Source organism: Roseburia faecis, assembly GCF_001406815.1.
Taxonomy (GTDB): Bacteria; Bacillota; Clostridia; order Lachnospirales; family Lachnospiraceae; genus Roseburia; species Roseburia faecis.
Window position 1 is genome coordinate 346,029 of record NZ_CVRR01000005.1, and the last position, 101,841, is coordinate 447,869.

Consider the following 101,841-nt stretch of genomic DNA (forward strand, 5'->3'; position numbering starts at 1 on the left):
CTCCGGCAAATAAAGCACCACTTGATCTTTTCCACCAATCAATTGCATCACTCTGTCAATTTCAGAACCAAATGCCGCGCCGTCTGCAATTACAAGTATGCGTTCATTTTTATGCATATTTAAATAATGGAAAACATTTGACTTTCCATTCATTGTCTCACATTTCAATTGCTGTTGCCTACATACAGAATTAAAAAACTGATAACCGGAATTACTGTCTTCCGTTATTACAACCTCTGGTTTGGTATCCTTCTTTAAAGTCTGTGCTCCATATATTCTGTAAAACTCATGATAACACGGTTTTAATGTTCCGTATTTTCCTGAAGTACGAATTCCATAGATTTCCTCCACACTATACGGCAAAGAAGGCAAGGATTCCCTGGAAACAATGATATAATAATTATCTGTTTTCTGAATAGTATCTGCGAATTCTACTGTCTTGATGAATTCGTTTCCCTCATCAATAAATACAATACTATCCTGCATTGCTGATAACTGTTCTTTCCATAGTGAACCTTCGAGCACATAACATTTTTTGTCACACGCCAGTTCCACAGGGGTCCCGGATGGATTGTTTACATATTCCCGAATCATATCTACCAATGTGGTTTTTCCTGTCGCACTGTCTCCCCGGATGACCGTCAGATTTCTTCGAATTTCAAAATCATATTTTAAGCGCTTTGTTGATACAATAATTCTATGTTTTCCCTTCATTAAACAAATTCTCCTGCAATCGACACCAGTTCTTCCATTGAATGGACAATCTCACCCGTATTCAAAATACGAATGACAAAAGGATCTTTTCCAAAATTCATTAAATGCCGCAGATTAATTGTACGGTCTTCGGATTCTGCTATTTTTAATAACCATTTTGCACAATTATCCCCACAGGTTGATGCATTAAAAATTTTATCCTTATCAAATTTTACAAGGATTAATGTCTTTACTCCCCCGGATAAACCTGTCGGTGGAATTTTTCCCAAAACAGGACTGTCAATTACGCCACTATCCAGCACCGTTGATTGATCCACATCCTGAATCATTTCTTTTACAAACGGATCTATAATCCAACTGTCCTCATAATCATACTTAAAATACGCTGCCGTGTTATACACAGACTCCTGCATGTCGCCGTAATAAATATTAAGCATACATCTACTTCCTTTTAAATTTATACCTTTTTCTATTTTAGCATACTCCTGTTCCATACACTATCGCTTTTTACCAAAAGGACAGCAAAAAAGGCAGCCTGTGTTTCATTCCGGCTGCCTTTTTAAAACATATTATTTCTGGATTGGTTTTAATTTATTTAGTACCATGCCAAGTGCTGCTACAATGATTGCAGCCACAATCGCTTCAATGACTCCGTTAAAACTGATGACACCACCGATGATTCCAAGCACGGCTCCTGCATCGACACTCAGGGCTTTTGCATAGGCATCTTTGTATAACACAAAAATTCCGCCCATAACCAGTATCGTATTGACCATTGCGCCTGTTACACCCGCATAGACAAATGCACAGACTGCGCCGGATTTCAGTACCGTATACACTTCCAGTGCTATAAAAACGAACCATCCAACCAGTGCACTTACTGCATACAATGCAATATCTGACAATGGCTTCTTATCAAACACATGAAGCAGAAACGCACGCGCACCAAGAAACAGGAACACACCGATCAGGATATTAAACACACTTGCCCAGAGAATTTTGTGCCGGGAAGAAAGTGCTTTCTTTACTCCGATATATACAAAATATGGCAGGATTCCTACAAGAATACGCGGTACAAAACAGATAAACGCACTCTTTACGATTCCGCTGGTGCCTACCATGCTGGCCGCCAGCACCGGGGAAAATACAAATGCCGAAAGTGAGGTCGGCATAACCGTATTCTTGATAAAGCTGGTCAGACCAAAGATAAATCCCAAAAATCCGCCCTTCTTCGGTCCACAGAATAACGATCCTAAAATAACAGGGATGTGGATGATGGTCGCATTGATCACCACAAGTGGGATGTAGCCCAGCGGTGTAAACGCCATAATGATAATGATTGCTGCAAACAGAGCGGTCAGTACCAGCTCCGCGGTCTTATTGTTTCGCATTGGTTCCTCCTGTTCCAGATGAAAGCGGATGTTATGTTTTCCGTCTCTCTCTTTTTTCTTTTGCGAATAAAGTAAACATCAACTTTATCAGTTTACACCCTGCTCCTCTTATGGTCAAGTCACATCATACCATCGGTTTTTCCAAAATCTGAATCACCGTATTTCCTTTCATTTTCAGGAAAAACGGCATTCCCGGTTTTGCATCCGTATAAGTTTCCATATATTTTTCAAAAATCATTTTATCTTTTGTTACTACACGAATATCGGCATCTGTTCCCCCAAATTCTCTTGTCCAATCCAAAAAGGAGTACTCCGTCTGATCTGTCAATGTTACATCCTCTGTTTTTTCATCCTTATTGTATATATAATATCCGTCAGGCATATCGTCATCCGTGTGTTTGTAACTTGCCAGTCGATCACTATCCCCGGAACTGATATACTCCACGGGATCGATGACCAGTGTATTTCCATTGATTTCCTTTATATAAGCGCAGAGTTCTGTTGTATCCTCCTTCATACTGTCTGCAGTTTCTGTCTCCTCAGCTTTTTCTGTAACTGTCTGTTTTCCACATCCTCCAAGTCCTGAAATGCACGCACACATCATAAATAAAATCCATCTCTTTTTCATCATTTTCTCTCTCCTTTACCAGATCCAGTGTTTGTATATTTTTTCAATTTCTTCTTTTTGGATTGTATCTCCAGCCAGCACATATACGCTGTTTCCATATTCCCCATATGCCCAAAATGTCTCATCCGTATACCGATATAAAAAAACAGTCATTCCGTTTATTCTGATTTGTTCCACAGAATTATAATTTGTGTCAAAAATCATTTTCTCATTTGTCACAATTGTTTGCTGGAAAATCAAATGCTTTTTGTCATTTCCATATTCCAAAACGGATGTGGTATCCGTAATTTTTTCTTCGTTCAGCCGATAGTTGTCTGGAATATACTGCGGTTTTAAAATAGCATCGGAAATCTTCTCTTTGTCCGATTCATAAGAGTAAATACTGATGTTACCATCCAGCACCATTTTTATCGTATGAAAAAACCGTACCCGGTAAGCCTCCACACTCATCGTGACGGTGAGTGCTCCCACAAGCATCACAACCGCTGCTGCCGCAATTTTCTGTGTGATTTTCTTCAACTGTTTTTCGGCATACATATACTTTTCTTTCTGTATCAGCCGCTTCATACGCTTTCTGAATTTATCTGAAAAAACGTAATCTTTTTGCGTGCACACTTCCAGTTGCCGTACCATTGCCGCATCAACGATCGGCATTTTTTCATAAAGCCATTCGTCCGTTACTTTCATTCGGTATCTCCCTTCTTGATTTTTTCCAGTTCTTTTTCAATTAGCCGTTTTCCTCTGGCAATCCGCTGCCGGATCGTCCCCTCCCGAAGTCCGCATATTCTGGCAATCTCCCAGTTTTCCAGATGTGTGGAATATTTTAACAGAAATATATCTCTGTATTTTGGTGGAAGATTTTTTAAAATATCTAACACTCCATGTTCTTCCTCCGGTGCCATATAAGTAAGCTGCCCGGTTTCTTCCGGAAGTTCATCCATATAGATTTCCCTGCTTTGTAACCGGTTTCTTCTGCGGTAAAGATCAATGGCTGCATGTTTTGTAATCGTAATCAGATAACGTTTCGTGGCAGTCTCCTCCGGCTGTCCGACGTTTTCCATATGTTTTGCCACCCGTACAAATGCTTCCTGCACGGCATCTTCTGCCAACTGGTAATCATGCAGAATATCCACCGCCACTTTCAACATCAGATAACGATAGTTTTCGTACAGGATCACAAATTTTCGTTTTTCTTCGGGTGTGTCCACCATCATCAGTAAAATCACGCGCGTTCCTCACTTTTGTTTTGTCTCTGCTAACTATAACGAACCTGTCGGTTCCATTGTTACATATCTAGACATTGATGTCGTAAAATTTGCGCGTGTCTTAGGCTGTAAAACAGAAGACTCGTTACAAATATAGTAAAAACCGCCGCGGAAATCCGCGGCGGTCTCTTTTCACACTTATATAAAATGAAATTATTTGCACATCTCAGCCTTTAAAACAACTCATGCATCAATCAAATAAAGAATATTCTTTTTCTGCCCCCACATTTGATACTACACATAACAATGCCCCATAATTTGGAGTAACATTTTTGTTAATGGCAAGAAAACACGTTTCGCCTTCACCTATATAATACACATCGCTTACGCTGTAATATTCTGCGGTCTCCACCCCCATCGGTTCTGTTTTCGGATTCCAGCTTTCTTTTTTATCTAATTGATTCTTTTGTTGTTTTGTTTTCAAATCATACTGCAACTGTTTTTCATTATCACTTAGCTGGATATACCGTCCATCCTTCGATACATGAATAAATGTTGCATCATCTCCCTGTAATCCCTTAAAATGATTTTTTTCAAAATCAACATAATCCGTCAGGTCTGAAGAGGAAAGATCATAAACATACACCCCCATATTGTCATAAACAACTAATTGTTCCTTTCCGACATAACCAATTTTAGGCATTGTATCATCAAAATTTAAAGTTGATTTGTAACTTGCCAGCCTTGCAAGTTCTTTCGAATCAACATTATTCAAACCAATTTTTTTATAAAGAAAACTTCCAAATAATACTACTAATAACAATCCACTGGCAACAACTATATATATTGTTTTTTGGCAGCTATATTCTTTCCCAATATTTTTAATCCGCATCTTCAATGTACTCCTTTCGCAAATAAAAGGTCGCATAGCTGATACATATTTTAATCTACCTTTATCACATAACCGAAGTAATGTTCTGGCATAAAATTTTCTTTCCTCCATTGATGTATTTTGTAATGTCTGTTCATCACAGGCCATTTCTATATCTTTATTTACTCCAAAATAAATTAACCAACATAAGGGATTATACCAATTTAAAGCAAGAGCTATATAATACAACATCATCAATAGATAATCTTTGCGTTTTATATGGGTCTTTTCATGCTGTAACACTATCTGCCGTTGCTCTGGACTCAAATCAAATGGCAAAAATATTTTTGGTTTAACTAAGCCGATAACACAAGCCATGCTTTCTTTCCACTCATAGATTTCATCCTGTGAAGATATCTTCTTTGCATTCTTTGTTCTTCTACAAACAGCAATCCTCTGTATAATATAATATACAGCAAAAACCAAAAGACCTATATACCACAATATCATAAGAATATTTATATTCTTCTTTTTTCCCATGTATGGTTTCGATGTATTTTCATCTTTTGGAAATATTTGCAAAGAATTATCACTTTTCATTTCCTGTGCAGAAAGATTTTCATTCTTTTCAACAAATGTTTCCGAATACAAAATGCCATATTCCGTATATATAGATACCGGAAACAATAAACGTATCAAAAGTATCACCCACAACATTATTTTTATGTAATTAGACTGTTTTCTTAATAAAAATCTTATAAACAAAAATAGTATAATAACTATTATTGTTCCACTCAAAGAACCACTATAAAATTTAAAAAAATCATTCATGTAGTTCCTCCTTATATTCGTCTATTACTTTCTCCAATTCTTGAATATCTTCTCTTGTCAGATTTCTTTCTTTAATAAACGAAAGGACAAATTGCGGTAATGAATTTGAAAAATATTCCTTTATAACTTCTTTTCTCTGACCATTTTCATAATCTGCTCTTGATTTTAATACAGTAATAACTGCCTCTGAATTACAAACCATTTTTTTATCAACTAATTTTTTCAAATTAGTATAGGTTGTTGACTTTTTCCAATTAAACCGCTCTAAACATTCTTTAACAAGTTTATTTGAAGGAATTTGACCCTTCTCCCAAATTACTTCCATCAATTTTAATTCTGCTTTTGTCAAATAAGTTTTCATTTCTATCACCGTATTTATTATTTTACCTATTTATTTTTGGTCTAAACTACTTAGACTACTTTTAGTCTAAGTCATTTAAACCTGTTTGTCAAGTATTTCCTCACACAAAAAAACCGCCGCGGAAATCCGCGGCGGTTTCTTTTCACATCTTTATGTAAGATGAAATTATTTATTCTTCATTTCAGCCTTTAAAGCTTCTGTCAGAGCTGGAACGATCTTGTTCAGATCTCCAACGATACCGTAATCAGCTACGGAGAAGATTGGAGCATCCTCATCCTTGTTGATTGCGATGATCAGGTCAGACTCCTCCATACCAGCTACGTGCTGGATTGCTCCGGAAATACCGATTGCAAAGTAGATCTGTGGACGAACGGTCTTACCAGTCTGTCCTACCTGATAATCCTGTGCTAACCAGCCGTTTTCTACAGCGGCACGGGAACAGCTTACCATTCCACCGAATACATCGGCAAGATCCTGCAGCATCTTGAAGTTCTCTTTGCTTCCAACTCCACGACCACCAGATACAAGAACCTTTGCATCCATGATGTTCTCTACGTTTCCAACTGCCTTAACAACGTTAAGGATGTCAACGTAACGGTTGTTCTTCTCAAGTGTAGGATTAAACTCGATCACTTCTGCCTTGCGACCAGCCTCTTTTGGAAGCTTCTGCATAACACCAGGACGAACGGTAGCCATCTGAGGACGGTTGTCCGGGCAGGCGATGGTTGCGATTGTGTTTCCACCGAATGCAGGACGGGTCATCAGTAACTGGTTGTGCTTCTGCTCGTCTTCCTTACCAGGAACTGCGTTGATTGGGAAATCACCGATCTCAAGCTTTGTACAGTCAGCGGTAAGTCCAGTTGCAACTCTTGCAGATACGGTAGGACCAAGGTCACGACCGATTGCTGTTGCACCAACTAACATAATCTCTGGCTTGTACTCATTGATGACTGCTGCAAGAGCCTGTGCATATGGCTCTGTACGGTATGTCTCAAGTTCAGGGTTGTCCACTACGATAACCTTGTCTGCGCCATACTCGCCTAACTCATCTGTTAAGCCCTTTACGTTTGATCCAAGAAGGACTGCTGTTACGTCTGTTCCTAAATCTTTTGCAAGCTCCTTTGCCTTTCCGATTAACTCAAAAGCGATAGAGCTAAGTTCATTGTCTACCTGCTGTGCGTAGATAAATACGCCCTTATATTCTTCTAAACCCATGTTATTCACCACTTTTCTCTATAATCTTAGATAATATGTTTCTCTTTGAATTTTCCGATTAAGTATGCAACGGACTCTGCAGGATCCAGATTTACTTTCTCTCCTGCACCCTTCGGTACCTTATCAGATGCCTTAGCGATCTTTGTTGGAGATCCTTTCAGACCAAGGTTAGAATCATCTACATCCTTTAAGTCTGCTCTGCCCCATACGGTAACTTCTTTGTCACATGCATCGAAAATTCCACCCGGAGTCATATATCTTGGCTCGTTTAACTCAGAAAGAGCAGTGATCAGGCAAGGCATTTTAGCCTTAACTTCATGATATCTGTCCTCATACTGACGCTTAACGATTACGGAATCTCCCTCAACCTTGATATCCTCAGCATAAGAGATTACCGGAAGTCCAAGATGCTCAGCGATCTGTGGTCCTACCTGTGCGGTATCACCATCGATAGCCTGACGTCCTGTGATAATCAGATCATAATCTAAGTTACGAAGTGCACCGGCGATTGTTGTGGAAGTAGCCCATGTATCAGCTCCACCTAATACTCTGTCGGTAACAAGAATAGCATCGTCAGCTCCCATAGCCATAGCCTCACGAAGAACAGCATCTGCCTTTGGAAGTCCCATGGTAAGAACAGTAACCTTTGCACCGTTCTGATCCTTAATTCTAAGTGCTGCCTCAAGACCAGCTTTGTCATCTGGGTTCATGATAGCAAGCATTGCAGCTCTATCGAGTGTTCCGTCTGCGTTGAACTTTACGCCGCCCTTTGTATCCGGAACCTGTTTAATACATACTACGATATTCATGTATTATTTATCTCCTTTTCTTCAATCTTGTTGTGACGCAACTGTACGATTATCTTAATAATGATCCAGAAATAACCATACGCTGAACTTCGGAAGTTCCTTCGTAGATCTCTGTGATCTTGGCATCGCGCATCATACGCTCTACGTCGTACTCACGGATATATCCGTATCCACCGAATAACTGGACAACTTCTGTTGTAACAGCCATAGCGGTCTCTGCTGCGAATAATTTAGCCTTGGCAGCTTCTACAGAATAAACCTTCTGTGTAGCCTTAGCCATGGCAGCCTTGTAAACAAGAAGCTGAGCAGCTTCGATTCTTGCAGCCATATCAGCAAGCTTGAACTGTGTATTCTGCTGCTGTGCGATAGAACGGCCAAACTGCTTTCTTTCCTTTGTGTACTCGATACAACGATCCAAAGCACCTTCTGCAATACCAAGTGCCTGAGCAGCGATACCGATACGTCCACCATCGAGTGTGTGCATTGCGATTGGGAAACCTCTTCCTTCCTGACCGAGTAATGCATCCTTTGGAATTCTGCAGTCCTCGAAGATCAGCTCGTATGTAGAAGATCCACGGATACCCATCTTCTTTTCCTTTGTACCGAAGGAGAATCCAGGAGCACCCTTCTCTACGATAAATGCGGAGAAGTTTTTCTTCTTTCTTCCCCTCTTGTCCTCGGTAATGCTTGTGATTGCGATTACGATGTAAACATCTGCAACCTTACCGTTTGTGATGAAACACTTAGATCCGTTTAAAACCCACTCATCACCATCTAATACAGCCTTTGTCTGGCAGCCCTGTGCGTCTGTACCAGCGCCTGGCTCAGTAAGACCAAAAGCACCGAGCTTCTCGCCCTTTGCAAGCGGTACTACATATTTCTTCTTCTGCTCTTCGGTACCGAATGTCATGATTGGATCGATACAAAGGGAAGTATGTGCAGATACGATAACACCGGTAGTTGCACAAACTTTGGATAACTCCTCAACACATGTAACGTATGTCAGAGGATCACATCCCTGTCCGCCGTACTCCTTTGGAACCGGAATTCCCATGAATCCGTATTTTGCCATCTTTGCAACAGTCTCAGCCGGGAACTGCTCTGTCTCATCTGTCTCCTGTGCAAGAGGTTTTACTTCTGTCTCAGCGAAATCTCTAAAAAGACCGCGAGCCATCTCATGTTTCTTGTCTAAAGTAAAATCCATGATTTTAACACTCCTTAATTATGATTTATTTTTATTTATACTTTTCTACTGTGCGTCTACAGGTGTCTTTGTGCGGTCTGCATTGTAGATGTAGAATCCCTTACCAGACTTAGCACCAAGGTTACCACCACGAACCATCTTACGGATGAGTGGGCATGCACGGTACTTGCTGTCACCTGTCTCGTTGTAAAGTACATCCATGATTGCAAGGCAGATATCAAGACCAATGAAATCACCTAACTCTAAAGGTCCCATTGGATGGTTAGCGCCAAGCTTCATAGCTGCGTCGATACCAGCGATATCGGAAACACCTTCCATCTTGATGAAAGCAGCTTCGTTGATCATTGGGATTAAGATACGGTTTACTACGAAACCAGCAGCCTCATTTACCTGTACCGGAGTCTTTCCGATCTCTACAGCGATCTTCTTGATTGCTTCAACAGTCTCAGCAGGAGTATTTACACCAGCGATAACTTCTACTAACTTCATACGGTCAGCAGGATTGAAGAAATGCATACCGATCATTGGACGAGTAAGTCCGTTTCCGATCTCTGTGATAGAAAGAGAAGAAGTATTGGAAGCGAAGATACACTCTGGCTTGGCAATCTTGTCTAACTCAGCAAATGTAGTCTTCTTTACATTCATATCCTCGAAAGCAGCCTCAACGATCAGGTCGCAGTCCTTGCAGAGGTCTTCTTTTAAACCTGGAGTGATCTTGGCAAGAATGCCGTCAACCTTCTCCTGTGTCATTTTCTCTTTTGCAACAAGTCTTGCATATCCTTTTGCAATCTTGTCTTTTCCGCCTTCAGCCCACTCCTGCTTGATATCGCAGAGTGCTACTTCATATCCGTCAACCTGTGCGAATGCTTTAGCGATTCCCTGGCCCATTGTACCAGCACCGATAACTCCAACCTTCATTTTAGTTCCTCCTAAATATTAAATATATTCACATTTCAAGGGGATGCAGCGCACCCCCTCTATGTATCTTATCTGGCAAAAAATTAGTATTTCTCAACGATTGTAGAACATCCCATTCCACCACCGATGCAAAGTGTAGCAAGACCTCTGTTAGATCCACGCTTCTGCATCTCATGAAGCAGTGTAACAAGGATACGGCATCCAGAAGCTCCTACCGGATGTCCAAGTGCGATTGCACCACCGTTTACGTTTACCTTGCTCATATCGAACTTTAAGTCTCTTGCAACTGCGATAGACTGGGCAGCAAATGCCTCGTTAGCCTCGATCAGATCGAAATCATCGATAGAAAGACCGGTCTTTGCAAGAACTTTCTTTGTAGAAGCAACAGGACCAACACCCATGATCTCCGGCTCAACTCCGCCAAGAGCTCCAGCTACCCATGTAGCCATTGGTGTAACACCAAGCTCCTTAGCCTTCTCTTCGCTCATAACAACGATTGCTGCAGCACCATCGTTGATTCCGGAAGCGTTACCAGCTGTAACAAGTCCACCCTCTTTACCAGAGCAGCAGCGTAACTTGGAAAGAGACTCAGCAGTTGTTCCAGGACGAGGTCCCTCATCCTTTACGAAATCAACCATTTCCTTCTTAACCTTTACAGGTACCGGAACGATCTCATCATCAAACTTGCCGGCTGCGATAGCTGCCTCGCACTTCTGCTGGCTGTTTGCAGAGAACTCATCAAGTTCTTCTCTTGTAATACCATACTTGTCACATACGTTCTCAGCGGTGATCATCATGTGGTAGTGGTTGAATGCATCTGTTAATGCATCGTTAACCATTGTATCGATAATTGTTGCATTGTTCATTCTGTATCCGAAACGAGCCTTTGTCATAGCGTAAGGAGCCATAGACATGTTCTCCATACCACCGGCTACAACGATATCAGCCTCACCAGCCATGATCATTGTTGCAGCATCGTTTACACACTTAAGACCGGATCCACAAACAACGTTGATTGTGATTGCCGGAACTTCGATCGGTAAACCAGCCTTGATGGAAGCCTGACGAGCTACGTTCTGTCCCTGAGCTGCCTGGATTACACAACCCATCTTAACTTCGTCAACCATCTCCGGCTTAACACCTGCTCTGTTTAAAGCTTCTTTAATTACAATTGCACCTAAATCTGCTGCTGGAGTATTGCTTAATGCTCCACCCATCTTGCCGATTGCTGTACGGCAAGCACCTGCTAATACAACTTTCTTTGCCATTCTTCGTTCTCCTTTAAATCAAACTCGCACCCAATGATGCTGTTAATTTTTTAACAATGTCTATAATACCACATTTTCCGCACAAAATCAATGAAAACCTACGTTGTTCATAAAAAATTCTTCATTTATTGCAACCGGCTCTGTTTCATGGTATATTTATGGTATATTTCAAGCAATACTGAGGGGAATCCAAACGGGGGATCATGTGATATGAAATTTGTAAGAACAGAAGACTTAAAGGCAGGCATGCGTCTTGCCAAACCAATTTACAATAAAAAAGGTGTGCTGCTTTATGAGCGCAATTCCGCACTCACCGCGCCGGGAATTGCCAGTGCAAAAAATTTCGGTCTGATCGGTGTCTACATTCTCGAGCCGGCCGAACCGCTTCCTCCGCTTTCCCGTGAAGATCTGGAGTTTGAGCAGTTACAGACAGTATACATTTTCCGTCTCCGGGAAGTGTTAAACTGCATTACCGAGCGCAGAAAACTCGAAAAATACCCGGTATTTCTGGAAGATATTCTTTCCCACTACGGGTCTTTAAAACATCGTGTGAATTTTAACCAGAATCTGCGCAGCAGTGATGATTTCATGTACAAGCATGCGATCAGCACCGCAATACTTGTAACCATGATGGGCGCCCATCTGAGACTACCGCAGGAAAAACTCCGTATACTGACCACGGCTGCCCTTCTTTATGACAATGGATACCAGAATGTTCCGCGGAATATTCTGGAAAAAGGAATGAACGACCTGTCCTCATCCGATCAGGATGTCATCCAGCTTTCTCTGGAAAAAGGACTCGTTCCGCTTTCCATGTACCGGAATGATTTTGACTTTTTTCCACGCGCACTGGCTCTGATGCAGACCTATGTATATGAAGACCACCTGGAAAAACTCGCAACCGCTCCGGATCAGGAATTACAGGAAATGGCATCCATTCTGCGCATCGCCGACTGGTTTGACCAGATGACTGCGATGAACAGCGGCCATGAACCGATGTCAGAAATTGCCGCCATGCAGTATTTCAAAAAATATCCAAAGAAGTTTCTTCCGGTGCTTGTCACAGCACTTGCAGAGTGTATTCATATTGTTCCAAAGGCCGCCAGTGTTGATCTTTCCACAGGTGATAAAGGCATTGTTCTTATAGAAAACACCCGTGATTTTATGCGTCCGGTTGTCCTGCGCCTTTCTGACAATCAGATCTACGACCTGAGCGACAAAAACGTTTATCAGGAAATGCAGGTGACCGACATCATGAAAACCATGGATAACCGTGTTGCCATGGATGAAGAAACCCTAAAGCAATTTGTACCGGATGAAAAGCTCCGACAATTAACGCAGGAATTCCGTAGAAAACTTGCTGCCGGGAAAAAATAGCATAACCGTAATCACCTTCCCCATGATTTATTCATGGGGATTTTTTATTTTCCACTTGACGTGTTTCCTCTATTCTGTTATATTTACTTCATCAGACGTAGTACATCTATCGTAGCAACGACAGACGAAATATGACAGATAAAGTAAGGAGGAATGCATATGGCAATCAGCAGTGATGTTATCCGTGGTTACAATGACACCATGATTCTTTATCTTCTGCTGGATCAGCCATCCTATGGTTATGAAATCTCCAGACAGATCAAAACGCTCTCCCATGAAAAATATATTATCAAGGAGACCACGCTCTATTCTGCGTTTACACGTATGGAGAAAAATGGCTATATCACATCTTTTCAGGATCAGAACACTGCAACCGGCAAACGCCGTACCTACTACCAGATCACTGGCAAAGGGCGTGCTTACTATCAGGAAAAATGTGAGGAATGGCTGCTTACGCAGGAAGTTGTAGAACAGTTTATCAGGAAAGGGGAAACGGAAAATGGAAGCTATTAGAAATTATCTGGAAACTATGTTTTTAAATCTTCCAAACACGCCAGAAGTATACAAAGCCAAAAACGAGCTCTGGCAGATGATGGAAGACAAATACACCGAGTTAAAAAATGAGGGAAAATCGGAAAATGAAGCGGTTGGCACCGTCATCGCGGAATTTGGAAATCTTGACGAACTTGCAGAAGATCTTGGGATCAAACAGTTTGTTCACCAGCCGCGGCAGGAGCAGACTCCCAATGCTGTATCGCTCTCTATGGAAGATGTCAGACAGTTTCTGCGGGAACATTCCCGTCATTCCTACTTTGTGGCACTAAGCGTATTTTTGTTTATCCTTTCTGCCTGCTGCCCGATCTTTTTCGGGGCTGCTGCAGATACTTCGCTGCGCAGCAGTGATGTACTTGATGCATCCGGTATTATTCTGATGTTTGTTTTCATAGCCATCGGTGTGGGCATGCTTGTCTATTCGAATGTATGCATGGGACACTGGAAACACTTAGAGGAAGGAAATTTCGTTACTGATTTTGCCACCACAGACTACATCCATCACGAAATGGAACATTATAAAAGCACACATGCGCTCCTGCTGACCATAGGTATCATGCTGTGCATCTTAAGTGTTGTCCCACCGATCCTTTTAGATGCGGCATCCAGTTTTGCGGCAGATACACTTGAGGACTGTTCCGCCGGGTTTGTATTAATCTTTGTTGCCATCGGCGTTTTCCTGATTGTAATCAGTTCCATGCGCATGGGCGGATATCGCACACTGCTGCATCTGAACAACCAGAACACCATTGGCGGAAACTACGTTCCGGAGCAGCAGGACCGCCAGCAGTACCATAATTCCACACTGGCTGCAATCATGTCCGTCTACTGGCCAACCATCACCTGCCTTTACCTGATCTGGAGTTTTCTTTCGTTCGACTGGTGGATTACCTGGATTGTCTGGCCGATTGCTGCGATTGTAGAATCCCTGATCAAAAACATCAGTAAAAACTAATGGGAGGAGAACTGTCATGAAACGAAATGTTTATTTAATCCTTATTACCGTCATTACGATTCTCTGTATCATTGCAGGAACCGGCTACCATCTGGTGCGTTTTGGTCTCTCCGTGGCAGAAGGACTGCCGTTTTTCAGCGAATTTATAGAGGCCATCTCTGACTGGGATGATGATGATGACGATAGTGATGACAATGATGATAGCGATAATGGTATATCCACATCCGTAGATGCCAGCCAAAAAAATCTGGATGCCTTCTCATCCATCAATGCCGACTTAAATGTTGTCGATTTAACCATCCAGCGGGGGAACACTTTTTCCATCACCTGCAAAGCCAGCAAAAAGCTTACCCCGGAATATAAAGTAGAAAACAACTGCCTGACAATCACACAGTATGCCAAAGCCCACAATGCTCTCGGCAGAAACAAAAAATGCTCCGTAACCATCACGGTCGCCGATACTTTAACCGATTTAAAACTCCATACAAACGTGGGCGATGTTGACCTGTCCGGTCTGAACGTTCTGTCACTTGACCTGCGTGCCGATGTCGGAGATATTGATCTGGAGAACTGCACTCTGGAGACTTCCACACTGGATGCAAATGTGGGCGATATTGATCTGGAAGATTGTACCTTTACTTCCATGGAAATTACCAGTAATGTAGGAGATGTCGATCTCGATTGCAAGGAAGACCTGTCCGGTTACCATATAGAATTAGGAACCGGTGTCGGAGATGTAAATGTTAATGATACCTACTGTCACCGCAGTTACTCCAACCAAGGCGATTCCTCACACTCGCTGACCATTTCCAACGATACCGGGGATATCAGCTTAACCTACTGATTCCAAAAAAGAGCGGAACACCTGACGGTGCCCGCTCTTTCTTTTTCATTATCTTTTATTTTAATGTAAGAAACAGATTTGCTTTCTTGAGTGCCGGACGAAGTGCCATGTAGATAATTACTGCAACAACGGCAGAAATGATGGCATTGACAGAAGTCGTTGTGATATTCCATACCAGTGCCACTTCTGCAGCCGGTTTTCCCATCAGCACACGCTTGTAAAAATATCCGAACAGTGGATCAAATACCACATTAAATCCAAGTCCGCAGACCGTGGCAATAATTGTCCACTTTAATACATGCTTATTGTCATTTGATGTAGAGATATGACCAATCTTGTGTGCAATCAGTCCTGTGATCAGACCGATACAAAATTTCAAAATAAATGTCTTTGGCGCATACACAACATAAACTGGATTAAACAGATCTCCGATTGTCATACCGATCGCTCCGCCGATTCCACCGTATACACCGCCAACAAGCAGTGCACCCAGCACACAGACAGCATTGCCAAGATGAAACGAAGTTGCATCTCCACCCGGCAGGGTAATCTGAATTTGAAGAAATGTAAAAATCACATAGGATAATGCTGCCATCAGCGCAGTCAATGTCAATTTGTAAATATTTTCGTGTTTCATAACCAATTCCTCTTTTCTGTAAAATCTAACGATATTTTACAGCAGAATGGTTATATGTAAATATCCAGTTTTGTATATTTTTATAGGGTCAGACAATATCTGACCCTATTTTTAATTTCCGCACTCTATTGAAATTTCATTAAAGGTTCCTAGAATATCATCGACCTGCATCGCCTTCTTTTCGGCTCCCGCCTTGTCAATGATCGCATGTCCCTGATGCATCATCAGAAGACGGTCCCCGTATTCCACGGCATAACGAAGGTTATGAGTGACCATAATCGTCGTGACCTTTTTCTCTTTTACAATTTTTCCGGTGAGCTGCATCACAATCTCGGCGGTCTTTGGATCAAGTGCTGCGGTATGTTCGTCCAGAATGAGAAATTCAATCGGTTTCATCGTTGCCATAAGAAGTGCCAGCGTCTGTCTCTGTCCTCCGGAGAGTGCCCCGACCTTTGTATGCATTTTATCTTCCAGTCCCAGACCAACACTTGCAAGAAGCTCACGGTACGCATTGATTCTTGCATGATTCGTTCCGCGTCCCAAACCATACGTTTTTCCTTTATTGTCTGCTATAGCCAGATTCTCCAGAATCGTCATGGACGGGCAGGTTCCCTTCGATGGGTCCTGAAATACCCGTCCAATACTCTGGTGGCGGATAAAATCTTTTTTCTTTGTAATATCCACGCCGTTTACCATAATCTTACCACCGTCCACCGGAATACTTCCACAGATGATATTAAGCATGGAAGTCTTTCCGGAACCGTTACTTCCGACAACAGAAACAAACTGTCCGTCCTCGATGGTCAGGTTAAAATCATCAAACAGGCAGATCTCATTGATCGTGCCGGGATTATACATTTTGTGAATGTGCTGTAATTCCAGCATTTACGCCACCTTCTTTCTCTTTTTGCGATCCATGCCAAGTACAAGGATCACAAGGAATAACACTGCCGTAATCAGTTTCAAATCAGAGGACGGCATACCAAGCCGGATGGCAATTGCCACACAGGCTTTGTACACAATCGAGCCGATCACGACGCTCGTCGTCACACGGATAAATGTCACCTTTTTTAACAGACTGATACCGATGATAACGCTCGCAAGACCGATCACCATCGTTCCGGTTCCCATCGAAATATCAAAATACCGCTGCTGCTGTGCAAAAATACATCCGCTTAATGTCACCAGACCGTTTGCAATCGCAAGGCCAATGATTTTAATTACACCTTTGTCCACGCCCATAGATGTCACGATCGTTTCGTTATCACCAACCGCACGAAGCAGATAACCGGACTTGGTATTCATATACCAGTCCAGTAAAAATTTCATGATCAGTGTAATAATCAGGATAATAATGGTATTGGCAAATGGTGCCAGCGCACCGGAAAATACCTTCTTTACCAATGCATTGTCAAACAACGTTGTCATATTATAAATCGGAAGATTTGCGCGTCCTGCAATCCGAAGATTTACCGTATAAAGAGCTGTCATCATAATAATACCGGACAGCAGATCCCGGACTTTTAATTTTACATGAATCAGTCCGGTTAAAGTACCTGCCACAGCACCTGCCGCAAATGCGATCACCAGTGTCAGAACCGGATTCATCCCTTTGGAGATCAGCACCGCAGAAAGTGCCGCCCCAAGAGGGAAACTCCCATCTACCGTCAGATCCGGAAAATCCAGAATCGTGTACGTGATATAAATGCCGAGGGCCATAATCGCATAGATCATACCCTGCTCCAAAACGCTTAATACTAATGTCATGTCATACCCCTTTATAACTTTATAACTTACTCTACTGTAATCTCATCAAATGTCTGTGCAGCATCTTTGATGTAGGATTCGTCCAGCTTCATGCCAATTTTATCAGCGGCTGCTGTATTGACGTACAGCTCTGCTTTTGATGCTGTAATGTATGGAGTGTCAGAAGCCTTTGCTTCTCCCTTTAAGATCTTTGCTGCCATCTTTCCGGTTTCAATTCCAAGCTGATAATAATCAATTCCCATGGATGCAACACATCCGGATTTTACCTGCTCGATCTCGCTTCCAAATACCGGGATCTTTGCACTGTTTGCCTTATCAAGAACCGTCTGTAACGCATTTACTACCGTATTATCGGTCAGGTTACACAGACAATCTACCTTGCCAACCAGATCCGTTGCTGCAATCTCAATATCTGCGGAGGTATTGATACCCGTGTCAACAATCTCAAAGTTATAATTGCCTGCCAGCTTTTTGTATTCTTCGATGGTGCTGCAGGAATTTGCCTCACTTGTGGTATAAAGGATGCCGATCTTCTTTGCATCCGGAAGCATCGCACGGATCATTTTCAGCTGTTCCTCCACCGGAAGGATATCAGAAGATCCTGTGATATTTCCAATGCTGGAACCATCTTCGTTTGCCAGGCCGGCAGAAACCGGATCAGACACTGCAGTATAAACAACCGGAATGTCCGTATTCATGGTAGAGTTGTATGCGCTGGCTGCACAAGGTGTTGCAATTGCACAGATCAGATCATCCTTTGCAGATACAAAGCTGTCAGCAATCGTGCTTGCCGTACCGGTATCGGTCTGTGCATTCTGATAATCCACCGTCAGGTTTTTGCCTTCCTCAATGCCTTCTTCTTTTAATCCTTCCAGAAATCCTTCGCGGCAGTTATCCAAAGATCCATGCTCCGCAAACTGGGAAATTCCCACTTTATAACCACTCTCTGTCGCTGCATTCTGTGTTCCTGTAGCTGCATTTCCACTGTTTCCGCATCCTGCCATAAGTCCCATTGCACATACGGCTGTCAAAACCATTGCTAATACTTTCTTTTTCATAATCTTTTCCTCGCTTTCTTTTTCTGACTAACTAACTTCAGAAACAAACCTTTCCCGGCTTTTCTGACTCTGAAAATCAAAAAACCGTCTCAGGAAATAAATCCTGAGACGGTAATAAAGCCTTTGCTTTCTTATCGCGGTACCACTCAAATTGACAGTCATCTGTCCGCTCTGTCACATACCTTCATATGCGCCGAATTGGTAACGGGTTCGGTTCCCGGCGACACCTACTCAATAAACCATATCAAAAATATGTTTCCTGCATTAATCGCCTCCGCATAACGGAATCCATGCGATCTGCTCCTTTTCAGGTCGCCCTCAAAAGTCCATTCAACAAATCCTTCCATACTGCATCGCACCACCTGCAGCTCTCTGGGATATCCAGATAAGTCTACTCCTCTTTCTCATCGGTTTGTTCTCTTATTGCTATACTTTAATCCTTTTATCTGTATTTGTCAACCGCTAAATCTGGAAGAATTTCAGATCTCCCGCCAGACTGTCTGCCATCTCATTTAACTCTTTTGCTTTTTCAACCAGCTGCTCAATCGTCTGATTCAGTTCCGTCATGGAAGCGGTTGTTTCCTCTGTAGATGCCGCATTTTCCTCGGAAATGGAAGACAGACTGACAATTACTTCTTCTACCTTATTGCGGGCATCATCGCAGATACCTGTGCTGGACTTGATATGAGCAGTCTCTTCACTGGACTTTTGGATTCCATCTCCGAGTGTACGGAAATGTTCCTGTGTACTTGCAAGTTTTTCCTGCTGGTTCTGCATGATCTCCGTCACTTCGTCTACAATGCTAACGGTCTGTTCTGCTTCATTTGCCAGTTCTTCAATAATTCCGTTGATAATATCTGCCGAAGAACTTGACTGCTCTGCAAGCTTCTGAATCTCACTTGCAACTACCGCAAATCCCTTTCCTGCCTCTCCGGCTCTTGCTGCCTCAATGCTTGCATTCAGGGAAAGCAGGTTGGTCTGGCTTGCAATGGAAGTAATCAGTTCCGTCGCTTCACGGATCTTCTGCACCGATTCATTTGTGGTATGTGTCTGCTGTGCCACCTGCGCAAAAGCTTCCGTTGTACGACTGTTGGCACTTCCGAGTTCCTCCATAAACTGTGTGGATTCCACACTTACCTGCTGCATCTGCTCAGCCATCTCTCCAAGCTGGTCTACATCTGCTACGATCTCCGCAAAAACATCTCCCATTTTTGAAATCTGTGTCGATGCTACATCTACCTCACTGGCCTGATTGGTCGCTCCCTTTGAAATTTCCTCTACCGCGCTTCCGATTTCTCCGGATGTCATATTACTGTTCTTTGCCATTACATCCAGTTCGTTTCCGGATTTCTTTACGTGCTTGGAAATTTTCTGTGCGGATTTGATCACCTCAGAAAGTCTTTCCAGGAACTGATTGACATACGCACCAAACGCTGAGAACTCATCCTTGCCGTTTGCTGCGGCACGAACGGTCAGGTTTCCTTCTGTCATCTGCTGCAATGTATTTTTAAAGTTTTTGATACTCTCATTCATGGTTCGGCTGATCAGCAGTGTCAGCATAATCAGAATACCTGCACTTAAAAACAGCACAAAAATCATAATTGCTGTCAGTCTCGTTCTGGATGCACTGGTATCTTTTTCCACCTCTTTCTGTACCGTGGCTGTTGTCTTTGTCAAATTATCTGCCAGCGTAATATTTTCTTTTTTCAGCTTCAGAACCTGCTCGTCCACCTTGTTCATTGCTTCAAACTGAGACTGCTTGTCTGCCAGCTTGCTGCTCACATCACTCTGCTGTCCCTTATCAAAAATATACAGTGGAATATTATCTGTCATCTCTTTGAACTGGGCTTCCAGTGCTTTGGCTTCATCCGCCACATCATTTCCTTCCATAACATGTTTGCTGTATGTCGCAAAATTATCGTTGATGGAAGCAAATGTTCCGCTGAAATCATATTTGTCCGAAAACGCTGCAGCAAGAGACAATTCCGCATAGTTTCCCTTTTCGAGATAAGCTTCAAACGTAACGGTACTGTAATCCTGCATCGCGTAGGAAGTAATCGGAAGCTTAATCGATACTTCTTCCCACTTTGCATTGGATGCCGTAAACTTACTGTTGAAATAAATTGCTTTTCCTTTATTAAAATCAGTGATTTTCTGATCTTTTAATGCATCACCGTAAGAACCGGAAATATCCTCATCCGTTACTTTGGAAAGATCTATTTTTTCTTTTTTACTGCCTTTTTGAAAACTGATGTTACTAAAATATACTTTTCCCGCATATCCTGCACCGTTACCACCGATTCTGGCAACGAGATAATCTCTCTTTCCGCCTTCCGGAATTTTTCCCTTATAAACAAACTTTGTATATGTTTTTCCGTCAATTTTGATTGTCTGTCCACCGCCGCTGATGGATGACCAGCTGCCATCCAGCCAGGACTGATCATCTTTGACAGCAGCAAATGTATTTGCAAGATCCTCATCATTGGCAATGAATTTCTGATATTCTCCCACATCCGAAGTGTAACCTCTCTGTGATGCCAGTTCACGGATCTGTGAATAATTATCCTTGCACTCTCCGATGGTTTCTGCCACCGTATCCAGTTTCTTCTTCTCCAGAATGGAGGCAGATTTTTTGGCCGCCTTGCTGTCATTTTCCATATCGGATAAATTCTTTACAATTTTTTCGAGGTAGGAATCATCCAGAAAGTAAAGATAAGAAGTTTCCAGACTCTGATTCTCACTCTGTGCCACATTAATGGCATTAATTTCTTTTAATACCTCATTGTTCCGGCTGTTCTTATTTAACGCGGTAATTCCGCCACTTCCCAAAATCACAGATGCTGCAATTGCAACTCCGCCCATTAAAAGGATTTTTCCTTTAATGCTCTGTACGAGTCTCATCTTCATATTCTGTACTCCTCCTTCATTCTTCTCTGGTACTTTCCATTTATTTTCTAATAAATTTTATCATTAAAAATACTTAATTTCAATATTTTATCAGCTTAAATTTAGCTAATATTTCGCATTGTTTTTTGGTGTTTTTTTCTTTTATTACTTTATATCCATACAAAAAAGACGTCTTTTGCAGACAAAGCCCACAAAAAACGTCTTTTTCCTTTTTATCGCCAGATTCCCCGGCGTCTGCGAATCGTATCATACATATCGTGTTCCATTGCCATAACTTTTTCCACCGGAACACTTTTAAAAACCGGCATCTTCATTTTAAACCGAATCCAGAAGAAGGAATATACACCCAGTGCAAAAAATACTGCAGCAGATAAAAATAGAATCGCATTGCGTTCCACCGGGTCTGTTGAAATGTTACAAATCATAAAAATAGTACCCGCAATTCCGATAAGCGGAAGCACCGGTCCAAACGGAACTTTGAAACTTCTTGGTGCTTTCGGAAGACGGTGCCGCAGCACCAGCACATCAATATGTGCAAAAATATAAGACACCATCCAGAATACCGATCCAACCAGAATAAAAAAGGAAATTGCATCCGATGAATCACTGCTGATAAATGCAAATACAAGAATCAGAATACTGATGAACCACACACCGACAAACGGCACATTGTTTTTGTTCAGTTTTTTAAAGCAGCGCGGCATCATATTCATTTTTGCCATTCCCTGACAGATACTTGCCAGCCCGTTGATCGCAGAGTTCTGGGAACTGATCAGTGCCAGCGCCGCCACAAAAGCCATCCATATTTTTCCGACATTTCCCAGAAGATTTTCCCCGTACAGCAGATGCGGGGCTGCAGAATCTGCCAGCTTGTCCCATGGGGTATAATTGTGAAATCCGAACACCAGAACCGACTGCACAACACAGATCAGTCCCAGCCCAAGAAACATACCGAGCGGTACATTCCGCTTGGCATTTTTGACATCCTTCGAAATCGGAATCACATATTCTGCACCAATAAACAGCCAGAATGCAACTGCGGTCATGGAAACAATCGTTTTCCAGTCTGCGGAAAGAACCATCGGCTGACTCACCTTTTTTCCTGTGCCAAGTCCCAGCATGCCGATGACACCCATAATCACCATCGATCCGACCATCAGATATGCCACTGCATCCTGAATCTTTGCAAACATATCCACACCCTTTAAATTGGCAATCAGAAGAATGACCGTCACCAGAACGGTATAGGAAAAGTTTGGAATCGGCAGATGAAAAATTTCTCCCATGGCATATGCGAAAATTGAGGCTTCCACACCGGAAGACAATACATTGCAGAACAGATACCCTCCCACCATGGAAATCATCGTCGGAAACGGTCCCAGGCAGGCAAGCGTGTACTGTGCCAGTCCCCCGGTCGTATTCGGCATCAGGGCATTGAGTTCCGACAGGGATGCAATGGTTGTCATGTTAAACAGACAGGCAATTACCATGGCAAAAATAAAGGTCACGCCAATCGTCCCTGCGCCCTGTCCGAGTGAAACCAGACAACTCGTTGCAATGACAAGTCCTACAGAAACAGAAATAACACTTTTGAGTCCTAACTTCTTTTCTTCCATAAACAGACTCCCATCCCCTACAACGCTTTTTCGCCCTCATCACCGGTGCGGACGCGGATGACATTATCCAGTTTATAGATAAAGATCTTTCCATCTCCGATGTGACCGGTATACAGCTGTTCCTTGATGATCTCTACGATGGAATTCACACGCTCCGTTTCCACAACAATATTGATCTGCTGTTTTGGAAGCAGTTCCATCTCTTCAAGCTCATCCACTTCATACTCTCTGGTTCCTTTTTCCACACCGCATCCAAGTACCTGCATCACGGTCATTCCCCGCACACCGGCTTTGCTGAGTGCTGCTTTTAAGCTGGAAAATTTTGACATGCCTGTAATTACTTCAATTCTTGACAAACTCATGGTCTTTCCTCCTTGGTATAATGCTCTTTACAATTCCAGTTCCGGAATCTTTGTTCCTGTAATGAGCCGCTCATAACCCTGTGGGGTAATCCCGGCATACTGTTTAAAATCTTTGATCATATGTGCTTCGTCATAATAGCCGCACTGCTGCGCCAGTGCATCTAGCCGGATCCTCTCCGGCATTTTATTTATGACATGCAGCAGCTTCTGAAACCGGACAAACCGTTCAAAATTCTTTGGCGAAATTCCATGCACCTGCTGAAAAACACGCCGGATATAACATTCCGAATATCCGGTTTCCTCTGCCAGCTGCCGGATACAAATGCATCCATCGGTATCATAAATTCTCTCCCTGAGATAATTTTCCAGCTTTTGTATGCCATCCGCCAGTTCTTTTCCACGCAGTTTTGCATATTCCGTCGTAAATACATTGACACGCTCCGAAATATTTTTACTCCCGGCAAGTTTTTCGGTCAGGTGATCTCCAAACAGATTGCCATCAATCTCGAGATCTTTGTTAACCAGATCCCGGATGGAAAGTTCTTCCGGCAGAATACAGCTTCCCGGCTGAAAACGGACCCCAAAATATGAACGTCCGTCCTCAAACTCCCAGCCTTTTGCGGCAAGAACCGTTCCGCCAATATACGTCTTAACATCCTGCTCTCCGATTCCAAACAACAGGTCCACACTGCCATCCGGCACCGCTTTCATCTCTACCTTTGAATTTTTCTTTTTGGAAAATTCATAAAAGTGGGAGATTCCGGATTTCATTTCTTTTTTTACCTCATAATCATCTGTATCCAGCACCAGATACGGCTGCATTGGCATGACGTTTTTCATTTTCTTTCGCCCCTTGTACTTAAACCTCTGCCAGGGCCGCCCGGCAAAAAGTACTTAAAAAGGCGTACCTTTTATGCCATATCCGGCTGATCCCATAAAGGCAGTTCCACGCCGATACCTTCTTTTAATGCATTGCGGTATACAGTACCGCCCCAGGCAATGTCCTCAACAGGCATACCGCCTACCGAGTATACAATGATCTCATCATCGCTCTCCCGTCCCGGATGCTTTTTATTAATGATATCGGCAATATCTACAATATCTTCCCGCTGAATCCGTCCTTCGTGCAGATAATCCGTAAACTTGGAACCTATGATCTGTACCATCTCATAACTCGGATACGGAAATTCCTCTGCCCAGGCTTCATACAGTTTATAGTTATCCACCACTTTCTTGCAGCGGTTGATCAGAAAATCATCATCAAACCGTGCAGCCGATGGCAGACAGATGAGTGCACCTTTTTTGACCCAGTCTTCTGCAATATATGGGAAATCGATTTCTTTTACCGGTGCGGTGGAAGTAACACAGATGATGTCACTGTCTTTTACGGCCTCTTCCATCGAATCACATACGATGACCTGCTGAATCTGCGGACATTCCTTCTTTACGAACTCTTCAAATGCATGCAGGGAACGCTGTCCTCTTCCTTTCACTTTTACCGTAGTAATCTTCGGGCAGACGCTTAAAAAAGCCAGCAGACAGGTTCTTCCCATAACACCCGGTCCGATAATGGTAACCGTTTCGGAATCTTTTCCTGCCAGATATTTTGCCCCGACTCCTGGAATTGCTCCGGTACGGTAACAGCTGACAAGATTTGCAGACATCAGTGCCAGTGGCGCCCCGGTATCTTTATCGTTCAACATCATCATCAGAATGGAACGCGGCAGACCGGAAGCTTTATTCTCACAGTTACTTCCATACCACTTCATTCCTGCCATCTGGTATTTTCCTCCAAGATATGCCGGCATCGCCATAAACCGGCGGTCGTCTGCATTTTTCGGCATTCCCTCAAACTGCGGATCATCCGGAAAAATGACCTGTGCACCGTGGGAATTATGGTTGACTCCGGCCATCACATAATCGCCTTTGTTCAATGTAACCAGCAGATCTTCCATTGCCTCCACACACTGATCCATGTTCTTTACTCCGGCCTTGATCATATCCGGTTCACTCAAATATAAAAATTTAATCCTGGTATCCATATGCATTTCCTCCTTATGTTTTCAGAGGTATGGAATATCAAAGCAAATAAACAAAAAAGACGCCATAGTATCACCTACTATAGCGCCTTTGCTACTTATTCGTGCTTATAATATACCATACTATCTTTTTGATTGCTACTCCTGTATTCTTTTTTATACAACAATCCTGCTATCTTAGATCACTGCCTGAAACCGGTCATACCGCAGTTCATGCAGATCCAGTGTGGTTTCTTTTCCCATGGCCAGTTCGGATAACAGTTTTCCGACAATCGGTGAAATTCCAAATCCGTGTCCGGTAAAAGCACAGGCTAACAGCAGTCCCGGCACTTCTTTAACCGGTCCGAGTACCGGTACTCCGTCCGCACACAGATCTTCATATCCGGCCCAGGTACGGACGATCTTTGCATCGGCAAGTTTTGGAATGTATTTCATAATTCCCCGGCAGATGCACGGAGCAGTGATACTTGAAGTAATCATATGCCCATTGTCACGGTTTTCTGCCTCAAATCCGGAAGCACCTCCGAATACAAAAGATCCATGATTCGTCTGATGGCCGTAGAAATCCGCATCTGCGGTACCAAGCATCTGTGGAAACATCTTTGGCTCAGCCTCCGTAACCAGTGCCTCGATCAGCTCTTTGCGCATCGGGATGTCAATGCCGACACTCGCTGCAATCGAACGGCTTTCGTATCCGGATGCCAGTACAATGGTTTCTCCTTCATACACATTTTCTGCGGTTACCACACGTCTGGCTTTTCCTTTGATCTTCTGGATCTCGAGCACATCCTCACCTGTGATAAACTCTGCGCCAAGCTCTCTGGCTCTCTTGTAAAAACCGAGGGTTGCAACGAGCGGATTGGCATGTCCGTCGGTCGGGCACCAGCTGGCAACCGTAATCTCATCGCTTAAGTATGGGTTGATCTCACGCACTTCTTTTCCATCGATCATCCGCACATCCAGTCCCAGTGCAACGGCACGGTCCGTCAGTCCCTGTAAGATTTCTTTATGCTTTGCTGTCTTTCCGAGACGAAGGTTTCCTTCTTTATGGTATTCCACATCCACACCGAGTTCTTCGGACAGTGTCGGCCACATGTGTTCCACGGCATACATGGCAAGCGGAAGTTCTCTTGGATCACGTCCGGACTGTCTTACACCGCCTCCGTTTCTTGAGGAACCACCGTTTCCGATATAATCGCTTTTTTCGAGTACGATCACGGAAACCCCTTCTTTTGCCAGATAATAAGCTGTTGCGCATCCGATGATTCCACCACCGATAATTACTACTTCCGCATTATTCTTCATCTTCCTCGCCCTCCTTTGCCTCTGCCGCAAACACGCGCATCTCGATCGGACGCATCGGTGCCCGGGATGTTGCCGGTTCCAGTTCTGCCGGGGATACGTTCAGTTCTCTTGCCACGATTCCTTTGACCAGCTTTGCACAGGTCTGTCCCTGACAGAGTCCCATGCCGGTTCTTAAATACCGGCGGATCTCCGTCAGTGTGAACATTCCATCGTGCACCGCTTTGCGAATTTCCCCTTTGGTTACTTCCTCGCACCGGCAGATGATCATATCGTCATCCGGTCCCGGTACGAAAGGTCCGATATCTCTTGATCTATCATTAATCTCATGCATAATTTTTTCCTCCTCTGTGAATCAGGCTTCTGCCTTACGATAAAATCTGGCCTTCATTGCCATATCTGCCGGCACCTTAATCGTCAGCAGATTCGTGTGGTCAAATGCCTTCGATGTCCTGACGGATACCACTTCCGCCTCACAGATTTTTTCACCGCTCCGGCTCATTCCGTATCCCTTTTCTCCCTTTTCCGGAAGTGGAAGGAATTCATATGGAAGCGTCACGGTTGCAAATCCCGGCTCATACGTTTCATCGACTAAGAAGATTGCCTGTCCGGAGCAGGATGCCACGCACATACCGCATCCGATGCAATCCACATCCGGATCTACCACCGGAAGGGAGGTAATATTTTCTCCAATCCTGATGCAATGCTTCGGGCATGCATCCTGACATGGGTTACACGGAATGTTCTGTGTACATTCCATCACCGGATGAACACCGACTTTGTGTGTCACGCCCGGGAAGCGTTCGATTTCATCATCTGCAACATATCCTTTTTTCAGAAGATTCATGGAAATATCGATTCCTTCTTCTGTCTTCTCGATAAGTTTTCCACGATTCTTTGGAGCAAACATGCCCTGACGCAGTCCGTCAAGTGCATCCTCCTGTTCTTTTACCTTTGTCTTTAATTCTTCCTCATCCATATATCCCAGGTAATGGGCAGCTGCGATTCCTGCGATACGTCCCTCGATCATGGCAGAGCTGGCTTCCTCGATCCCCGATACATCGCCTGCTACGAAAATTCCCTTAATTGAGGTTTCGCCATATGCATCACAGATCGGAACCTGTCCGCCACGCTTTGGATTGTCTTCCATCTCGCAGCCCGCCATTTTCAACAGCTGCGACATAGGAGAAAGTCCGACTGCCAGACAGATCGTATCCACATCGAAATGCTTTTCGGTTCCCGGAATGAACTGGAAGTGGTCATCCACTTCTGCAATCGTAACACCAGTCACATACTCCTCGCCCTCTGCTTTTACAATAGTATGGGAAAGATAAAACGGAACACCGGTTCGTGCAACCTTTGCTGCATGGACTCCGTACCCACCGACACGGGGTGCTGCATCAACCAGTGCAACCACATCACAGCCGCACTGCATCAGCTGGAAGGATACGACCAGACCGACATTTCCGGAACCAAGCATCAGAATTTTGTTTCCCGGTTTTACCCCGTGCAGATTCATCATCGTCTGTGCGGCTCCTGCGCCGATGACTCCCGGAAGATTCCAGCCCTCAAAGGTAACCATATTTTCAGCGGCTCCTGTAGCAATGATTATGGAATCTCCTTTGTAGTGATGAACCTCATCTTTGATCCTTACCACAATTTCTTTATCCAGATACATGCCGATAACGGTTGCATTCAGCACAACTTTCACACCGGCATCCGCTGCTTCCTGCAACAGCTGCTGTCCGATCACAAAACCTCTGACTTTTGCCTTATGTTCCTTTGATCCAAAGAATTTATGGATCTGCTTAAACAGCTGTCCACCCGGCTTCTCATTTTCATCAAATACTACAACTTTCAGTCCCCGCTTTGCTGCCTCAACTGCTGCAGACAATCCGGATGGACCGGCTCCTACGATAATCAGATCATAACGCTTCATATTACTCACTCCCCTCTACTGTTCTTCAAACGGTTTATCCGATACGCCGTACTGTGTCTGGACTTTCATGCCCTCTGCAAGCGGTGTCATGCAGGTGCGGACATTTGGTTTTCCATCCACGACCATCACGCAGTCGGTGCATCTTCCGATCGCACAGAAGATTCCTCTCGGTTTGTGTTCCTTTTTGGTATAACGGTGAACCATCACGCCTGCGGCTTTTAATGCTGCGGCAATTGGCTCTCCTTCGTATCCCTGTAATTCTTTACCGTCATAGGTGAATGTAACCAGTTTCCCTTTCTGCTGTTCTCCAAGGATTGGATGTTCTGAAATTCTGCTGCTCATATAACTCCTTCCTTTCTATGTGTAATCATGTATGGTTTCCGTGAAAATCAAAAAGACGCCTATGATTTCTCATAGACGCCTTTGTCTAATGCGGTGCCCCGTAAGGGGTATCGCCTTCGTACATCGCTTCCGCGTGAGCGGAACTCTCATGCGATGTGCTCCTTATTACGGTGCCCCGTAAGGGGTATCGCCTGCGGTACATCTCCGATGTATCGCCCTCCATTATGTTTTTTCCAAGAACCAATTACTTTTCTTAACTTGTCCTTATCATACCCTCTCTCCCAACACATGTATTGTAAAAAACGATACAACAAAAAAGAAGCTGTGCATTCATGCAACAGCTTCCTTCTTTGTTTTCATCTCCGACAAATTATCCTTCAATCACTTTTTTGATTGCTGCAAACAGCTCATCGTACGTCTCATATGCAGGAATATCCGGATACTCAGCCTTGATCGCATCGGTACTCTTAAATAAGAACCCCGCCTTGCTGGCCTGGATCATGCCAAGATCATTGTGACTGTCTCCGCTAGCGATGGTATCATAACCGATGGACTGTAATGCCTTGACGGTTGTGTACTTGGACTTCTCACAGCGCATCTTAAAGCCCGTGATCTCTCCGTTATCGGCAACTTCAAGCGAGTTGCAGAAAATTGTCGGGTATCCGAGTTTTTTCATAAGCGGACCTGCAAACTGGGAAAACGTATCACTGATGATAATCACCTGTGTCATGGCACGCAGTTTATCCAAAAATTCCTTTGCGCCCGGAATCGGATCGATCTTTGCGATGGTCTCCTGAATCTCTTTGAGTCCAAGACCGTGCTCCTTTAAAATTCCGATACGGTATTTCATAAGCTTATCATAATCCGGCTCATCCCTGGTTGTTCTCTTTAATTCCGGAATGCCGGTCTCTTCTGCAAATGCGATCCAGATTTCCGGTACCAGTACACCTTCTAAGTCCAAGCAAACAATTTCCATTTTTTCTTCCTCCATGTGAAAATAAATATACTACTATTCCGATTTAGTTCCATTGTAATGAATTCGGCAGTCCCTGTCTAGTACCAAAAGGAGATTCCTATTGATTGATAAAAACAAGAGACCACAAATTATTTCTGTGATCCCTTGTTTGTCTATCTTTCCAACTGCTCATACCAGTCTTGTGGAAACCCTATATGTTTTAACGATATGTCATCCTCATATTCTTCTATTACAGCCCTTAATTCTGTCATAACCTTGCTATTCCATTCTTTCTTATCGGGATACAATCGTTTAAGAACTAATATCTGGGAAAATAATTTTCTATTTTGTGGTGCTACAGATTCCTTTGGCATTTTAGGTAATGCCGTAAATGACCAATAATATAACCTTGAATAATGAGCACATCTATTTCTTAAGTCAGTAATACAACGTAACCAGCTTTTTAAACACGCTACTGATGTATCATATATCTCTTTTGCTATATATTTCTGATCGCCCGATTGTAAATCCGCATAAAAATAAGATAGCATCCCCATCGAAAAGAATTCGATAATTACCCATATCGGAAATTTTCCATCATATTTTTCCTTATGATGCTTAACAACTAAACTGTTTTTATTTTCCTCTATGCAAACATTCAGTAGTTTTCTAAATTTATCATGATTGTGTTTTTTATTATAAATACTCTTATCCATGTACCCCAAAGATCCATAGACATGTCCACAGTAATAAGCAAGTTGTGTTCTTAAATGTAATTCAATTCTCTCTATACAATTAAACAGTACTCCTCGTAATTTACTATCAAACTTATAAATTCGTTGAATTCTATTAAAACTTATATCTGCAAAATATGTTCCATTCTTTTTTCTAAACGGAAGAAAATAAGCAGATAAACGATAATAGTTTGCCTGCTTTAAAAAACTGATACATTCCGTATCATTATTCACTATAAAGCCTTTTTCTTTGATAAGTTCCACTTGCTGTTCATAGGTTTTCGGCTGTTTTATAATTTGATAATCATGCCCTGCTTTACTATGATTTTCCCGTACACCATCGCTTATATCCACTATTATTTCTCCCAAAATAAAAATGTCTCCCCATGGGACACATCACTTACGTGAGAGGTGTGGGGAGTCCTGTTGATATTATAATATGCTATTTCTATAAAAATCGCAACCATTTTTTAATTTATTTTTTCTGTCTAAATACAATCGTTACTCTTCACTTCTGTTGTGCCATAAATCTTCGGTAAAAGAACACCCCCACCAGCGTGGTAAGAACTTCCGTCACCGGAAAAGTAAACCAGAAATAATTAAGTCCCAGACGGGAAAACAAATATCCAAGCGGTACAAACAGAATCATCGTGCGCACGACGGTAAGAAGCGAACTTTTGACTGCTGCACCAACCGCCTGAAAAAATACCAGAAAAATCAGGGAAGTAACCATCGGGATAAAACTGATTCCCACAAAATGAAACCCAACGGTTCCAATCGCAATCACCTGTGGATCACTTGTAAATACCCGAAGCATCTGTCCAGGAATCAGATTGAAAACTAACGTCCCGATAAACATCAGCCCCATGCCTCCCACAAGCGAAGTGGACAATGTTTTCTTACAGCGATCCATCTGCCCCGAAGCATAATTGTAGCTGATCACCGGTACAATACAGGTCTGCAGTGCCCCCAGCGGAATAAAGAAAAATGACTGCCACTTGTAATAAAGTCCCAGTGCCGTAACTGCCTGATCGGAAAAGGTTGCAAGAATCAGATTCAGTCCGAGAATATAAAAGGTATATGCCGACTGCATAAGGATATTCGGAATTCCAAGTTTATAAATAAAACAGATATCCCGCGGATACACCGAAAGCGGTGGAGACTTGCGAAACCCTTTTTTCATTACAATAAGAGCCGCTACAATCTGTCCCACAACAGTTGCGATGGCAGCTCCGGCAATCCCAAGTTTCGGAAGCCCGAACAGTCCAAAAATAAATAACGGGTCCAGCGCGATATTAACCAGTGCCCCCACAATCTGTGCGATCATCGGTGTCTTCATATCCCCATTTGCCTGTAAAATCTTTGTCCAGATACTTTCGGTAAACAATCCAATGCTGAATACGCAGACGATCCGGCCGTATACAATCACATCCTTTATGACTTCCGGGGAATCCGTAGACATCCGTGCATATGCCGGCATAAAAAAGAAACAGACTGCCGCAAAAAGCACCCACAATGCCAGCGTAAGCGGTGTTCCGATTCCTCCATATTCATTTGCTTTTTTCTCATCATGCACACCCAGATAATGTGCCATTGCCGTATTGATCCCGACTCCCGTTCCTACAGCAATGGCAATCATAAGAAGCTGCAATGGATAAATAATGGAAAGTGCCGTCAGTCCACTCTCCGAATATTTTCCGACAAATAAACTGTCTACGATGTTATAAAGCGCCTGGATCAGCTGGGCGAGCATGACCGGAGGTGCAATCTTGAGCAGAATCCTGCTGACTTTTTCTGTTCCAAAAAAGTTGCTGTCTGATGTATTCATAAAACAAAATCCCCTGTGAAAATTCGTATTTCCACAGGGGATTTTACGCCCGAAAATCATACAAGTCAATCTGTTTTTCCCATCCATTTACACCAGCCTGGGATGCTTTTTCTTTTCAAAAATTTATAAATGATAAGCATACACCCGTGCTTCATATGCCTGCAGCATTTCTTCCTTCTGTTTGGAATAATTTCCGATCAAAAGCTTGGCATCTGCAGGAATCTGCTCCGTTACTTCTGCCGGAATGGAAACTTCTTTTTCCGTAAAATTACAAAGCACCATCAGCCGCTGCGTCCCGAGCATTCTGGTATAGATAAATAATGCCTCATCCTCCGGTGCTAACAGTTTGTAATCCCCATAAACGATAATCTCGTTCTCATGACGCAGGCGAATCAGTTTTTTGTAGTACGAAAAGACAGAATCCGGATCGCTGATCTCCTGTTTTGCATTGACTTTAGGATAGTTACTGTTTACCTTAATCCACGGAGTTCCTGTGGTAAAACCAGCATTTGCACTGTCATCCCACTGCATCGGCGTGCGCGCATTGTCGCGGCTGATCCGCTTTAAATATCCCATCATTTCTTCATGAGATACCCCACAGGTTTCTGTCAGTTCTTTGTAAGCATTCAGGCTTTCAATATCCCGGTAATCCTCTAACTGATCAAAATAAGCATTACACATGCCAAGTTCTTCCCCCTGATAAACATATGGCGTTCCCTGCATCATATGCAGACAGGTTCCCAGCATTTTTGCTGAAATTTCCCGATACTGTTCACTGTCATTTCCAAACCAGGAAACCGAGCGCGGCTGATCATGATTGGATAAAAACAAACTGTTCCAGGCTTTCCCTTCCAGTCCGGTCTGCCATCTGGATAAAATCTTCTTCCATACCGGAAGCGGCATCTTATGGCTGTCCCATTTACCGTAATGGTTGTCTGCCTCCGGTCCTCCTCCGGTATGTTCGAACTGGAAAACCATGTTCAGTTCGCTGCCATCTGCATTTGCATATTTTTTTGCCTCTTCCAGCGTCACTCCGGATGCCTCGCCCACTGTGATCAGATCATAATGGGAAAGCACTTTCCGGTTCATTTCTTTTAAATACTCATGCACATGCGGACCGTTCGCACAACCACTGTCTGCGTATCCGGTTTCTCCCGGAATTCCATCCGGCAGTCCTTCCGGTTTGGAAATCAGGCTGATCACGTCCATACGGAATCCATCAATGCCTTTTTCACACCACCAGTTCATCATCTCAAATACCCGGTCCCGCACTTTTGGATTGTCCCAGTTGAGATCCGGCTGTTTTTTCGAAAACAGATGCAGGAAATACATATCCGTCTGTGGATCATATTTCCATGCCGAACCACTGAAACAGGACCCCCAGTTATTCGGCTCTTTTCCGTCTTTTCCTTTTCTCCAGATATAAAAATCGCGGTATGGATTATCCACGCTCTTTCTGCTTTCCACAAACCATGCATGCTCATCGGATGTATGATTGACAACCAGATCCATCATGATCTTAATTCCCAGCTCATGTGCCCGTGCAAGCATTCTGTCATAATCTTCCATGGTTCCGAATTCTTCCATGATTGCCTGATAATCGCTGATGTCGTATCCATTGTCATCGTTCGGTGACTGATAAACCGGGGACAGCCAGATCACATCAATTCCAAGTTCTTTGAGGTACTCTAATTTTTCTGTAATACCATTGAGATCCCCGATGCCGTCTCCATTTGAATCCATGAAACTCCGCGGATAAATCTGATATACAACCGCTTCTTTCCACCATGCCTTATTCAATACCGTATCCTCCTTGCCTCTCTCATATTTGAATACCTGCATTATACGGCATTTTTACGGAATTTTCTTTCACATTACTGCGCAAAAATAAAACAATTCTGCCCTTTGTGTGTATTTTCTTTCATTAGAAAAGCTGATCTGCATTCTCGCAAACCAGCTTTTCCTATCATTTTAAAGAGAGTCGTATGTTTTTGTGTTATACATTTTTACTGTGCATCTGCTGTTTTCTGTACATTTTGCAGTTCTTTTAATGGATCTGCTCCCGCCGCAACATTCTGCATTGCGACCTGAAGTGCAGTCTCGATTTCACTGTTGGAAAGTTTTCTGCTTCCGGCAGCATTGGAAACATATTTATTTACATCATCAATTGATTGCTGCTGTAATTCTCCATCAACAGTTCCCGTATAGGAAATATCATTTGACACCGGTGCTCCCTGCAGATAATTGACCCAATACTGCTGTCCGTCACCATCTGCAAGGAACTGAATAAATTTCATTGCTGCTTCTTTATTCTTGCAATCTTTATTCATGCTGACCATAACATCTACGCCGGACGTTCCAAGCTGCTCACCACTATCAGATACTCCCGGGAATGGTTCCATTCCGATAACATCACCTTTATTTCCAATTTCCGTTCCCTGAATTTCAGAACTTGAGGATGAAGTTGGTCCTAAATGCCAGGAACCAGTCATAAAAAATACTGCTTTTCTGGCAAAGAAATATTGATCTCTTGCATCAGGGTATGTCGAAACTCCCAATGCTCCATCTTCAAAAATTCCATCTGTAAACATTTTTTTCCATGCATTCATGGTATCTACAAAACACTGATCTGTCCATTTTCTTTTTCCAGCTTCTGCTTCATATACAGCACCATTTTCAAATTCATTGGATGCCTGAATAAACCAATCCGAATTTATCCAGTCATCAGCAGCTCCTGCAGCTACACATACATAACCTTTTGCTTTCGCCTTCGCTGCCGCATCCTTTAATTCGTCATACGTTGTCGGAACCTTATCAATTCCACATTCATCCATAAGTGTCTTGTTATACATCAATGTCGTCATTCCTGCTACCAGAAGTGGCATTCCTGCCATCGTACCATCTTCTGTGGTACACTGATCAACTGCATTGGAATTAATTTTATCTTCCCATCCACTCCAATACTGATCCGCTGTTTCTTTCATATCAACGGAAAACTTGGCATATTGATTCATCATGGAACCTGTTGTCATACCATATAAATCAGGACCTGTTCCAGATGCCATGGCAACCTGAAGCTTTTCAAAAAAGTCATCCTGTTCTGTTCTGGTATAATCAATATGAATATTTGGATTTTCTTTTTCGAATTCATTAATCATTTCTTCTGATTGATCATTCGTTGGAAGCCACGACCAGAATGTTAATGTCACATCTTCATTTGATGCTCCCTGTGTTCCACTGTCTTTGTTGTCTCCTGATCCACATCCTACAACTGCGGTTGCCATAACCGCTGCCATGATCAAAGCCATGCATCTTTTCCATCTCTTTTTCATAAGCGTTCCCCCTTATTACACTTGGTTGATTTGATGATATTAAATTACTATATTTTTATCTGTCTATGTACTCAAATTTTTTAACAATTTGTGTAATTTTTTGTGTAGCAATATTGCAAAATCCGGGTATTTTTTAGTTGTAAATTCATGCCAGTATTTCCACTGTCCGAAAAATCTTTTATTTCCTTACCATTTACCCAAAGATGCGAGAAATCTCCGTCTGCGATCCGATAAATTGCATATCGTCCCACTTCATTCTCCATGAAAGTCATATTCTTTTCACCAATTTCTATGCAAACGCATCCATGATGATCCACTGCCTCCAATTGTATTTCTTCCACATAATCGCTTTTTGTCAGCTTACTTTTCATATTTAGAACATGACGTTTCGGAGCCATGCCTTCGTCATCAACATTTACGTTTTGCTCCAGCCTGTAATTTTCATCGAGATAAACGAGATCTTTGCCGGTCAGATCAAATGTTTCCGTTACTGCAAAACTGTGAAGCGTAAGGTCAGAAAAATAAGTTTCTATGCCGAGCCGGTCTTTCCCCTGTGAATCATATCTGTGCGCATAGTCACAAAAACGATATTTTTCATCCAGAATAACCGTATATTTATCTTTTTTTCTGTCCACACAAATGCAATGAGGAACTGTATAATCATAATTTTGTTCCAGTTTTTCACTGAGCAGAACCTGTTCCACAGCATTTACACACTCAATCATTTCACATGTAGATCTGCCACTGTGAATCTGTAATTTTACATAATTTTGTGCATCTGACCATGCAAGATAAATATCATAACGGCATCCAATATGATTTTGCGCTGCAGAAATCCAATACTCACAACGATAGAACTTCCCCATTTGTGCTAACCAGACCTGCTGATTGACCTTTAAATCATTTTTACAGACAGCTGCCATCTGCGGTACTTTCTGTGCTTCCTGTGTCGGTCCGTTACAAATCATCTGTAACCCATTAAACATAAGCGGATCCATTCGCATTTCTCTTTGTTCCTTTTCCGGAATCAGATCCTCTTTTGCCATCCGTCCATGATATACAATCCAGTCATCTACCATATTCGGAGCTTTTACGATTGTATTATGACCGGTTCCCTCTACCAACTCATTTTTATGAAGCAATGGCATCCAGATATCATTTGACGGATACTTATTCCAGACCATATCAAGCAGATTTTCTTTATTTTCTGCAACGGCTGTTCCTACAAAATAATCCACATTTACATATGCATTCGCGGAATACGTAAGAAAGCAATGATTTCCATGAACAACTGTGGCAGCTCCCTCTAATGTATACCAGTCTCTCCCATCGCCAAAACGGTCTTTAGCAAAAATTTCCTGTTCCAGAGTTGGAAGAAGCACCGGTTTCGGATTCCCTGCAAATTGCTCCGGAGATAACATTTCATCCAATAAAATAATAGTTCCCGCTACTTTCTCATCCGTTCCAATCCAATCATTGACGGAATAAAACATATACAGCTTCTCATTCCACAAAATCGGATGTGAATCTATAGAAAATTTATTAAAAAACGTCTTTTCCCATACGAATGGTCCTTCCGGATTTTTCGATTCGGCAAGTTTAAGCCACTGTTTATGCCCATCCTCTTCTTCTCTGTCCAAATTGGAATAATACATATAAAATACTCCGTTCCAATAAAACACAGATGGTGCCCAATAATCTCTTTTATCCGGCTCTTTAATTGCATATCCTTTATACTCCCAGTGTACCAGGTCTTCTGATATACTGACTTTTACTCCATCACTGTCTGTTGCATAGCAATAATATGTTCCACACCACCGCATAACAAACGGATCTGGGTTTGTATGCCTTTTCCCATCCGAAAACGGAACGGGATTACAAAAAAATTTTTCTACGTCCATAATTTATCCTTTCACTGCGCCTGCGGTAATACCTGATACAAGGAATTTCTGACTTACCAGATAAACCAGAATTGATGGCAATGCCAACAAAATCATAACAGCATAAATACGTGCCACATCTACCGGACTCTGATATGTACTCGACATAAAATACTGCGCTGCCAATGTAACTGTATAATTATCTTCACTCCGCATTACAAGAAGCGGAACCAGATAATCATTCCATGAATAAATAAAAGTAAGTACCAGTACATTTGCGATCATCGGTACACTCAATGGAACCATGAATTTTCTCCATATACAAAATGTTGTTGCTCCATCTATTCTTGCACTTTCGATCAATTCATCCGGTATCGTATCAAAATAATTCTTTATCATCAGTAACATCATCGGTGCATTAAATGCAATCAATGGGAGAATCACTCCAAAATGTGTATCCAATAACTTTAAATTTTTAATTGTTGCAAATAAAGGACTTGTTACAGCAGCTACCGGGACAGCCAGACATGCAAGTATCATTCCATAAATTATTTTACTGCCCGGAAATTTCATTTTTGAAAATGCAAATGCCGCCAATGCCGTAATGGCTGTAACAACAACAGCCGTTGTAACTCCGATAAACAAACTATTAAATACAACCTTAAAATAACTGATTTTTTTATAACTTAACACATATGCATAATTTCCAAAGCCGTTAATTGTAAACGATTTTGTCAATGCAATCACCAAAGGAAGAATCCAGATCGCTGCACATACTATTAAAACCAGATAAGTGAAAACCTTTGATTTTGCTCTCTTCTTTTTTCCCATCGTTTAGTCCTCCTTACCGAATTTCACCTGCAGGAATGACATCACCATAGCAATAATCAGAATTGCCACACCTATGGATGCCGCACCTCCGGCGTTAAAATCTTTAAATGCTTTCTCATACAGATAAGTGTTCATAACTGTCGTGGATCTTCCAGGTCCACCACCGGTAAGAAGTTTTACAATATCAAACGTTTTCAGAGAACCTACGATGCCAAGAATTATTAATACATTTGTAGTTCCTTTCAGCATCGGAAGTGTCACGGAGAAAGTTGTTCTCCAAAATCCCGCTCCATCAATTTTTGCAGCTTCATACACATCATCCGGTAAACTCATCAGCCCTGCATAATAGGTAATCATAGAAAATCCCATCCACTGAAAAATATTTACAATAATAACTGAAACCAGTGCAATCTTAGGATCTCCCAACCAGTTTACTGCAAATCCGTTTAAATGAATTGCTCTCAGAAACTGATTTAACGCTCCGTTTGTAGGGTCCATGATAATTCTGAAAATGGCAGTAATAATAGAAGTAGCCATTGCAATCGGCATAAAATAAATAGCCTTAAATACATTAGACCCCGGAAGTTTTTTCTTTAAAAGAACCGCAAGCACAAATCCCAAAAGTGCCTGAATAAAAACCGTTCCCACAAAGAAAATCAAGTTATTCACTACCGATGTCCAGAATACATGATCCTTAAACATTTTTATGTAGTTTTTCAGTGCCACAAAATGGAATACATCTGTCATTCCATCCCAATCTGTAAAACTGACCACTACAGTGTCAATGATGCAATAATACACCAGTACGAAGGACAGCACGATCATCGGTAAAATATACAGATATGCTATCCAGCTTTTCTTTCCTGTCTTATTCATATCCTTCACCTCCATGACTCAATTATAGAGAAATCACGAGGCAAAAAAGATAACATTTTTTTGGAAAATACTCTATTTTTTTGCCGCAAACGCGCTTGGCGTCATGCCAACCATTTCTTTAAATACTTTAAAGAAATAATTATAATTACGAAATCCCGACTGTTCTACGATCTCTTTCATAGAAATATCATTACGAATCAAAAGACTTTTTGCCTTATTTACACGCTGTTGATTTAAATATTCCACAAAACGTAATCCTGTTTCCTTTTTAAACTCTTTACTGAGAGAGGTATAACTGCATCCCACGATCTCTGCACATTTCTCAAGCGAAATATCTGCTGTATAATTCTCCTGAATGTAAATGAGTGCTTTTGTAATATTAGCAGAATACTGTTTTCTCTCCTGCTGACGCAAATCCTGAGTTTGCCTGTGTAATATTTCAAGAATCAACGAACGATACTGTCCAAATACCTCAAACTGATCCATTTTCTGAAATTGCTGATCCGTGTCACTTTCTTCCAGATACCCATACTTCTTCATAAGTTGAATAATTTGAACACAACATTGATGTGCATACTTCTTATATACCTGTCCACGTTCCATTATATCCAGCATTTCTCCTATTGTATCTATATATGCCGGCATATGATTGGCAAATTCAAATTCCAGCTGTTCCCAACAGGTATCTTCCAATATCTGCCCGGAATAGACAACAGGATTCGTAACCGTTGTATAAACAATGCGGTTTTCTCCCAAATAAAATTTATCATGCAATAAGATCCGAATTTTATTAATTTCCTGCATTGCTCCATCAAGATTCGCATGTACTTCCCCACATACAACTGACAATGTTGTATCCAGCATTCGAATTGCAAGCCTTTGCAACCTAGCCGCAATATTACTGATTGAATTCATCATTAACAACATGCTCTTTTCCTTTTCAAAAGAGATCAATATATATAAATGATATTCTTTTGTCATATATATAATATACGGATAATTTTCTCCCAATATCTGACTGATAATATCTATAACTGCTTTACTGATATCCTGCTTATATTCCAGCGGATGAATATCTTTCCGTATTTTATAATCCGGACTAATGGCAATGCAACATACATTAGAACAACAAAATTCAATTTTGTTTTCTTCCGTGAGCTTTCGAATATAATCAGCCTGAAACGAAATTTCCTCCCGTATACAAAATCCCCTTTTCCGATAAACTTTCTTTCCTTTTGGAACTATACGATATTGCTCCCGTACCTGATCTAATACATGAAGCAAATACTCTTTTGTCAATTCATGCTTTAACAAATAATTTGCTGCACCATTAACCAGACTTCCCCTTACAAAATTAAAATCATCAAATCCACTAATTGCAATAACCGGGAGATATTCATTTATAATATGTACATTGCGCATCAATTCCACACCATTCATTTCCGGCATCTGCATGTCACATAACAAAATATCAACGGAATTCTTTCTTAACCAGTCCAATGCAGTTTTTCCATTCTTAAAATCCGCTATAATTTCATAAATGTCATTTTCCTCAAGATATTTCTTTATTGTATTCCTACTGGACAATTCATCATCTACCAAAACCAATTGTATCTTTTCCATTTTCCTCAACCTCCCTAATAACTGGCAGCACAAAGACACATCTTGTATATGCTCCAATTTTACTTTCATAATGCAATCCATATGCATCACCAAAACAAAGTCTGATTCTCTCATTCACATTTGCAACACCAATACCATTAAATGATTTCTTATCTTTTTTCTTTTCAGAAAGAATCTTCTTTATGGCTTCCTCGGGCATCCCTTCTCCGTTATCCTCAATCCATATTTCTAACCGTTCTTTTTGAATACAGGTCTTTATCAGTATTTTTCCCTGTTTTGACAAATCCACCGGAATTCCGTGATAAATTGCATTTTCTATAATCGGCTGCAAAATAAATCTTGGTACATATAACGAAAGTGTATCCGGTTCTATCTGTCTTTCTACCTGAAAATCAAAACTTCCACTATATTCCATAATAACAAGATAATTATCCACATATTCCAATTCTTTTTTTAGACAAATCAATGCATTATCCTGATGAATAACCGCACGTAAAAGATAATTTAACGCATTAACTAATGGTATAATATTGTCTGCATGCTGAATTTTTGCCATCCATGCAACATTGTTTAAGACGTTAGAAACAAAATGTGGGTTGATTTGTGCCTGTAAAAAGGCCATTTCTGCAATGCGTTTATCCCTCTCTTCCTGCGCAACCTGCTTCATCAAATCAGAAATCTGATACACCATCCCGTTAAATGTTTCTCCCATCTGTCCAATTTCATCATTTTCTTTTATTCGATACTGAACCGTTAAATCTCCCTTTGACACTTCTTTCATCTTATTTCGTAAAACAGTAATTTCCCCTGTAAGCTTTGTCACAAAAAATGTCAGAATTAAAACTGCCAGACCGATAATCATTATAATTACCATTCCGGTCAAAACCATTGTTTTTTGAATACCGGAAATATAATATTCAGACGGAATACTCATTTTAAATGTCCAGCCAACATTTTTTGCATAAAATGTATTTGAAACATATGCCCTATTCTTTACGCTAATCTTTCTGTCTCTGTTCGCATATATTTCCGTTCCCTGATCATTGATTACTTCAAAATAACTGTTCTTTGGTAAATTGACAGAAAACATTTGATCGATTACACTGTAATCAAAATATACGATTACATATCCTATAATATTTTCTTTATCATCAGTAATGGCTCTCACTGCCGGAACCACATAATCACTGGATACCGTAGATTTCAAGCCTTCCATATGTATAGGTTCCATCATTATTACTGTTTTTTTCAGCTTATCGCAATTCAGATTTTTCACTTTCTGATAAATAGTGTTATTTTGTTCAATGACATGATTTGATGAAAATATGCATTTTTCATTTGCCGCAATCGAAATTCCAGAAATATAATATTTGTATCCATCAATACCATTTAAATACTCCAATATTTTTCTGCGATTTTCCAAATATATCTGATTCCATTGATTATTTTGTTTTATCTGCTCTGAATTCAGTGTATTTACCGGCTGTATAACATTCTTTTGATTTTCGGAAATCATGGTTGCCATGTATGATGTGTCCGTTAAAAGATATTCAAACGCATGATATGCATCTTTCATTGAGCTTTCAGAAACATTTTGTAAATATGTACTGGTCAATTTACTGCTTGTCTGATACCAGATTCCCATAATAACCGCCCCACTTAGGGCCAAAATAATTACTACTACAAGTATAATTTTATTTTTTAACTTCATTATTGTGCCTCCTATCCCCAATATACCCTTACAATATTATAATTTCACCAAAAAACTTAACTCTTTTTTTGTTTTTTACTATATTTTTTTGCTGCAAAAAAGATGTATCCCGACAATAGAATACATCTTTTCCACACTTATTTTACAATTTAAACTATATGAACTAAATTATTTTTGTTTCCTCCAGCTGCTCGGTAAACGCTTCGTTCATCCGGATAATCGGTTTACGAAGTACAAGTCCCATAAAAAGTGCAATCACCAGGAAGATGCCCAGTTTTGCCAGATCTATCCAGTAATCGTTCCCATAACAGCCTCCAACCGATTCCCTCAGGGCTGCCATACTGTGGGTAAACGGCAGAAGCGGATACACAGCCCGGAAAAATTTCGGAGCACATTCAATCGGGAAAGTTCCACCAGTTCCGGCAACCTGCATAACAAGTAAAACCACACTGCCTGCTTTTCCGATATCTCCAAATGAAACCGTCAGCGTATAACTGATCGTGACATAGACTATACTTGAAAACCAGCACCCAAATAAAAACAGAAACGTATGCTCACACTGAATCCCAAGATAATACAGATCTCCCAGTGCAATCAGCGTACTCTGCAACAGACCAAGAATCAGAAATATGATCCAGCGTCCAAGATAAATTTCATGAATTTTGACATTTTTCAGTCCCATCTTTTTTATGCTTTCCTCGGAAACGGTCACTTTTAACATCGCAACCAGCACGATTCCGCCGATCCAGATAGAAAGTGTCGAATAAAACGGTGCCATGGAAGAACCATAATTATCAATTGGATAAATTTTCTTCGTATTCAGTTCCACCGGTGCCGACAGAAAGGCACTGACCCCGGACTTATTATCATAGATCATATGTTCCAGATCCGCATAATCCCCGTTGTCTTTTGCTTTCGTGAGCTTATCCGTAATCTTTTTTATTTTATTTGCAGATTTACGTAAAAGTTTACCGGAATCACCCAGACAGGTCTGTATTTCTGACAGATCCGATCCTGCGGTGTCCGTTAACGTGTAAACACCCTTTGCACTTGCATTGATCTGTTTCGTCAGACCGGTAATGTCTTTTGATGTTTCACCGATCGAATCTTCAAGGTTCTGCAGAGTTCCTTTTACATCATTTTCATATTCTTTGCTGATCTGCTGCAGACGTTTCTGATTTTCTTTTACAAGGGCATCCAAAGCTTTCTTGTCAGAAATCAGACCTGTAGTGGACTTCTTCATGGAAGCCGCATTATCGATCAGATCATCCCGCAGTTCTTCCTGTTTTTCAATAGAACGGTTGATCTTTTCAATCATAGGTCCTATTGAGGAATCGGTTTCCGGATGTTTTTCCGAAAGCTTGATCAAATTATCCCGGAGTGTTGTAAATGACTTGATGTTTTTATCCACCGTCTTTGCTGCTTTTACAAGGGTATCTGCTGTATCCTCACTGCCATTTATTCCATCTTCCACCGTCTGATCCAAAAGCAGGCTCATTTCAGAATATACCTTTTGGCCTGCTTTCAGTGCTTTTCCCACGCTCTCGGTCGCACTGCTTATTGTCGTTTTCATATCGGTAAACGTCTTTTTGGAATTTTCCAGAACCTGTTTTCCATCCGCAGACTCTGTTTTCAGTTCTTTTAAAAAATCAGAAGACGCATTCAGCAGGGACTGGGCAGAAGACGTAATCCCCGAAAAAGTTTCCAGCGTGGACGCAGTCATATCCATGTCATCCGATGCATCCCCAAGATTGTGGATCAGATTATCCACCAGCCGGTCTGCTCCGTTTGCCTCAGCCATATTAGAGACCGACTGAAACACCGTCATTGCCGTGTCGGATATTGTCTTTATAAATACCTGATTCACCTGTTTCTGGATCGCGGTTGCACCCTTGTCGGTCACTTTTGGTGCAATCGCATTTTCCTTGGCGTTGGAATAGTAAATAATTTCCGGCTTTTGAATCTGATCGGAAAACAGACTCATCATCTGGGTACTGAATTTCTCCGGAACAACAATCGCCGCATAATATTGTCCGGATTTTACCCCCTCCATTGCCTTTTCTTTGCTGGTAAATACCCAGTCCATCTGTGTATTTTCCCTTAGTGCGGAAATCACCTGTTCCCCTACATTAATCTCAAGGGGAATCAGACTTCCGGTATATCCCTCATCCACACTTGCCACCGCGACCTTTAAATTTCCCGTATTGTTATACGGGTCCCAGCTTGCCGCAATATTAAACCATGCATACAGACACGGAACGACAAGGACACCGATGACAACAATCATTGCGATTACATTTTTGCGAATCCGTTTCACGTCGTCGATGAAAATTTTCAGAATGTTTTTCATTTGCTGTTCTCCTCCTTCAAAATTTTCATCAGTTCCTCAGAACTCATCTCTCCCAAAACAGATTTCTTTTTCATCTCTTCATGCAGATATTCCACAATCAGCAGATACAGAATCAGTGCAAGTAAAGAAACGATCCACAAAATCAGATAGACCAGTTTGGATTCCAGGCTAAACATCAAAATCAGAAATACGAGTGGTATAACCATCATACAGATAAATCCGGAGCGTACCATAACCGGATAATATTTTTCAAACGCGAGTGTTTTCTCTGTTAATTTCTTTCTCCACGCATCATCTTTCATAATCACCTGCATAATCCGCTGCAGCTGTGGATTATCCCTGCCCTTGGAATCCGTCTCACAGATCATCAGATCGGTTTCTGCAAGTCTGACATCAAACAGATGATTCAGATTCATCAGAAGCGGACGGAGTACAAGCCCGATAAACAATGCGACCAGTAAAAATACCAGCAGTTTTCCCAGGCTGCTTCTATAAGTATGATGATAGTATCCGGCAATACATTCCCGCATTGCGCTGATCGAATAAGAAAACGGAAGCAGCGGATGCAGTTTCTGGAAAAATTCCGGCATCATTTCAATCGGATACGTTCCGGAAGAACCCGGAATCTGTAAAATTACCAGAAGAACCGCCAGTGCTTTTCCCATGTGTTTAAACGTCGATGCCAGTGCAAAGATCAGATTCACATAAACAAAAGAAGTTAACATTCCGGCAAGAATAAATTTTACCGGATGCAAACACTGTACTTTCAGCAGAATAATATCTCCCGCACATACGATAGCTCCCTGAATCAGTCCTATGATAAGAAACAGCAGAATACGCCCGAAATACGCACTTGTCGGTGTAAAATCCGGCACTTCTTTGTCCCGATCTACTTCCTGTTTTAAAATAGAAACCAGTATCAGTCCACCTACCCAGAGTGCCAGGTTTGTATAAAACGGGGTCATTCCTGTTCCGTAATTTTCCACTTCATACAGGACATCCGTCTTTATGTTTACCGGAGAAGACATAAAATTGGAAATATCTTTGGCATCAATCTTTTCCAGTGACAGGATATTCTGATACATATCCGAATTCTGCAGTGTCTGCAGATCCGTGACCGTTTTCTGCAGTTTCTGATCCACCTGTCCCATGACATTGCCCGTCTGTGTAAATACTTTGGAGCTGCTGTGCAATGCAGATTTTAACTGATCCAGCAGATCTCTCATCTGTTTTGTCATGGATGTTATGCTATGTAAGGTTGTTGACAGATCTCCGCTTATATCTGCCAGACCTTCCAGTGACTGATCCAGCTGCGGGTAAATATTTTTGCTGAAATCAATCCGGCTGTTCTGAAAACTCTCACGGTTATCCTCTGCAAGCGTTTCCAGTGAACTTCTCGTATCTTTGGAATTCTTTAACACTTTCCGCATACTGGTATTTGCACTTTTCAATGAATTTACCAGTTTCTGCGCAGAAATGCTCTGCGTCTGCAGCTGTGAAATTTTCTGTCCGACAGATGCTGATAACTGTGTATCTTTTCCAAGATTCTGATTTAACTTTTCCAGATCTTTGAGAAGCTTGGCATTTTTCTCATTGATCCGGGTGATCGTATCGAGACTGTCCTCAACCGCAAGATTTGCCTTATCTGCCTTTATCTCAAACTTATTCAGACTCTTAGAAGCCGAGGACGAAACTTCATCCAGAAAAACTTCCCCGCCGGTCAGCCCATTGGAGAACTGTTTATAAAATTTTCCAAGTGCCGTCTGACTTTTTTCCAGCAATGCAGAAGTTTCTTTTAAAGAAGAAGAGCTGTCCTTTGCTGCCTCATCCACCTGATCTAAAGACTCCTTGATTTCTTTGATCTGTGCATCGGATTTATCTACTTTTTTCTGAAATTCTTTTACCAGCTTCTGATAATCCGTTAAATTATTCTGAACTTCGGTAATGGCAGATGTCAGTTCCGACTGTGTATCGTCCAGTCCTCTGGTAATACTGTCTGCGGAAGACTTTACAATTTCTGATACTGCCGAAGATGCCGTGGCGGAAAATGTGTCGTTGATCTGCTGCTGCACCGTTGTCGCACCGGTATCCGTAATCTTCGGTGCAATGGCATTTTTCTTTTCATTGACATAATAGTCCAGCTTCGGGCGTTTCAGGTCTCCGGAGAGAATACTTACCAGGGAACTGCTGAAATTCTCCGGAATGACGATTGCCGCATAGTAATCTCCTGCCTGAACACCTTCTTTGGCTTTCTCTTCGCTGACAAACTGCCAGCCCAGCGACTTGTTTTCTTTCAGTTTTTCAACAATCGAATCGCCTGCATTCATCGTGATCACGTCGGTTTTGGTCCCTGTATCGCAATTGGCAATTGCCACCCTGATTCCCGAAGTATTTGCATACGGGTCCATGTTTGCGGCAATATTAAACCATGCATACAAAGACGGCAGGAGACATACGCCGATCATAACCAGTGTCGCGGCACGGTTTTTTAACAGACGTCGCACATCCCTGCGGAAAATCTGAAATGCTGTCTTCATTCATTACCTCTTTCTATTCTCAGTTTCTTAATGAAAAAAGGAAAATGGCTTTTTCAGCCATTCCCCTTTTTTATTATAAAGAGTTCTATATGAATGTTCAACCGAAACTTGAAAATTATTAGAACGCATTATTTGGACGCAGATATTAGAATTTTCTCTGTTCACAGAAAACCTATCTTCCTAAAATCATGTCCTTATTTTTTCATCATTGCATACCTTATCATGCCGGCAAACAACAACAAGAGTCCAACCATAATCACTACAGTTGCCGCAACACAAAACCATAACGCGCCCTGCACACCAGAGGCAAAGATCCTGTAATACAATGCAGACGCACAGCCTCCAATGACAAGCCCTATAGCAATGCCATTCCTTCCATATCCGAAAAACTCTTTTGCAAGCATCTGTTTCTCCTGCTTCGGTGTCATGCCGACCGAACGCAGAATGACAAATTCCCGTCTCCGCTGCCACAGATCGGTCAGCACCGTATTACAGATGTTCGTCACACCGATTAAAAGCACTGCAAGCAAAAATCCATAGAGTGCAATTCCATCTACAAACAACAGCATATTGTTTTCCCGGTTCTGCAGATCGCGGTTTCGGATTTCCTCCGGATAAAAATCATAGGTTTTTTCCAGTGCCTGTGTGAGCGTTCCCGGATCGGTACTGGCGTATTTTACGGTAATTTTTGCACCACCCTGCGGATCGTGGGCATCGAGCCATGCATCACTGACAATGATGGTTCCGGAATCTGTATAGCTCTGCGACGTATCGACACCAAACGGCCGCCTGGTTGTGACTGCTGCGATCTGCATCTGATCGGTCATGTCCGGTGTTTTCTCCATCTGTTCTTCGTGGCAGAACTGTCCCCTGATCCAGTCGCCTGGTTTGTAATCTGTCACCTTCCATGTGGTTTCCTTTCCATCCCAGTACCCGGCATACGCATTGTAAAATATCGCACAATCTTTTGCCGTTTCATAGGAAAGTCCCAGTTCTTTCAGGTAATTGCGGTACGCTGTTTCTCCGACTGCCAGTACCTGGATCACTGCGGTTGTCTCATGTTTGAGATCCGGTGCTCCATTTCGTCGGATATGCGTCTGTGTATACGGCACCTCTTTCGTATTCACCATATATGCCGCCGTCCGCAGAACTGCCGCTTCCGTGACGCTTTTTTCCTTTGTGCTCTGCAAAACCGCAGACCGGTTTACCTCCCAGCTTCCCTGCACATCCACCGAAACATTGGCATGATCGTCAAACATATGGTTGCTTTGTCCTACCGAAATCGTCTGTACTCCCATAAAATAGGATACCAGAATAAAAAGCGCCGTACATCCTGCGATTGCAGCCGTGATCGTCCGCTTTTTTGCCCGGCGGCTTTTCTTTGCCTGCCCGCGCATTGCCGCAACCGGAGAACTTTTTGCCGCCTGTTTTGCCGGACGGCGCGCGGAAAGAACAAGAGTGACAGTTGAGAGTAAAATACCGGCGATAAGCATCTGCCATGCCACATGAACATGCAGATACTGTACGGTATTCTGCCCGTACAACAACGCTTTGATAGCAAAAATTCCGCCTGTCGAAAGCAACAGTCCCAGCACAGTTCCCAGGGGAATTGCGGTGCGCCCTGTCAGAAATGCCTCGTAATACACACTTTGCCGAATCTGCCGCGGTGTGGCACCGACCGAGGCAAGCATGCCGTAACTCTTTCGCTTTTCCTCCATGGAAATAGCAAAGCTACTACCGATGCAGCTTACCGCCGCTGCCAGAATGATAACATTTGTGACCGCAACTGCAAGATAGAGCATGTGATACGCCGACTGGCCGATATCCATGCGCTCAAATCTTATCAGCCCCCAGTTTTCATAAAACCGGTACGGAGACCGCTCCATCAGATCATTAATCTGGCGGTTTGTGATGCGTTCATCTTTGATAAACGGAAATTTCTGTACGCCGGGGGTAAGTGTAACACCCACAATATCCGCTGTCGTCTGTGCCCGGTCACGCAGCCCTGCTTTCGTGTACTTGCAATAAATATCCGTGCGCTGCATGTACTTTTCCGGGATATTATCTCCCTTTGGATTCAGATATGTAATTACACTGTAGCCCGGTGCTGTCCACTCCTCAAATCCAAAGTTCGGACGCTGCACAATGCCAACCACCTGAAAAGATGCCGTTAATTTCTTTTTCAGTTTTTCTCCCGTTCGGTAACCACTCGACTGTGTCAGCACATTCCCGTTCTTATCCTCACGTTCGGAAATGTCCAGTGTGATCATATCCCCCACACGATATTCCACGCCACCGTTCGTCATCATATGCCGGGAAAGCAAAATCTCATGATCGTTTTTGGGCATACGTCCCTTGATCAGATGCAGGGCATTTTTCTGCATGGCCCGATTGTCCATTGCGGCCAGATACACATACGGTTTATCGGGATTTTTACTGCCGGAAAGCTTTGCATACCCCAGCCCGACACTCTGGTATGCGGTCGCAACCTTGCGGTTATTTACAATGTGATCCGCCTCCTCACGCGGCACATCGTAAAATACATAGTCATAATCTCCGCTTAAATCCTTTGCATATTCGATCAGTCCCGCCTGACAGGACGAAGCAAAGGAAAAAACTGCGGCAAACAACGCCGTGGCAATGCAGGTTGTGATCCACACGGCAATGGTCTGCCGTCTGTTTTTCTTTCGCTCACGAATTGTCCGTTTTTTCATAATGGAAGTAACCATGCCTATCCCTCCCTTATGATTTTTCCATCTTCAATGACAATCACACGGTCGGCGGTCTTTGCGATCTCGAGATTATGCGTGATCATGATGATGGTCTGTCTGTATTCCTGATTCGCTCTGCGCAACAGCTCAACGATCTCGTCACTGTTCTTTTTATCCAGATTTCCGGTTGGTTCATCTGCCAGAACAATTGCCGGACGGTTGATCAGTGCCCGCCCGATGGATACGCGCTGCTGCTGTCCGCCGGAGAGTTCTTCCGGAAGATGCGTTTTTCTTCCGTTAAGTCCCAGCTCATCGATCAGTTTATCCAGACGCTTTTTATCCACCGTCTGTCCGTCAAGTTCACACGGCAATGTAATGTTTTCCTCCACATTTAATGTCGGGATCAGGTTGAAAAACTGATAGATCAGACCGATCTGCCTGCGCCGGAAAATTGCCAGTTTTTCCGTGCTCAGCGTGTAGATGTCTTCTCCCTGTATCCAGACTTTCCCCTCCGTTGGCTGATCCACGCCGCCTAACATATGAAGCAGTGTCGATTTTCCGCTTCCGGAACTGCCGACAACTGCCACAAATTCGCCCTGTGCGACGGAAAGAGACAGATCATTGACTGCGGTCACACTTGTATTGCCTTTGCCATAGATCTTCGTAAGATGTTCTGTTCTTAAAATTTCCATTGTGTTCTTTCCTCCTCTACAGGTTTCATCTTACGGATGGCAGGTGACATCTCCGTGACATTTTTCAAATTTGTCAGGTTATTTTAAGTATTTTATGATAAAAACGTTGTATCCATTTTCGGATTCAACACTCAGATAAGCATTTTGTTTTTCAAGAATGGCTTTTGCAAGGGGCAGTCCGATTCCGATATTGCTGCTTCCATCGTTTGCGGCACTGTAATAGCGTTCAAAAATTTTCTTTATCTTTTCTTTTGTGATCGGTGCCCCCGGATTTGCTATGGAGACAGACGTATAAACTGCATTATCCGAAAGCGTTACCGTCACGTTTTCGCCCTCTTTGCTGTGCTCAATGGCATTTTTCAGAATGTTTTGTACCGCTTCGCGGTTCCAGTCCAAATCGCCCACCCGCTGCACCTGTGCTTCCATGCCGCAAACGCGGATTTTTACGCCTTTCAGTTCCGCAAAAATTTCCAGATGATCGATTGCCTCCGTAAGCATCCGGTTGACGGAAAACGGCTCTTTTTTCAGTGCAACCATTCCCGCATCCAGCCGGGACAGTTTTAACATAGCTACGATCATCCAGTTCATGGAATAAATCTGCCGGGAGACTTCGCGCAGAAAACGCCTGCGGGTTTCCGGCGGCATCTGCTCATTTTCATTGAGGTTATCCAGCAGAATGGATGCTGAAGTAAGCGGTGTTTTCAACTGGTGGGAAATGTCCGCAACCGATTCTGCAAGCGCGGTCTTTTTCTCTTTTGCGTGGTCGGATTCTTCTTTTAGAAACAGCGTGATCTTGTAAAGCTGGTTTTTCAGATGGCTTAGTTCATCCTCCGTGTTGTCTGCCAGTGCCAGATCATAATGACCGCGGACGATTTCTTCCATGTAATCCGACAGTTCTGCAAGTTTACGACTCCGCCGTTTCTGATAAATGAAAAACAGACCTCCGGCTGCAAGTTCCACCAGCAGCACACCGCCAAGCGTCCTCAAAAGAATCCTGCGTTCCATGGTTTTTGTTCCGGCAATCACCGGTTCCGCCTCTGATATGCCATAACTTTGCAGGATTTTTTCTGCTTCTTTTATTTCTTTCTGATGGGATTTCTGATATGCATGCGGGTGCTCTAACATGCGCATGCACTCTGAGATTTTTTTCTGTCTGGATTCCTCTGTGTCACTGCCATCGTTTTTCAGTACGATGCCTAGCATTGCAGTTACTGCCTCATTTTCTTTTACACGATAGCTGCGAACTGCAAACATTGCCACAGTTGCTGAAAGAACTAAAATAATAACACTGCACAATAGAAACCAGCGGAATAGTTTCTTTGCTTCTTTATTTTCGTATTCCATCCTGTTCTCCTACAGATTCAGCCGATACCCGATCCCGCGCACCGTGACAATCACATTCCCCTCTTTGTCACCAAGTTTTTCGCGCAGACGCTTCATTGTAACGGTCAACGTATTGTCATTGACAAAATTTCCTGCCATATCCCAGATTCCGTTTAAAATTTCCTCGCGCGTAAAAATTTTATGCGGATTGGAAAATAAAGTCATAAGAATTTTGTATTCGAGCTTTGTCACCGCGATCGGTTCCCCGTGCCGATAGACTTTGCCCGTGTCCGGTTCCACCGCAATATTTCCACAGGTCAGCCGCCGGATTTTTTCGGTCCTGCGCAGCACATTGCGGATGCGCGACACCAGTTCCCGATTTCGAAACGGCTTGATCACATAATCATCCGCTCCGAGATCAAATCCGAGCACCACATCTTTTTCCTCATCCTTTGCCGTCAGAAAAATGACCGGTGCAATGTCATGTTCCTTAATTTCCCTGCACAGATCAAATCCGTTTCCATCCGGAAGGGAAACGTCAAGAAGCACAAGATCCACCTGCCTGCCGGCAAGAAGATCCTGTGCTTCTTTCTTTGTTTTTGCCACTAAAAACGTATATTGTTCTTCTGTCAGAAGATATTCTAACCCCATGATGATTGACTCGTTATCCTCGATCAGTAAAATTGTCTCGTTCATACCGCTTTTTCCTCTGTTTTTCAACATTCTGCTTATTATAATAAAAGAAACGAAAGGAAAAGTCCAGCCGGCAATCAGACTTCCAACCGGTGGTATCTTCGTTTTCCCACAGCCATCAAGCAGACCGCAGCCGTTCCACTGCAGAATAACACGGCAAATTCATTTCCTGCAAACGACAGGCACAGATCATTTTCCATAAACCAGCCTCCGCTGGTTGCATACAGTACTGTGGGATTAAAGAATTCCCGGATAAGATCCCACACATTTCCCATCTGCACATAGGCAAGCAGATATGCCCCCATAAAAAGAAGACCCAATACCGCAAACGAAAAATAACTGTTCTGTAAAAACAACTGCACTGCGGCAGTAACAGCCGCAATGATCCCAAGCAGTCCCACAAGCACCACCAGCGCAAGCAAAGAATAACGCCACTGCTCCAGCCGCCAGAACGTGACAAACGGATACATCATCTGCAGCCGCGGCTCTGCAACCATGCATGCCGCCACCGGAACATGCCACAGGTTCTGAAACGGAACCGCTGCAAAAAATACCAAGAGGGTAAACACTGTAAGCAGTCCTGCATAAAACAGCCCGCACAACGTTCCTGCAAGCATTTTCTTTTCCATCATTTTCTTTCCGGTGGTGGTCGCTAAAACCAGATCCTGCGTCTTATATATCCTCTCATAATCCATCAGATACAGCATCGAAAGAATCATCAGAACCGCGGTCTGCAAAATCAGCTTCTTCCACAGTTTTCCATACAAAGTGGAGTGCAGTTTATACCAACTTCCCGGATAAAAGGCATACGTGCCTTCCCCTGTTTTTCTGATCTGTTCCACCCGCTTCTGCAACCTGTCATAATTGCGCACAATCCACATTCCCCAGGCTCCTTGCGGTTCATATCCACTCTTTTTTTCTTTCTGTTCCAGAATCTTACGCATATCCAGTGTATCATACATTCCGCCATAGGTCTTTTTATAGTCCGCATAGGCACTTTCATACTCCGGGCTTGCCGTCTCCTCATCCGTCACAGCCACATGCATCTGCCGCAGTTCCTTTCTCATGCCGGCATTTCCCACATAGGTATAGATACTCAAAAACTGAAACAGCCCGAATGTGATACAGACAATCCACAGAAACGGATGCCGCAGACATTTTCCACACTCTTTTTGCAAAAGGCGCATTCTTTCTCTCCTTTACACTCATCTATCGTCAGAGATCTCTGTAATGATCCCTGTGCATTTTCCACCACAGCACGCACGCGCATGCCAAAATCCACCCCAGAATCCAAAGCTCTTCTGAATAAGGCAGGCTATTTTCATCCATCGGCTTCTGAAACAGATATACAAAAATGTGTATTAGCAAAAAGCCAATCCCTGCGCATGCCGGAATGGCAAATGCAATTCCCGCAATGTAATTGCCTGCCGTTCTTCCGATCAGGTAAATCAAAACAACCGCAGCCAGCACAAACACAAACACCAGCAGCATGTAAAGCAGCATATAGAAACCAAATGGCAGATTTTTACACCACAACTGCAGTCCCGTATCGTCGATACAATCGCCTTTCCAGAATACCGCCAGTCCTTTTATGCCATAAACCAGTACATAAATACCAAATTGTACGATTCCCACAAAACCGCAGCAGACCACAAGTGCCTGAAACTGTCTGTCAAAAATTTTCCGCCCGGTAGCGGTCGTCGCATACAACGGCAGCACATGACATAACCGTTCCCGTACCAGATACGGCAGTGCAAGGATTGCAAAACAAATCAGAAGCAGAATTCCCATCATTCTCATATCTTTTTCTACAATATAAAAAATTCCACCCGGCATTAGAGAGATGCTGTCTTCGTTCTGTAAATTTTTATATTCATCCAGCCGATCGAGCACCTGAAGTTCAAAAAACAGTTTTGAACCTTTTGAATCCTCAAAGACCAGACGCGACAGTTCCTGATCGATTTTCTTTTCCTCATCGGTTAAAGTATCCTTATCAAAAAAGGTTTCCCGTGTCTTCGAAAATTCCTGATAATTCGTAATTTTTGCATCTGCAAGAACCGGATCCGCCGCAATGATCCGGGTGTATGCCTCTTCCAGTTCTTTTCTTTTTTCATCCAGCTTCGACCAGTCCTCACGCGGCAGCGAAGTTCCCCAGCTTTCGATCAGTTCGGCGTAAAACGGCATATCATACGGGGAATCTGTTGTCTGCCCTCCCGCCGGATAAATCGTCACTTCTAAAAACAACTGGTAAAACAGCACCGTAAATACTGCTATAACAAGCAATACCCGGATATCCATGATTTTTTTACATTCTTTTATCAATATTTTCATGCCGGTTCCTCCTGATAAGTAACCAGAAATACATCTTCCAGATTCGGCGTACAATTCCTGCTGCCTTCCTCCGGCTTGCTGCTGTAATAACGCACCTGCATATGTTCCTGCTCCTGCCGCACAGAAAGAATCAGATGCGTGTCTTGAAATGCATCAAACGCACGGTCTTCCATCACGCACTCATACACCTTTCCATCAAGCGTTTTACAAATATTGGAAACCGTGTCCATCCGGTATAGTTTACGTTCTTTTAACAGAATCACCTGATTGGCATTCGACTCAATATCCGACACAATATGCGTGGAAAGAATGACGATCCGGTCCTTTGACAACGTTGACAGGATATTGCGGAAGCGCGCCCGCTCTTTTGGATCAAGTCCCGCAGTCGGTTCATCCAGTATCAGAATTTTCGGATCATTTAACATTGCCTGTGCAATTCCCACCCGCTGGATCATTCCTCCGGAAAATTTTTTCATTTTTTTGTCTGCCACATCAGAAAGTCCGACCAGTTCGAGCAGTTGTTCTATCTTTTCTTTTGCGGTCTGCTTTGGCATATTTTTAAGTGCTGCCAGATAATCCAGATACTGCACGGGTGTGTTGTTTTTGTAATATCCAAACTGCTGCGGCAGATACCCCAGCAGATCCCGGTATTTTTCCCCGAGTTTTGCAACAGGAATCCCATCCCATAAAATTTCTCCCTGTGTAGGAACCAGCAGGGTTGCAATCATTTTTATGAGAGTTGTCTTTCCCGCACCGTTTGGGGCAAGCATTCCGTAAAGCCCATGCTCCATCTCAAGACTGATGTCTTCCACCGCCGGAAATTTTCCGTAACTTTTGCTAACATGCGAAAGAGTAAGCATCTTTTTTCTCCACCTTTCCTATTGATACGAACAAAAGACAAAAGCTTGCGGCAGTGACCGCGCCGTGCACCGCCAGCGGAACCGATGTAAAAAGAAACATCTGCACGCCAGTTTCCGCAAACCTTGCAATCACACACACACACGCCCAGACTGCGATCAGACCTGCATAAAACAGACCACCCGCACCTTTGTGGCAGGCATATACACAGACCGAAGCAAACAAAAACACACTGCTGCTTCCCACCAGAACCATACTCACAAATGCTTTTCCCGAAACATCCGTAAATAAAGCTGCTCCGGTCACATTGACCAGTATCATGATCACGCCTGCATACAGCATGCGAAGTCCCGACAGATAGCTCTGGGAATAATGAAGCGAGCCGATCAGCTCCTGCATGTGGTTCTGCGCATCCAGCCACCATGCCAGCACCGCAAACACCAGAAAACAGACAGGAAATCCTAAAAACACGATGATCATCTGCGTTTCGGGCTGCTTTGCATATGACTGTCCGAGCCATCCGATTCCCAGATACAGACAGGCAACAATAAGCCAGATACTTCCGCTCTGATAAAATATGGCACGAATGCCCGGTCCCCAGTAAATTTCTTTGATTCTTTCCCACAGACTCTGCCGTTTTGGTATTGCTTTTTCCACAATCGCACGACATTCCTTCTGCATAACGCTATCCTCCGGGAATTCTACTGGAAGCAGTGGTATCTTCTGTTCTTTCTCCCATTCCTTTTCCTTCATCTTTGCACCTCCTGCCGAATCCTTTTTAACATCTGGTAAAACCGGGTCTTTACGGTACTCTCCGCAAGATCCATCTCCTCTGCAATCTGCGCAAATGTTTTCTCCTCAAAGCATTTTTTCTGAAAAATGCGAATCCATTCGCGCTCATAGGAAACGACAATATCCATAATCCGGCGAATCTCTTCTTTTTGAACCATATGCTCCGCCAGATCACGCACAGTTTTTTCCTCCTCTGTTTCCCATTGCAGGGGCTGCTGCAGTTTTTCCTTTTTATAACTTTTGCTGCGATAATAATCCGTGATCCTGTTGGCTGCCACACGGTATGCCCAGGTGCGGAAGCCCGCCTTTTTCTCATCAAACGCATAAATTCCCTGCAAAACCGTAATAAAAATTTCCTGTGTCAGATCAAGCGCAAGTTCCCTCTCTCCGGTCTGCCGGTAGGTAAACGCATAGATTTCCCGGTAGTATCGCCGGATCAGTTCATCCGCCGCTTTTTTATCCTGTTTTTTCTTAATTCTGCGGATTAACTGGTTGTCCGTCTGCATGCATGTTCACCGCCTTTATCTCCGTTCACTCAGATATACGAAATATGATACAAAATAGTTTGGATTCTGAAAAGATTTTTCAAAAACAAAAAAGAGCCGGTGCAAAATCAATTTGCACCGGTTTCCTTTTGTAACACTTTTTATGCTTCCTTCCGCAGTTCCTTTGCCGCCTCCACAAGATGTTTCAAGCTGGCAACGGTCTCCGGTACGCCGCGGGTTTTTAATCCACAGTCCGGATTTACCCAGAGCTTCTCCGGAGCGATACGGGTGAGCATTTTTTCAAGTGCTGCCTTGATTTCCTCTACTGACGGTACACGTGGGGAATGGATATCGTACACGCCCGGTCCTACCTCCGTCTTGAAATGGTTCTCCTTTAAGGAATCCAGAATCAGCAGATCGGAACGGGATGCCTCAAACGTAATGACATCGGCATCCATGTCGTCGATTGCGCGGATGATATCGGTAAACTCGCTGTAGCACATATGGGTGTGGATCTGTGTCTGTGCTTTCACACCGCTGTGTACCAGACGGAATGCCGGAATTGCCCAGTCAAGATATTCTTTGTACCAGTCACTCCTGCGCAGCGGAAGCTTCTCGCGGAGTGCCGCCTCGTCAACCTGGATCACACGGATACCGTTTGCCTCAAGATCGAGCACCTCATCCCGAATGGCAAGTGCGATCTGATAGGTGCTTTCCTTTAAGGAAATGTCCTCACGCGGGAAAGACCAGTTTAAAATCGTAACCGGACCGGTCAGCATGCCCTTCATCGGCTTCTTTGTCAGGCTCTGTGCATAAACGGACCAGTCCACGGTCATCGGCTTTTCGCGGGATACATCCCCCCAGATGACTGGCGGCTTCACGCAGCGGGTACCATAAGACTGCACCCATGCCTTCTCGGTAAACAGATAACCACTCAGCTGCTCGCCGAAATATTCCACCATGTCATTTCGCTCAAACTCCCCGTGCACCAGCACATCGAGTCCGATCTCCTTCTGGATCTGTACCCACTCAGCAATCTTCTTTTTATTAAATTCCACATAGGCTTCTTCGCTGATCTCTCCCTTGCGGCGTGCCGTACGGTTTTTCTTGACATCCGCAGTCTGTGGGAAAGAACCGATCGTTGTCGTCGGGAATACCGGCAGCGCAAACTCTTTTTTCTGAATCGCTTCACGCTCTTTAAATACCGGAAGTCTGGTAAAGTCTTCCTCACGAATCGCTGCTACACGCTCCTGTACCGCATTGTTTCTGCAATCCGGACGGGTGGCAAACAAAGAGGTATTTTCCAGAAATGCCGCATCCAGTTTGTAATCAACGTCTGCCAGTTTCTTTAACTCTGCCAGTTCCTGCAGCTTCTCCTCTGCAAATGCAAAGTGCTCGGTATATTTTTCCGGAAGCTTTGTCTCATTTTTCAATGTATATGGCACATGAAGCAGGGAGCAGGAAGTATTTAACACCACATTGATGTTCTTCGCCTTAAGCGTATTGATCACCTCCAAAGTCTTTCCGTAGTGGTTCTTCCAGATATTTTTTCCATTGACAAGTCCTGCAAACAATACCTTATCCTGTGGAAAACCATTTGCTTCTACCAGTTCTTTTGTTTTTCTGCCCTCTAGGAAATCCAGACCGATTCCGTCAAAAGCAAGCGCTGTGATATTGCCATAACAGTCACGCACATCCCCGAAATAGGTCTGTAACAGTACTTTGCCTGATCCCTTTTTTGCAAGGATTCCCTGATATAAGGTTTCGAATAATGCAATGTCTTCACTGGTCAGATCATGCACCAGATATGGTTCGTCAAACTGTACCCATTCTGCGCCGGCTGCAACAAACTTCTCAAGCAACCCTGCGTATGCAGCGATCACGGCATCTGCATAATCTGTGGCCTGTTTCTTTCCCACATAACGCAGGAGTTTTAACAGGGTAAATGCACCGATGATTACCGGTTTTGTGGTAATGCCAAGGGCTTTTGCCTCTGCAAACTCGTCAAAGGGCTTGGTTCCGGCAAGTTTGATCTCTGTATTATCATCGATTTCCGGTACCATGTAATGATAGTTGGTGTTGAACCATTTTTTCATGGCAAGTGCCTTGACATCTCCAGCTGCTCCCTGATACCCCCTTGCCATGGCAAAATAGGTATCCAGTGCAGAAAGTCCAAGCTTTGTGTAGCGCTCTGGAATAATATTGAATAATACTGCCGTATCCAATGTCATATCATAGAAAGAAAAATCATTTGACGGAATGAAATCCAGTCCGGTATTTTTTTGTAATGTCCACTGGGTTTTGCGGATTTCTTTTGCGGTATTTTGTAATTCTTCCACAGAAATCTCACCGCGGAAATATTTTTCTGTTGTAAATTTCAGTTCCCGTAAGGACCCCACTCTCGGGTATCCGATAATTGATGTTTTCATTATGCTCTCCTGATGTACAATGTTATAAAGTTCATCCAGAGAAGCGGCCACTTCTTTTGTTGCGCTTTAGTATAGCACAAGTCAAATTTATTGCATAATACGATTTTCTACCGGTTTACCATAGTTTCAAACTATATCAGTTTTATTTGACAAACGCCCTCTGGTTTCATATGCTTATTAATAGATTTGTCCCTATTTACATTTGTGTGTCTGATAGCTGTTTTAGTCAATGGTTCTTTATGACATTTACATTGAATATAGAAACATACATTTCTATGGATGGGTTTAACAACATCAAATGTTGCAATGAAATCAACGCCACCATCAAAGCCTGCCTTATATCTTTCTGGGTCAGCTTCATTAAATTGTGGTTTTAAGGTAATGAGTACAAGCATTAACCAACGTCTATGAGGCTATTTTTCAAACACCAAGATATAGAAAATATAAAATATTTTTTAGAAAGGAAAATTTTTATAGAAAATAAATTACAGACATTAGCTTGGCTGTAGTCTTTTTAAACAGCATATGTTAGACTACTGTTATACAATTGGTATTTATAGAAAAAATCAAACAGCTAGGAGAGCATTTATTTATGAATAGTTTTACATATGCATTGGAACAAAGAAATTTGGAAGAATTAAGAAAGTATCCTAAGGCAGACTTGCACAATCATTTTGTGCTTGGTGGAAATAGAATGTTTATATATCAGAAAACTCGTAAAAAAATTGAGCCATTAGTTAATCCTTTGTCATCAATGGATGAGATGAATCAATGGAGTCAAAAATATATTGATCAAGATTTTAATAGCACTGCGATGAGAAAATTTTTAATCAGAGCAACCTTTGAACAAGCCAAGGAAGATGGAGTAACTGTGCTTGAAATTGGTGAAGATGTGTGGGGCTTAAATGAATTTTTTAATAATGATATTGATGAGTTGGTTAATGCTTTTACAAGTGCTCAAAAAGAAGTCGCTCCCGATATAGAATTAAGGCTCCAAATTGGATTATCAAGACATTGTCCTATCAGTTATTTAGAAGATTGTTTATCGCTTTTTTGGGGAAATAAGAATTTTTATTCTATTGATTTGTACGGTGATGAATTAGCACAACCTATCGAAAATTTTAAAGGAATTTATCGGCGTGCAAAAAAAGAAGGATTAAGGCTAAAAGCGCATGTTGGAGAATGGGGGACTGCCAAAGACGTAAGAACAGCAGTAGAGGAATTAGAACTTGATGAGGTTCAACATGGGATAGCAGCAGTCAGCGATGAATCAGTAATCCGCTTTTTGGCAGATAATAAAATCAGATTAAATATTACGCCAACAAGTAATATTTTACTTGGAAGGGTTGCAGATATGTCTATGCATCCGATTGGAAAACTGTATCGTAGTGGTGTTGATGTTACTATAAATTCTGATGATGTATTAATATTTGATTCAGATGTATCCAAAGAATATCTACGGCTTTATGAGTCTCAGTGCTTAACTGCAGAAGAATTAGAAAACATAAGAAAAAATGGACTGAAACCTATAATTGTATAGACAAATCCTTGTCAATTACAAGAGACATTGAAAGAGCCAGTCCATTCAAGGTGCTGGCTCTTTCAAAATTCAAATCTAATAAATTGCACGACAACTTAGTGAAAAAATGAATACCCATTAGTGTAAAAATGAATAAAACATGTAGAAACGAATAAATATTCATGTTAGTTTAATCTAATAGGCAGAAGGAACACTTTTCCGAAAAGGGAGATAGATTTTTATCGCCCCAAAAGAGAAACTGATTATGCAGACAAATTTTCATTTGTATAACTAAAATCTCAACTTTCCTTATTTTATGCGACTTGGCGGTATGCCTTGCCACTCTATATGTATCCTTTTCCCTTGTTTTTGCCCTTATGAGGTATCTACAAGGGAAAGTTTTTCTTATTCGATTTTATTCTCCAACCACCTTATCAAGTAGTCGGGCTGAGTTTCGCTTACCTTCTCGGTTAGCGTGTGCATAGACATTCATAGTGGTACTTACATCCGAGTGTCCAAGTAATTCCTGTACATCCTTTGGTGCTGCTCCATTTGAGAGCAGGTTTGTGGTATAAGTGTGTCGCAGGGTGTGGAAGTGGAAATTATCATCAAGCTCCGACAATCGTTTCCTTGCTGTCCTTAAAGCTGTCTCAACCGTTGCAGGGGCTTCGTATGCTCCGTCCGGTCTGATACATACAAGGTCAATCTCGTTGTAATCAAGCGGAATGTCCTCTGTGCCATCCAAATGATAAAGCTCATAGTAGATACGATTCTTTTCCTTAACTTCCCTGTAGTAGTTCCTCTGATAGAGTTCTCCGTAACTGAATACCTGCTTTCTCTGTTCCTTTTTCGCTTTCTTTAAGATGTCAGCGAGCGTATCACAGAAATCCACGATACGGACTTTCTTTCGCTTTGTCGGACCAATCTCGGTCTTGTGCCTTGCTCCGTTGTAACGGACACTTCTTCGTACTGTCAGATACTGTTCCTCAAAGTTAATGTCACTCCAAGACAGTCCGCATACCTCTCCAAGTCTAAGACCTGTGTAGTACGCTATCTGTACCGGCAGGACAGCAGGCTTGTTTCTTTCTTCCAGATACTCCATAAGCGTTTGATACTGCTCTGGTGTAATCGGGTTGATAACCTCTGCATCCTCATCATTATCAGAAAACAAATCCACATCTTCCTCGGCTTTCCTACGCATTACCACATACTGCATTGGATTGAATGTGATGTACTGCTTTGGAAAGACTGCAAATCGGAAGGACTGTTGCAGGACTGCGTGGAAAGAACGGATATAGTCGATGGTGTAACCCTTTGACTTAAAATTTCCTTCCTCACCGCCAAATGCAAGTAAATCCATAAACTTCTGCAAATGCTCCGAAGTGACTGTCTTTAGTTTTCTGTTTCCGATTGGGTGTTGTTTAATCCTGTTTACTGCCTGTAAATAGTTACCGACTGTACCGTTGCTAAGTGAACCCGTTTTCAAATCTTCCTCTGCCCATACATCTAGCATCTGTCCGAGTGTGAGGTTGTCCGCTTTGGCTAGAAATTTCTTTGCGTCATAATCCTCCATAGCCTTGCGTAACATTTTCTCTGTCTCTGATTTGCTCTCCGTACCTGCAAATTCTTTCTGAACCAAGTTACCACTTGCATCCTCCACATAAAAGCGGTAGTACCATTTCTTGCCTTTCTTCCTTACAGAACCTTTTGCCATAATCGTTTCTCCTTTCGATATCGGCAATCGGAACTGGTGAAATGCTTCTTGCGTGTAAGTATATCATAGCTCCGTCTGCCTATCTATACCGAATCGGGATCTTTTTCTGATAAAAGATTGGCTAGTCGATTTTTCGCTGTCTCAGGATTCTTAGAATACAGTCTTACAATATCGCCCATATCGTTCAATGCGTTGACGGTGTGGGTGATTTCTCTAAGGAACATAATCTCATTGTATTCCTTATTGGATTCAAACCCCATTGTCTGGGCGAGCATTTTGTTATCTGTATTTCCTTTGAAATTCTTACAAGCGAACTGGAACGAATCCACGAACAGCTCGTATTCCCGTAACATCAGTAGTAGCAGGTCTTTGGAAAAATCACTTTCGGACTGTTCCATATCATAAGGGAGCTTATTCAGAATGGAAGTCATCACATCACGAATCTGTAATTCTCTTTTATCCGTAATGTCTGTTTCGTATTCGTCCGTCTCACCTTTCAGCCATTCCACAGATACATGAAGTGCATCTGCCAGACCTTCTAAGGTCATTTTCTTGGTGTTATCAATCGTTCCTGCTTCGTATCTCTGAATGGTTGAGGCTGTCACGCCCATTTTTTCAGCGACATAAGGCTGGTTCAATCCTAACTCCTGTCTACGGCTTTTTGCTCTGCTACCGATTGTCTTTCGCAATTCTTTATCTTTTAACATACTTGCGAACCTCCTTTTTCGGTATGTCATTACTATACCACATAACACGATATATTGCAATACGCAATTCTATAAAAGATGATAGAATTTCGTAAGGCTTGACATAGCGTTATAAAAGATATATACTTTAATCAGAATTGCGTAACGCAAGTTTTAAAAAAGGCTAATCCTTTCTTCAAAAAGGAACATCCTCTGATATACAAGACTTGTAATCCTACGCAGGAATGAGGTGATCGAATGACAGAATTAAAGTTTGCTCTCTCCATTGAAGAAGCTGCCGACTATACAGGTATCGGAAGAAACACTCTTAGAAATCTTGTGGAATGGGAAAAGCTGCCTATCCTTAGAGTGGGAAGAAAAATCTTAATCCGCAGGGAACGATTAGACGAGTTTCTGATTCTCAATGAGGGGAAGGATTTACGAGACAGACACGCAGTAAAAGCGGTCAAGGGAACAATGAAAAATGAATAAGGGACAGTCCTAAGACCATCCCTCTGGTATGTATCTGACTAAAAGCCATGATATACCTACACGCAAATAGATTATATCACGGACAAGTCCTCAGATACAACCAGAACTTTTGGAAAATGAGGACAAGATGGATGTGAATGGGTGCAATCGTCCACCCAGTTATAGCTTGTTGGTAGGACAAGTCCACCCAAGATGCAAAAGGTGTTATGAATAGTCCACCCAAGCCAGAAAATGAAGTGGGTGCAACCATCCACCCAAGTGAAGCCGACTGGTAGGACAAGTCCACCCAACTTACAAAAAGTGCTGTGAGAAGTCATACCAAGTGTAGCTATGAAAAAAGCTGTCCGACCTATGACAAAAAGTGTACGCTACTATGATTTTGAGTGTCCAATCTATGGGGTACATTTTCAAAGAGTTAATAGTAAAAAGCTCTATTAAAATCAAAATGTAATAAAACAATGCACTATTAAAAATGAAATTTAATAGGAACTTTTACTACCACTTCCTTGCCAGACACAGTTTAAAAGTAAGCGAAGTAACACAATGCTATTGTCAGGGCAAAAATGCTAACGAATCGTGCTATTGTTTTTTCGATTTTAATAGCAGACTTCTACTGTTTCTACGGTTTTTGCTAAAAAGTCTGAATAATAGAACAATGCTATTGTTAAGGCAAAAGTGCTAACGGATTCGTCTATTGTTTCGCTGATTTTCATAGCAATCTTCTAGCATTTCTGTTAAGAAAAGGGAGTGCCGGATACGGCACATAAAAAGTGTGCCATTAAAGGCACAAAATTAGGTGCTGAGGGAACAGTTACAGCTAAAAGTGAACTTCATAAGCAAGCCCTCGGCGTTTGAGAGCGAAATACACCCATCGCACAAAACTTCGTTTTGTACTCTGTGTATTTCGCTCTGCGAGGCTTAGCCGCCACAAGGCGGATGTGTTCGCAAGACGAGTGCCTATGCACTCGCTCACAGGGAAAGTTTACTACTCACATCTCATCTATCTTATCTGTCCTCTTTTCCAAAATCAAAACTGGGAAAGGAGGAAATCGCTATGCCAAGAAATTCATTTGTGCAGATGTCAAAGCTCCATAATGTTCGTGGAAGAATCTATTATATCTCCAGTGACAAAAAACAGGAAAATCTCTATGCGGTATATGAAACCACAGACCGAAAATTTTGGACAGAACTTGCCAAGTGCAATCAGGCAGAATTTAAGAAAAGCGGTACAGAGGGAAAATGTATCGAAGCAAGAGAATTTATCATTGCCCTGCCGGAATCCTTTGTGGATTATCCGCCAGACGGACTATTAAAATATATGACGGATAAATTCAAAAGTCGGTATGGTGTTGATTGTATTGCAGCACTCCATCATAACAAACGAAAGACGAATTATCATATCCATCTTATCTTTGCAGAACGAAATTATCTTGACGAACCGATAGAAAAGATTGCCACCAGAAATATGTTCTATGATGAGAAAGGTAATCATGTTCGTACCAAGAAAGAAATCCTAGACGAGAATGGAACTATCCGTAAAAGGTGTAAGGTGATCAAGAAAGGTGAGGTCTACGAAAGACAGATGTTTACCATCAAGGACGCTCGCTTTAAGCAGGAACATTTCTTAGATGAGGTCAAGGTATTTTATACCGATGTCATCAACGGACTTGTCAAAGATGAGAAAGAAAAGCTGTCTGCATTCAAGCGTGGGGATGTCTATCTTGCCACTAAGAAAATCGGTAAGAACAATCCAAAGGCAGATAAGATTACACTCAATAATAAGGTCATACAGGACTGGAATCGTACTGTGGATCACGCTTTGGTATCGGGGATGGAGCGAAAGGAAATCTTAAAGGTAAAGCAGGAACAGATTTCAACTCCGATTAAGGAATCCATTCACAAGTATGGCAATCATCCGGAGCTTTTGTTTATGATTATCTTTCGGGCAATCGAGCTGTTAAAAGAACTCATAAAGTTGCTGATACAGAAACAGGAACAACAGAAAGCCAGAATCTCCGACCTTATGGAGCGAAGAAATGAAAAACAAGAGAAACAACCAGCTCCATCCGTTACACAGACAGACAATCAGACAATTCCTGCTGTGACCCAACCATTCAAAGCACCTGCTACTACTACCGCAGAAAAGACCGTTATTCCGCCAAGACCAAGAATGTCTGAGCTGGCACACGATTATGAGATGCGACTTGAAGAGATTATGGAGAAACTTAAACGACAAAACAGAGCCATTCATACGCAGGAAGTGAAAAAAGACCTTATTGACGAGGATTTGAAGAACTGTACAGGATTATTCCAAGGAAAGAAACGAAAGGAATTGCAGGCACAGTCTAACAAATACGCAGAAACGATTAAGATTATGAAGCAGGGATTATCCCATATCGTGCAGGATTACAAATATCCAACGGTAGATGCGTTCCTGCAAGTCTATAAACAAGGCAAGTCCGAGTATGAATCCTATGTCAAAGCAAACAAGGAATGGAACTCCAAGTATGGAGAAAACTCAATCCATCGAAAGCTGGCAGAAAAACAGGCAGAAGTTCAGAAACGGGAACAGGACAGAGATTTTAACTATCGTTCGCCATCAGACAGAGGAGCTAGATAATCTAATTAAATTCAAAAAAGATAAAGACCATCAAATTCTTTATCTTTTTTGAATATTTATGAAAAGTCATCCTGCTATTTAAAGTGTCTCATTAGATTTTTAATTGTTTCGACTATCATAAGAATGATTACGCAGAAAAAGGAATAAAACAATGTGGTATTCATCTTCGTGTTTCCAATTTTATAAAACAGCAGAAATCCAATGCTAACAATTATCACAGAAATAAGTTTATGTATCCATTTTTGTTTGGTGGTTAAACATATTTTATGGTTACTTATAGGTGCAAATAATATACACATAAGGACAAGTATCAAATATCCTAGTACAGTTGGCTTTAAATAGATTATAGCCCACTTATCAAGACAACCGAGAAAAAAGCTGCCTAAGATACATGTTAACTGCGTTGGAGCATGGGCACCTCCGGTATAATGTCGTAACAATGAAAAGGTAATTACCCAAATTAGGGTATAGCCGAGTGTATGTGATAAAACTCCCCATACGAACAATAACACTATGGTTATAAAAGTATTCAAAAAACATTCTAAGCCATATATGTATATTTCTAATTGATCCGCAGAAACATCCTCCCCGGATAGTTCTGCTAACTTATTAGCAATAGATGTAGCCCACTTCGTAATCATTCAAAATCCCCGCTTGTATCAAATCTTGTTGTATATTTGGTAAAAGCACTTATCACGTCTTTGGAATAAGAACGTGCGATTTGTGTAGTTAGATGATTTGACAATTCAATCGTTCCTGATGTAATACGATAGATATGTGCCATATTTACAATATAAGAACGATGGGTTCGGATAAATTCACTTGGCAAATGGACAATAATCTTATTTAGGGTAGACATTTGTTCATAGCATTTGCCGTCTACGGTCAATATATCCACATAATGTAATCTGCTCGAAAATGTCAATATATCTGCATAGGGAATACTTACAATTTCCTGCTTGTTTCGGTATATGTAGGTATTATTAGATAACTCCTTCGCGATTTCATCCAAACACAGAAAAAGAGTATTTTCCTTGACGGGTTTTAGCAAGTAGTTTAAAGCTCTGACTTCATATCCTCGGAATACATATTCTCTAAAAGCTGTTAAAAATACAATAATACCTTGATAACCAGATTCACGAAGGCGTTTAGCAACCTCAATTCCATTCATTTGCCCCATTTGTATGTCAAGGAAAAATGCTGAAGCCTGTATAGTTGTGCCTTCAGAATTTTTTGAAAAATATTCTTCGCCCGATTCGTATTCGTCAATTTCAATATCCCAATCATATTGCTGCCCGTATTTTCTTATTCCATTTTTCAGCCGTTCTGATTCGATCACAGAATCTTCAAGTATGGTTATTTTCATTTTCATAGTAGTTTGTTATTCTCCTTATCCGGTATCATAATATGTACGGAAAAAATTTTGTTATCAGATGTAATCTGCAATACGCCATCTGCCTTTTCTACAAGCTCTTTTACTCGTCTTATCCCAAGTCCATGTTCTTTTCCTTGTTTAACACTCAAAATGTCTCCATCAATGCTACCTTTTATCACACCATCATAATTATTTTCAATGTGAATCAGTATCATATTCTGGTAAGGTTTAATATAAAAATAAATGTATGGATGCTCGGTTGGATCAGAGATTATAAGTCTTTCTCCTGCTTCAATGGAATTATTCCATATATTTCCAAGTATGGATGAAAGCTCAACAGAATCAAGCGGAAAATTTTCAGGAGCCATAATAGAATATTCTGTCTTAATTCCGTGTTTTTCAGCATAATCAAGTTTTGCGGTAAGTATGCAGTCAATAGCAATATTTCCCGTTGCTATGGCACTTTGCGTAGTTGCAAGAGTGTTATGGTATTGCTCTGTATATGCTATAAGTTCATCCCATTTCTTGTCTTTTGCTAATACGTTGATTGCATCCACATAAATCTGCATATCATGTTTCATTTTTCGTAATCGTTCAGTTGTCTCAGATAAGCTATTGAACTCAGTCCTTTCCAGCTCATAAATCTTTTGTTCTTCCAGTAATCGTATGTTTTCTTCTTTTGAATAACCTAGCTGGTATATGTATAGCATCAATACTAAAAATAAAATAATAAAAAACAAGTCAACCAATGATAGCCTAGCTGAAAAGGATGAATCACCAAATTTATCAACAGATTCCAAAGTCAGCCTTAATATGTAGTGCCCGATTGCAAGTCCAGAAATTGCGATGAAAATATATGCAACTTTTTGGAACGGTGAAAGAGATATGTCTTTGTTTCCAATAGAATGAAATAACAAGACAAAAACAGCTATCATTGCCAAATATAACATGGTATATGGCTTCCGTAATGTTCCACCTAATAATAGCTCCAGAGACGCTCCTTTATAAAGAGTAACGGGAATAAAGAACGAAATCTGTTCTGCAACTAAGCAAATGATGGAATACGAAAAGCCCCAAAAGATACGGCGAATTATACTATCACGATAGAACAATACTGCATATCCAATGTCCAAAACACAAGATGACATCAAAGTGCTGTAGGATGATATTCCCATTTTATTCAGCGTGCATAACACAGCAAACTGAAATGATACGAAAAGAAACATCAAAACTGCTTGATGTTTATAATTTGCTCGAATACGCAATTTTTTATGGATAAATATTATAAACAATGCCAGTTCTAAGAAATTAACAATATATTCCCATATTGAGTCAATATATAGCATAGCTACCACTTCCTTTAATCATTCTCCGTCATATTTTATCATCAATAAAGTAGGTACACAACATAATATGCTACCGTTTGTGCATAGTGAGCTACCATTCATGCATAGAGGTATTGAAAAGTATAAAGATTTTGTTATATTCAAGGTATACTACTACATCTTAAGTATTCTGAGAATCTATAATATGGAGTGGAGATGATAAGATGTCGTACTTTAGGAATATTAACAGGATATATAATGTGTACTAGTATGTGTTGCGTTTCAATTTTCATAAAGATAACCTTTAAGAATAATTGAAGATAACCGTTGTTACATGATTGAAAAGGAGTGAAGGAGTATGCATTTTAAAAAATCTGTTTTAAAAAATCATTTATTGTATAGCATTATAACTTTAATGGCTATAGCAATGCTATTTCCTATTACGGCATTTGCACAAGCTTATGTACAAACATGGGATCTTGTTGATTCTGGCAAACATCTAGACTATGACGGAAACAGCACTTACATGAGTTATATTAACACTGGGGCTGCCACATGGAATGCATATAAATCTGGAGTAATCAGAAAAGACAGTGCTTTTGTTGTAGAAGATGTATACGTAAGCGATGTCAATGCTTCGAATGGATGGGCAGGCATGACATATTCTAGTGGTAAAATTGAACTCAATACCTATTATATGAGCGGTTATAGTAATAGTAAAAAACAGAATGTAGCGACACATGAATTGGGACATGCATTAGGGTTGGATCACAGTACTTCAACAGATGTTATGGATGCAGCAATTACGGGACATACTAGTACGCAGGCATTATCTCAAAATGATAAAGATTCATATGATGCCGCATATAATAATTATTAGGGGAGGGAGAACGCTATGAAAAAATCAAGTATCTATGGTATTTTGTCTATTGTTCTTATCGTAGGAATGTTTTTTACAGGATGTGCATCCAAAAATAATGCAAGTCAACTGAATACAAATGTATCTAACTTGCCAATCCACCAGATGCACGCATCTTTTGTATATGATACTGATAACATTCGCGAAGCTGTTGGTATCTGTGATTACGTATTTGTAGCAAAGGTTGTCAGTTGCGATGGAACCGAGTATCGAAATGTTATAACGACTGAAGATGAAAAAGGAAATCCTAAGGAGGTCGGTTCGCCTTACACTAATTATACTATTCAGGTTCTCGAAAATATAAAAGGTGAACTTATTACAGATAAACCTATTCCTATTGTTAAACAAGGCGGAATTTCAGAAAAACAAGATGCTATTTATCTGTTTGAGAATGATTCACTGCCTTCCGAAAATTCCATTTATATCTTTTTGGCATATGCACAAGAGGATGGTTCGTTACTAATTTCTGGTCCAAATTCAAATGTAATGTGTAACGATTCGAATATGTATTCTATTAATTCTGTCTCAGAGGAAAAATCAGTTACAGAATACGATGAGTTTATTACATATAAAGATGCTAATGATAATGAGATTATTCCAGTTGATCGAGAGCGTTATAAATCTATATATGAGACTGACAATAATTAATCATTATTTCTGAAATATATAGATTAAAGATGGCAGGTAGGTGCTTAACCTATCTGCCATCTTTTCGGTTTTATACCTATATGTAGAACAGTTCGTGCATGTTGGGCTACCATTCGTGCATAGAGGGATTGAAAAAATTAAATACTCTGTTATATTAAGCACATACCATGGTAAACAAATAAAGTTGTCTGTAATTGTCAGACAATTAAGGAGGGGGGGGGTGAAAACGATGGACAATAAGCAAGTAAACAAGGCACCCCAGAAAAGTGCCCGTCTCGTACTTCAGGCAGTGACTGCTATTGCTCGAAGTAATGCAAATTCATTGTGCCGTGGTTTGTTGTATGAACCAAAAGTACCAACGCAGTTAAAAAAATAAGATTGGGAGGAATTGACTATGATGTTAAAAAGTTTAAAACAGAAGATTGCAAAAGTAGGTATTGGTTTGTTTTGTGCAGGATGTGTATTTCTTTCTTCAGCAGCATATTCTCAGGCGGCATCTTACACCGCTTATGCACTTAAACTGAATAAGACTAATAACTTTACCTCTATGCATGCAAAAACAACATCCGATGATTACATCACAAATGAGGTAACAGCAATTACCAATACCTCTTACGCAAATTTCTGGGCTGTCAATAACAGCAAGAGTAAAATATCTAATAAGTATAAGCAGGGTGTTGGAACAGGATCTTGTAATTTAATCTTTACCAAGAGCGGTTATAATTCTACTAACACACAGGTCGGTATGGGAATGGAAAATTATCAATCTCAATTATCAACTGCATTTGTAAGTGGAAATGTAGATTTTAGATAACAGAAGGGATGGGCATAAACCTCTTCGTGGGTTTATGCCCTTTTGGTAAAGATTATGAAAAAAATGGTTCTTATAGAAATCAAACATTGTATTGATCGTGCAGAATATAAAGTTGTTTTTATTGCTCTAATGATTTTAAATATTGCTTCGTATATTTTATGTGTAAAAAATGATATAGGAAAAAGTTATCAATTTATTCGTTCAGCAAATGAAAATTTCGTATTACAGGGCACTGAAGCGGCATATATTCCATATATAATGTATCTGTTATTGCCTGTTTATGCAACAATTATTGCATCACTTTCCTTAATAAGAGAAGAAAAAAGCAATAGTTCAATCCTACTTATTCAAAGAATCGGGAAAAAGAAATATTTAGCAGGAAAATTATTTGGCATTCTGATTGTAACCTTTTTGACAATAACAATACCAATGCTCATAAATTTATTATTATGCCACTTGACATATCCAATACATGGATATGACAGTGCTTGGGGAGAACCTGATTACGCTATAGGTTTGGTATCATATAACGCTGACAATTTTCTTGATATGGTGAGATTGCAACATCCAACTTTATATAATCTAATATACATTTTTAATTACGGAATTTTTGGCTCGGGATTAGCTATCTTAGCTTATGCTCTTTCATATTATAACAAAATGAAAGTTCTATATTTCGCAAAGATACCTGGTGCTTTGTTTATATTCTATATTGTTTTTAATTTGATTGTTTCTGTCTTTGGGCTAAATGAATTCTCTATACAAGGTTATATTATGCCTAATGTTCATGGAAATATAATAGGAGAAATTGTTCTGATATTGCTTATTTTTGGATTAAGTATTGGCATTATACAGAGAAAAATAAAAAATTATGAAGTTATATAAGAAAAAAATTTTGAATGTTAATGTTGGAAAATGCTTACTAGTATCACTTATAACATTTGTAATTAGATATTTTTATGCTAATGTGTACTTGGGGTTTCATAATAGTCTGGTTACAATAACAGAAGGAGTACGTTCACAAATATATTTTGGGGGAATACTAATAGATCATTCGTTTGACCTTATATCTTTATCATTTTTTGCGATTTTGTTTATCCTTGAGATTTGTTATCTTACAATGGACTTATTTAATGATGCAAATGATAACATGGTAATTCTACTTCCTCGTTATGGGAAAAAACACATAATTTATAAGGATATATTAATAAAAATGATATTACGTGACTGTATTGTAGTTGTTTCCGATTATTTGTTTTTTCTTTTTGTAGAGCATACCTCTAATGGCTTAGAAGATTTCAAAGTTATTTTTATGCTATTGATAGAGATTTTTCATTTGCAAATGATTAGTTATTTGTTTTCATTTTGGAAAGATTCAATTATAGGATACATCGTTGCATTTATTGTATTTTTTATTCCAGTAATGGTGTGTGGATTTTATTTTTCAATGGGAAATGTTATATGGAAAATTTGGCATTATTCCTTGCTACATATTCCTTTATTTAATTGGCATAACAAGCTTATTATATATTATGTCGAAGAAAATTACGAATGGACTACAAGCAATATAGATTTATTGAATTTTAAGTCAAGCTGTCTCATTTCAGTTATATCATCCGCTGTTTTGGTGTGGATAGGTAAATTTCTTTGCGAAAAAAAACAAATATTGTGAGGTGAATGATATCCATGAATTTATATGTAAAATCTATTTCAAAGTCAATTAAAGGTGAAAAAGTGCTTGATGATATCAGTTATACATTTGAATCTGGTAAAATATATGGAATATATGGTAAAAATGGTTCAGGTAAAACAATGCTACTCAGAGCCATTGCAGGTTTTATAAATACAGACAAAGGATACATAAAATATAATCACAAGGCATTACATAAAGATATGGATGTTTTACCAGATTTAGGAGCTGTTATTGAAAATATTTCTTTTTGGAGTATGTATTCAGGATTTGAAAATTTGAAAATGCTTTCCAATATAAAAGGAATTGTATCAGATGAAGAAATATATGAAATAATGATATACTTTGGTCTTGATCCCAAATCAAAGAAAAAAGTAAATAAATATTCATTAGGAATGCGTCAAAAACTAGCTCTTTGTCAAGCACTGATGGAACATCCAAAAATTTTGCTTTTGGATGAGCCAACTAACGCATTGGATCAGCATAGCATTGATTTATTTCGTGAACGTATATTGGAAGAAAAAAAGAATGATACCATTACTATACTGACAAGCCATAATAAAGAAGATATTGAAATATTAGCGGATGAGAAGATATGCATGGAATTTGGTAAAATTAAGGAGTTGATGTAATGAAGAAATTTGTATTAACTATCTGTGTTGTAATCATTTGTATGGTGACAGCCTTATTCTATGGAAAGACTGGGATAAAAACAACTACAGGGGTTCATGATCCTGATATTGCTTTATCAGAAAATACAGCTATGGAAATTTTCTATACAGGAGGGCAGAAAACTTCTTACTTTAACAATGAAAGTAATTACTCATTGGATGATATGGAAAAAGATTCTTCTTTAATAGCTCGTATAACTGTAACAAATTCTCGTGAAATGAGTTTACGATCAACAAAAACAATGGTAAAAATAGAGGAAATCTATAAGGATAATTCTGCTAATCTTTCAGTAGGTGACTGTATTTACATTATAGAACCTGTATCATTTGTTAGAGGTGAAGAATTTTACACTAACGGATGGCAATATCTGAAGACCGAAGATACTTATTTAATATTTTTAAAAAATCTAGGATGTATTGATGGGTATAAATACACCAAAGAGGAAGAAAATTCATTTATGCCTGTATCGGAAATATATTCAAAGAGAAATCTAACTCATGATGAAAGTTGTGTGGTTTTTGATTCGGCGGAAACTCTCTATTCAAGTATATCTATGTTTGCATTTTTGACCTCAGAAAAAACTATAGTAGATAATTATGAGAAAATATGGAAAAACATTACAAATTCAGGTAAGTATGAATGATTTAATTATTTATGAATGAATCTCTCCTATTCTATTTCCTGTGAGAAGCGTATCAATGTTAGAAATTCATGGAGATACTGAATTAAGCAATATGGAATCATTCAATCTTAAAGAAACTAAAAATGGAGATAATAGAAATTGAATAAAAAGAAATTGGCAAAGAGTGTTGTAGGCATTGCTTTAATTGTAAGTGTAGCTATACTTATCGTTGTATGTGTTGGAAAAATAAAGCACATTCAGAATAAAAAAAATATTATTGGTACATGGAAGAATGCAAATGCAGAGGAAGTGTTTACCTTTCAAGAAAATGGAGGACTTGTTGTAAACAAAGATATGCCCGAATTGGGTATTACCTGTGGCAATGCATTATATAGCATATCTTCCTCAAATATGATTTTTGTGGAACAGAGAGATAATAGCGTGAATTTTGAGATAGAAGTAGATCAAAACGAATTAACAATCTTCTTTATGGGTCATAAATATTGGGAATTAACAAAATAGCAATTGCATATAAAGCGATACTCATGATATCCATAACCATAAAATATAGAGCCGATGAATCACTCGTTATTTCGATTGTGAGTTATCGGCTCTATTTCATTATTTATGGAAGGGCTAAAGAAATATCGTATTTTATAGAAATACTTTTGACAGATTTCTTCTCATTTTTATGTTCTTTTATCAAGTGCTATACCATTCCATATTCATCGCATTCACCCAATCTTGCATTTCTGAATCAAGATACAAACGGGCATATTCTAGTGGATTGTCAATCGCCAGTGCATCCAACATTCGTTGAGAGTTAGGAGTAGTAATCAATCCATCTTCTGCCTTGCCACAGTCAATCCGAAGTATGTAGCCATTGTAATAATTGATGTCTATGATGTTGTGATATTTATTATATTCTGCATGAACGATATTCATATTGCAAAGTCCTTTCTCTTATCTGTTTCAGTTGTAGAAGCATCTTGACCAGTTCCAGCCGATTATGTGATTTATATAATGTTATTAGCTGTTACCGGATTTTGCTTCCCTTGTTTTTGCCCTTATGAGGTGTCGTAACACAAGGGAAAAGGATATAACATAAGGGAAAGTCTAAGGGAAAGCTCACTTGCCAAAACTGTAGTAAAATCAAGGCATTGCGGATTTTATCGTAACACTTTATAATACCAGTTAGGTGTTAAAGAATTGTAGGTATCAAAATTTTAATTTATATCCACCGGAATACGATCGTACAACAAAACAGCCAATGAAGGATTTCGGGTTCATCGAATCGTTAAAAATCGACTCCATGGTTGTTCTGATCAAAGAAAGCTATCGCGGATTCGCTGATCTGTCACTGGAAAACTATTTTTCCACAGATGAACAGGTTCTTGATTACCGCCTCGGGGTTGTCGAAGATCTTGTTAACAATCCCAATCTGTACGAAACATTCGGTAAGGCTGTATCCATGATCTACAACATCAACGATATGCGCCGCGCGATGAGTTCCGAATTTACCATTGATTCTTCGCTCCGCTCTGTGCGGTACCTGGAATTATATGTGGAAATCGTCACACTGTTTGCCGATAATTTATCACAGGCTGCGCTGCAATCCGAAGGCATGAAAAATTTCCAGAAAGAAATCAATGGAATTGCACAGAGCAGCGAGTTTCAAACGCTAAGCTCTGAGCTTTCCAAGATGGAAACAAATTTCGGATACTTAAAAAGCGTAACGCTTGGCATCAATTTAGACGGAAATCTCTGCCCGATGGAAGCCGGATATATTGCAACCGAAGTGCTCACCGGCATCGGCATTATCGGCTGCTGTGGGCTTTATGTCACACACATCCACGATCTGACACAACAACTCGATGTCTACAATTCCCATCCTGAAAACCGCGGAAAAATTGACAACCTTGTTGCCATGATGGAAAGTAAGGAAGAAGGCACCCGAAGCTACAAGGTGATCCGAACAACCCCGGATGGCTTAAGCTATGCGAAGGATATTGCCAGACGGTATAGGCTGGATCTGGAAGATATTTTAAAGAATTGTAAATAAATCTATGGTAAACCTTGTCCCCATCCCAAATTCACTGTCCACTTCGATGGTTCCGTCATGTGCTTCGATAATTACTTTTGCAATTCAACATAACTGCACCTCCTACCGACTGGCATACAGGATAAATCCAAGTAGTCCGATTACAGCGGCACTTAACTATGCCCGCCAAAATAGAAAACAGCCTGTTGGCTTAGAAAGCACGATAACACTGATACACACGCTCCATCAAAAAATCAGAGGTTCCGGAGGACTAAAATCTCCCACAAAAATACCCTCGAAACTGCTCTCTGGTTGTCCTATATTTAACCACTAAAAATTGGGGGAAAACGACTCTCATTTAGCCAAATCTGGTCAAACCACATCATCCCGTTTATGTATAAGAAAACCCCGGAAAACCTTGATTTTCCGGGGTTTGTAAACCTTTTGATATAGCCTGAACAGTCGATTAACGCTTGCTGAACTGAGAAATCCCACAGGACAAGGGTTTGCAGAGATAATGTTGCATACTTGTTGTATGCGTAGAACTGTCCACAGAGTTCCAAAACAGCTAATGGTTCTATTATTCTTGCAATCAATTGTCTGCTTAAATATGCTGCGTCATAAAACATACCAATGATATACCGATTTGTCACTAAACTATTTGTTCCTTGCAATAGGGAAGTTCATATAGCGTATCCGGATCAATATCAATGCATTTACAAGCATCTCTATTTCCGCCTATATCCCATGCTAATGTATCATTCATGATCGTACATGTATCAATAAATACCGAAATATCCCTCAATGGTTTGAAAACTTCTTTATCCAACATATTTTTCATATCATAACATACAATTTTTCCATCTTCAAAGTAGACATACACTGTGTAGTCTTTCCTTGGTATCACTTGAACTACCTCAGGAAACATAAACAGCACCTCCTATACAAGTGGATTAATTCTATTTAACGGCTTTCCATCTTTTGATAATTCCCAATTCTGCATCAACTCATCTTGATGTAAAACACACCACGCTAGAATTAACTTTAATTGTCTTGATGGCAAAGCTCCCTTGATGCATCTAGCTGTATCAATTTCAATAATTGCCTTATTCTCATTATACTCCGCATGAAAATGCGGCGGATTATGGTCATCATAATACATTGTAACCCGAATTCCATAAAATAAAGATATTTCCGGCATATATTCACCTCCAAATACTCATTTTGATCTGTTCAAATACAGTATATCATACTTATTCCTTTTTTTATACAAAAACTCCCCAGAACAAAGATCCTGAGGAGTTGTAAATCGTATATAATTGTCCCTAAATATGCTGAATCGTATGATTCCAATTATCTCTTTGTTAACGCTTGCTAAACTTTGGTGCTCTACGAGCTGCTTTGAGACCGTATTAAACATCTCTATGGTGCGTTTTTCCTTGATATTACGGGCTTTTTCGCATTTTCTGTTGTCGGTTGTCCTATTCCTTAACCATGGAAATCAGTGATTTTTCATCGAAATTCTCCTGGTTCAAAGCATCATTCACTACCTCGAAAAGTTCCTCTGGTTTATTATACTTGACCCTCGCGTAAATGTCCATAGTTGTCTTACTATTCTCATGCCCTGCCAGGTACTGAACTGTCTTAGGGTCAACGCCCGCATAGAGCAGATTCGTGATGTAGGTATGCCGCAACAAGTGCGGTGTTACATCGAAATTCAGGGTATAGCGAATCTTGGGATTGTTCCTCTGCGTTGTTCCTAATGTCGGCTTGACGGTATATTTGATGCTCTGTCCATTCACATATTTATAGTAAGTTCTCTCTTTCGCAGAACGAACAACTACATACTGCCAAACTCTCGTAAACTGAGAATAGGAAAGCGGCTGTCCCTCACTGTCCGCAATCACATACTCCGATATGGAATTGGCTTTTGCTTCCCGCAGGCAGTCCACCAGGCACTTCGGAATGGGAATGTCCCTTTTAGCTGCTTTTGTCTTTAGAACGGTAGAAATCACCGGCCTGTTATGCTCCGCGCGCCATGCACGTCTCACGGAAATGTATGGTGTGGATTCATCCAGGAATACACAATCCCATTGCAATGCAAGAATTTCTTCCCGACGCAAGCCGGAATACAAACCAATCATAATAAAAAGATATGGCGGAAGCTCTTTCACCGTATCCAACAGAACCGCAACCTGTTGATCTGTTAAGGCATCTTTCTTTTTCGATGCTTTTCCGCCCTTTGCTGAAATTCCTACACACGGATTATCGGTTATCAGCTGACTGCGCTCTGCCGAATAAAACACACACTTAATCAGCATATTTACCGTATCATACAGTCCTTTCGATTTTTGAGACAGCGGAACAAGCGCCAGACGAATATCATCCGCAGTCACTTCCTCCATATACATATCTCCCAGAGAGTTGATGACATAATTCTTCATATTCTGTCTGTATCCTTTTATAGTGGCCGTAGACACCTTTGCTGACTGCATCAGCAGCCATTTCTCACAATACTCGGCAACCGTCGGATGCTTCCGGCGAAAGATGATTTCCTCCACCTGTCTCCGGCCTTCCAACTGCTTTTCATATAATTCTTCACAGGTGGTCGCATATAAGCTGACCTGCTTTCCATCGGCATCTGTAATTCTGGTTCTGTAATACAGTGTTCCTTTTCTTGTAACCGTTCCGTACTCTGGAACGCTTTGTTTTTTCTTAGCCATACAAATCTTGTCCTTCTCATTAACACTGACAAAAAAAACAAAAAACAGGCGCATCAAATGAAATTTTATCAAAAATATTTTACAAGCTGCTTTAATCCACGGCGGATACTGTCTCGGACACGGCTTGGGTCTACACCTTCTACTTCGGCAATTTCATTTACCGTCATTCCCAGATAGTATCGGGCATAAATTCGCTTTGCCTGTTTCTCCGGCAGCTTCATCACAGCGGCATAGACCTGCTCCCGAAACTGTTTTTCCTCCAGAACCATCTCCGAAAAAATGGCAACAAAAAACGCCAGATTTCCGTGAGGGAAAACTGGCGCGCCCGATAAATTTTCCAATTCTACGCATAACCGTTTCCTCACTGAACGAAAGTAAGGAACATGGCAAGCGCAACAATTCCCACCATCAGCAGCAGCCAAAAAACGCTGATTGCAGTTGATACAATATTGATAATGCTGCGGCTTTCCCTGCTCCGCACACATACCACCGAAAGAATCAGACCCAGCAGGACAAAAACGACATTGGCTCCGGCCCAAGCGGTTCGGGCTCCATCCGACAGCGAAAGGTGCAGAAGCGATGGGGCAAGAGCCGCCAGCGGTAGGATGCTCACAATGAGCGCAGCGATACTAACTGATTGAAGTTTTTTCTTTTCCATAGTTTTACCTCATTTCTTTTTTCCCAAATTGGGTGACAGCCAGCGCGAAAAACAGGCCAAACACTACAATCGCGCACGGCAGGAACGGAAACACCGAAAAAGCGGCGTCGGAAGTTTCTGCTGTAAAGTCATAGAGAGAGCAGGAAACGAGATAACCGCTGTAACAGTACGGGTAGGCGATCCACAGCGGCGTATTCGCAACCAATACACCGGGAATCACAAGCAGCAGATTTAATCCCACAGAAAGAAGCGGCTTTTCAAACAGCACAGTGATGACCCACATAGCTGCAATGCACGGCAACATAGTCAGAAACAGCCCCAAGCACCATTTCAGAAGATATAGGATCGGCAGGGTTTCTGTTACTCCCATTGTCTGTGTCGCAATCAACCCAGCGATTACAAATACGACAAGAAACGCCACCATCTCCATAAACAGATAAAAGGTAAGCACACAGAATTTGGCAATGGATAATGCGCAGCGGCTGACCGGCAGCGCCAGCATTTTCAGAATCCCGTTATTTCCTGTTTCTCGTCCTGCGATCATCACGCAAACCACGATCATGCTGAATGGAAGCAGATAGTAGGCGTAAACAAGCGCACTTTGAATAAACATGGCAGGCCACGCATTGGTGTATTCCGGTGTAAAGTAGTTGCTCAAACTCGCAACCCCGGAAACCACCACCAATAAAGGTGCAATGAAAATCAGGGGTACGATTTTGGAGCGTTTTACTTTCATAAACTCGATTTTGAGTAAATCCAAAAAACTCATTTCTTATTATCCCTCCTTACTCGTAGCGTCTGTACTTCGCCAGCCACAAGCCCACAGCAAGGAACAACAGTGTTTCCACCAAAGCGACAAGGGCAACCGTCGAATCAGGCTGGGCGCTCATGGCTACTGCTGGTTTCAGAATAATCACAAAAGGATGCACCAGCAAAAGCGTCAGCCCCGAATTTGCAAGGGCCATACCACTCAGAAAACCGGCAACACCAATTCCAAGCGGCACCCACATATTTTCAAAGCGCGAGGAAATCAGCAGCATAAACGACAGTACCGGCATGGATGTGAGAAAAGAGTATCCGGCAAAGCGTACCAGCGTACCCATCTCAAACGCTCCGTCCGGCAAGTCCGTCATTCCGATCTGTGCAAGTGCCAGGTTTTGCAGCACGATAGCAACCAAAAACATGACCGTCAGAATCAGAAATTTACACAGATACATGGACGGGACGCTGACGGGAAGCATATACATCTTCTTTACGGCACTTCCCTTAAATTCCATGTTGTAGATCATGCAGGTAGCAACCACGATACCGAACAGATTCAGCACCATAATCATGCCGTAGAGCTGGGTCAACAAGACATCCATCGGGGCCAGCGGCAGATTCAGAAGTGTGTCTTTCCGCACAATGAAATTGACAAATGCGTAGGCGGCTCCCAAGACACCAACGGCCAGCAGCACGGGAATCACGCCGGTTCGCTTTTCTTTCCGAAGTTCGATTGCCAGCGTTTTCATAATTTTGCCCTCTGCTTTCTGTCCATGTTATCTTTCTCAACCATAGAAAGGAACACATCTTCCAGATTGTCCGCAGCGAAGCCGGATTGCAGGGCGTATTGACGCAGATCATTCATGCTTCCCTCAAACAGCAGCCGCCCGTGGTTGAGAATCCCAATGTCATCTGCAATCAATTCGATTTCAGACAGCATATGGGACGAGATCAGCACCGTGCAGTCGTAAAGGCTGGGCAAGGATTTTACCAGATTGCGGATTTCGTGGATACCAGACGGGTCAAGACCGTTTGTGGGTTCGTCCAGAATCAGAATCGGCGGACGCCCCAAGAGCGCCCCGGCAAGGCCCAAGCGTTGCTTCATCCCCAGCGAATACTGTTTTGCCAGCCGGTCGCCAAACTCGGTCAGCCCTACCAGTTCCAGAGCATCTTCCACATCCGCTTTCGGCAGTCCCAAAATGCGGCGGATAATGTCAAGATTTTCCCGCCCGGTGAGATTCGCGTAGAAAGACGGCGCTTCGATGAAAGAACCGATCTCTTTGAGAATGGCAATCCGATCCTGCGGAAACTGTTTCCCATCAATGGTAAAGCTGCCTTTTGTGGGGTCGGTCAACCCCAACAGCATTTTCATGGTAGTGGATTTGCCTGCCCCGTTCGGACCAAGAAAACCATAAATGCTGCCCTTGCGAATATGAAGCGAAACATGATTGACCGAAGTGAAGTTCTTATATTTCTTGGTCAACTGTTCCGTTGTAATGATATAGTCCATAGAAACATCTCCTTTCGATGCTTCTATGGTACAACTTCAACCTGACATCTACATTCTCCCGTCCTTACTTTTACCTTACTTTTCAAGGAACAAGAACGCAGAACGGACAGCCCATGATATAATAGAAACAAATAAAATCAGATTGGAGAAACTGCTATGGATAATTCCTTTTTACATACTAAAAGGCTCCTGTTGGTAGATGATGAACAGGAACTATTGAAAATGGTTTCAGATATATTGAAAGATGCAGGATTTGAAACTGTCCTTACCGCAATGACGGTCAAAGAAGCTATTTTGACCGCAAAAGAGGAAACTCCCGATTTAATTGTTTTGGATGTCATGCTGCCGGATGGGGATGGCTTTTCTCTGATGCAGCATTTCCGCACTTTTACCAATGTGCCGATCATTTTCTTAACAGCAAAGGACGAAGCAGCAGACAAATTATCGGGATTGGGGCTTGGTGCAGATGACTACATTTCTAAGCCCTTTATGCCGCAGGAACTGTTACTGCGTATCTATGCGGTACTGCGGCGGACCTACAAAGAGGATTCACCGCTGCTTGTTTTGGATGGATGTACGATTGATTTCAGCCGGGCCGAAGTCCATAAGGGCAGCGAAATTATCTCCCTGACAGCCAAAGAACATACTTTACTTGAAACGCTTGCCCGTAATGCTGGAAAGATTGTTACCGTAGATGCTCTTTGTGAAGCCCTCTGGGGGGATAATCCTTTTGGCTACGAAAACAGCCTCAATGCTCATGTCCGGCGCGTCCGGGAAAAGATTGAAACCGATCCATCAAAACCCGTGTCCCTAATAACCATTAAAGGATTAGGCTATAAGCTGATAGCAAGGAAGTGATGTCATGAAATCATTCGGAAGTTATATATCTAAATATCTTGTGTCGTTCGTTGCCTTTATTCTGATATTGCTTTTTCTTAATGCAGTAGTATTCGGTCTGACTTTTCAAAAGATTGTGACCGAGGATTATGGCGATTCATCCCCGCAATCCATGTTGGAAATGACTGCTACCGCCGCTACGCCGGAACAATTATCGGATGAGGCGGTGCAAATGCTCCGACAGAATCATATTTGGGCGATCTACTTGAATACAGATGGTCAATGTTATTGGTCGGTTGATTTGCCGGACAATGTGCCGAAAAATTACACAATTCAAGATGTCGCACTATTTTCAAAAGGGTATATTGAGGATTACCCGGTTTTTATTTGGAACACCGATGATGGGTTGTTGGTGCTGGGCTATCCCACAGACAGCTACACAAAACTCACCAGCAATTACTATTCCATTGCAGCACTTCAACGACTCCCCATCTTTGTGCTGGGGATGCTTGGCTTGGATGTGCTGTGCCTCTTTTCAGCCTATTACTTTTCCAAACGCAGAATCATTCACAATACCGAACCGATTGTGTCCGCTGTGGAAACTTTGGCAGACGGAAAGCCAGTTTCACTTCATATCAGCGGAGAACTATCGGAAATTGCAAGCAGTGTAAACAAAGCTTCTTCCATTTTGAATAGGCAAAATGAAGCGCGGGCGAACTGGATCAGCGGCGTTTCCCATGACATCCGCACACCTCTCTCCATGATTATGGGGTATGCGGGCCGTATTGCAGAAAGTAAAGCTGCCAGCAAGAGCATCCGTGAACAGGCGGAAATAGTACGGAAGCAAAGTGTAAAAATCAAAGAGCTGGTGCAGGATTTGAATTTAGTATCGCAGTTGGAATATGAGATGCAGCCGCTTCATAAAGAGATGGTTCGCTTATCCAAACTACTGCGATCCTATGTAGCAGACCTGTTGAATACAGGAATTTCCGATAGCTACAACATCGGAATTAAGATCACTCCTGACGCTGAAAATGCTGTGTTGGAATGTGATGCCAGATTGATTTCGCGAGCTATAAACAACCTTGTCCAGAACAGCATAAAACACAACCCACAGGGCTGTGAAGTCTGCCTTTCGCTTACAACATCGCAAAACCATCTTATCTTGGCGGTTACGGATAACGGAACGGGTCTGTCTGCTGAAAAGCTGCAAGAGCTGGAAGAAAAACCGCATTATATGGAAAGCACAGATGAACGGCTTGATTTAAGACATGGGCTTGGATTGCTGATTGTCCAACAAGTCGCCATAGCTCATAACGGCAATTTCAAACTTACTAATGTTTTCCCGAAAGGGTGTGAATCTACTTTAATATTCCCGTATATTGGATAAACAGGCAAGTACAAATCTATAAGGAAACGCCAGATGCAGAGGTGATATGCCCCTGGATCTGGCGTTTTCTTAATAAGCGCACTTCAAATCGGTATAACCTTCTTATTAACACTGACAAAAAACAGGCGCATCAAATGAAATTTTATCAAAAATATTTTCCAAGCTGCTTTAATCCACGGCGGATACTGTCTCGGACACGGCTTGGGTCTACACCTTCTACTTCGGCAATTTCATTTACCGTCATTTCCAGATAGTATCGGGCATAAATTCGCTTTGCCTGTTTCTCCGGCAGCTTCACCACAGCGGCATAGACCTGCTCCTGAAACTGTTTTTCCTCCAGAACCATCTCCGAAAAAATGGCAACAAAAAACGCCAGATTTCCGTGAGGGAAAACTGGCACGCCAAGAACAGCCATTATTATACTGAATTACATGGAACGATAATGCCGATATAATTTCCACCATCAGGAAGTGTAATTGTGTCACTATAAGTTCCGGTTGTTTCAATCAAAGTGACTGCTTCATCAGATCCAGAAATCCAGAATACTTTTGCAGTACCTTCCATAATCTCCAAGGTGCAATCAATGGACAGCTCCTTACCGGCTTCTCTCTTTATGGAAGTTCCTCCGAACAAATACTCTGTACCTGAAAAGTTCGCATAATCAGCCGTATAAGTCCCTGTATAATCATCAATTCCTTTTTCTTTTTCCCCTTGCAGTGACGATTTCCCTGTCAGTTCTATGGAGCCCGCAGACTGAACAATGTTATTGTAATGATTGAGAATTTCATCTTTTGAACAGCCAGCAAGCATAAAACTTCCCACAAGGACGAATGTTAATGCTAAAACTATTTTCTTCATAAAATCATCACCAGCCTTTCTTTGGAGCTACCTTTTTGGCCTTTTTCTTTGTTTGGGTTGCTTCTCGTTCTTTCATGCACAAAATCAAGATGGCAGAAATAACGACAGCAAGCGCAAGACTGCAAGAACAGGTTCCAATATTCCAGTTGACTGCGGTATCATAGCTACGGTAGCCTACCATTCCGAGACTTGCGGTAATCGGATAAAGGTTTGCTAATGTCATATTTCCTGCGGCAAACATCCCTCCATATCCATAGACAAAAGCAATGATTACACCGACTAAAAAGCTGCCTGCCCTCCGACAAGTAAGAGCGATAATCGGCAGAACCGCAAGATATAAAAAGAAATTAACCGCAGTAATCTGCAAGGCTGCTTTTAGAGCTAAGGAAATCTCAAAGCCGGGAAATCCCACAATCATTTCTGCTATGATTGTAAACAGACTGCATATCAGCCCGAAAATAATAGACAATACGCCGCACACAATCAATTTTCCGGTCAACAGTTTCTTAAAAGAGATCGGCACAGTCAGAATATTTTTCAATGTGTCATCCGTCTGCTCACGAGAAATCATATATCCAGCAATTAGGCTGATACACATCGGAAAAATCATGGACATATTGTTTTTGATGACCTGTTCTGTAAGATAGGCGAAATCCCAAACGGAACCATCATTCGCCATAGAGGTAAACAATGTCAGCAGGACAGATAGGAGCATGAGTGCAACGCCCGCCCAAAGGATATGATACCTTTTCAATTTATAAAATTCTGTTTTTACAATGCAAGCCATGCTTATTCCCCCCTCTGCTTATATAATCTGTCAATCAGTAAGAACGAAACCAATGCCATGATCCCAAGAATGAATACAACTTGAAATGTTGAAGGAATTAGCCCTGTCATTTGCTCCAAGTCCATTTTTATTCCATGAGCCGCCATATCTCCTGCACTCCAAAATGTAGTCAGTGGCGTGGGCAGAAGCCATAACATGGTTTTAGGCAGCGTGTCAAACAATGCCGTAGCACTCATGTTCAGAACACTGTAAAAGACACACAGCAAAATGGAAAAAACGTAGGTCTTACTGAAAAAGACAACAAGAACGATCAACGGGAGTGTTCCTGCCGTAATGAAAATTCCTGTTTCAACCGCTAAAAACAATTTATAGCCTATTCCATAAACTTCCAATGTTCCAAATCCGCAAAGAATTGTTGCAATGGTAGAAGCCACACAAAAAACAATTCCAAAGAGAAACAGGACAATAATTTTTGCAAGCACCATTTGCGTGCTGGTTACGGGAATTGTACGCAGATTTTTGAATGTGTCGTTGTCGCGTTCCATAAAAAACAGGGTGGCGGCAATCACACCGATAATGCAGGGCAGTAAAAACTGGATACCATATCCCAACACCATGTTAAATAGTCCGTCGAAAGCATCTGCCTGATCCGTATATCGCTCCATCATAGAGGGCGTTGTCATCAAATAAGTCAGCGGGATTGGAAACAGGAAAGCAGCCAGAATAATCAGCGGAATAAATTTCTTCCGTTTCAATTTCAAAAATTCGCATTTGATTAGTTTAAGCAATTCCTTCGCCCCCTGTCACACGCTTGAAGTAATCTTCAAGACTTTCTTCACAAGTATGCACCTCCGATACCTCCAATCCGTTTTCTACAAAGGCAGTTACAATTTTCCCCACAGGCAGATCCAGGTTGTGCAGGCGCAGATTGTGGTCGTCCTGTATGGAGAAATGGTTTTCATGGAAATTGCGTTCCAAAATTCTTGCCGCCTGTGCAGTATCAGAGAGCGTAAAACGGATATGCTTACTGCTTTTTTGCTCCAGCTCAGCAAGGCTTTCTTCTTCCAGCAACGCGCCGTGGTCGATAATTCCAATATCGTCAGCCAGCAAGGAAATCTCCGAAAGAATGTGACTGGAAATCAAAATTGTTTTTCCTCTTGCGTCGCAAAGCTCCCGAATAAAGGAGCGTACTTCTGCAATACCGATGGGATCGAGACCGTTGATCGGCTCATCCAAAATCAAAAGCTCCGGATCGTGCATAACGGCAAGGGCGATGGCAAGCCGCTGCTTCATACCAAGAGAATACTGTGAAAAGAGCTTTTTATCTTTGTAGGGCAGTCCTACCAGATCCAGAGCGTCTTTGATGGCATGATTGTTTGGTACGCCCCGCAGGGTAGCAAAGATACGCAGGTTCTCTGTGCCGGTCAGGTTGGGATAAAAACCGGGGGACTCGATCAGACTGCCAATACGGGGCAGCAACTTCTTTTCATTCCCCTGTAAAGACTTTCCCCAGATTTTGACCTCACCGGAAGTAGGCTTCGTTAAGCCCAACAGCATTTTCATAGTTGTGGTTTTTCCGGCTCCGTTTCTACCCAACAGACCATAAATTCTCCCACGCTTGACATGGATATTTAAGTCAGCCACACTTTTTTGTGAGCCGTATTGCTTCGTCAGATTTTTTGTTTCAATGATATAATTTGTATCCATATTCAAAACCTCCTGTTCTGTAAGGTATTCTATCATGCCGACCTTGCATTAACCTTGCCGCAACCTTGCATTAACCTTGCAATTTGAAATCCAGTAAAATAACAAAGGCTCCCGCCATAAAGACGAGAACCCGCTTAACTCTCCAAAGGAAAAAGCAACATAAATTCAGTTCCTTTTCCCGGCAAACTTTCAACTGTTATACTCCCACCCATCTTTTCTACAAGCTGATGGACAATAGAAAGACCAAGTCCGCTGCCTTTTTCAGACCGTCCTTTGTCACACTTATAGAGCCGTTCAAAAATGTGTTTCAAATCTTCCTTCTCAATTCCCACTCCATTATCCGCCAGCAACAGCTCCATGCTGTTTTCCTTCTTCGATAGGGAAATTTTAATTTTGTCTGCATGGCTATGAGCGATTACATTTTGAATAAGGTTATTGATGATCCTCATATAGCTATCCATATCTAATCTTACCCGGACAGGCTGTTCGGGAATATCGATGTCATACTCAACCTGTTTATCCTCAAAAATCAGTATCCAGTCAATGAGGATATTTCTTGTCAGCTCTGCGGCCTCAACGCTCTGGATCTCCAAAGCAAACTCGTTTGAATTTAACTTGAACCAGTCAAAGAGTACATCAATATATTCTTTCAGATCATGGGCTTTCCGGCGGGCGGTTTCAATATAACCATCCCGGTCTTTTCCTGTGACCAGTCCTTTGTGTGCAGCGTCAAGATACCCAATCAGAGTAGTAAGGGGCGTTCGCACGTCATGGGAAAGGCTCGTCATAAGTTGGCGGTTGGTTTCTTCTGTCTGCCGTACAGTTGAAAGTCTGCTTTCATAGGCCACAACGATCTCGTTGATTTCATAGGCAAGAGGTGCTGTCAGTTCATTTGTTGCAGATAGAATACGCCGGTTGCCATTTCCGTTTTTCACATCAACCAGCACATCGGTCATTTCTGCTATTTGTTTTTTTACACGCCGAACGAGAACGATGGAAGTCAATACAGCCCCAACAGCAATCACAATGGACAAGAATACAATGATTTCCATACTGACTACACCTCCTTATTAAACCGGTAGCCAATCCCTTTGACCGTTTGTATATACTTTGGGCTTGAAGGATTGACTTCTAATTTTTTACGAAGCCGACTGATAATCGCCATAATGTTACTGTCATCATAGAAATATTCTTCGCCCCATACTTCCTCATAAATCTGCTGTTTGGTCAAAATTTTCCCTTGATGTTTTGCACAGTACAGGAGCAAATCAAATTCCTTTGGGGGCAGTTCAAAAGTGCCGTTTGATGTAGTAACAGAACGATTTTCAAGGTCAATCTGCAATCCGTCAAAATTTAGCTTTTGTATGGCTCCAGCTTGCTGATTAAAACGGGTGTAGCGGCGAATAAGAGACGCAATACGGGCAATCAGTTCATCCATATCAAACGGTTTTGTAAGATAATCGTCCGCTCCGGCTCGTAAGCCCCGTACTTTAGAAATGCTGTCATTTTTAGATGTGAACATCAAAATCGGCAGACTGTTCTCTTTGCGGATTTCCTCCAGCGTTTCAAAGCCATCCATACCAGGCATCATCACATCCAGCACCACAAGCTGATACTCCTGCTCTCTTAATTTTTGTAAGCCCTCTTTTCCGGTATTACAAAAATCAGCTTCTATGTTTTCTGCTTGTACGCTACGTTTAATCAAAGCGCACAGTTCTCTGTCATCATCTATAATCAGGATTTTATTCATGGTGCAACCCCTTCCCTTGTTTTGTCCTTCCGTCAATCGGCTTTTCTGCGTTCTTTGGGATCAGCCAAACACCAGCCATCTTTACAGCGCCGGGGATACGCCCAGCAGCGCAATAGTAATTTACTCTACGAGGTGTCACGCCCCATTTTTCGGCGGCCTCTTTTAGTGTCATATAATCCATTATGCACCTTCACAGAGTACATTATAGTTCTTTGTCTCGAACAATACAAGTTTATCTGTTCCAACGCAAACGTTTCTTTGTTGTATAGTTCTTCAGGTGTTTTTGCGTAGATAGCTACGAGCTTACCATTCGCGTCTTTGATTCTGGTTCTATAATATAGGACACGTTCAGCTGCCCGAATAGTCTCCATTACTTCCTCTGTCACATCTACCAAAAAGTCTGTTGTATAAACATCAGGATAAAGCTCCCGAAGGTTAATTTTCTTCATTATGTACCTCCATTTCGATTCACGGGTGATTGACGGGTGAATCGAATGGAGGCGGAGACCGACACCTGCAGACAACCGGGTCATCTCCGAAAAAATGGCAACAAAAAACGCCAGATTTCCGTGAGGGAAAACTGGCGCGCCAAGAACAGCCATTATTATACTGAATTACATGGAACGATAATGCCGATGCAATGTTATACTTGCCCGGAGGAGGAGCAATGCTTTTTTCAACTGATGTAGATCATGTGAGCTTTGAAAAAGCAAACGAGACGCGGCAAAATAACCTCCAATCGGCTACCGTGTCCCTGCAAGTCGTCATAGGTTTGTGCAAACGCAAAGAAACGGCGGCTCTGAAAATCAAAGCCGCCGTTTCAAATGGGCGTGTCAAATTGTCTGCTCTACGACGGCTTTTTTTCTTTTGCCGTCGTGCGGCAGATTAAAATATTGAATTACAATTCATTGATGGTTGCAGTAATCGGCATGTTACAGATGCGTTTTGCCGGAGCGAAAGGTGCAAGAAGAGAAGTGAACACAAGCAACACCAGTATTTCTCCAATAGATGTTAAAGGGATTTGCCATGCCGTTCCCCAATAATTTGTAATCATCTGCGAATAGAGAAAATGATGCAGCGGTAATCCCAGACCACAACCTGCGAGGAGTCCAAGCGTAGTGTACGTGGCGGTTTCCATGAGAATCATCTTCTTGATTTGTAAACTATCCATCCCCACTGCACGCATGGCTCCGTATTGATTTGTTCTTGCAGACACGCTCATAGAAATACTGTTTACCGTATGAATAATAGTAATCAATGTGATCACGGCGAGAAATCCATAAACAAACAGGCAGAACATAAAATAGGTATTTTGTGTGTCTTTGTTTTGCGCCAGTCGATCATAAAAGCGATAATGTCCATTTGCCAATACGTGAAGCTCATTTACATTCTGCTCTGTTGCTTTTTTGGACAGCTGTACGTCAAGAACAGCATAGGCATCTTTGCCTGTAATTTCCTTGAACGTTTTCTCTGAGCAAATCACAGTTGGCTGATCCGATGTATCAAAGGGACTATCTTTCAAGACTCCAGCCACGGTAAGCTCTGTCTGCTCCAGCTGAATCGTATCTCCAACCTTTAAAGAATTGCTTTTATCAAAAACCGTCAGTACACCGTTGCCTTCAGAGACAGCCGATATATCACCTGCAATCAAATCTTCAGCTGCCCACTGAAACTGCTGATTCTCATAAGAAATCAAATCAATTTGCCCCAATTTTCCTTCATATTCTGCAGGAAGGCTTTGATACATCCGCCCAAATACCCGCTTTACATACGGCCGGCTTTCCACCTCTTTGGCAAAACTTTGTTTAATGTCGCACAGATTATCAGGACTACTATAAAAGACATCTGGTGCCCATGGCTTTAAGGGATTGAGTGCCATATTCACCCATTGTATAAGAACAGAAAAGCTCAAAATCATAATGATGCTGAGTGCAAAGGAGCCAGTCATGAGAAGTAGATTTTTGGGAGAGGATACGGCATGATGAATCCCCAAGGCCATCTCAATTTTCAAAAAGTTCTGCTTGATTGGCCGGGATGTGTTCCAATTTTCGGAAAGATTTCCGGTAACAGCCGCAACCGGAGAAACACCTGCCGCCCGCCTTGCGGGAGAGATGGAAGATAACAGCACGGTCAAAACACCAACAACAATTCCGCTGATGATACCGACACTACTAATCCCAAATAGCGGAATCTGTACAAATTCAGCGCCCGCACCAAACCGGAGCAGTGCACAAAGCATCCATGTGCCCACAATCCCAACTATCACGCCAATCGGAACCGCTGTTTTGCACCAATAGAGTGCTTCCAACTTGACTATGTGCATAACTTGTGCCCGGCTTGCTCCAATACAACGAAGCATTCCAAAAAATTGTGTTCTCTCTGCGGTTCTGCTGTTCAAGCTTCCCGCAATCATAAAGACTCCCGCAGCCAAAACCAGAACAAACAAGATTGCAGCTACAAGGTACATTCCCATGACATAAGAATCACTGCTGAAGCCCGTCAATCCCAGCAAAGCCGTGTTTTCGGATAATGTTTCGTCGGTAAAGCCATATGTTTTCCGCAACTCTGCAATCACCTTACGAATATGGATATTCTCGTAAAAGCGCACAAAACAAACGGGAGCAAGCTTACTTCCTTCTGCTTTTGCAAGACTTTGGAAGGAGTCCCAATTTAGAAAAGCCCCCACAATGTCGGCATCTGTGGTAATGGTAACATCTCCTCCAAAACCGGAAATCGTATAGCCAAAATCTCCAGCTGGTGTATGTACGGTAATCGTCTCTCCAATCTTCAGAGAAAGCAGTTCTTTTGAACGATTCGAAAGTAAAATTTCATCCTCTTTTGTAGGATATCGGCCTTCAGTCAAATTGTCATAGATCTCCGTTAGAATCGCATTATCACCACCTACGATGACGCAGCTTTTTCCATTGATCGTATAGTCTTCGGATAAATCAAAGTTCAGTCCGTCATAACGGGAGGACGTCATCACATCTGTTCGCTGTGCGATTTGCTCAATCTGTTGCTCGGATGGCTCCTTCAACATGATATGCCAGTTCCCATGTTCTTTGATCACTCGTGTCTTTTCCATTCGGATCGCCATATCTGCCATGCTGAAAATCATCGTAACCAACAGCACTGAGATAATGATGCACAGCATCGTCATCCTATTCTGTCTCTTCCGCACCTTTGCAGAAATCGGAATAAGGCTAAGATAGCTTTTCATTCGCGGCACCTCCCGAAGTCGGTCAGTACACCGTCCGATACCTGCAAAACCCGGTCAGCCGTTTGCGCGATACTGCGATTGTGGGTAATCATAATGATGGTTTGTTCGTATTTTTTCGACGCCTCTTTTAGCAAGGCAATGACCTCGCTGCTATTCTGCGTGTCCAGATTGCCGGTCGGCTCGTCAGCTAAGATCAGGGCTGGCCGGGTAATCAGTGCCCGCCCAATTGCCACACGTTGCTGCTGACCACCGGAAAGCTGGCTCGGCAGGTGATTTCGGCGCTCTTTCAGATTCAGCACCGCCAGTAGTTCTTCCAGATACTTTTTGTCCGGCTTCTGGTAGTCCAGCAACACAGGGAATATGATATTCTGCTCCACGGTCAGCTCCGGCACAAGGTTGAACGCCTGAAAGACAAAGCCGATATTCCTACGCCGAAACACGGTCAACTTCTTGTCGTTCATGGAAAAAATGTCCTTGCCGTCGATCAGCACCTTGCCTGACGTAGGCGTGTCCAATGCGCCAATCATGTTCAGCAGTGTACTTTTGCCGGAACCGGATTCTCCGACGATTGCCACATACTCGCCTTTGGGAACAGAAAAGCTAACATCTTTCAAAGCCTTGACCGCGGTTTCCCCATTGCCATAGGTTTTACAAATATTTTTGACTTCTAACAAGTTCATAGTGCAAACACCTCTTTCTCAATAATTTTGCTGTCGTAAACGGGTGGACTTTCGTTCCCTGTCTACGATGGAAAGAATAGCACCCCAATATTACTGTAACCCTACAACCAGCCTACAATTTTGTAGGAATTGGGAAATTCATTATAAAACTCGTTCCAATTCCTAATTCACTTTCCACTTCTATTAGACCCCCATGAGCTTCGATAATTGCTTTTGCCAACGGCAGGCCAAGCCCGATCCCCTGTGTATCCTTTGAAAAGCGGCTGCGATAAAACCTCTTGAAGATGTGGTGTAAATCTTCTGGATGAATCCCGCACCCGTTATCCTTTACTGTGATTTGAACAGCAGAGGGCAGTGCCTTCCATTTGATGTGAATGGTATCGCCCTTTTCTGTATGGTCCAGCGCATTTTTCACAATGTTGCCAATCGCTTCACTCAACCAATCACGGTCACAGAAAAGGGAAATATCATCTGCACCAGATAAGACGATCTCTTTCTGTTCCTGCTTGGCACGATACGCAAAGTGTAACTCCAAATCCTGCATCATATCCGCTACATTTTGTATTTCCTTTTCAAATGCAATAGAACCAGCATCCAACTTTGTGATTTTAAGAAGGCTTTGCACCAGAACTTCAATACGGTCAAGCTCCTGCTCGGACAGATCAGCAAATTCTTTCACGGAGGACACTTCTATATCCTCGTCTTGAAGGAGTCCGTTATAAATATTGAGTGCTGCCAGCGGTGTTTTCAGTTGGTGTGAAATGTCGGAGATTGTATTTTTCAAAAACTCTTTCTCTCGTAACTCGTTATCTGCATGGGCATTTAACACTGCCGCTAAAGAATTGATGGAATGAAACAGTCGGTACAATTCGCCCTCATTGTCACATTCAATACGGGCATTGCGATCACCATCAAGATACGCATTGATTTGTAATATCGCCTGCTCCATGATCTGATTTTGCCGATTAAAATATACAAAGCAGACTGCCCATACAGCACCGCCAGCCAATAGAAAAAGGATTAGCAATAACAGAGAAAGCCGGCAATATGACAGCCATAGAAAAAACTCGGCTAAGAGAAATGTAACCCCCAAAACTAGTGAAAGCGAAAGAAATAGATTTTTGATTTCTTTATTTGCCAGTATCTTCATTCTGCACCTCACCCGATAATATTCCATTTATATCCCATACCTCGAACAGTCAGGAGCATTTGTGGTTCACTTGGATTATCCTCGATCTTCATACGAAGCCGACGCATATAGACCGTAAGGGTACTACTGTCTATATAATTCCCGTCGCAATCCCATAGCTTATCTAAAATTTGTCCCTTTGTCAGCACCATGCTTGGGTTTCTCATAAACAAGCACAGTAGCTTGTATTCCGCGGCAGTCAAATCCAACAGCTCCCCATTTTTGAAAACCTGTCCTTGCAGCAAAAGAACTTTGATGCCATTCGACTGCAATTCTGTGTCTGCCGCTTGAAAAGAATTTGCACGTCGAAGTAAGGCGTTAATCCTTGAAACGAGAACCCCCAGTTTGAACGGTTTTGTGATATAGTCATCACCTCCAATATCCAGCCCCATAATAATACTTGTTTCCTCATCCGAAGCCGTCAGAAAAATAATTGGCACCTTTGATGTAAGTCGAACTCTTTTGCAAAATTCAAAGCCAGACCCATCTGGCAGAGATACGTCCAACACCAACAAATCATATTTTCCGTCTGTCCACAATTCCTCCGCTTCTTTGAGCGTTCTGGCGATATTTAATTCAAATCCCTGCTTTTTGAAAGCAAAAGAAAGCCCGTTAATCAGGCTTAGATCATCTTCAAGAAGTAATATATTACTCATACTTTTCTGCCTTTCCTTGTTTTGTACGACCATCAATCGGCTTTTCCGCATCCTTTGGAATTAGCCAGATAGTTGCCATCTTCACAGCGCCGGGGATACGCCCAGCAGCGCAATAGTAATTTACTCTACGAGGTGTCACGCCCCATTTTTCGGCGGCCTCTTTTAGTGTCATATAATCCATTCTGCACCTCCACAGAGTACATTATAGTTCTTTGTCTCGAACAATACAAGTTTATCACCAATTGTAGCTCTATAAAATCGGCATAATCATACTGATTGTTAGGCATAATAAGGTCATTCCATCATATAAACCGGAACGATACAATATTATTGAGGTGAACGATTATGCCGATTGATGATTTGACTGCTTTGGGGCAAAAAATGCGGGAAGCCCGAAAGAATAAAGAACTGACAGAGTTGTCCGAGAAATTTGAAACAAATTGAGCCAGTGAGAGAATCGTTAAAATTCACTCACTGGCTCTTTTCATTTTAAGAGAGCTAGTTCGTCTAACACTATATGTATCATCAAATGAAAATTTATCTGTTTTATAATTTCTTCACGAAACATTATTTCCAACTGAATAAGAAATATTTTTTACTTATTTCCATATTACACTTTGCCTTCGTTCAAATAACCCAGGCTTGTTCAAAAAACCTGATGGATATGCACTGACAAAATCATTATCTTTTTTTCCTAACCACATGAACAATTATAGCAATCACAACAATTGCGGCAACCATGCCAATTAGGGGGAGCCATGTGTCTACGATACTTTGAAACACAGCCTCCCATTTTACATTTTCAGGTAACATGATTTACACCTCCAATTTCTTTTGCTCTGTAACAATGCGTTTACAAGATAGATAGGTTGCAAGGAAATAACTCCCGTAAACAATGAGGAAAAGAATAATGGTCAATCCGATATTTGTTGAAATATGGATATTCATAAATTCCTCAACGACAGTCATTGCTTTGCCGATTAAGAAAGCCGAGTATATTCCGGCAACAGTCAACGGAATTGCAAAAAACACAACCGTCTGCGTAAAAAGTGTGCGGTTAATTTGCTTGCGCTTGGCTCCCAACTTTTGCAGCAATCCATATCGGTAAATATTGTCCGTCGTTTCTGTGAGCTGTTTTAGTGCCAAAAGAGCAGCACAGATCAGCAAAAAGATTAAGCCGATATAACAACAAAGGAAACTCACCAAAGCATTGAGTCCGTAGAACATTTCATACATCATGTTCTTTTCTGCGTACCGATAACCATGCGCTTCGTCCAATCCAATAGGGATCATCTTTTGCAGGATTTCATTAGAATCCGCATCCGGCTTATATTGTACCAAAAGCACATTAATGTCTTTTTCGAGGCCAGCCACTACATGATCCGGGACAATGATTGTTCCGCGATCATTGTTTCCAACAGAAGTCATAAAATATGTTTCTTGCAAAACTTCATCGGATGCACGCAGTAAGGTTGTTCCGCCTATTGTAATTTCCGAATGTTTTTGTAAGGCCGCAGAAACATATTGATATGTCCCAGTGTAATTACAATTTAACAAGTATTGGTCATCGTTCAGTGTGATTGGCTCTTTGCCCTGCATAGCCAAAGCACGATTGAAGTCCGAAACGGAAATTATGGCAACTTTGCTATTGGAAACTTCCTCATCAATAGGCCACAGCTCGACATTCTGACCTTCAAATAGCTCTGAATAGGTCATATCGGCCTCATAAATGCTGATTTGCTCCATGTTTTCGGCGTAATCACGCATTGCAACATCATGTGTGGCAAGATACTCGGAAATGTTGCAGTCTCCATCAGTGGAAACATTGGAAAGTACATTCAAATCATAGGGGGTTGCAGCTTTTGATAATTCATTCATTGCAAGAGCTGTGCTTGCCCCAATAGATACAGCACAGATGGTAATGGTCAGCAGGCCACAAACAATCGTCACCACAAGATAATTCGTGCGAATTTTACTTCCGATTTGGCGTACAAGGAATGTGTTCAAACCTTTCAGATAAAACCCTTTACCAGCTCTTACCACTTGGATGAAAACAGTGGATAATGAGTTGAACAACAGAAAGGTTCCAACAACCAAAGCTGCTCCCGCAATTTGAAAAGACATATTTTCACGAGATGGCAGTATTCCGTTTTTGTTGAACAGCACAGCGGAAATCCCTATGCAGATCAGGGAAAGCACAAACAGACAAAGCGGCAAAACACGATTTTCTACTTTTATGCTTTCGTTTTTTCTGCTGGCCGTCAATAAGTCAATCAATTTGACATTGGTTACAGACCACACATTGAAAAGCATTACGATAAAGAAGATGATCGCAAAACAAAGCACTGTCTGTCGAAATGCTCCAGCAGAAAATACGATTTGAAATTTATCCAATTCAATCGCAAAGAGTTTTAATGCAACCAAAGAAAGTCCTTGCGAAAAGAGCAACCCAAGAACCAAACCTGAAACCAAAGCAATGACACCAACACAAAGAGTTTCACCGGCAAACAGCCTGGAAATGCGTCTTTTTTTCATGCCGAGCACCATATATACGCCCAATTCTTTTTTGCGGCGTTTCAAAAGAAACTGGTTGGCATAGATAATCAGAAAAGCCAATACTACCGCAATGACAATAGAAAGCGCCGACAACAGTATGCCGAGTTGGTCGTATAAAAGCGAACCGGTTATTCCCATATCGGAAAAAGCTGGCTGATCGGAAATTGAGTTGAAGGCATAAAACAGACTGACCGAAAGCGTCAGTGTAAGGAAATAAATCAGATAGTCCCGGATGTTCTTATGAACATTTCGGAAGATCAGCTTAAATGAGGTCATTTTGCTCACCTCCCAAGACGGAAACCACTTCCAGAATCTTTGCAAAAAAGTCTTTGCGTGTGTCCGTCCCTCGGTGCAGCTCATTGAACACCTGCCCGTCTTTGATAAACAAAATGCGATGGCAATAGCTGGCGGAAAAAGCATCATGCGTTACCATTAGGATTGTTGCCGCAAGCTGTTCGTTCAATTCCGTCAGCATCGTCAACAGCATCCGCGAGGAATTGGAATCAAGAGCGCCGGTCGGTTCATCAGCCAACACCATTGCGGGATTGGTTACCATTGCTCTTGCAGCGGCTACCCGCTGCTGTTGGCCACCGGACATCTGATAGGGATATTTGTTCAATACTTCCTGAATGTTCAGCGCCTTTGCAATCTGCGGGACACGTTTTTGAATCTCACTGGGTTTGGTTCCTGCGATAGACAAGGCCAGCGAGATATTTTCGTAGGCTGTCAGAGTATCCAGCAGATTGAAGTCCTGAAAGATAAAGCCCAGCTTTTTTCCGCGAAAGTCTGCAAGCTGTGATCCGTGAAGCGTCGTAATGTCCTTTCCCTCCACATAAATATGGCCGCTGGTAACGGTATCAATCGTAGAAATGCAGTTCAGCAAAGTGGTTTTCCCGGAGCCGGAAGAACCCATAATACCGAGAAACTCACCTTTACGCACAGAGAAAGAAATATGATCGACGGCTTTTGTCAGGTTGCCCTTGTTACCGTAAAATTTTTGGATGTCATCCACCCGTAAAATTGTGTCGTCCATTGATTATGAGACTCCTTTCTCAAAAGCATTTTGCTTTTGTATTTTTACTCTACCATAGGGGCTTCTCCTGTGCCATTAAGTTAGATTACATTTACCTTACCAGAATGTAAGGTTGAAAAAAGCGAGGTTTTACAGCCCCGCCTCTTTCAAATAGCTCTCCGTAGGAAATACCATAGTTACGGTAGTCCCTTGTCCGGGATCACTGGAAACGGAAAGCACAATATTCATTTTTTTACACAGCTTTTGGCTCAAATACAGCCCAATCCCGGTTGACTTGGAATAGCGGCGTCCGTTTTCTCCAGTGAAGCCTTTGTCAAACACGCGTGGTAAATCCGCAGCAGAAATTCCAATTCCATTATCTGAAATAAAAAGAGATATATTATTTTTATCTGTTTTGGTAGAAAACTCAATTTGCAAATTGTCTTTACGATATTTGATCGCGTTGGATATGATTTGTCCGATTACAAATGTGCAACTCTTGCTATCGGCAACAATAGGAATGTCCAGATCATTCAGCACTGGTTTTCCGCCTGCTTGGATCAGAGGTTTGGAATATGTCTTTAACGCAGCATGAACTAAAGATTGCAGTGTGGTTTTTTCCACCTTGAAATCCTTTTCCACATCCGTACTGCGGGCATAGTATAGCACCTGTTCCACATAGGTATCAATTTTGCGGAGTTCATCGTCGATGCGTAGCGTAGTGGGATTTTTTTCGTTTTCTATCATCAGGCGTGCAGAGGTAATAGGGGTCTTGATCTCGTGTATCCATGAATCAATGTACTCCCGGTATTCCCGACTTGCTTGTTTTGCATTGGAAATCTGATCGTTCTGGTATTTATTGCAGCGCCGCAAAATATCCACTAAAATCTGACCTTCCAAAAAATGAGGCTGTGTCAATAGTTCACCCAAAAGCGACTTTTCTTCCATCTGTTCCATCATTTTCAGAAGTAGATTATAATAACTTCGTTTGCGGAAAAAATCATATACCAAAGCGGAAATATACGCTGCCATAAGGATCGTTTCGGCAAACAGAATAAAAGTAGCAGGGGTTTCAATTAGCCAAAGCAGGCCAAACAGTAGGAGTGCCGACACCAGCATACATATCAATGAAAAAATTCGATCTAAAAGATACTCGGATAATCTCATACGCAATACCCCAATCCACGCTTCGTTTCCAAATAGTCAGGCAAACCGATCTCTGCCAGCGTTTTCCGCAAACGAACGATATTCACATTCAAGGTGTTTTCGTCTATAAATTGCTCACTCTGCCAGAGTTCATCAATAATGGCATCACGAGGAATGATATTTCCCTTGTTTACCATGAGCAGACGCAAAATCCCCATTTCATTTTTAGTAAGAGATTTTCTCTGTCCTTGGTAACTGATTTCTGCTTTGAGCAGGTTTAGAGTTAAGCCTTTGTGTGTCAAAACCACATTGTCCTGTATTTCATAAGTTCGTGCCAGAAGTTTTTGTATGCGTGCCAAAAGAACCTGTGCATTGTAGGGCTTTGAAATATAATCATCGGCACCGATGTTCAAACTCATTAGTTCGTCAAAATCGCTGTTTCTGCTGGTAAGCACAATGATTGGAAGATTGGATTTCTGCCGGATTTCTCTGCACACCTGAAAGCCGTCCTGATACGGCAAATTGATGTCCAAAAGAATCAAGTCAGCCCCAGACGAAAGGGCGGTTTCTGCGATATGCTGAAAATCGCTACTACTGGCACATTGGTATCCGTATTTTTCAAAAAGTTGGGTAAGTTCCTCACGGATTGCTGGTTCATCTTCTATGATAAAAATTTTCATTTTGTTGCCTCCCTTGCGTTGTTCTCATATCCCACGGCTTCTCCGCAATTTTAGGGAGCAGCCAAACCCCGGCCATTTTCACAGCGCCGGGGATACGCCCAGCAGCGCAATAGTAATTTACTCTACGAGGTGTCACGCCCCATTTTTCGGCGGCCTCTTTTAGTGTCATATAATCCATTATGCACCTCCACAGAGTACATTATAGTTCTTTGTCTCGAACAATACAAGTTTATCTGTTCCAACGCAAACGTTTCTTTGTTGTATAGTTCTTCAGGTGTTTTTGCGTAGATAGCTACGAGCTTACCATTCGCGTCTTTGATTCTGGTCCTATAATATAGGACACCTCTTTTCATAACTGTGCCATATGTACTGATGAAGGAGCTTCCTGTATACTTTAAAAAGTAAAAGGAATTGACCAAAAAGAATACCTCAAGTAAATTTAGATTATTACTGACCTGCCAGTTGGTAAAATCTAAAAACACAAGAGGTATTCAAGATGA

100 protein-coding genes, 5 pseudogenes and 1 other annotated feature (1 of these 106 cut by a window edge) are annotated in these 101,841 nt (G+C 41.8%); of the genes and pseudogenes, 21 read left to right on the forward strand and 84 right to left on the reverse strand.

The annotated features are described in order from the left end of the window. From M72_RS02575 to M72_RS02635, 13 genes are all read right to left on the reverse strand, one after another. A protein-coding gene (locus M72_RS02575) for a hypothetical protein (protein ID WP_055067048.1) crosses the window boundary here: on the reverse strand, window positions 1-714 show its 5' portion. Its footprint begins 252 nt before the window's first position; only the first 714 of its 966 coding nucleotides appear in the window; it begins with the start codon at window positions 712-714; the stop codon falls past the left edge of the window. After that, window positions 714-1,151 (reverse strand): DUF4869 domain-containing protein, encoded by a 438-nt coding sequence (locus M72_RS02580; RefSeq protein ID WP_022045355.1) that lies wholly within the window; start codon window positions 1,149-1,151, stop codon window positions 714-716. The genes M72_RS02575 and M72_RS02580 overlap by 1 nt, the downstream gene beginning before the upstream one ends. A gap of 132 nt (window positions 1,152-1,283) precedes the next feature. After that, a complete protein-coding gene (locus tag M72_RS02585; RefSeq protein ID WP_055067049.1) occupies window positions 1,284-2,105 on the reverse strand; it encodes an ECF transporter S component in 822 nt (273 codons plus the stop codon). Between the two features lie 124 nt (window positions 2,106-2,229). After that, window positions 2,230-2,736: a hypothetical protein gene (locus M72_RS02590; protein WP_055067050.1), complete on the reverse strand. Its 507-nt coding sequence runs from the start codon at window positions 2,734-2,736 to the stop codon at window positions 2,230-2,232. 12 nt (window positions 2,737-2,748) lie between these two features. Further along, complete coding sequence (locus M72_RS02595) at window positions 2,749-3,420, reverse strand: DUF4367 domain-containing protein (protein WP_055067051.1); 672 nt, start codon at window positions 3,418-3,420, stop codon at window positions 2,749-2,751. Next, a complete protein-coding gene (locus tag M72_RS02600) occupies window positions 3,417-3,959 on the reverse strand; it encodes an RNA polymerase sigma factor (RefSeq protein WP_055067052.1) in 543 nt (180 codons plus the stop codon). The genes M72_RS02595 and M72_RS02600 overlap by 4 nt, the downstream gene beginning before the upstream one ends. A gap of 229 nt (window positions 3,960-4,188) precedes the next feature. After that, on the reverse strand, window positions 4,189-5,640 hold the full coding sequence (locus M72_RS02605; protein ID WP_055067053.1) for a M56 family metallopeptidase: 1,452 nt from the start codon (window positions 5,638-5,640) through the stop codon (window positions 4,189-4,191). Then, window positions 5,633-5,989: a BlaI/MecI/CopY family transcriptional regulator gene (locus M72_RS02610; protein WP_206541797.1), complete on the reverse strand. Its 357-nt coding sequence runs from the start codon at window positions 5,987-5,989 to the stop codon at window positions 5,633-5,635. The genes M72_RS02605 and M72_RS02610 overlap by 8 nt, the downstream gene beginning before the upstream one ends. A 177-nt stretch (window positions 5,990-6,166) precedes the next feature. Continuing rightward, complete coding sequence (locus M72_RS02615; RefSeq protein ID WP_055067055.1) at window positions 6,167-7,216, reverse strand: electron transfer flavoprotein subunit alpha/FixB family protein; 1,050 nt, start codon at window positions 7,214-7,216, stop codon at window positions 6,167-6,169. A gap of 26 nt (window positions 7,217-7,242) precedes the next feature. Continuing rightward, on the reverse strand, window positions 7,243-8,025 hold the full coding sequence (locus M72_RS02620; protein WP_022045360.1) for an electron transfer flavoprotein subunit beta/FixA family protein: 783 nt from the start codon (window positions 8,023-8,025) through the stop codon (window positions 7,243-7,245). A 49-nt stretch (window positions 8,026-8,074) separates the two neighbouring features. Then, window positions 8,075-9,229, reverse strand: coding sequence for an acyl-CoA dehydrogenase (locus M72_RS02625; protein ID WP_022045361.1), 1,155 nt, complete (start codon window positions 9,227-9,229; stop codon window positions 8,075-8,077). Between the two features lie 45 nt (window positions 9,230-9,274). Then, window positions 9,275-10,147, reverse strand: a complete 873-nt coding sequence (locus tag M72_RS02630; protein ID WP_022045362.1) for a 3-hydroxyacyl-CoA dehydrogenase family protein — start codon at window positions 10,145-10,147, stop codon at window positions 9,275-9,277. 83 nt (window positions 10,148-10,230) lie between these two features. After that, complete coding sequence (locus M72_RS02635) at window positions 10,231-11,415, reverse strand: acetyl-CoA C-acetyltransferase (RefSeq protein ID WP_022045363.1); 1,185 nt, start codon at window positions 11,413-11,415, stop codon at window positions 10,231-10,233. Window positions 11,416-11,625: 210 nt separating this feature from the next. Here M72_RS02635 and M72_RS02640 point away from each other — a divergent pair, with 210 nt between their 5' ends. From M72_RS02640 to M72_RS02655, 4 genes are all read left to right on the forward strand, one after another. Continuing rightward, window positions 11,626-12,792 (forward strand): HD-GYP domain-containing protein, encoded by a 1,167-nt coding sequence (locus M72_RS02640; protein WP_055067056.1) that lies wholly within the window; start codon window positions 11,626-11,628, stop codon window positions 12,790-12,792. Between the two features lie 159 nt (window positions 12,793-12,951). Beyond that, window positions 12,952-13,305: a PadR family transcriptional regulator gene (locus M72_RS02645; protein ID WP_055067057.1), complete on the forward strand. Its 354-nt coding sequence runs from the start codon at window positions 12,952-12,954 to the stop codon at window positions 13,303-13,305. Continuing rightward, on the forward strand, window positions 13,292-14,299 hold the full coding sequence (locus M72_RS02650; protein WP_055067058.1) for a permease prefix domain 1-containing protein: 1,008 nt from the start codon (window positions 13,292-13,294) through the stop codon (window positions 14,297-14,299). The genes M72_RS02645 and M72_RS02650 overlap by 14 nt, the downstream gene beginning before the upstream one ends. Window positions 14,300-14,315: 16 nt before the next feature. Beyond that, entirely contained in the window at window positions 14,316-15,143 is an 828-nt protein-coding gene (locus M72_RS02655) for a DUF4097 family beta strand repeat-containing protein (protein ID WP_055067059.1), read from the forward strand. Window positions 15,144-15,198: 55 nt separating this feature from the next. On the opposite strand, the gene M72_RS02660 is transcribed toward M72_RS02655, so the two are convergent. The 35 genes from M72_RS02660 to metE form a co-directional block, all read right to left on the reverse strand. Continuing rightward, window positions 15,199-15,780: an ECF transporter S component gene (locus M72_RS02660; protein WP_055067060.1), complete on the reverse strand. Its 582-nt coding sequence runs from the start codon at window positions 15,778-15,780 to the stop codon at window positions 15,199-15,201. A gap of 111 nt (window positions 15,781-15,891) precedes the next feature. Further along, window positions 15,892-16,665, reverse strand: a complete 774-nt coding sequence (locus M72_RS02665; protein ID WP_055067061.1) for an ABC transporter ATP-binding protein — start codon at window positions 16,663-16,665, stop codon at window positions 15,892-15,894. After that, window positions 16,666-17,547, reverse strand: coding sequence for an ABC transporter permease (locus M72_RS02670; protein WP_055067062.1), 882 nt, complete (start codon window positions 17,545-17,547; stop codon window positions 16,666-16,668). Between the two features lie 26 nt (window positions 17,548-17,573). Beyond that, complete coding sequence (locus M72_RS02675) at window positions 17,574-18,605, reverse strand: ABC transporter substrate-binding protein (RefSeq protein ID WP_055067063.1); 1,032 nt, start codon at window positions 18,603-18,605, stop codon at window positions 17,574-17,576. A 101-nt stretch (window positions 18,606-18,706) separates the two neighbouring features. Next, window positions 18,707-19,022, reverse strand: a binding site (T-box leader). A gap of 45 nt (window positions 19,023-19,067) precedes the next feature. Then, window positions 19,068-21,512 (reverse strand): methyl-accepting chemotaxis protein, encoded by a 2,445-nt coding sequence (locus M72_RS02680; RefSeq protein ID WP_055067064.1) that lies wholly within the window; start codon window positions 21,510-21,512, stop codon window positions 19,068-19,070. Window positions 21,513-21,724: 212 nt separating this feature from the next. Next, the gene (locus M72_RS02685; RefSeq protein ID WP_055067065.1) at window positions 21,725-23,128 is read right to left on the reverse strand and encodes an APC family permease; all 1,404 of its coding nucleotides are present in this window, start codon (window positions 23,126-23,128) and stop codon (window positions 21,725-21,727) included. A 17-nt stretch (window positions 23,129-23,145) separates the two neighbouring features. Next, a complete protein-coding gene (locus M72_RS02690; protein WP_022045373.1) occupies window positions 23,146-23,490 on the reverse strand; it encodes a P-II family nitrogen regulator in 345 nt (114 codons plus the stop codon). Between the two features lie 27 nt (window positions 23,491-23,517). Continuing rightward, window positions 23,518-24,330: a helix-turn-helix domain-containing protein gene (locus M72_RS02695; protein ID WP_055067066.1), complete on the reverse strand. Its 813-nt coding sequence runs from the start codon at window positions 24,328-24,330 to the stop codon at window positions 23,518-23,520. 71 nt (window positions 24,331-24,401) lie between these two features. Then, on the reverse strand, window positions 24,402-25,532 hold the full coding sequence (locus tag M72_RS02700) for a tyramine oxidase subunit B (RefSeq protein ID WP_055067067.1): 1,131 nt from the start codon (window positions 25,530-25,532) through the stop codon (window positions 24,402-24,404). A gap of 174 nt (window positions 25,533-25,706) precedes the next feature. Beyond that, window positions 25,707-26,834 (reverse strand): NAD(P)/FAD-dependent oxidoreductase, encoded by a 1,128-nt coding sequence (locus M72_RS02705; RefSeq protein ID WP_055067068.1) that lies wholly within the window; start codon window positions 26,832-26,834, stop codon window positions 25,707-25,709. Further along, the gene (locus tag M72_RS02710) at window positions 26,824-27,165 is read right to left on the reverse strand and encodes a (2Fe-2S)-binding protein (protein ID WP_022045377.1); all 342 of its coding nucleotides are present in this window, start codon (window positions 27,163-27,165) and stop codon (window positions 26,824-26,826) included. Before M72_RS02710 ends, M72_RS02705 begins: the two co-directional genes overlap by 11 nt. Before the next feature lie 21 nt (window positions 27,166-27,186). After that, window positions 27,187-28,770: an FAD-dependent oxidoreductase gene (locus M72_RS02715; RefSeq protein WP_055067069.1), complete on the reverse strand. Its 1,584-nt coding sequence runs from the start codon at window positions 28,768-28,770 to the stop codon at window positions 27,187-27,189. A gap of 15 nt (window positions 28,771-28,785) precedes the next feature. After that, the gene (locus M72_RS02720) at window positions 28,786-29,112 is read right to left on the reverse strand and encodes a (2Fe-2S)-binding protein (protein WP_022045379.1); all 327 of its coding nucleotides are present in this window, start codon (window positions 29,110-29,112) and stop codon (window positions 28,786-28,788) included. A 370-nt stretch (window positions 29,113-29,482) separates the two neighbouring features. Beyond that, window positions 29,483-30,088 (reverse strand): bifunctional phosphoserine phosphatase/homoserine phosphotransferase ThrH, encoded by a 606-nt coding sequence (gene thrH / locus M72_RS02725; protein ID WP_022045380.1) that lies wholly within the window; start codon window positions 30,086-30,088, stop codon window positions 29,483-29,485. 152 nt (window positions 30,089-30,240) lie between these two features. Next, window positions 30,241-31,170, reverse strand: a complete 930-nt coding sequence (locus M72_RS02730; protein ID WP_207737049.1) for an Abi family protein — start codon at window positions 31,168-31,170, stop codon at window positions 30,241-30,243. Window positions 31,171-31,309: 139 nt separating this feature from the next. Next, a complete protein-coding gene (locus tag M72_RS02735) occupies window positions 31,310-32,629 on the reverse strand; it encodes an MATE family efflux transporter (RefSeq protein ID WP_055067070.1) in 1,320 nt (439 codons plus the stop codon). A gap of 123 nt (window positions 32,630-32,752) precedes the next feature. Next, complete coding sequence (locus M72_RS02740; protein WP_055067071.1) at window positions 32,753-34,429, reverse strand: glycoside hydrolase family 13 protein; 1,677 nt, start codon at window positions 34,427-34,429, stop codon at window positions 32,753-32,755. Window positions 34,430-34,635: 206 nt separating this feature from the next. Beyond that, window positions 34,636-35,961 carry an ABC transporter substrate-binding protein gene (locus tag M72_RS02745; RefSeq protein ID WP_055067072.1) on the reverse strand — a complete coding sequence of 442 codons (1,326 nt, stop codon included), beginning with the start codon at window positions 35,959-35,961 and terminating at the stop codon, window positions 34,636-34,638. A gap of 80 nt (window positions 35,962-36,041) precedes the next feature. Beyond that, a complete protein-coding gene (locus M72_RS02750; RefSeq protein ID WP_055067073.1) occupies window positions 36,042-37,862 on the reverse strand; it encodes a glycoside hydrolase family 43 protein in 1,821 nt (606 codons plus the stop codon). Between the two features lie 3 nt (window positions 37,863-37,865). Continuing rightward, the gene (locus M72_RS02755; protein WP_055067074.1) at window positions 37,866-38,672 is read right to left on the reverse strand and encodes a carbohydrate ABC transporter permease; all 807 of its coding nucleotides are present in this window, start codon (window positions 38,670-38,672) and stop codon (window positions 37,866-37,868) included. 3 nt (window positions 38,673-38,675) lie between these two features. Further along, a complete protein-coding gene (locus M72_RS02760) occupies window positions 38,676-39,548 on the reverse strand; it encodes a carbohydrate ABC transporter permease (protein ID WP_055067075.1) in 873 nt (290 codons plus the stop codon). Window positions 39,549-39,620: 72 nt separating this feature from the next. Beyond that, entirely contained in the window at window positions 39,621-41,171 is a 1,551-nt protein-coding gene (locus M72_RS02765; RefSeq protein WP_055067076.1) for a response regulator transcription factor, read from the reverse strand. Beyond that, a complete protein-coding gene (locus M72_RS02770) occupies window positions 41,140-42,882 on the reverse strand; it encodes a sensor histidine kinase (RefSeq protein WP_055067077.1) in 1,743 nt (580 codons plus the stop codon). Before M72_RS02770 ends, M72_RS02765 begins: the two co-directional genes overlap by 32 nt. A 163-nt stretch (window positions 42,883-43,045) precedes the next feature. Then, entirely contained in the window at window positions 43,046-45,232 is a 2,187-nt protein-coding gene (locus tag M72_RS02775) for a YhgE/Pip domain-containing protein (protein ID WP_055067078.1), read from the reverse strand. Further along, window positions 45,229-47,769, reverse strand: coding sequence for a YhgE/Pip domain-containing protein (locus tag M72_RS02780; RefSeq protein WP_055067079.1), 2,541 nt, complete (start codon window positions 47,767-47,769; stop codon window positions 45,229-45,231). The genes M72_RS02775 and M72_RS02780 overlap by 4 nt, the downstream gene beginning before the upstream one ends. Before the next feature lie 194 nt (window positions 47,770-47,963). Next, entirely contained in the window at window positions 47,964-50,498 is a 2,535-nt protein-coding gene (locus M72_RS02785) for an ABC transporter permease (protein ID WP_055067080.1), read from the reverse strand. Between the two features lie 2 nt (window positions 50,499-50,500). Then, entirely contained in the window at window positions 50,501-51,172 is a 672-nt protein-coding gene (locus tag M72_RS02790) for an ABC transporter ATP-binding protein (RefSeq protein ID WP_055067081.1), read from the reverse strand. 78 nt (window positions 51,173-51,250) lie between these two features. Further along, on the reverse strand, window positions 51,251-52,516 hold the full coding sequence (locus M72_RS02795) for a sensor histidine kinase (RefSeq protein WP_055067082.1): 1,266 nt from the start codon (window positions 52,514-52,516) through the stop codon (window positions 51,251-51,253). A 9-nt stretch (window positions 52,517-52,525) separates the two neighbouring features. Then, the gene (locus M72_RS02800; RefSeq protein ID WP_055067083.1) at window positions 52,526-53,191 is read right to left on the reverse strand and encodes a response regulator transcription factor; all 666 of its coding nucleotides are present in this window, start codon (window positions 53,189-53,191) and stop codon (window positions 52,526-52,528) included. Window positions 53,192-53,265: 74 nt separating this feature from the next. Continuing rightward, a complete protein-coding gene (locus M72_RS02805; protein WP_055067084.1) occupies window positions 53,266-54,375 on the reverse strand; it encodes a hypothetical protein in 1,110 nt (369 codons plus the stop codon). Between the two features lie 28 nt (window positions 54,376-54,403). After that, the gene (locus M72_RS02810) at window positions 54,404-55,519 is read right to left on the reverse strand and encodes a hypothetical protein (RefSeq protein ID WP_055067085.1); all 1,116 of its coding nucleotides are present in this window, start codon (window positions 55,517-55,519) and stop codon (window positions 54,404-54,406) included. After that, window positions 55,516-56,379: an ABC transporter ATP-binding protein gene (locus M72_RS02815; RefSeq protein WP_022044893.1), complete on the reverse strand. Its 864-nt coding sequence runs from the start codon at window positions 56,377-56,379 to the stop codon at window positions 55,516-55,518. The genes M72_RS02810 and M72_RS02815 overlap by 4 nt, the downstream gene beginning before the upstream one ends. Then, window positions 56,357-57,130 carry a hypothetical protein gene (locus tag M72_RS02820; RefSeq protein ID WP_055067086.1) on the reverse strand — a complete coding sequence of 258 codons (774 nt, stop codon included), beginning with the start codon at window positions 57,128-57,130 and terminating at the stop codon, window positions 56,357-56,359. The genes M72_RS02815 and M72_RS02820 overlap by 23 nt, the downstream gene beginning before the upstream one ends. After that, entirely contained in the window at window positions 57,127-57,675 is a 549-nt protein-coding gene (locus tag M72_RS02825; RefSeq protein WP_055067087.1) for an RNA polymerase sigma factor, read from the reverse strand. Before M72_RS02825 ends, M72_RS02820 begins: the two co-directional genes overlap by 4 nt. Before the next feature lie 140 nt (window positions 57,676-57,815). Further along, the gene (gene metE / locus M72_RS02830; protein ID WP_055067088.1) at window positions 57,816-60,083 is read right to left on the reverse strand and encodes a 5-methyltetrahydropteroyltriglutamate--homocysteine S-methyltransferase; all 2,268 of its coding nucleotides are present in this window, start codon (window positions 60,081-60,083) and stop codon (window positions 57,816-57,818) included. Window positions 60,084-60,675: 592 nt separating this feature from the next. Between metE and M72_RS02840 the strand changes: the two genes are divergently transcribed. Beyond that, window positions 60,676-61,623 (forward strand): adenosine deaminase, encoded by a 948-nt coding sequence (locus M72_RS02840; protein WP_055067090.1) that lies wholly within the window; start codon window positions 60,676-60,678, stop codon window positions 61,621-61,623. A 394-nt stretch (window positions 61,624-62,017) separates the two neighbouring features. Here M72_RS02840 and M72_RS02845 read toward each other — a convergent pair whose 3' ends face one another. Both M72_RS02845 and M72_RS02850 read right to left on the reverse strand, forming a co-directional pair. Then, on the reverse strand, window positions 62,018-63,316 hold the full coding sequence (locus M72_RS02845; protein WP_008396995.1) for a tyrosine-type recombinase/integrase: 1,299 nt from the start codon (window positions 63,314-63,316) through the stop codon (window positions 62,018-62,020). 83 nt (window positions 63,317-63,399) lie between these two features. Continuing rightward, window positions 63,400-64,023 (reverse strand): helix-turn-helix domain-containing protein, encoded by a 624-nt coding sequence (locus tag M72_RS02850; RefSeq protein ID WP_008396996.1) that lies wholly within the window; start codon window positions 64,021-64,023, stop codon window positions 63,400-63,402. Window positions 64,024-64,260: 237 nt separating this feature from the next. Here M72_RS02850 and M72_RS02855 point away from each other — a divergent pair, with 237 nt between their 5' ends. Continuing rightward, window positions 64,261-64,494 (forward strand): helix-turn-helix domain-containing protein, encoded by a 234-nt coding sequence (locus M72_RS02855; RefSeq protein WP_008396997.1) that lies wholly within the window; start codon window positions 64,261-64,263, stop codon window positions 64,492-64,494. 1,054 nt (window positions 64,495-65,548) lie between these two features. Continuing rightward, window positions 65,549-67,114 (forward strand): MobA/MobL family protein, encoded by a 1,566-nt coding sequence (locus tag M72_RS02860; protein WP_015559481.1) that lies wholly within the window; start codon window positions 65,549-65,551, stop codon window positions 67,112-67,114. 74 nt (window positions 67,115-67,188) lie between these two features. On the opposite strand, the gene M72_RS18015 is transcribed toward M72_RS02860, so the two are convergent. The 3 genes from M72_RS18015 to M72_RS02875 are packed head-to-tail and all read right to left on the reverse strand — an operon-like array spanning window position 67,189 to window position 69,835. Beyond that, complete coding sequence (locus tag M72_RS18015; RefSeq protein WP_008397001.1) at window positions 67,189-67,755, reverse strand: accessory gene regulator B family protein; 567 nt, start codon at window positions 67,753-67,755, stop codon at window positions 67,189-67,191. Further along, window positions 67,752-68,486, reverse strand: a complete 735-nt coding sequence (locus M72_RS02870; protein ID WP_055067091.1) for a LytR/AlgR family response regulator transcription factor — start codon at window positions 68,484-68,486, stop codon at window positions 67,752-67,754. The genes M72_RS18015 and M72_RS02870 overlap by 4 nt, the downstream gene beginning before the upstream one ends. Next, window positions 68,483-69,835 (reverse strand): ATP-binding protein, encoded by a 1,353-nt coding sequence (locus tag M72_RS02875; RefSeq protein WP_008397004.1) that lies wholly within the window; start codon window positions 69,833-69,835, stop codon window positions 68,483-68,485. The genes M72_RS02870 and M72_RS02875 overlap by 4 nt, the downstream gene beginning before the upstream one ends. A gap of 337 nt (window positions 69,836-70,172) precedes the next feature. Here M72_RS02875 and M72_RS02880 point away from each other — a divergent pair, with 337 nt between their 5' ends. The 9 genes from M72_RS02880 (at window position 70,173) to M72_RS02915 (ending at window position 75,701) form a co-directional block, all read left to right on the forward strand. Next, the gene (locus M72_RS02880) at window positions 70,173-70,694 is read left to right on the forward strand and encodes a matrixin family metalloprotease (protein ID WP_008397006.1); all 522 of its coding nucleotides are present in this window, start codon (window positions 70,173-70,175) and stop codon (window positions 70,692-70,694) included. Window positions 70,695-70,709: 15 nt separating this feature from the next. Beyond that, window positions 70,710-71,381: a hypothetical protein gene (locus tag M72_RS02885; protein WP_008397007.1), complete on the forward strand. Its 672-nt coding sequence runs from the start codon at window positions 70,710-70,712 to the stop codon at window positions 71,379-71,381. A gap of 229 nt (window positions 71,382-71,610) precedes the next feature. Then, a complete protein-coding gene (locus M72_RS16205) occupies window positions 71,611-71,757 on the forward strand; it encodes a cyclic lactone autoinducer peptide (protein WP_015568874.1) in 147 nt (48 codons plus the stop codon). A gap of 18 nt (window positions 71,758-71,775) precedes the next feature. Further along, on the forward strand, window positions 71,776-72,195 hold the full coding sequence (locus tag M72_RS02890) for a hypothetical protein (RefSeq protein WP_008397010.1): 420 nt from the start codon (window positions 71,776-71,778) through the stop codon (window positions 72,193-72,195). A gap of 54 nt (window positions 72,196-72,249) precedes the next feature. Further along, the gene (locus tag M72_RS02895) at window positions 72,250-73,080 is read left to right on the forward strand and encodes an ABC transporter permease subunit (RefSeq protein WP_008397012.1); all 831 of its coding nucleotides are present in this window, start codon (window positions 72,250-72,252) and stop codon (window positions 73,078-73,080) included. Beyond that, window positions 73,067-73,867 (forward strand): hypothetical protein, encoded by an 801-nt coding sequence (locus M72_RS02900; RefSeq protein ID WP_008397014.1) that lies wholly within the window; start codon window positions 73,067-73,069, stop codon window positions 73,865-73,867. The genes M72_RS02895 and M72_RS02900 overlap by 14 nt, the downstream gene beginning before the upstream one ends. A 14-nt stretch (window positions 73,868-73,881) precedes the next feature. Further along, the gene (locus tag M72_RS02905) at window positions 73,882-74,517 is read left to right on the forward strand and encodes an ABC transporter ATP-binding protein (RefSeq protein WP_015559483.1); all 636 of its coding nucleotides are present in this window, start codon (window positions 73,882-73,884) and stop codon (window positions 74,515-74,517) included. Next, a complete protein-coding gene (locus M72_RS02910; protein WP_008397017.1) occupies window positions 74,517-75,200 on the forward strand; it encodes a hypothetical protein in 684 nt (227 codons plus the stop codon). Before M72_RS02905 ends, M72_RS02910 begins: the two co-directional genes overlap by 1 nt. 138 nt (window positions 75,201-75,338) lie before the next feature. Then, on the forward strand, window positions 75,339-75,701 hold the full coding sequence (locus M72_RS02915; protein WP_008397018.1) for a hypothetical protein: 363 nt from the start codon (window positions 75,339-75,341) through the stop codon (window positions 75,699-75,701). Window positions 75,702-75,881: 180 nt separating this feature from the next. On the opposite strand, the gene M72_RS02920 is transcribed toward M72_RS02915, so the two are convergent. Then, window positions 75,882-76,124 (reverse strand): DUF6061 family protein, encoded by a 243-nt coding sequence (locus tag M72_RS02920; RefSeq protein WP_008397019.1) that lies wholly within the window; start codon window positions 76,122-76,124, stop codon window positions 75,882-75,884. Window positions 76,125-76,449: 325 nt separating this feature from the next. Between M72_RS02920 and M72_RS02925 the strand changes: the two genes are divergently transcribed. Continuing rightward, a complete protein-coding gene (locus tag M72_RS02925) occupies window positions 76,450-77,241 on the forward strand; it encodes a P-loop NTPase family protein (protein WP_055067092.1) in 792 nt (263 codons plus the stop codon). 302 nt (window positions 77,242-77,543) lie between these two features. Here M72_RS02925 and M72_RS17300 read toward each other — a convergent pair whose 3' ends face one another. From M72_RS17300 to M72_RS02970, 9 genes and pseudogenes are all read right to left on the reverse strand, one after another. Continuing rightward, complete coding sequence (locus M72_RS17300; protein ID WP_195490966.1) at window positions 77,544-77,849, reverse strand: hypothetical protein; 306 nt, start codon at window positions 77,847-77,849, stop codon at window positions 77,544-77,546. 23 nt (window positions 77,850-77,872) lie between these two features. Beyond that, a complete protein-coding gene (locus M72_RS02935; protein WP_055067094.1) occupies window positions 77,873-78,148 on the reverse strand; it encodes a DUF2442 domain-containing protein in 276 nt (91 codons plus the stop codon). A 12-nt stretch (window positions 78,149-78,160) separates the two neighbouring features. Beyond that, window positions 78,161-78,421 (reverse strand): DUF4160 domain-containing protein, encoded by a 261-nt coding sequence (locus M72_RS02940; RefSeq protein WP_055067095.1) that lies wholly within the window; start codon window positions 78,419-78,421, stop codon window positions 78,161-78,163. A 280-nt stretch (window positions 78,422-78,701) separates the two neighbouring features. Next, window positions 78,702-79,943, reverse strand: coding sequence for a tyrosine-type recombinase/integrase (locus M72_RS02945; protein ID WP_055067137.1), 1,242 nt, complete (start codon window positions 79,941-79,943; stop codon window positions 78,702-78,704). A 68-nt stretch (window positions 79,944-80,011) separates the two neighbouring features. After that, window positions 80,012-80,215 (reverse strand): annotated as a pseudogene (locus tag M72_RS02950) (sigma-70 family RNA polymerase sigma factor); the annotation flags it as partial. 89 nt (window positions 80,216-80,304) lie between these two features. Next, window positions 80,305-80,601 (reverse strand): hypothetical protein, encoded by a 297-nt coding sequence (locus tag M72_RS02955; RefSeq protein ID WP_055067096.1) that lies wholly within the window; start codon window positions 80,599-80,601, stop codon window positions 80,305-80,307. 4 nt (window positions 80,602-80,605) lie between these two features. Further along, window positions 80,606-81,370 carry an ABC transporter permease gene (locus M72_RS02960; protein WP_055067097.1) on the reverse strand — a complete coding sequence of 255 codons (765 nt, stop codon included), beginning with the start codon at window positions 81,368-81,370 and terminating at the stop codon, window positions 80,606-80,608. Window positions 81,371-81,386: 16 nt separating this feature from the next. Next, window positions 81,387-82,112, reverse strand: coding sequence for an ABC transporter permease (locus M72_RS02965; RefSeq protein ID WP_055067098.1), 726 nt, complete (start codon window positions 82,110-82,112; stop codon window positions 81,387-81,389). Then, complete coding sequence (locus tag M72_RS02970; protein WP_055067099.1) at window positions 82,109-82,873, reverse strand: ABC transporter ATP-binding protein; 765 nt, start codon at window positions 82,871-82,873, stop codon at window positions 82,109-82,111. The genes M72_RS02965 and M72_RS02970 overlap by 4 nt, the downstream gene beginning before the upstream one ends. 156 nt (window positions 82,874-83,029) lie before the next feature. On the opposite strand from M72_RS02970, the gene M72_RS02975 reads away from it, so the two are divergent. Together M72_RS02975 and M72_RS02980 are read left to right on the forward strand one after the other, a co-directional pair. After that, window positions 83,030-83,731, forward strand: coding sequence for a response regulator transcription factor (locus M72_RS02975; RefSeq protein WP_015515120.1), 702 nt, complete (start codon window positions 83,030-83,032; stop codon window positions 83,729-83,731). Window positions 83,732-83,735: 4 nt separating this feature from the next. Then, window positions 83,736-85,100 carry a sensor histidine kinase gene (locus M72_RS02980; RefSeq protein WP_055067100.1) on the forward strand — a complete coding sequence of 455 codons (1,365 nt, stop codon included), beginning with the start codon at window positions 83,736-83,738 and terminating at the stop codon, window positions 85,098-85,100. Between the two features lie 145 nt (window positions 85,101-85,245). Here M72_RS02980 and M72_RS02985 read toward each other — a convergent pair. The 9 genes and pseudogenes from M72_RS02985 to M72_RS18020 all read right to left on the reverse strand — a co-directional run. Continuing rightward, a pseudogene (locus tag M72_RS02985) lies at window positions 85,246-85,449 on the reverse strand (sigma factor-like helix-turn-helix DNA-binding protein); the annotation flags it as partial. A gap of 68 nt (window positions 85,450-85,517) precedes the next feature. Further along, the gene (locus tag M72_RS02990; protein WP_055067101.1) at window positions 85,518-85,958 is read right to left on the reverse strand and encodes a hypothetical protein; all 441 of its coding nucleotides are present in this window, start codon (window positions 85,956-85,958) and stop codon (window positions 85,518-85,520) included. 7 nt (window positions 85,959-85,965) lie between these two features. Further along, window positions 85,966-86,745: an ABC transporter permease gene (locus M72_RS02995; RefSeq protein WP_055067102.1), complete on the reverse strand. Its 780-nt coding sequence runs from the start codon at window positions 86,743-86,745 to the stop codon at window positions 85,966-85,968. Window positions 86,746-86,747: 2 nt separating this feature from the next. Then, a complete protein-coding gene (locus tag M72_RS03000; RefSeq protein WP_055067103.1) occupies window positions 86,748-87,533 on the reverse strand; it encodes an ABC transporter permease in 786 nt (261 codons plus the stop codon). Beyond that, window positions 87,526-88,452, reverse strand: coding sequence for an ABC transporter ATP-binding protein (locus M72_RS03005; RefSeq protein ID WP_044926981.1), 927 nt, complete (start codon window positions 88,450-88,452; stop codon window positions 87,526-87,528). The genes M72_RS03000 and M72_RS03005 overlap by 8 nt, the downstream gene beginning before the upstream one ends. A 134-nt stretch (window positions 88,453-88,586) precedes the next feature. Further along, on the reverse strand, window positions 88,587-89,504 hold the full coding sequence (locus M72_RS03010; RefSeq protein WP_055067104.1) for a sensor histidine kinase: 918 nt from the start codon (window positions 89,502-89,504) through the stop codon (window positions 88,587-88,589). Window positions 89,505-89,509: 5 nt separating this feature from the next. Beyond that, window positions 89,510-90,202: a response regulator transcription factor gene (locus M72_RS03015; RefSeq protein ID WP_008705950.1), complete on the reverse strand. Its 693-nt coding sequence runs from the start codon at window positions 90,200-90,202 to the stop codon at window positions 89,510-89,512. Beyond that, the gene (locus M72_RS16210) at window positions 90,195-90,383 is read right to left on the reverse strand and encodes a helix-turn-helix domain-containing protein (RefSeq protein WP_002596317.1); all 189 of its coding nucleotides are present in this window, start codon (window positions 90,381-90,383) and stop codon (window positions 90,195-90,197) included. Before M72_RS16210 ends, M72_RS03015 begins: the two co-directional genes overlap by 8 nt. A 163-nt stretch (window positions 90,384-90,546) precedes the next feature. Further along, a pseudogene (locus tag M72_RS18020) lies at window positions 90,547-90,804 on the reverse strand (sigma-70 family RNA polymerase sigma factor); the annotation flags it as partial. A 65-nt stretch (window positions 90,805-90,869) separates the two neighbouring features. On the opposite strand from M72_RS18020, the gene M72_RS03025 reads away from it, so the two are divergent. Continuing rightward, window positions 90,870-91,091, forward strand: coding sequence for a hypothetical protein (locus tag M72_RS03025; RefSeq protein ID WP_055067106.1), 222 nt, complete (start codon window positions 90,870-90,872; stop codon window positions 91,089-91,091). Window positions 91,092-91,100: 9 nt separating this feature from the next. Here the strand turns inward: M72_RS03025 and M72_RS03030 are convergent, their stop codons facing one another. The 5 genes from M72_RS03030 to M72_RS03050 all read right to left on the reverse strand — a co-directional run bounded on the left by M72_RS03030 (window position 91,101) and on the right by M72_RS03050 (window position 96,128). Then, a complete protein-coding gene (locus M72_RS03030; RefSeq protein WP_176694758.1) occupies window positions 91,101-93,362 on the reverse strand; it encodes an ABC transporter permease in 2,262 nt (753 codons plus the stop codon). Between the two features lie 56 nt (window positions 93,363-93,418). Continuing rightward, entirely contained in the window at window positions 93,419-94,102 is a 684-nt protein-coding gene (locus tag M72_RS03035) for an ABC transporter ATP-binding protein (protein ID WP_055067108.1), read from the reverse strand. Window positions 94,103-94,214: 112 nt separating this feature from the next. Then, window positions 94,215-95,252, reverse strand: coding sequence for a sensor histidine kinase (locus tag M72_RS03040; protein ID WP_055067109.1), 1,038 nt, complete (start codon window positions 95,250-95,252; stop codon window positions 94,215-94,217). 8 nt (window positions 95,253-95,260) lie between these two features. Beyond that, complete coding sequence (locus M72_RS03045) at window positions 95,261-95,947, reverse strand: response regulator transcription factor (RefSeq protein ID WP_008705965.1); 687 nt, start codon at window positions 95,945-95,947, stop codon at window positions 95,261-95,263. After that, on the reverse strand, window positions 95,940-96,128 hold the full coding sequence (locus M72_RS03050) for a helix-turn-helix domain-containing protein (RefSeq protein WP_014080203.1): 189 nt from the start codon (window positions 96,126-96,128) through the stop codon (window positions 95,940-95,942). Before M72_RS03050 ends, M72_RS03045 begins: the two co-directional genes overlap by 8 nt. Window positions 96,129-96,292: 164 nt before the next feature. On the opposite strand from M72_RS03050, the pseudogene M72_RS16700 reads away from it, so the two are divergent. Continuing rightward, a pseudogene (locus M72_RS16700) lies at window positions 96,293-96,364 on the forward strand (XRE family transcriptional regulator); the annotation flags it as partial. Between the two features lie 264 nt (window positions 96,365-96,628). Here the strand turns inward: M72_RS16700 and M72_RS17485 are convergent. From M72_RS17485 to M72_RS18025, 7 genes and pseudogenes are all read right to left on the reverse strand, one after another. After that, window positions 96,629-96,760: a hypothetical protein gene (locus tag M72_RS17485; RefSeq protein WP_261291775.1), complete on the reverse strand. Its 132-nt coding sequence runs from the start codon at window positions 96,758-96,760 to the stop codon at window positions 96,629-96,631. Window positions 96,761-96,763: 3 nt separating this feature from the next. Further along, complete coding sequence (locus M72_RS03055) at window positions 96,764-98,779, reverse strand: FtsX-like permease family protein (protein ID WP_055067110.1); 2,016 nt, start codon at window positions 98,777-98,779, stop codon at window positions 96,764-96,766. Further along, entirely contained in the window at window positions 98,766-99,536 is a 771-nt protein-coding gene (locus M72_RS03060) for an ABC transporter ATP-binding protein (protein ID WP_055067111.1), read from the reverse strand. Before M72_RS03060 ends, M72_RS03055 begins: the two co-directional genes overlap by 14 nt. Before the next feature lie 129 nt (window positions 99,537-99,665). Beyond that, window positions 99,666-100,682, reverse strand: coding sequence for a sensor histidine kinase (locus M72_RS03065; RefSeq protein ID WP_055067112.1), 1,017 nt, complete (start codon window positions 100,680-100,682; stop codon window positions 99,666-99,668). Next, window positions 100,679-101,341 (reverse strand): response regulator transcription factor, encoded by a 663-nt coding sequence (locus tag M72_RS03070; RefSeq protein WP_055067113.1) that lies wholly within the window; start codon window positions 101,339-101,341, stop codon window positions 100,679-100,681. The genes M72_RS03065 and M72_RS03070 overlap by 4 nt, the downstream gene beginning before the upstream one ends. After that, window positions 101,316-101,519: a helix-turn-helix domain-containing protein gene (locus tag M72_RS03075; RefSeq protein ID WP_055067114.1), complete on the reverse strand. Its 204-nt coding sequence runs from the start codon at window positions 101,517-101,519 to the stop codon at window positions 101,316-101,318. Before M72_RS03075 ends, M72_RS03070 begins: the two co-directional genes overlap by 26 nt. A 52-nt stretch (window positions 101,520-101,571) precedes the next feature. Further along, a pseudogene (locus M72_RS18025) lies at window positions 101,572-101,694 on the reverse strand (tyrosine-type recombinase/integrase); the annotation flags it as partial. Window positions 101,695-101,841 lie beyond the last annotated feature (147 nt).

Coding starts and splice junctions, on each gene's coding strand:
- M72_RS02580 (WP_022045355.1), bottom strand. CDS start 1,151: ATGCTTAATATTTATTACGGCGACATGCAGGAGTCTGTGTATAACACG.
- M72_RS02585 (WP_055067049.1), bottom strand. CDS start 2,105: ATGCGAAACAATAAGACCGCGGAGCTGGTACTGACCGCTCTGTTTGCA.
- M72_RS02590 (WP_055067050.1), bottom strand. CDS start 2,736: ATGATGAAAAAGAGATGGATTTTATTTATGATGTGTGCGTGCATTTCA.
- M72_RS02595 (WP_055067051.1), bottom strand. CDS start 3,420: ATGAAAGTAACGGACGAATGGCTTTATGAAAAAATGCCGATCGTTGAT.
- M72_RS02605 (WP_055067053.1), bottom strand. CDS start 5,640: ATGAATGATTTTTTTAAATTTTATAGTGGTTCTTTGAGTGGAACAATA.
- M72_RS02615 (WP_055067055.1), bottom strand. CDS start 7,216: ATGGGTTTAGAAGAATATAAGGGCGTATTTATCTACGCACAGCAGGTA.
- M72_RS02620 (WP_022045360.1), bottom strand. CDS start 8,025: ATGAATATCGTAGTATGTATTAAACAGGTTCCGGATACAAAGGGCGGC.
- M72_RS02625 (WP_022045361.1), bottom strand. CDS start 9,229: ATGGATTTTACTTTAGACAAGAAACATGAGATGGCTCGCGGTCTTTTT.
- M72_RS02630 (WP_022045362.1), bottom strand. CDS start 10,147: ATGAAGGTTGGAGTTATCGGTGCTGGTACAATGGGCCAGGGAATCGCT.
- M72_RS02635 (WP_022045363.1), bottom strand. CDS start 11,415: ATGGCAAAGAAAGTTGTATTAGCAGGTGCTTGCCGTACAGCAATCGGC.
- M72_RS02640 (WP_055067056.1), top strand. CDS start 11,626: ATGAAATTTGTAAGAACAGAAGACTTAAAGGCAGGCATGCGTCTTGCC.
- M72_RS02645 (WP_055067057.1), top strand. CDS start 12,952: ATGGCAATCAGCAGTGATGTTATCCGTGGTTACAATGACACCATGATT.
- M72_RS02650 (WP_055067058.1), top strand. CDS start 13,292: ATGGAAGCTATTAGAAATTATCTGGAAACTATGTTTTTAAATCTTCCA.
- M72_RS02655 (WP_055067059.1), top strand. CDS start 14,316: ATGAAACGAAATGTTTATTTAATCCTTATTACCGTCATTACGATTCTC.
- M72_RS02660 (WP_055067060.1), bottom strand. CDS start 15,780: ATGAAACACGAAAATATTTACAAATTGACATTGACTGCGCTGATGGCA.
- M72_RS02665 (WP_055067061.1), bottom strand. CDS start 16,665: ATGCTGGAATTACAGCACATTCACAAAATGTATAATCCCGGCACGATC.
- M72_RS02670 (WP_055067062.1), bottom strand. CDS start 17,547: ATGACATTAGTATTAAGCGTTTTGGAGCAGGGTATGATCTATGCGATT.
- M72_RS02675 (WP_055067063.1), bottom strand. CDS start 18,605: ATGAAAAAGAAAGTATTAGCAATGGTTTTGACAGCCGTATGTGCAATG.
- M72_RS02680 (WP_055067064.1), bottom strand. CDS start 21,512: ATGAAGATGAGACTCGTACAGAGCATTAAAGGAAAAATCCTTTTAATG.
- M72_RS02685 (WP_055067065.1), bottom strand. CDS start 23,128: ATGGAAGAAAAGAAGTTAGGACTCAAAAGTGTTATTTCTGTTTCTGTA.
- M72_RS02690 (WP_022045373.1), bottom strand. CDS start 23,490: ATGAGTTTGTCAAGAATTGAAGTAATTACAGGCATGTCAAAATTTTCC.
- M72_RS02695 (WP_055067066.1), bottom strand. CDS start 24,330: ATGAAAAACGTCATGCCAATGCAGCCGTATCTGGTGCTGGATACAGAT.
- M72_RS02700 (WP_055067067.1), bottom strand. CDS start 25,532: ATGGATACCAGGATTAAATTTTTATATTTGAGTGAACCGGATATGATC.
- M72_RS02705 (WP_055067068.1), bottom strand. CDS start 26,834: ATGAAGAATAATGCGGAAGTAGTAATTATCGGTGGTGGAATCATCGGA.
- M72_RS02710 (WP_022045377.1), bottom strand. CDS start 27,165: ATGCATGAGATTAATGATAGATCAAGAGATATCGGACCTTTCGTACCG.
- M72_RS02715 (WP_055067069.1), bottom strand. CDS start 28,770: ATGAAGCGTTATGATCTGATTATCGTAGGAGCCGGTCCATCCGGATTG.
- M72_RS02720 (WP_022045379.1), bottom strand. CDS start 29,112: ATGAGCAGCAGAATTTCAGAACATCCAATCCTTGGAGAACAGCAGAAA.
- thrH (WP_022045380.1), bottom strand. CDS start 30,088: ATGGAAATTGTTTGCTTGGACTTAGAAGGTGTACTGGTACCGGAAATC.
- M72_RS02735 (WP_055067070.1), bottom strand. CDS start 32,629: ATGAATACATCAGACAGCAACTTTTTTGGAACAGAAAAAGTCAGCAGG.
- M72_RS02745 (WP_055067072.1), bottom strand. CDS start 35,961: ATGAAAAAGAGATGGAAAAGATGCATGGCTTTGATCATGGCAGCGGTT.
- M72_RS02750 (WP_055067073.1), bottom strand. CDS start 37,862: ATGGACGTAGAAAAATTTTTTTGTAATCCCGTTCCGTTTTCGGATGGG.
- M72_RS02755 (WP_055067074.1), bottom strand. CDS start 38,672: ATGGGAAAAAAGAAGAGAGCAAAATCAAAGGTTTTCACTTATCTGGTT.
- M72_RS02760 (WP_055067075.1), bottom strand. CDS start 39,548: ATGAATAAGACAGGAAAGAAAAGCTGGATAGCATATCTGTATATTTTA.
- M72_RS02765 (WP_055067076.1), bottom strand. CDS start 41,171: ATGGAAAAGATACAATTGGTTTTGGTAGATGATGAATTGTCCAGTAGG.
- M72_RS02770 (WP_055067077.1), bottom strand. CDS start 42,882: ATGAAGTTAAAAAATAAAATTATACTTGTAGTAGTAATTATTTTGGCC.
- M72_RS02775 (WP_055067078.1), bottom strand. CDS start 45,232: ATGAAAAACATTCTGAAAATTTTCATCGACGACGTGAAACGGATTCGC.
- M72_RS02780 (WP_055067079.1), bottom strand. CDS start 47,769: ATGAAGACAGCATTTCAGATTTTCCGCAGGGATGTGCGACGTCTGTTA.
- M72_RS02785 (WP_055067080.1), bottom strand. CDS start 50,498: ATGGTTACTTCCATTATGAAAAAACGGACAATTCGTGAGCGAAAGAAA.
- M72_RS02790 (WP_055067081.1), bottom strand. CDS start 51,172: ATGGAAATTTTAAGAACAGAACATCTTACGAAGATCTATGGCAAAGGC.
- M72_RS02795 (WP_055067082.1), bottom strand. CDS start 52,516: ATGGAATACGAAAATAAAGAAGCAAAGAAACTATTCCGCTGGTTTCTA.
- M72_RS02800 (WP_055067083.1), bottom strand. CDS start 53,191: ATGAACGAGACAATTTTACTGATCGAGGATAACGAGTCAATCATCATG.
- M72_RS02805 (WP_055067084.1), bottom strand. CDS start 54,375: ATGCGCCTTTTGCAAAAAGAGTGTGGAAAATGTCTGCGGCATCCGTTT.
- M72_RS02810 (WP_055067085.1), bottom strand. CDS start 55,519: ATGAAAATATTGATAAAAGAATGTAAAAAAATCATGGATATCCGGGTA.
- M72_RS02815 (WP_022044893.1), bottom strand. CDS start 56,379: ATGCTTACTCTTTCGCATGTTAGCAAAAGTTACGGAAAATTTCCGGCG.
- M72_RS02820 (WP_055067086.1), bottom strand. CDS start 57,130: ATGAAGGAAAAGGAATGGGAGAAAGAACAGAAGATACCACTGCTTCCA.
- M72_RS02825 (WP_055067087.1), bottom strand. CDS start 57,675: ATGCAGACGGACAACCAGTTAATCCGCAGAATTAAGAAAAAACAGGAT.
- metE (WP_055067088.1), bottom strand. CDS start 60,083: ATGAAAACATCAATTATCGGATACCCGAGAGTGGGGTCCTTACGGGAA.
- M72_RS02840 (WP_055067090.1), top strand. CDS start 60,676: ATGAATAGTTTTACATATGCATTGGAACAAAGAAATTTGGAAGAATTA.
- M72_RS02845 (WP_008396995.1), bottom strand. CDS start 63,316: ATGGCAAAAGGTTCTGTAAGGAAGAAAGGCAAGAAATGGTACTACCGC.
- M72_RS02850 (WP_008396996.1), bottom strand. CDS start 64,023: ATGTTAAAAGATAAAGAATTGCGAAAGACAATCGGTAGCAGAGCAAAA.
- M72_RS02855 (WP_008396997.1), top strand. CDS start 64,261: ATGACAGAATTAAAGTTTGCTCTCTCCATTGAAGAAGCTGCCGACTAT.
- M72_RS02860 (WP_015559481.1), top strand. CDS start 65,549: ATGCCAAGAAATTCATTTGTGCAGATGTCAAAGCTCCATAATGTTCGT.
- M72_RS18015 (WP_008397001.1), bottom strand. CDS start 67,755: ATGATTACGAAGTGGGCTACATCTATTGCTAATAAGTTAGCAGAACTA.
- M72_RS02870 (WP_055067091.1), bottom strand. CDS start 68,486: ATGAAAATGAAAATAACCATACTTGAAGATTCTGTGATCGAATCAGAA.
- M72_RS02875 (WP_008397004.1), bottom strand. CDS start 69,835: ATGCTATATATTGACTCAATATGGGAATATATTGTTAATTTCTTAGAA.
- M72_RS02880 (WP_008397006.1), top strand. CDS start 70,173: ATGCATTTTAAAAAATCTGTTTTAAAAAATCATTTATTGTATAGCATT.
- M72_RS02885 (WP_008397007.1), top strand. CDS start 70,710: ATGAAAAAATCAAGTATCTATGGTATTTTGTCTATTGTTCTTATCGTA.
- M72_RS16205 (WP_015568874.1), top strand. CDS start 71,611: ATGGACAATAAGCAAGTAAACAAGGCACCCCAGAAAAGTGCCCGTCTC.
- M72_RS02890 (WP_008397010.1), top strand. CDS start 71,776: ATGATGTTAAAAAGTTTAAAACAGAAGATTGCAAAAGTAGGTATTGGT.
- M72_RS02895 (WP_008397012.1), top strand. CDS start 72,250: ATGAAAAAAATGGTTCTTATAGAAATCAAACATTGTATTGATCGTGCA.
- M72_RS02900 (WP_008397014.1), top strand. CDS start 73,067: ATGAAGTTATATAAGAAAAAAATTTTGAATGTTAATGTTGGAAAATGC.
- M72_RS02905 (WP_015559483.1), top strand. CDS start 73,882: ATGAATTTATATGTAAAATCTATTTCAAAGTCAATTAAAGGTGAAAAA.
- M72_RS02910 (WP_008397017.1), top strand. CDS start 74,517: ATGAAGAAATTTGTATTAACTATCTGTGTTGTAATCATTTGTATGGTG.
- M72_RS02920 (WP_008397019.1), bottom strand. CDS start 76,124: ATGAATATCGTTCATGCAGAATATAATAAATATCACAACATCATAGAC.
- M72_RS02925 (WP_055067092.1), top strand. CDS start 76,450: ATGAAGGATTTCGGGTTCATCGAATCGTTAAAAATCGACTCCATGGTT.
- M72_RS17300 (WP_195490966.1), bottom strand. CDS start 77,849: ATGTTTTATGACGCAGCATATTTAAGCAGACAATTGATTGCAAGAATA.
- M72_RS02935 (WP_055067094.1), bottom strand. CDS start 78,148: ATGTTTCCTGAGGTAGTTCAAGTGATACCAAGGAAAGACTACACAGTG.
- M72_RS02940 (WP_055067095.1), bottom strand. CDS start 78,421: ATGCCGGAAATATCTTTATTTTATGGAATTCGGGTTACAATGTATTAT.
- M72_RS02945 (WP_055067137.1), bottom strand. CDS start 79,943: ATGGCTAAGAAAAAACAAAGCGTTCCAGAGTACGGAACGGTTACAAGA.
- M72_RS02955 (WP_055067096.1), bottom strand. CDS start 80,601: ATGGAAAAGAAAAAACTTCAATCAGTTAGTATCGCTGCGCTCATTGTG.
- M72_RS02960 (WP_055067097.1), bottom strand. CDS start 81,370: ATGAGTTTTTTGGATTTACTCAAAATCGAGTTTATGAAAGTAAAACGC.
- M72_RS02965 (WP_055067098.1), bottom strand. CDS start 82,112: ATGAAAACGCTGGCAATCGAACTTCGGAAAGAAAAGCGAACCGGCGTG.
- M72_RS02970 (WP_055067099.1), bottom strand. CDS start 82,873: ATGGACTATATCATTACAACGGAACAGTTGACCAAGAAATATAAGAAC.
- M72_RS02975 (WP_015515120.1), top strand. CDS start 83,030: ATGGATAATTCCTTTTTACATACTAAAAGGCTCCTGTTGGTAGATGAT.
- M72_RS02980 (WP_055067100.1), top strand. CDS start 83,736: ATGAAATCATTCGGAAGTTATATATCTAAATATCTTGTGTCGTTCGTT.
- M72_RS02990 (WP_055067101.1), bottom strand. CDS start 85,958: ATGAAGAAAATAGTTTTAGCATTAACATTCGTCCTTGTGGGAAGTTTT.
- M72_RS02995 (WP_055067102.1), bottom strand. CDS start 86,745: ATGGCTTGCATTGTAAAAACAGAATTTTATAAATTGAAAAGGTATCAT.
- M72_RS03005 (WP_044926981.1), bottom strand. CDS start 88,452: ATGGATACAAATTATATCATTGAAACAAAAAATCTGACGAAGCAATAC.
- M72_RS03010 (WP_055067104.1), bottom strand. CDS start 89,504: ATGGAAATCATTGTATTCTTGTCCATTGTGATTGCTGTTGGGGCTGTA.
- M72_RS03015 (WP_008705950.1), bottom strand. CDS start 90,202: ATGAATAAAATCCTGATTATAGATGATGACAGAGAACTGTGCGCTTTG.
- M72_RS16210 (WP_002596317.1), bottom strand. CDS start 90,383: ATGGATTATATGACACTAAAAGAGGCCGCCGAAAAATGGGGCGTGACA.
- M72_RS03025 (WP_055067106.1), top strand. CDS start 90,870: ATGCTTTTTTCAACTGATGTAGATCATGTGAGCTTTGAAAAAGCAAAC.
- M72_RS03030 (WP_176694758.1), bottom strand. CDS start 93,362: ATGACGATGCTGTGCATCATTATCTCAGTGCTGTTGGTTACGATGATT.
- M72_RS03035 (WP_055067108.1), bottom strand. CDS start 94,102: ATGAACTTGTTAGAAGTCAAAAATATTTGTAAAACCTATGGCAATGGG.
- M72_RS03040 (WP_055067109.1), bottom strand. CDS start 95,252: ATGAAGATACTGGCAAATAAAGAAATCAAAAATCTATTTCTTTCGCTT.
- M72_RS03045 (WP_008705965.1), bottom strand. CDS start 95,947: ATGAGTAATATATTACTTCTTGAAGATGATCTAAGCCTGATTAACGGG.
- M72_RS03050 (WP_014080203.1), bottom strand. CDS start 96,128: ATGGATTATATGACACTAAAAGAGGCCGCCGAAAAATGGGGCGTGACA.
- M72_RS17485 (WP_261291775.1), bottom strand. CDS start 96,760: ATGTTACCTGAAAATGTAAAATGGGAGGCTGTGTTTCAAAGTATCGTA.
- M72_RS03055 (WP_055067110.1), bottom strand. CDS start 98,779: ATGACCTCATTTAAGCTGATCTTCCGAAATGTTCATAAGAACATCCGG.
- M72_RS03060 (WP_055067111.1), bottom strand. CDS start 99,536: ATGGACGACACAATTTTACGGGTGGATGACATCCAAAAATTTTACGGT.
- M72_RS03065 (WP_055067112.1), bottom strand. CDS start 100,682: ATGAGATTATCCGAGTATCTTTTAGATCGAATTTTTTCATTGATATGT.
- M72_RS03070 (WP_055067113.1), bottom strand. CDS start 101,341: ATGAAAATTTTTATCATAGAAGATGAACCAGCAATCCGTGAGGAACTT.
- M72_RS03075 (WP_055067114.1), bottom strand. CDS start 101,519: ATGGATTATATGACACTAAAAGAGGCCGCCGAAAAATGGGGCGTGACA.